Below are 108,082 nucleotides of genomic sequence, written 5' to 3'. Positions count from 1 at the left end.
CGCGCCGCCTCCGCCTCCGCCGCCCCGGGCCGCTCCGCCGCCACTCGCCGAGCCGCCATCCGCGCACCGTCGCGTCAAGGCTCCCCGTCCGCCGCCTCCACCCCAGGCCCCCAACCGCTACGGTCTCTACGGCGGCCGGTCGCTGGGCTCCGGACACGCGGGCGTGGGCATGGAGCTGGGCTTCCCCTTCGTGTCCGCGCGCGGCGTGTACGGTGTGCTGGAGCACCTGGACCTGGGGCTGGGCGTGGACACCGTCTACGGCCTGATGACCGAGCTGCGCGCCAGCGTCCGCTTCACCCTCCTGGACAGCGACAACGTCAGCCTCGCCTTCGTGGTGGACGGCGGCCACGCGTTCTTCCTGCGTCCCCCGGACACCGAGGACAAGGGCGCGCGCTACCTGAGCGGCCGGCGCGAATGGAACGTGGCCCCGGGGCTGGTGGCGTCCTTCCAGGGCGACAGCCCGCGCGCGTGGCGGCCGTACCTGGATGTCCGCGCACTGATGGCCTTCGACATGGATCCCATCCAGAAGGATCCGCTGTCCGGTGTGCCGCCCGCGTGGAAGCTGGATGCGTCCGTCCTCGTCCGGCTGGGCGCGGAGTTTCCCGTGGGTGAGAAGACGTCCTACGCTGTCTCGTTCGGTGGCGACTTCCGCAGCCGCTCCTCGGACGCGGAGTTCATGCCCACGCTGTCCGTGGGCGTGGTGTCCACGCTGTTCTGAAATCCCCCTTCCCCCTCTCGACCCGAGGTCAGCTCATGCGCGGCAGTGTCATCGGTGCAGGTTCGTTCGGAACGGCGCTCGCCAACGTGCTCGCGGTGAATTGCGACGAAGTCCGTCTGTGGGGCCGTGAGCCCTCCACCGTGGAGGCCATCAACACCCGCCACGAGAACGCCACCTACCTCAAGGGCATCCCCCTCTCCGAGCGCGTGCGCGCGACCACGGACCTGGAGGAGGCGCTGGCCGGCTCGGAGATGGTGGTGCTCGCCACGCCCAGCCACGCCACCCGTGAGGTGCTCGCGCGCGCCAAGGACTTCCTGCCCAAGAGCGTGCCGCTCGTCACGGTGTCCAAGGGCATCGAGAACGGCACGCTGCTCACCATGACGGAGCTGCTGGAGGACTGTCTGCCGGAGGAGTTCCACCCGTACGTCGCGGTGCTCTCCGGCCCCAGCTTCGCCAAGGAGCTGGCCCGTCGCATGCCCACGGTGGTGACCATCGCGGCGCACTGGGACAAGGTGGCCCAGCGCTGTCAGAAGGCGCTCCAGACGGACACCTTCCGCTCGTACACGTCCACGGACGTGGTGGGCGTGCAGTACGGCGGCGCGCTGAAGAACGTCATCGCCATCGCCGCGGGCATGGCGGACGGCCTGGGCATGGGCCACAACGCGCGGGCCGCTATCATCACGCGTGGCCTGGCGGAGATTACGCGGCTCGCGGTGCGCAAGGGCGCCAACCCGCTGACGCTCTCCGGCCTGTCCGGCATGGGCGACCTGGTGCTCACCTGCACGGGCGAGCTCAGCCGCAACCGCCACGTGGGCATGGAGCTGGGCAAGGGCCGCAAGCTGCCGGACATCCTCGCGGAGATGAAGGAGGTCGCCGAGGGCGTGAAGACCGCCAAGAGCGCGCGCGACCTGTCCCTCAAGACGGGCGTGGAGTTGCCCATCTGCGAGCAGGTCTACCTCATCGCCTATGAGGGCAAGAACGCCAAGATGGCCGTCGTGGACCTGATGACGCGCCAGCCGAAGTCGGAGCTGTCCGGCGTCTGAAGACGCCGCGAGGCGCTAGGGCGTGTCCGCAAATTAGAGCCAGAGGCGGATGGAAGCGATATGGACCATCGCCAGATAGTTGGCGGCGCGCTTCTCATAGCGCGTCGCCACCCGCCGGTTCTGCTTCAAGCGATTGAAGAGACACTCCACCCGGCAGCGCTTGCGGTAGGCCGCGCGCCGGAAGGTGCGCTGCCGGGGCTGGTCCGAGCGAGTGGGGATGATGGCGTGCACCCCATGCTCGCGGCACCAGGCGCGGAGGCTGGGGTAGCTGTAGCCTTTGTCCGCCGCGAGGGCGTCGGGCAAGCGGCGTGGCGCACCCGGCGAGTGCGCGCGCGGCACGCTGCCACCCGCCATCAGCGCCTCAAAGGCCTGCGTCTCATGGCGCTGGCCTGCCGTCAGCTCGAAGACGAGCGGCCGCCCCTGGCCCTCCGCCCGGACGTGCAGCTTGGTTGAAAAGCCTCCCTGGCTGCGGCCCAGCGCTTCGGCCTCCCCCCTTTTACCGGCGTGCCGCGTGCGCCGGCTGCGTGCTGGTGGGCGCGAATGACGCTGGCGTCCAGGAAGTGCAGCGTCCAGTCCAGGTGCTCATCCTCGTGCGCTTCGGCCTGCAACTGCCGCAGCACTCGCGCCCAGATGCCTGCCTCCTGCCAGCGGTAGAATCGGCTGCTGAGCGTCTTCCAACTGCCGAACTGCTCCCGAGGCATGTCGCGCCAGGGCGCTCCGGTGCGCAGCACCCAGAGGATTCCGTCGAGCACTTCGCGGTGGTCCTTGTTCGGTCGGCCCCGCGCGGGTTTCTGGGGCGGCAGCAGTCCTGCCAGCCGCTCCCATTGGGCGTCCGTCAGCTCTCCTCGGCTCATGCCCTCCTAACACCCAGCTCCCCTCGAACTATTTGCGGACACGTCCTAGTAGCGGCGCGGCTTCGCTTCGGGGCCCGCGCCGCGCACGCGCCACACGGTGAGCCGCTCCGAGTTCGTGTGGCTGAGCACAAGCCCTTCCGTCTGCATCTCCTCTAGCAGGCGGTTCGTCTTGAGCCGGTCCAACCCGATGGTGCGGCCCAGCATGTCGCCGGGCATGCCGCTGATGTTGCTGCGCAGCTGGTTGATGATGGCGCGCTTGAACTCGTTCTTCTGCAGGCCGTCGATGTCCTGCGTTCTCCACGCGGACAGGATGCCCCAGCCGATGAGCAGCAGCGTCACCACGGCGATGACCGGGTAGACGATGTGGCTGTTCTTCTCGAGCAGCTCGATGTAGCCGGTGGTGATGGACGAGACGGGCCGGTCGTAGTCCGGCCCGGAGTCCTGTCCGGGCAGGCCTTCGATTTGGGCCGTCAACAAAGGGATGAGCAGTTTCAGCGCGGGAGCCAAGGCCCCCCGACTCTACGGGGAGGGCCCCCGCGCCGACAACCCGCCCACCGTCAGACGACGCCGATGGACTCGGACGCACCCTCGGCGAACAGGGTGATGTCCGCCTTGGCCAGGAGCGTGGACAGGCCCTCGCGCTTCACCGCGCTGATGGCCACGCCGCCCAGGGAGCGCAAGAGCGACTCCACCTCGTCCGCGGACAGCTGGTCCGCCTTGTTCCACACCATCAGGCGCGGCTTCTCCATCAAACCCAGCGAGGCGAGGATCTTCTCCACCGCCTCCACCTGGTCGTCGCGCGCCGGGTCGCTCGCGTCCACCACGTGCAACAGGAGGCTTGCGTCGTACAGCTCCTCCAGCGTGGCGCGGAAGGCCGCCACCAGGTCCTTGGGCAGGTCCCGGATGAAGCCCACCGTGTCGGTGATGATGACCTCGCGCTCCTGCGGGAAGCGCAGCCGCCGGCTCGTGGGGTCCAGCGTGGCGAACAGCTTGTCCTCCGCCAGCACCTCCGCGTTGGTGATGGCGTTGAGCAGCGTGGACTTGCCCGCGTTGGTGTAGCCCACGATGGAGATGACCGGCACCTCGCGCCGGTTGCGCTGCGCCCGGCGGACGCTGCGCTCGCGGCTGATGACGTCGATGCGGCGCTCCAGGTTGGTGATGCGCTCGCGCACGCGGCGACGGTCGATTTCGAGCTTCGTCTCACCCGGGCCGCGGCCGCCCACGCCACCGCCCATGAGGCGGCTGAGCGAGTCATCCCCCTGCACCAGCCGGGGCAGCCGGTACTTCAGCTGCGCCAGCTCCACCTGCAGCTTGCCCTCGGCCGTCTGCGCGCGCTGGGCGAAGATGTCCAGGATGAGCTGCGTGCGGTCCAGGATTTTGAGGCTCGTCGCATCTCCGATGTGGCGGCCCTGCGACGGGGTGAGGTCCTTGTCGAAGATGAGCAGGTCCACCATGGACTGCATGGAGCGCAGGTTCAGGTCCTCCAGCTTGCCCCGGCCGATGAGGTAGCGCGGATCCGCTTCGCGCTTCATCTGGAGCACGCTGTCCACCACCTCCACGCCCGCGGTGCGCGCCAGCTCCTTCAGCTCCGCGAGTGAGGACTCCGCCCGGGCGCGGTTGCCGTCCAGGCACACCGCCACCAGGATGGCGCGCTCCTTCCCGGACACCGTGCGCGCGGCGGCCTTGCGGTTGAACTCCTCCTCCAGCGCGTCCAGCGTGGACAGCAGGTCCGGCTGATCCACGTGCACGGAGGGCAGGGTGGACACGTGCCAGAACTCGCCCGCGCCGTTCTCCGGCACCAGGTAGGCCCAGTGCAGCACGCCGGGCAGGCCTTCGTTGCCCACGCCCACGGCCGCCACGCAGTCCAGGCGCAGGAGCGCGAGGTCCGTGAGGTCGTCCTTCGTCAGGGGTTCGCTCTTCAGGTGCGTGTGCACCAGCCGCAGGCCACGCAGACGGATTTGTCCGGCGCGCGCACGGCCGATGTCCGGCAGCTCCAGCTTGTGCGCGTTGCCCACCACGACGTGCTCGATGTCGCCCTTGCGGTTGATGAGGACGCCCACCTGACGGTTGAGCTCGTGCGACAGCTCGGTGAGGTGGCGGGCAAGCTCCGCGGACACGATTTCGCGCGGATCCACGCGGCGGCGGAAGGTGTTGCGCAGCCGCTGCTGCTCGCTCGACTTCAGGCCCAGGGTGTTGCCGAAGATTTCCTTCAAACCGTTTCTCCTGGCGCGGACATCGAACGACCCGCGCTGCATTCAAGGCATTGGATGGACTGGGGCCACCCGCGTTTCATGACAAAGCCCCCCAGCCGGTGTGTCTCGCAGCCTGGTGAACAACCGGCCACGCGCGTCCTTTCCCGTTCCAGCCTACGCTGCCCCTGTGACTGATTCCGCACGCAACGCCTTGCGCGGGGCCCGCCGCGTGGTGGTGAAGATTGGGACCAACGCGCTGACGAGCGCCACGGGCCGCTTCAACCGTGCCCACTTCGACGCGCTGGGGCAGGACCTGCTGTGGGCCGCCGGGGGCCGGGAGCTGGTGGTGGTGTCCAGCGGCGCCATCGCGCTGGGCATGGAGCGGCTGGGGCTGCCCGCGCGCCCCCGGGACATCCCAGGCAAGCAGGCGTGCGCGGCGGTGGGGCAGAGCCGCCTGATGCAGGCGTACGAGGAGGCGTTCGGTCACGCGGCCCGGACGGTGGCCCAGGTGCTGCTCACCCACGAGGACGTGCAGGAGCGCCGCCGCTACCTCAACGTGAAGCACACGCTGGAGCGCCTGCTGGCCGCGGGCGTGGTGCCGGTCATCAACGAGAACGACACCGTGTCCGTGGACGAGCTGAAGTTCGGCGACAACGACACGCTGGCGAGCCTGGTGGCCGGCGTGGTGGAGGCGGACGCGCTGGTCCTCCTGTCGGACGTGGAGGGCCTCTACACCGCCGACCCGCGCAAGGACGCCGAAGCCCGCCTGATGCCCGCCGTGCCGCGCGTCACCGCGGACGTGCTGGCCCTGGCTGGCGACGCCAGCAGCGAGGTGGGCACGGGAGGCATGGCGTCCAAGGTGCGCGCCGCCGCTCGCGCCGCGGAGCTGGGCATCCCCTGCGTCATCACCTCCGGCGCGGTGCCCGGCCGCCTGCGTGGCGTGCTCCAGGGGGACGCCGTGGGCACGCTCTTCGAGCCCGCCGGACGCCGCAGCGCGCGCACCGCGTGGATCGCCCACGCGCTCCGGCCCCGGGGCCGGCTGGTGGTGGACGCGGGCGCGAAGGAGGCCATCGTCACCGGCAAGCGCAGCCTGCTGCCCAGCGGCGTGACGGGCGTGGAGGGGGACTTCGGCCGGGGAGACCCGGTGGACCTGACGGACTCGGCCGGGACGGTGTTCGCGCGGGGCCTGTCCACCTACGACGCCAACGAACTCAGGCGCATCGCCGGGCGGCGGAGCACGGACATCGAGGCGGTGCTGGGCTACCGCTACCTGGATGAAGCGGTGCACCGCGACGACCTGGCGGTGCTGTAGCCGCGGTCCACGCAAAGGCCGCCTAGATGGAGCAGGAGACGGACTTCACCGTGCCGGTCGCCGGCTCCGTCAGGCGCATCAGCGCGCGGAACTCCGGGGAGTCCACCTTCATCAGGAGCAGCGAAACCTCCAGCTCCCCAGGCACCCGGCCCAGCTGGAGCTTGCGCTCCTGGCCGTGCAGCAGGGCGAGCTGCGAGTGGCCTTCCCCTTCCGGCAGGGACAGGTCCACCTGGAGCTGGAACGAGTCGCCCTCGCCCTTGGGCGTGAGCACCAGCCGGTAGTCCGGCACGGTCGCGCCCGGACGGCGGCGCTCGGCGCGAAGGGTGCGGCCCGCTTCACCCAGCAGCTTGGGCTGGGCGATCAGCCGGCCGTCGCGCCGGACCTCCAGCGCGAAGTAGAGCGGTTCGGAGCGGGCGTGCGCCGGGGCGGAGACGAAGGCCAGCAGCACCAGCGCCAGCCCGGGAAGCCACTTCTTCAGCAGGGAGGTGCGGTCCATGGTCGAGCCCTCGTCAAAGCATCGGTCCGCCGCGTCGGCCCCACGGCAGCCAGCAAAGCCTCCAGGAGGCCCGCTGTCGCTTCTCACCCAAATCGACAATGGCCAAGGAATAACCCAGACGCGCCCCGAGTGCGAGCCCCACACCCGGGGTTGTCTGCTGGCTTGCGGACGAAACGAGGGGTACATGATGGTACCTGCTTGCCTGTTCAGGTTGGGGCGGCTATCCCCCCTTGGACGGAGCCAGTGCCCTCCGCTGTTCCCTTTCTGTTCGTTTCCAGGCCTGCCCCTTTCTCCCACCCCGGAAGTCCCCGGTCTCTTGATCTCCCGGGTCCTGTCCGCCATGGTCACCGATCACCTGAATGGACCGCACGGAACGCATCCTTGATCTCGTGGCACTGTTGCTCGACGCGCGGGAACCCATCTCGTGGGCCGAGCTGCGTGAGCACTTCCCCGCTGACTACGGTGGCTCGGATGATGCCGCGGAGCGCAAATTCGAGCGCGACAAGGCGGAGCTCGTCGAGCTGGGCTTCCCGCTGAGCTACGTGCAGGGGGACGACGAGCGGCGCGACGGCTACCTCGTCGACCGCAACGTCTACTACCTGCCGGAGGCGGACCTCACGAAGGAGGAGCTGGCCGTGCTCTACGCCGCCGGGTCCGCCGCGCTGGCGTCCGGCGCGTTCCCCGGCCGCGACGACCTGGCTCACGCGCTGCGCAAAATCGGCTTCTTCGCCGGCGAATCCCTGCCCACCCCGCGTGTGCGCATGGAGCTGGGCACCGGCCAGCAGGGCCAGGAGAAGGAGGTCTCCGCCCGCCTGGAGCAGCTCTGGGATGCGTGCTCCGCCCACAAGTGGGTGCAGCTGACCTACGGCAGCCCCCGCAAGGACGGCGTCACGGAGCGGCGCGTGGACCCGTACGGCCTGGCGCTGCGGCGCGGCGTGTGGACGCTGGTGGGCTACTGCCACCTGCGCCAGGGCCTGCGCACCTTCCATGTCCACCGCATCCGCGAGCTGAAGGTGAACACCGCCCGGCCGCGCACGCCGGACTTCGAGGTGCCGGCGGACTTCTCGCTGGACGCCCACGTGGCGTACTTCCCCTGGCAGTACCGCTTCCATGAACCGCTGGAGGTGACGCTCCAGCTGACGGGGACGCAGGCCTCGCGCGCGGGCTCGCTGTTCCCGGGCGCGGCGTTGGAGCCGGTGTCGGAGGGCGTGGTGCGGGCCCGCTTCCCGGTGACGTTCCTGGACGGGCTGACGCGCTTCGTCCTGTCGCTGGGGCAGGACTGCCGTGTGGAGGGGCCTCCGGAGGCGCGCGAGCGCCTGGAGCGGATGGCCGCGAACATCCTGGCGAAGCACGCGCCGGTGGAAGGTCAGCGGGTGAGCGCATGAGCAACGTCCATGAGCGGCTGCGCCGCCTGCTGTTCCTCGTCCCCTACGTTTCGAAGCACCCCGGCGTCACCGTGGAGGCCCTGGCCAAGGCCCTCAACATCAGCCGCGAGGACCTGCTGGAGGAACTGGACCTGCTCACCTGCGTGGGCCGGCCGCCCTTCAACCCGGACGACTACATCGACATCTACGTGGACAACGACCGCGTCTACGTGGACCTGGATCAGCGCCTGTTCGCGCCGCCCCGGCTGACCGCGGGCGAGGCCGCCGCCCTGGCCGCCGCGGCGGAGCTGTTGCGCCCGGCCACCGGCGACGCGCTCCAGAGCGCCCTCACCAAGCTGGAGAACATCATCCCGCCCGCCGCCCGCGAGCGCTTCCGGGACATGTACCGGAAGATCGACGCCTCCGCGGACGCGCCCCCGGCGCTGGGGCCCATCACCCGGGCCATTCTGGAGCGGCTGGAGGTGACGTTCGGCTACGCCAGCCCCGGCCGCCCGGCGGAACCGCGCCGGGTCCGCCCCTACGAGCTGCTCAGCCACCGGGGCCAGTGGTACCTCCAGGGCTTCTGCCACACCCGCCAGGACGCACGCCTGTTCCGGTTGGACCGCATGGAGGACCTGGCCGTCACCACCACGGCCTTCCAGCCCCCGCCGGACGCCCGCGCGGACGTGCCCAACCCGGCCCGCGGCGCCAGCGAGGCCTCCGTCCGGGTGCGCTTCACCCCCACGGCGGCACCCTACGTGAAGGAGCGCTTCGGCCAGGACGCCCGCCCGCTTGCTGACGGAGGGGTGGAGGTGCGGGTGGCCGGAGACAGTGAGCGCTGGCTCACGCAGTGGGTGCTATCCTTCGGTGGAGAGGCGGAAGTGCTGGAGCCGGCGAGCGCGCGCGCCGCCGTTGCCCGAGCCGTACATGCCTCGATAGGCTCCTAGGACGACATGGCCTTCCAACTGACGATCTCCGAGGGAAAAGACGCCGGCAAGGAGTTCGTCTTCGACCAGGACTCCGTGCTCATCGGGCGCACCTCCGAGTGCGACGTGGTGCTGTACGACCCTGGTATCTCCCGCCGCCACTGCCGCATCTTCCAGGACGGAGGCGGCTACGCGGTGGAGGACCAGAAGAGCGCCAACGGGACGCTCATCAACGGCGCGGCCGTGCAGAAGCAGACGCTGACGGACGGCGACACGCTCACGCTGGGCCCGGTGACGTTCCTCTTCGCGATCGCCGCGGAGGAAGCGACCACCGGCGAGGACGAGAAGCCCGCGGAGGACGGCGCCAACAGCACGCGCATCGTCTCCATCGACTCCTTGCGCAAGCAGCGCAACAAGAAGGCCGCCGCCTCGCTCGTGCCGGAGGGCGCGGACGAGGAGGACCTGCAGGGCATCCGGGCGGAGTCCACGCGCATGAACATGCGCGCCATCCGCCGGCCCACCTCCAACGCCCAGCGCGCCGTACCGCAGGAGCCGCCTCCGCAAGAGGACGCCCCGGCGGCCATCGAAAAGCCCGCTCCCGCGCCCCCGCCCGCGCGCCGCACCGGTTCCCAGTCCTCCCGCGCCGTGGCCCGCACGCCCCGCGCCGGTGGCGCCAGCAGCAGCAGTGGCGGTGGTGGCCTGTCCGCCGCCGAGCGCGCCCGCATCCGCCGTGAGACGCCGGGCCTGGTGGCCAACCTGCGCCTGTTCTGGGCGGAGGCGAGCTCCAAGGTCCGCGCGGGCGTGATGGCCGGCGGCGGCGTGGTGGTGCTGGGCCTCTTCGCCCTCATGTACTGGCTGGTGCTGGGCGGCGACACCCAGGTGCAGAAGGGCGAGGAGCCCGTGCGCCTGTCCAACCAGCCCATCACGGACTCGTTCGGCCTGGGCGACGGCGTCACCTGGAACCGGCCGGACATGAAGGTCTTCGAGTGGGAGTTCGTCGCCGCGACGCGCGCGGTGGTCATCCTCCACTACCAGGCCCAGGGCATCTCCAAGGACGAGGTGGTGGTGAGCGTCAACGGCGTGGACGTGGGCAAGGTGCCCCCGGACACGCTGGCCAGCCAGGAGCGCTCGCTGGAGCTGATGATTCCGCCCCAGCAGCTGCGCAAGGGCGAGCCCAACCGCATCATCTTCGACAACACCCGCAACCCGCCGGGCGAGGACACCTGGCGCGTGTGGAACGTCTGGGTGGAGCGCGCGCTGCTGCCGGAGCAGCTGTCCACGCAGCAACTGGTGCAGACGGCCAACGAGTCCTTCAAGAAGGGCCGCAAGAACTTCGACACGCCGGACATCGGCGCGCGCAACCGCTACGAGGCGTGGAAGTCCTTTCGCGAGGCGTGGCTGATGCTGGAGGCCCACCCGGACCCCAAGCCGGACCTCTACTTCGAGGCGCAGGAGTTCATGAAGCGCGCCCAGCAGGAGTTGGATCGCACCTGCTCCAAGCTGCTGCTGGAGGTGGAGGGCTACTACAACCAGGGCCACTTCAAGCAGGCCGCCTCCACGCTGGACCACATGCGCGAGTACTTCCCCGAGTACGACCAGCCGTGCGCCACGCGCGCGGAGAACAAGCGCGTCGAGTTCGGCCTGTAGCGAGCCGTCGTCTACTGGACGGTGCAACCCCGCCAGGGAGGCGGGCGGGGCCCGTCCGGGTTGCCGGTCCCTCCCTCCGTTCCCACCCTGAGTGGGGTGATGCGTGAGCTGGCGGGGGAGGACGGGCGGACGGAGGGATTGGTTCCAGCGGCGCGCTCGCCGGGACCGGTGCCGGAGCATGGCCCGGTGTGGAGCGCCGGGGTGTCGCGGCGCCTGCTCGCCCGGTACTACCTGCCGCGGCGCCACACCACCCTCCAGGGCAATGCGTGCCGGCTCCTGCGCGACGGCGTGGAGGCCTACCCGGAGATGCTGGAGGCCATCCGCCGGGCGCGCCGCTCCATCCGCCTGGAGACGTACATGTTCGTCACCGACGCGGTGGGCGAGCTCTTCGGCCAGGCGCTGGCGGAGGCCGCCGAGCGCGGCGTGCACGTGAAGGTGCTCTACGACGCGGTGGGCTCGTGGACCAGCCGTAGGAGCTTCTTCGAGGGCCTGCGCCAGCGCGGCGTGGACGTGCGGGCCTTCAAACCCTTCAGCCTCCAGCGCGGGCTGCGACACCTGCTGCGCCGGGACCACCGCAAGATTCTGGTGGTGGACGGCACGGTGGCCTTCACGGGCGGGGTGAACATCGCGGCGCACTGGGCCCCGGAGGGGCAGGGCGTGGCGTGGCGCGACGACGTGCTGCGGATTGAAGGCCCCGCGGTGCATGAGCTGGAGCGGCGCTTCCTGGCCACGTGGCGGATGATGTTCCGCGACCGCCTGAGCCGGCTGCGCCGGCGGATCCGCGGCGGGGCCCAGGCGCTGGAGGCCCGCCCCCAGAAGGGCGACGTGGGACTGGCGGTGCTGTCCAGCCGCCGCAGCATCCACCGCGCGTACCTGCACGCCATCCAGCGCGCGCGGGCCAGCGTGCTCATCGCCGCGGGCTACTTCGTGCCGGACCGGCGCATGGTGGCCGCGCTCAAGGACGCGGCGAAGCGGGGCGTGGAGGTGAGCCTGCTGCTCAACGGGGGCAAGAGCGACCACCCGTTCCTCGAGCATGCGACGCGCGCCTTCTACGAGCCGCTGATGGACGCCGGCATCCGCATCTTCGAGTGGCGCCGGGGCGTGCTGCACGCCAAGACAGCCGTGGTGGACGGCGTGTGGGGCACCATCGGGTCGTTCAACCTGGAGCGGTTGTCACTGGCCTTCAACCACGAGGTCAACGCCGTCTTCGCGGACCCCCGGCTGGGTCGCGACCTGGAGGACTCGTTCCGCCTGGATTGCGGCAACTGTCGCGAGGTGGACCTGGCCGTCTTCCGCCGCCGTCCCCTCTGGCAGAAGGCCGTGGAGCGGGTGCTGTACTTCTTCCGCAAGGTGCTCTGAGCGGGGCTGTAAGCCCGGGGTCGGAACCAACCGTCCACCGCCTTCAACGCAGTGCAGGAACCCTTTGCATGCCGGGGGGGACACGCCTAGAAGTTGCGTCATTCCGGCACGGAAGGACGGCAACGCACATGACGGACAGTTTCGGCACCAAGGCCCAGCTCAAGGTGGGCTCGGCGACCTACGACTATTTCAGCCTGGCCACGCTGGCGAAGGCCCACCCGGCGGTCAACCGCCTCCCGTTCTCGCTGAAGGTGCTGCTGGAGAACCTGCTGCGCAACGAGGACGGCCGCGTCGTCAAGCGCGAGCACATCGAGAAGATGCTCGCCTGGGACCCCAAGGCGGCCCCGGAGACGGAGATCTCCTTCCACCCCGCGCGCGTGCTGCTCCAGGACTTCACCGGCGTGCCCGCCGTCGTGGACATGGCCGCCATGCGCGAGGCGCTCGCCGCCATGGGCGGTGATCCCGCGAAAATCAATCCGCGCAACCCGGCGGACCTGGTCATCGACCACTCGGTGCAGATTGATTCGTTCGCCACCACCGCGGCCTTCAAGGAGAACGCGGAGCTGGAGTTCGAGCGCAACCGCGAGCGCTACGCCTTCCTGCGCTGGGGCCAGAGCGCGTTCAAGGGCTTTGGCGTGGTGCCGCCGGACATCGGCATCTGCCACCAGGTGAACCTGGAGTTCCTGGCGCAGGTGACGTTCCGCCAGGGCAGCACCGTGTACCCGGACACGCTGGTGGGCACGGACAGCCACACCACGATGATCAACGGCCTGGGCGTGGTGGGCTGGGGCGTGGGCGGCATCGAGGCGGAGGCGGCGCTGCTGGGACAGCCCATCACGATGCTGATTCCGCAGGTGGTGGGCTTCAAGCTCACCGGCAAGCTGCCCGCGGGCGCCACGGCCACGGACCTGGTGCTCACCGTCACGCAGATGCTTCGCAAGAAGGGCGTCGTCGGCAAGTTCGTGGAGTTCTACGGCGAGGGCCTGAAGGCGCTGTCGCTGCCGGACCGCGCCACCATCGCGAACATGGCCCCGGAGTACGGCGCCACCATCGGCTTCTTCCCGGTGGACGAGGAGAGCTGCAACTACCTGCGCTTCACCGGCCGCCCGGATGACGTGGTGGCGCTGACGGAGGCGTACGCGAAGGAGCAGGGCCTGTGGCTCAACGCCGGCGCCCAGGAGCCCCTCTTCAGCGACACGCTGGGGCTGGACCTGGCCGCCGTGGTGCCCAGCCTGGCGGGCCCCAAGCGTCCGCAGGACCGCGTGCCCCTGAAGGACATGAAGGCCGGGTACGAGGCGTCGCTCGTGGAGATGCTGTCCGCCGGCAAGAGCAAGGGCGAGGACGACGAGGGTCCCAAGGGCGCGAAGGCCCCCGCGGCCCCGGTGGCCCCGGAGCGGCTGGCCCAGTCCGTCACCGTGAAGGCGGGCAAGCAGAGCTACCAGGTGGGCCATGGCGCGGTGGTCATCGCGTCCATCACCTCCTGCACCAACACGTCCAACCCGGCCGTGCTGGTGGCCGCGGGCATCCTGGCGAAGAATGCCGTGGAGAAGGGCCTCAAGCCGCAGCCCTGGGTGAAGACGTCCCTGGCCCCGGGCAGCCGCGTGGTGACCGAATACCTGCGCGACGCGGGCCTGCTGCCCTACCTGGAGGCCGTGGGCTTCCACGTCGTGGGCTACGGCTGCACCACCTGCATCGGCAACTCCGGCCCGCTGCCGGAGTCCGTGTCCAACGCGGTGGTGGAGGGCGACCTGGTGGTGGCGGCGGTGCTGTCCGGCAACCGCAACTTCGAGGGCCGCATCAACCCGCACGTGCGCATGAACTACCTGGCGAGCCCCCCGCTCGTGGTGGCGTACGCGCTGGCCGGTGAAGTGGGCCGCGACCTGGACAACGAGCCGCTGGGCACGGACCCCAACGGCCGCCCGGTGTTCCTCAAGGACATCTGGCCGTCCAACGAGGAGATCAAGGAGACCATCCGCACGGCCGTGAAGCCGGAGCAGTTCCGCAGCCAGTACGCGAACGCCATGGAAGGCGACACGCTCTGGCAGCAGCTGCCGGTGGGCAAGGGCTCCACGTTCAAGTGGGATGAGAAGTCCACCTACGTGCGCAAGCCGCCCTTCTTCGAGAACCTCCCGAAGGAGCCCAAGGCCGTGCAGGACATCAAGGGCGCGCGCGTGCTGGCGCTCCTGGGTGACTCCGTCACGACGGACCACATCTCCCCGGCGGGCAACATCGCCAAGACGAGCCCCGCGGCGAAGTACCTCATGGCGGAGGGCGTGGAGCCCAAGGACTTCAACTCCTACGGCGCGCGCCGCGGCAACCACGAGGTGATGGTGCGCGGCACCTTCGCCAACATCCGCTTGAGGAACCTCCTGGTCCCGGGCGTGGAGGGCGGCGTCACGGTGCACATCCCCACGCGTGAGCGGATGAGCATCTACGACGCGTCCATGAAGTACCAGGCGGACAACATCCCGCTCGTGGTGCTGGCCGGCGCCGAGTACGGCACGGGCTCCAGCCGCGACTGGGCGGCCAAGGGCACGCAGCTGTTGGGCGTGAAGGCCGTCATCGCGAAGAGCTTCGAGCGCATCCACCGCTCCAACCTCGTGGGCATGGGCGTGCTGCCCCTTCAGTTCGAGGCGGGCCAGGACGCGCAGTCGCTGGGCCTCACCGGCCACGAGACGTTCGAAATCACCGGCGTCGCGGACGGCCTCTCGCCGCAGAAGAAGCTCACCGTGAAGGCCGTTGGTGAGAAGGGCCCCATCGAGTTCACCGCGGTGTGCCGCATCGACACGCCCAACGAGCTCGACTACTACCGCAACGGCGGCATCCTCCAGTACGTGCTGCGGCAGCTCGCCAAGGCGTAGCGGACAGCACCCGCTGGTTTCGCGGCCCGGCCGCCCTCGCTTCTCGGGAGGGTCGCCGGGCCGTCGTCTTTCTGGCGGCTACTCCGCGCGCAGGCGCGTCCAGGCGGCCACGTAGCGCGACAGGCGCTCGGCGTCCTTCGGCGTCACGTCCTTCAGGCGGCGCACGTCCATGTTGTCCTCCAGGTCCGCCAGCTTCACGCGGCGGGCCAGGGGGTGGGGACGCAGCCGTTCGATGAAGGCCTCGTAGCTTTCGCCCTCGCGCTTCGTCAGGCAGTCCAGGGCGGACAGCACGTCCTCCGGGTAGCCCATGCCGCGCAGGCGCTCCAGCGTGTACGGCGTGTCCTCCACCACGTCGTGGAGGATGGCCACGGTGCGCTCCGCGTCGGAGGCGAGGCGCAGCATCACCCGCATGGGGTGGAGGATGTAGGGCTGTCCTGCCTTGTCGCGCTGACCCTGGTGCGCGGCCACCGCCAGGGCGATGGCGTCTTCGAGCGTGGGCATGGGCGGAAGCTTCTCACGCCCCGCGGACGGCTCAATGGTTGAGGTTGCCGGAGCCCGTGCCGCCCGCCGTCTGCGCCGTGTAGGCGTGGCCGCCGCCGTTGTACTGGAGGATGCCCTCCACGGCGAGCGCGCTGGGGTCCTGCTGGTTGTTGCCACCCCGGCGCGGAATCAGCGTCTCGCTGATGCAGATGGCGCCCACCACCACCTGTTGATCATTGTCGCGGTTCCACTCCGGGGCGAGCGGTTTGAACTCGTCCTCGTTGTCCCGGATGTAGAGGTACACGTCGTCCTTGCCGTCGCCGTCCAGGTCCGCGAACAGCGCGGGGTTGACCGTCTTGATGGCCGCGCGGCCGGCGGCGGTGCGCGGGTTGGCGGGCGCGGTGTTGGTGGGCGAGGCGATGGGGTCGTAGGCGTCCGGCGTGCTCAGGAAGGTGTTCCACTGGGCGTAGTTGCGGCCGAAGTAGCCGCGCGCCAGTTGCAGGCCGCTCTCCGCGCAGCCCTGACGCTGGCCCGCGCGGCTGGACGTCACGGCGCGCGTGCGCTCGCTGCTGGCGTAGGACATCACGCCCGCCACCAGGCCCAGGAGCACGGTGACGAGCAGCACGACGAGCAGCAGCGTGGCGCCGCGGGGGGAACGGGACGAAGCGCGTGGGGACATGGCGGAGGGCCTCACGGAGGATGGACTCACAGGCTGGCGGCGGCCAGGTTGGGCAGCTCCGCCCGGCGGGAGAAGAGGCTGCGGAAGTATCCGTCCGCGGGGGCCGCGGGCGGGGTGTGGTTCTCCACCGCGATGGGCAGGTCCTCGGTCAGGACGTCCTTGTTCTGCGTGTCGCGCCGGGGCGAGCGGCCGGTGGCCACCACGCTGATGCGCACCGAGCGCAGGCCCGGCGTGTACTCGGGCCTGAGGCCGTTCTGGAAGTCGTAGCGGGTGGGGTCGCCCGTGTTGGTGGCGTCGATGCCGAACGTCACCTGGAAGTCCTCCACGTAGTCCTGCACCACCACCGGGTCGGCCATGTCCACGAAGGGGCGCCCGGACACGTCGCTGCCGGGGATGCCCTCCGCGCGCATCAGCGCCTTGCGGCCGTTGTTCGCGTTCGTGCCGATGAAGAAGTGCAGGAGCCGCACGGGGTACACCAGGTCGCCCTTCTGGAAGCCGCCCTTGTGGGGCGCGTTGGAGAAGCCCGACACGCCGGTCTCCAGGTAGTTCACCGTGGCCGTGGGCGGGCTGCTCGTCACCGACGTCTGGGTGAGCAGCGCGGCGCTCTTCATGTTGCTGGCCACCAGCATGGGATTGGCGGGCGCGGTGCCGGAGAGCGTGCCCGCGCAGTTGACCTCCAGGGCGCCGGTGCCCGGCTTCACCACCGTCATCGCCGCGCCCGGCGCGCAGTCGCGGCCCAGGTAGTTGCGGTCCGGCACCACCAGCCACAGGTCGTCGCTGCCGTTCGTGCCCGGCGCGTTGCCGGTCGTGGTGGCGGCGAGCACGCCCGTGCCCGCGCCATCCCCGCCGAAGACGGAGTTGATGCGCAGGGGCGTGCCGCCGGACACCACCCAGAGGCCCTCGGACATGCCCGCGCCGGCCTGGCGCACCGCCGACAGCAGCGTTTCGCCCGCGAGCCGCGCGTGGTCGTGGCTGTCCGCCACATGCTCCGTGTTGTGCACCACGCGCCCGCCCGCCAGCAGCAGCGCCGTGGCCGCCGCCAGGACGATGGCCGTGAGCGTCGCGGCCACCATTATCTCCAGCAGCGTCATGCCGCGTGCATTCGTCCGGAACTTCAACCGGCTCCTCATTGGACGAAGACCTCGCTGTGCACGATGGCGCGGTCCAGGCTGTCGCCCTTGCGGTACGCGCGCGTCCAGAAGGTGAAGGGCAGCGCCCCGGCGGGCACCATTGCCTGGGCCGCGGGCGGCAGGTCCTTGGGCAGCCCCTGCGTCACCAGGACCTCGCGGCAGTAGACGTCTCGGGGCAGCACCGTGTCCGGGGTGACGGTGGTGCAGGGCGTGCCGGCGGGCACGTCCAGCGCGGGCTCCACCTGGCCCGTGGGGCGCACGCGGAAGTAGGCGCCGGTGCCGATGTCGCCGGTCTGCGGCGTGCTGGGGTCCAGCACCCAGGGCGCCGTGGCCAGCGCCACGTCCGCGGGGAAGAGCGCGGGCCGGGGGATGGCCTGGTTGGCCAGCTCCATCTTGGACGCGAGCCACAGCCGCTGCACGCGCGCCTCCAGCAGCATGCGCCGGCCCTGGAGCACCTGGCCGTCCTTCACGTCGCGGGTGGCGGCCACCATGCCCATCACCGCGCCCACGGCGGCCAGCGCCAGGACGCACGTGGCGATGAGCACCTCCAACAGGCTGCTGCCGCGCCGGGCGGCGGAAGAGGGAAGGGCTCTCATTCGAGGAACCTCTGGCTCCAGTTGAGGAGCTGGTAGAGCACGCCGTTGTTGCCGTCCACGGAGTCCTTCGCGTTGGGGCTGGAGGCTCCGGTGTTGGTCGCGTTGTCGATGCGCGTGACGCGCAGGGCGCTCACCTCCGCGCCCACCACGAAGTCCGTGGACGCGCCGCCGCTGTCGCGGTGGTAGACGGCCACGCCGCCGTAGTTGGCCAGCGTCGCGCCGCTCATGGGCTGGATGCCCGCCTGCGTGGTCGCTGTATTGCCCAGGTCGATGCTGTAGGTGTGGCCGCCAACGGACGCGCTCAGCAGCATGGGGTCGTTCACGGACTCCTCCGCGGTGCTGAAGTACGCGGTGCGCCCGGCGATGGTGATGTTGCCGTAGACGTGCTCGGGCGCCGGGAAGATGAGCGGGAAGGGCGCGGGCTCCTGGAGCACGCCGAAGGTGTTCGCCTCCGTGTGGGCCAGGTTCGCGTTGATGGGCGAGCCGTCCAGCCGATAGCCGTCCGTGCCCAGGGGCAGCCGGAGGCCCGCGTCCAGGAGCAGCGCGTGGAAGCGGCCGCCCACCGTGTCCGGCACCCAGTCCATGCCGGCGGTGCCCACCAGGGCCACCACCTTGCCCTTGTACTGGCTGAAGGCGGAGGCGTTCGCCGCGTCGAGCGGAATGCGCGCCAGGCCCACGTTGGTGCTGATGGGCTGGCTGGTGACGGGCAGCCCGCCAATGTTCATCGCCGTGTACTTGCAGGGCGCGGCTTCCGAGCACGCGGGGCCCATGCGCGCCACGTTGATGTTCACGCCGGTGGACGCGTCCAGCTCCCAGAGCTTGCCCTCCATGTCGCCCACGTAGAGGCGCGCGGCGCCGCTCGAGTCCTGCGACACGGTGGGCGCGGCGGGCGCGCTGTTGTCCACGCTGCTGGTATAGGCCTGCTGCCACTGCCACAGCTTCTGGCCGGTGGCCACGTCGATGGCGAACACCTGCACGCCCTTGGCGGGAGAGCCGGGCGAGCCCGGCACCGGCAGCGCGCCGGAGCTGCTGGAGGCGACGAAGACGGCGTACACGGGCTCCATGCCCAGACGGCCCACGCCCACGGACAGCCCGCGCGAGCCACCCAGGCCGCTGTAGTCATAGAGGCCGCTCGGCTGACGGCCCGGGTCCGCGCGCGGCGGCAGCAGGAAGAGGCTCGAGTCCTCGTCCCAGGTGTACGTCCAATCCATGCCGCCCTGGCCCTTGTCCGCCAGCGCCACCGCGGAGTTCGGCGCGCTGGAGGTGGCGTAGTGGCTGCCCACCAGGTGCCACAGCAGCACGGGCTTGAGCGGGTTGGTGACATCCAGCGCGAACAGGTCGCGCCCCGTCTGGCCCACGTTGGCGACGAGCACGGTGTGCCATTCGCGGCGGCCGGTGCCCACGAAGTCCGCGAACACGTCGAAGACGGCGGGCGCGCTGTTCACCCGCGCGGTGTTGTTGCGCAGGCCCGCCAGCTGCGTGGCCGGCAGGAAGCTCCAGAGCTCCGTGCCCGGCGGGGGCGTGGTGCCGGAGCGGAAGCGCTGGGCGAAGTCCGTCTTGAAGCGCGCGCTCGCGTCCGGGTTGGGGAAGTTCAGGCTCTGCGCGGGGCCGTCATAGCGCGCGCCGCCGGAGACGTAGAACGCGTGCACCTGACCGTCCAGGCCCGCCGCGTAGGCCACCGTGGGGCGGGCGGCGGTGGTGTCCTGGATGAGGGGGCTGGCCGTCACCACCACGGGCGACGAGTGGATGAAGCCGCCCAGGTGCGCCTTGTTGTCCGCGTCCTCGTTGTTGCACTGGGTGACGGAGGGCTCGAGGATGGGCGTCTCGCCGGCGCCGTCGTTGCCGGACACCGTGGCGTAGCAGTAGCCGCGCACCCGCTGGAGCATCATCGCCACCGCGTTGAAGTCCACGCCCAGCTGCAGCTTGTTGATGACCTCGTTGGCGACGCCGAAGTCCGCCCCGGCCAGCTGCGGCGAGTACTGCGTCGCCTGCTGCAGGTCACAGATTCCGTCCGGGCCCTTCACGAAGTCGTAGCGGAAGCTGCCGTCGCGCTCCGTGGCGCGGCCGAGCTTCAGCTCGTCCACGCAGCCGGTGTTGGGGACCGAGCCGTAGTTGCGGTTGATGCGCGTGCCGGAGACCTCCTCCGGCTTCCAGCCCACCTGCATCACCCCGTGCGGCGCGGTGCGGCCGGCGGCCAGCGTCGGGTTCACCGTCACCTCGCCGCCGAAGTAGGTGAAGAGGTTGCGGTCGCCGGGCGCGGGCAGGCGCGCGTCCGCGTTCCACAGCGTTCCGTCAGACAGCGAGTTCTCCCCCGTGGACAGCGCATCCCCGCCAATGAGCGAGTGCGCGCGCAGCGTGCCCGGGTAGTAGGGGAACACCCAGTGCGAGCCCTGCGCGGGCGTGTACGTGTCCGCGCCGGGCGGGTAGCCCGTCACGGCGTTGTAGGAGGTCTTGAACAGCAGGGCGCGCGAGCCGTTGGTGTCGCTGCCGTTGGTGTCGTCCAGCGCGACGGGCGCGGACACGGTGCGCTCACTCTGCAGCGGTTCGTTTCCCAGGTTGAGCAGCGTGTTGAGCACGATGCGCGTACCCGCGACGCTGTCCTTGAAGTCATGGCCCGCCAGATAGACGATGGTCGCCTTCTGCGGATCATTGTCCTTCTGGTTGAAGGAGAAGAAGTCGTTGCCGCGAAGGGCGTTCGCCGCCACGTGCGTGGGGTTGTCGTACTGGTTGCCCGCGGCGTAGTTCACCCAGCTCACCGCCAGCCGCCGCACGCCGTTCTTGAAGGTCGTCCGGTAGTTCTCTGTCTCGCCCGCCACGTTGTTGAAGCGGAAGTCACCCAGCTGGGAGAAGGGGTCGCCCGGGTTGGGGTAGATGATGCAGGCGGGCCGGGGCGAGGACTCGTTCATGTAGTCCGGGTCCGTGCAGTTGCGGCCGTCCCAGTTCTTGCCGCTGTTGCCCAGCTTGTTCTTCTCGAAGTTGACGTCGCCCTGGAAGCGCGTGGAAGGCACCAGCCCTCCGCCCACCTTGTCGGTGTGCTCGTAGGACCAGATGCTGGTGCACTCGGCGAACAGGCCGTTGCCGCGCTGGTTGGTGAAGTGGGCGATGTTGTTGAGGACGTTCTCCGCCTGGTTGCCGGCGCCGTCGCCGTTGGACTGGTACGCGGGGCGGGTGCTGTCGCCAATCTGCCAGTGCGGCGCCCAGAACACGCGGTAGCGCGGGCGCTGGGTGACGGGGTCCACGGCGTTGAGCAGGCCGTTGGGGAACGCCGTGGTGGAGATGAGGTCCGCGTTGGCGTGGAGCGCGTCGTAGATGAGGCCGGGCTGTCCGCCGTTGAGGGTGCAGCCGCTGGTGGTGCCCTGCGGGCAGCCGCCCGCGCCGTTGAAGTCCAGGCCCGCGTTGCGCAGGTAGTCGTCCAGCATGCCGCCCTTCACGAACGACTTGTCCACCGCGTTGTCGTCGTCCAGGTCCAGCAGGGCGATCTTCGGGGGCACGCGGTTCAACCGCCGGCCAATGGGCGCGTTGAACTCGATGGTGGCCTGGTGCATGCGCACGTAGAAGCAGCCGATGCCGTTGCTGAAGCTGTTGCAGCTGCACGTCGTGCGGAACTTCTTCGGCGCGTCCGCTCCGGCGGAGGAGTTCAGGAAGTCGAGCGCGTTCTTCGCGTCCTTCGCGTCGATGATGAACGCGCCGCCCATGTACTGGACGTCGCGGAAGCCGCTGGCGGTGCTGAGCGTGGTGGCCGTGAAGTTCGGCCGCGCCTGGGCGGGGTTGGTGGTGAAGTTGTCGATGTTCGCTTCGGGGAACAGGCCGCTCGGGGGCAGCGCCTGCAGGGGCGGCACCGGCACGACGGGCGCCGCGTCCGCGCGGGAGATGTGGAAGTCACAGCCGTCATTCCAACTGGGGTCGTTCCACTGGCCGTTGTGCGGCAGGGGCGGCAGGTGCTTGTTGGTGGGCACGCAGCGGTTGGGAGACCGCTTCGTGTCATCAATGGCCAGGTACACCGTCACCGGGTGGTTGGCGTTGAAGCCGCCCGCCTCGTTGGACTGCAACAGGCGCCACACCAGGCCGTAGGCCGACAGGCTTCCACAGCCCTGCTGGAAGGTGGCCTGCTCCGGGATGATGAGCGCGCCCTGGCTGAAGGTGACGATGTCCGTCGCGGACGCCGGCAGCGCCGTCAGCAGCGCCAGGCCCAGCAGGATTCGCCGCGCCGCGGAAATTCTGGGGGTGATGGGGGCCAAGGGTTCACCGGGGGTTGGAGGCCAACTGACCCCCTCGGGGTCGGAGGTCACCCCTGGCCTGTGCACACCGTATGCCCCGGCGTGGGAGGGCTCCCGTGCGGGGGGAGCCTTGGAAAGAAACCGTGTGGCTGTGAGTGGGCGACCTCAGCGGCTACGCAAAGCTTGCGAGGTCCGCACGTCGTGCATAGCGGCGGAGGCCGGGTCGCCTAATCCGCGACCTTGCCGCCCCGGCCGGCCTTCTTCTCGGAGGTGCGCTTCTTGTCCTCCAGGCGCCGTCGCTTGGAGCCCAGGGTGGGGCGGGTGGCCTTGCGGACCTTGGGGACGAAGGTGAGGGCCTGCAGGCCGGCGCGCAGGCGGCGCACGGCGGCGTCCTTGTTCTGGGACTGGCTGCGGCGCTCGGTGGCGGTGACGGACAGCTCCGTGGGCGGGTGGGAGAGGCGCACGCCGCTGGCGGTGGTGTTGCGGTGCTGTCCGCCGGGTCCGGAGGCGATGAAGAACTCCACGTCGCAGACCTTCAGCAGGGCCTCGTCATCCAGGGAGAGGGCCTCCCGGGCGGCCTGGCGTCGAGCGGGTGCGATGGGGGTGGTCGGCGGCGTCATGGCGGTCCTCAAGTTAGCGCCGCGGAGACGCCGCTGGTACCCCGCGCCTGACACCGGGCGGCGCGGGGCGCCTTGAAGGCCTGCTCAGGTGTTGTTCAGGTTGAAGGTGAAGCCCGTCTTGGCGGCGCGCCCGCTCTCGTCGGTGGCCACGAACTTCACCACGTAGGGCAGGGCGGAGAGCGACCGGTCCGTGGTGACGCGCACCTGCGCGGTCGTCTCGCCCGGGGCCAGGGTGACGGGGTCGGCGCCCAGCCGCGTCGTGCCCGGGGTTTCCAGCGTGAGGGTGAGCGCGCCGGTGAAGCCCTCCGCGCGCGTCACCGTCACCGTCACCTGGGCGGACTGGCCGGGCGTCACGTTCACCTGGCGGGGCTCCACGGCGAGGGCGAAGTCCGGCTGGGGCTCGGGCGGCGCCAGGATGACCAGGGAGATGTTGCCCCGGGCGGTGACGTTGTTGGCCGGGTCTTCCGCGATGAGCTGCAGCGCGTTCACGCCGTAGCTCGTGACGCTGTTGGACACCGAGATGGTGGCGGTGGTGCTGACGAGGGTCTCCCCCTCCGGCAGGGAGAACGCCGGGCCGAAGGTGACGCCCTCGGGAGAGATCGCCGCGCTCACGCGCACCTCACCCAGGTTGTCCGCGATGCGCTGGATGGCGATGTCATAGGGGACGGAGTCGCCGGGCGCGGCGGTGACGGTGTCCGCGCCTCCCCAATCCAGGTGGTAGTAGGGCGTGTTGCCGCCGCAGCCCAGGGCCAGCGCGCAGGCGAGGACGGCGAGACGGGGGAGGGAACGCGGCATGGGAGGGCTCCAGGGGTGGCGAAGCAGGGTTGAGCATGGGGCCGGGGCGCGAGGGCCCGCAAGCGTCCCCGGGGAAGGCGGGCGTCAGCGGAACAACGAACAGGCGGCGAGATAAGTCCCGACGTGGGCCTCCAGCGACCGCGCGCAGCCGCCGCCCAGACGCGCACGGACCCGGGGCGTAACGCCCGTTCCGGAGGGGTGCAATCGGGTGCGTAGAACTTCCGGCGGGCCTGTCCGTTACAGGAGCAGGCGGCGCGAACGTGCCCGCCCCGCGCAGTCCCCAGGAGCCCACACCCATGAACCTGAAGCCCCTCTCGCGGGCCGTCCTGACGGCCGCGCTCGCCACCGGTCTGTCCGCCACCTCCGCCTGGGCCGTCACGCCCGCCAGCACTCCGGCCACCACCACCGCGAAGCCCGCGGCCGAGAAGCCCGCGACCGTCAAGCCCACGAAGCCCACGGACACGCCGGTCACCGGACCGCAGGCGCCCACGGGGCAGGGCGCGCAGGCGCAGGGCCAGGACGCGCAGGTCCAGCCGCAGGGGGCGCGGCCTGAAATCGAAGTGGCGTTCGTGCTGGATACGACGGGGTCGATGGGCGGCCTGCTGGAGGGCGCCAAGCAGAAGATCTTCTCCATCGCGTCGCGCATCGCGAAGGGCAAGCCCACGCCGCACCTGAAGGTGGCGCTGGTGGCGTACCGCGACCAGGGGGACGCGTACGTGACGAAGCGCTTCGACCTGAGCGACGACATGGACTCCATGTTCGCGGAGCTGCGCAAGCTGGACGCGAACGGGGGCGGGGACTTCCCCGAGCACGTGGGTCGCGGCCTGGGCGAGGCGGTGTCGCTGCTCAAGTGGAGCCAGGACCGAGAGGTGATGAAGGTCATCTTCCTGGTGGGCGACGCGCCCCCCGCCCAGCGCGAGGCCGCCTGGGACTTCAAGCTCTGGTCCAAGCGCGCGAAGGAGCGCCACATCGTGGTGAACACGGTGCGCTGCGGCGCGGACTCCTCCACCGAGGAGTCCTGGCGCTACGTGGCGAAGCTGACGGACGGCACCTTCGACTCCATCGACGCGGCGGGCGGCATGGTGGCGGTGGCCACGCCCTTTGACGCGGAGCTGTCGCGGGTGAACGCGGAGCTGGCGTCGAAGACGCTCTACGGTGGCCGCGCGGAGGCCCAGGCCGTGAACCGCGCCCGCGCGGAGGCGACCAAGAGCATGGCCGCGGAGGCCGTCGCGGACCGCATCAGCTTCATGAAGGAGAGCCGGGGGGCAGGGAAGAGCGCCGCCAGCGCCGGGGCGGTGAGCAGCGCGCCCGCGGCCGTCGCGGGCGGCGTGGACCTGCTGGAGAAGCCGACCGCGCTCGGCACCCTCAAGGACGACGAGCTGCCCCAGGAGCTCAAGGGCCTCAAGAAGGAGGAGCAGGCCGCGAAGGTGAAGCAGCTGTCCGCCGAGCGCAAGGTGCTGGAGGAGAAGGTCGCGAAGCTCGCCACCGAGCGCGACCAGTGGCTCACGAAGAACGCCCCCACCAAGGAGGACGCCTTCGACGCCAACGTGATGAAGAGCGTGAAGAAGCAGGCCGCGAGTTTCGGCGTCACGTACTGAGTGACGCCCTGCCGGGCGGGGCCCACCCAGGCCCCGCCCGCGCGGTCATTCGCGCGTCACAGCCCGGAGGACGATTTCCCGGCGTTGATCCAACAGCCGCATCGCCCAGGGCCGCGTCACCCGGTACACGCCGAAGTGGAGCACGGCGAACCCGAGGATGAAGGCCACGGACTGCCAGCCCGGCCCGTCCTTCCCCGCGGCCCGCAGCGCATGGCCAAAGGGCATGCAGCCCACGCTGGCCGCGAAGATGCCCAGCATGGACGCGGTGAGGGGAATCCGGTCGCGCCGCTTGAGGCTCGCGTGGAACTTCACCGGGAAGTACAGCGACAGGAAGTTGCCTGCGGCCAGCAGCATGGGCACCACCGCCGCCACCGCGGCCATGGCGCACAGGAAGTCCACGAGCGTGCCCGAGCCGAAGTACACCCGGTAGAAGGCGCCCACCAGCACCGCCATCCCCAGCGCCGCCACGCCCTGCACCCGGTTCTTCGCGCGCAGCACGTCCGCCAGGTTCATGGGCGCCGCCAGGAACACCGCGAAGCCGTGCCCGTCGTACGCGAAGGTGTTCTGCGAGAACGTGGAGGCGATGATCACCGCGCCGTAGATGCTCAGGCCGCCCATCACCCACGCGTCCGCGCTGCCGCCCAGCAGGTACACGAAGAGATCCCTGCCGGAGAGCAGCTTCAGCAGGATGGCCAGGATGAAGGGCACCGCCGCCAGCAACCGGGCGCGCGGGTTGTGCCACAGGTCCAGCACCTCGCGGCGCAGGAGCGTGTCGAAGCGCGAGCCCGTGGTGGCGAACGGGTCGCTGTCCTTCCCATCCCCCCGGTCGCCGCCGGAGCGGCCTCCCGCCTGCCGGTGGAAGCGCATCAAGAGCGCGTACGCCACGACCATGCCCATGGCGGTGAAGAACAGGAGCCCGAAGGCCTCCAGCATGGCGATGCCCACGCGGCCGTGCGCCAGCTGTCCCAGCCCGTCGCCGAAGAAGCCCGGGGGCACCTGGCTGAGCGCCACCGCCGCGTTGATGATGAGGCTCATGTCCAGCGCGCCCACGCCCGTCTCACCCATGCTGGTGAGCCACGACGTGTCGATGGGCGGGATGAACGACGCGGCGACGAGGAACGCCACCATGCCGCCACCCATGATGCGCGCGCTGTGCTTCGCCCTCAGCACGTTGATGACCGTGTAGAGGCCCACCCGGCTCCACGCCGCGCAGAAGAGCGCGAACAGCACGTAGAGCACCGCCGCCAGCCACGGCGAGGCCAGCCGGTGCCGCGACGCATAGCCCACCGCCGCGCCGGTGAGGGGCGCGTAGAACACCAGCGCGCGCGGCTCGAAGAGGCTCGCCACCGTGGAGCCCATCAAGAGCCGGAACGGCGAGATGGGGAACGCGGCGTAGCGCGACAGCTCGGAGTGGTCATCCACGCCCGCGGACAACAGCGGCCACGTCACCCACGTGGCGGCGGTGACGAAGCACAGCAGGTTGAGGATGAAGTACGGCCACACGTTGCTGTGCACGATGAGCGGCATCCTCATCAGCTTGAAGAAGCTCAGGCCCAGCAGCACGCCCGGCGCGCTGGAGCCCACGAACGCGGCCACCGCGAGCAGGCGGCTCTTGCCCGGACCCTGGTTGAGGCCCAGGTGCAGGCGCAGGCCCCAGAGCAGCAGCAGGTGCTGGAAGAAGCCGGGGACCTTCGGACGCGGGCTGCTCACGCGGTCTCCCGGCGCAGCGGCACCACGTTCGCCGCGGGCTCGCCGTAGAACGACAGCTTCGCGTTGCGCGCGGCGGGCACGGCGATCAGCTTCTCGAACACCGCCTCCAGCGTGGACACGCCGTGGCGCTGGCGAAGCTGCTCCACCGGGCCCTGATCCAACATGCGCCCGCCCCGGATGACGCCCGCGTGCGTGGCCAACCGCTCGGCGATCTCCAGCACGTGCGTGGTGAGCAGCAGCGTCACGCCCCGGCGGGACAGCTCGCGCAAGAGCTCCCGGATGACGCCCGCGGCGAGCACGTCGATGCCCTCGAAGGGCTCATCCAGCAGCACCAGTTCCGGCGCGTGGATGAGCGCCGCGGCGATGGCGAGCCTGCGGCGCATGCCCTTGGAGTACTCCGCCACCAGCGCGCCCGCCTTGTACGTGAGCTCCGTCAGCTCCAACAGCTCCACCGCGCGCGACGCGGCCTCCGCGCCATCCAGTCCGTACATGCGCGCGCAGAAGGTGAGGTACTGACGGCCGGTGAGACGCTCGAAGAGGCTCAGCTCCTCCGGCACCACGCCCACGCGCTGCTTCACGTCCAGGGGCCTGGCCACGGCGTCCACGCCGAGCATGCGGATGGTGCCCTTGTCAGGCCCGTACACGCCGGTGAGCAACGCGATGGAGGTGGACTTGCCGGCGCCGTTGGGGCCGAGGAACGCGTAGAAGGCGCCCTTCGGAATCTGAAGCTCCAGGCCGTCCAGCGCGGTGAAGGTGCCGAAGCGCTTGACGAGGCCGCGGGCATCGATGGCCAGCTCGGAGCCGGCCGGTTCTGAAGGGGGGGGCGTCATGAAGGACGCCATCACACCATGCACCCAGGGGCTGCCCACAATCCTCGGGTTGACGGATGGTGCGGCCCGCCGGGCGCTTCCCGACTCAGTGCACCATGGCCACCTCCGGCGGCCCGACGATCTGCTGCACGGTGGTGCGCACCTTGTCCAGGTCCACCGGCTTGGAGATGTAGCCAGCGGCGCCCACCAGCTCCGCCTCCCACTCGAAGCCGTAGCCGGAGATGATGATGATGGGCAGGTTGCGCGCCCGCGGCATCTTCTTGAGCGCGTCCAGCAGGCCCCAGCCGCTCATGACGGGCATGCGCAGGTCCAGGAGCACGGCGCCCGGGATGTCGTCCTCCAGAAGGTCCAGCGCTTCTCGGCCGTTCTTGGCCTCGATGGTGGCATAGCCCATCTCCTGGAGGGCATCGCAGATGAGCGTGCGGTGACTCGCGTCGTCGTCGACGACCAGGATGAAGTTCGACATGGGCTTGAGCCTCTGGAGTGGCGGCGTCTGCTTGGGGACCGCGATTCTATGGGGACGAAGATGGGAATGCCCTCCTCATTGCGGAAGGGCCTTCGTTTCTTTTCAACATTCCCCGTAGAGCGACAGCGTGTTTCCTCCCAGCACGCCCGCGAGCGCGGCCTCGTCCAGCCCCAACCCGGCGAGCGCCCGCAGCTCCCGGTCCCACGCATAGGGGATGTTGGGGAAGTCCGTCCCATAGAGGATGCGCTCGGGCCGGACCTCCAGCGCCTTCCGGGGGAGGGGCACGGGGAAGTAGCCGCCTACCGCCATGGTCGTGTCCAGCCAGAGCGTGTCATGGCGCTCCAGCAGGCGCGCGTACGCGTCGAACTCGTCCGCTCCCAGGTGCGGCACGCACAGCTTGAGCGTGGGATGATCCTTCAGCACGCGCTCCACCCGCTCCGCGGCGCAGAGCTGGTGCGGATCCACCGGATACTGGGCGCTGGAGGGCTCCCGCCCCGAGTGCATCACGAGCGGCTTGCCCGCCCGGGCGCACGCTTCGTAGAGCTCGTTCAGCTGGGGCGCGTCCGGAGAGAAGGCCTGCACGTGGCAGTGCAGCTTCACGCCCTTCAGCCCCAGGGTGAACGCTTCCTCCAGGATGCCGACGGCGCCGGGCTCGCCCGGGTACACGGTGCCAAGGCCGATGACGCGGGGCTCGGCCTTCGCCACCTCCGCCACGAAGGCGTTGAGCGCGCGCGCCATGCCCGGCTTGTGGGCGTAGTGCAGGGCGACCACGCGCTCGACGCCCCGGGACAGCAGGAAGGACAGCACGTGGGGCGTGTGCAGCTTGTAGCGGATGGGCCAGCCGTAGCGGTCGAACCAGCGCCACACCGCCTCGAAGACGCGGTCGGGGAACAGGTGCACGTGCGCGTCCACGACGGGCGGCAGGCCGGGGTCCACGCGGGGCCCTTCCTCGTCCGCCAGCGCGGGCATGGGCATCTGGATGCCCTGTTCCCTCCAGGTCGCGGCCGGCGAGGACGCCAGGCACGGCACCGGCGCGTCGTCGTCCTCGTGTTCGCTGGGGTCGTGCTCTTCAGGAGGCTCGCGGTGAGCCGTCATCCGCCCGTGCCCGGCCCGGAGGACTTCTTCGCGTCGTCGTCCTCGTCCTTGTCCAGGCGCCGCAGGTAGCTGTTGTGCGCGTAGCCCTGGCGTTCCAGCCGCTGCGCCTCGATGGCGTCCGCGACCTTCGAACACACCTGTCCGAGCATGCGCAGGGACTCGGCGATCAACCGCTCCGCGTGATCCTGCGCATTGGCGGACGGAATGATGGGGCGGTCGCGACGGAACGGCAGGGGCAACTTCATCCTGTGGAATCTAAGGGATGCCCCCGCGCGGTGCCACGCGTCAGTCCCGCCCCGTCCCCTGGCCGCCCCTCCCGGGCTGGCGGGTTCACGGAGTGTTGACAGCGCGACGCGGCATCGCCCCCCGGACCGGGTTAACCGCGTTGACAGTGTCCCAGTTTACATTTTGCGCCGGCCCGGTCCCCGGAGCACCCCTGTGTACCCCCTTGAGCGTTGGCAACCCGCTGGAATCACGAAGGGTTTACGAATTTTCAAGCAGGGGGATGACAGCGCCGGGATTCGCCTCTACATTGCGTCCGTCGGATTTCACTCAAGAGGTGCTGCGCATGGCTTACGACGGCGAGCTTGTGAAGATGCAGAACGGTCGCTGGGCGCGTTTCCAGCGGTGCCAGGTGTACCGGCCGGGCGTGACGGACGCTGGCGAGACCATGCTCCTGATCGCGGTGGAGCTGGAGGAGCGCTATCAGCAGCTGCTCGACGAGGCGGCGGATTCCCTCGCGGAGTACCGCTCCCAGGGCGTGCCCGTGCAGGTGCGGCTGGCGCCGGACGCGCAGGGGCTCACCCTGCACCCGGAGGCTCAGGCCTCCGTCTCGGTGAACTAGGACCCTCCTCGGGGTTCCAGGCTGTAAACCCACGGGCTCCGCGCTTCACTGCGCGGGGCCCGTCTCATTTACAGCGCTGACAGGTCTGGGCCGCCGTCCACTTTTCAACGCACCGCATGCCACCCGCACGGTGCGCGAATGCCGCGCTCAGTCGTGGATCTGGAAGAAGCGGGCGGCGTTGTCCCGGGTGACCCGTCGAACGAGCCGCTCGGACAGCTTCGCCTTGCCCAGCAGGTTCGCCGTGCGCGCGAGCCCCAGGATGTCCCCCGCGCCGTCGCCCGCGTCCGAGTCCAGCACCAGGCGCTCGCTGCCCAGCCGCCGCACCAGGGCCACCGCCCTGTCCGCCTGGAGGGCCTCCGGGTGCAGGGTGAGGCCGGCCCAGTGGCCCACCTCCAGGATGGTCCGCACGGTGCGCGCGTTGGCGTGGTCCACCAGCGCGCGCGAGGGCAGCAGGCCTGACTGGCGCAGGAGCGTGAGGATGCGCCGCGTGTGGCGCTCCTTGTCCTTGAGCGGCGTGTGCACCACCACGCGCAGCTTGAGCTGACGGGCCAGGGCCAACTGCTCCAGGAAGGCCTCTTCCTCCTCCTCGCCGCCCGCGTGCAGCCCCGTCTCGCCCAGGGCCACCACCCGGCCGCCCTCGAAGTAGTCCGGCAGGTGGCTCAGCACTTCCGACAGCCCCCGGCGCGGGATGCAGCGCGGGTGCACGCCCAGGGCGGCCCAGGCGCGGATGCCCAGCCGCTCCAGGCGCGGCAGCTGCTTCTCCACCAGCTGGTCGAAGTGCTGACGCAGCCCCTTGGCCGTGGGCTCCGGGAAGTGGTGCGCCACCACCAGGGCCTGTTCCACGCCGAAGAAGCGCATGGACTCCAGGTCCTGGTCCGTCAGGGCCTCCGGGTGGAGGTGCGCATCGAAGAGCGGAAGCGGCTCGGCCACGGGCAGTCGTTCTCCTTCGTTTCAGTCCTGGCCCGTCGCGGCGCCCTCGTTGCGCGGGTCACTGGAGGAATAGCGCAGGTTGGTGCGCGGGTCGCTGTAGACGGCCTCCGCGTCGCCCCAGGCGTCCACCCGGCGAATCTTGTGGCCCTTCGCCTCCAGCGCGGACAGCGTCGCCGGCTCCAGGCCCCACTTGTCCACCCAGAGCTCGTCCGGGAGGTACTGGTGGTGCAGCCGGCCCATGCCCACCGCGCGCGCCACGTCCATGCCCTGGTCCACCACGTTGCTGATGGCCTGGATGACGGTGGTGGGGATGGTGGAGCCGCCGGGGCTGCCCACCGCCAGCATCACCCGCTTGGGGGCTTCCTTGGAGAACACCAGCGTGGGCGACATGGAGGACAGGGGCACCTTGCCGGCCTGGATGGCGTTGGGCTCACCGGTGACGAGCCCATACGCGTTGGGCACGCCCGGCTGCGCGGCGAAGTCGTCCATCTCGTCATTGAGGAGCACGCCGGTGCCCTTGGCCACCAGGCACGAGCCGAAGCTGTAGTTGACCGTGGTCGTCATCGCCACCGCGTTGCCGTCCTTGTCGATGACGGAGATGTGCGTGGTGTTCTTCTTCTCCGGCTCCGGCGTGAGCGGCCCCGCGTCCTTGCGCAGCGTGGAGACAGGCCCGCCCGTCACGGGCGCCAGCAGCGACGCGCTGGGCGTGGCCTTCTTCGGGTCGATGCCGCCCGCCAGGTCCGCGATGTGGCCGGGCGACGTCAGCCGCTCCAGCGGCACCTGCACGAAGGCCGGATCGCCCAGGTACTTCGCGCGGTCCACGTACGCGCGCCGCACGGCCTCCACGTAGAGGTGCAGCGACTCCGGGTCGCGGTACGGCACGCCCTGCGGCCGCAGCTGCTGGAGCATGCCCAGCACCTGCACCACCGCCAGCCCGCCCGCGCTGGGCGGCGGCATGGTGAGGATGCGGTGCCCGCGGTAGGTGGTCTCCAGCGGTGTGGCCGGGCGCGTGCGGTAGTTCGTCAGGTCCTCCTGCGTGAGCAGCCCGCCCGCGTCCTGCACCGTCTTCACCAGCGCCTGCGCCACCGGGCCCGCGTAGAAGGCCTTCGCGCCGCCCTTGGCCACCCGCTCCAGCGTGCGCGCCAGGTCCGGCTGTTTGATGAGGTGCCCCACCGGAGGCACGTCCGGCGTGCCCTGCGCGTTGGGCGTCAGGAAGATGCGCGCGGCCTCCGGGTCCTGGCGCAGACACTCCGCGCGGCCGGTGGCCATCTGCTGGTACTTGGGTGTCACCCAGAAGCCCTGCTTCGCCAGCCGGATGGCCGGGGCCAGCACCACCGCGGGCTTGAGCTTGCCGTGCTTGGACAACAGCTCCAGGTAGCCCGCCACCGCGCCCGGCACCGCCACGCTCAGCGCGCCGTCCGTGGACAGGCCCGGAACCAGCACGCCGTCCTTCAGGTACATGTCGCGCGAGGCGCCCTTGGGAGCCACCTCCCGGAAGTCCAGCACCTGGGTGCCGCCCGACTTCGCGTCGTGCACCAGCGCGAACCCGCCGCCGCCCACGCCGGAGTGGTAGGGGCCCACCACCGCCGCCACGAACGCCGCCGCCACCGCCGCGTCCACCGCGTTGCCGCCCTTGTCCAGCATCTGGAGCGCGGCTTCGCTCGCGGGCGGATACGCCGTGGCCACCGCACCTCCCCGGTAGGGACGTGCCGCACCCGCCTGCGCCGCCACCAGCAACACTGCGAGTCCCAGCGCGCGGAACGACTTCCGTCCCGCGGCGCCCATGTGTGTTTTCCCCACCTGGAGGCCTTTCCTTGTGATTTCCGGCCGTTCCCTAATGCACCACGCGCCGCGCCAGGGCCAGGGTTTCAGCCAGACAACATTTTTTTCCTTGGATTGTGAGCGGAGGCGGGGCAGTCTCCGGTCATGCGCAGCAACGGGCGGTGCTCATGAGTCTTCCGAACCCCGTGGAAAACCCGGCGTCGGTTCCGACTCCGGCCTCCACTTCGGCGCGGCTGACGACGTTCCTGAAGCCGCGCTTCGGCATCACGGTCCAATGCAACACGTTGTGTGTAGCAGTCAGCGCCCGCCCCTCCCCGGACGTCCCGCGATCCGCTTTGAAGTCCGGGCGCGGTTGACGAGTTGATCGGCGGTCCCTAATTCTCCGCCGCATATGACAGCTCTGGCGGCGGTTGTGCTGTGCGCGGGCAAGGGCACGCGGATGAAGTCGGAGAAGGCCAAGGTCCTTCACCCCATCCTCGGCCGGCCCCTTTGCGCCTATCCCTTGAAGCGGGCCCTGGAACTGGGCGCCACGCACGTGGTGCCGGTGGTGGGCCACCAGGCAGCGGAGGTGGAGAAGTCCATCCGCTCCCACTTCCCGGACGCGCCCCTGCGCTTCGCGCTCCAGAAGGAGCAGAAGGGCACCGCGGACGCGGTGAAGGCGGCCCAGGACGCGCTGAAGGGCCACGACGGCCGCGTGCTCATCCTCTACGGAGACGTGCCGCTGCTCCGGAAGGAGACGCTCCAGTCGCTGCTCGCCGCGCACGACGCCGCGGGCGGAGTGCTGGCGCTGGTGTCCACCACGCTGGAAGACCCCACCGGCTACGGCCGCGTCATCCGCGAAGGCGGCAAGGTGGCGCGCATCGTGGAGCACAAGGACTGCACCCCGGAGCAGCGCGCGGTGAAGGAGTGCAACGCGGGCATCTACTCCGTGGACGCGGCCTTCCTCTGGAAGGCGCTGGCCGAAATCAAGCCCGTCAACGCGCAGGGCGAGTACTACCTCACCGACCTGGTGGAGATGGCCGCGAAGCTGGGCCCCGTGGGCGCGGTGGACGCGGACGCCACGGAGACCGCGGGCGTGAACGACAAGGTGGAGCTGGCGGCGCGCGCCCGCGTCCTCCAGCAGCGCATCAACGAAGCCCACATGCGCGCGGGCGTGTCCATCCAGGACCCCGCCACCGCGTACATCGAAGAGGGCATCACCATTGGCACCGACACGGAAGTAGGCCCCAGCGTTTCGCTGATGGCCGGCACCGTCATCGGGAAGAGCGTCACCATCGGCCAGGGCAGCGTGCTCACGGCCTCCCACGTGGCGGATGGCACCCACATCAAGCCCTACTCCGTGCTGGAGGAGGCGCGTGTGGGCGAGCGTTGCATCATCGGCCCGTTCTCCCGGCTGCGCCCCGCCACGGAGTTGGCAGAGGAAGTGCATCTGGGGAACTTCGTGGAGACGAAGAAGACCCGCATCGGCAAGGGCACCAAGGCCAACCACCTGACTTACCTGGGCGACGCGAACATTGGCGCGGGCTGCAACATCGGCGCGGGCACCATCACCTGTAACTATGACGGGGTGAACAAGCACCTGACCGAGCTGGGCGATGGCGTCTTCATCGGCTCGGACAGTCAACTGGTGGCGCCGGTGAAGGTGGGGGACGGCGGGTATGTCGGCGCGGGCTCCACGGTGACGAAAAATGTGCCTCCTGGGAGCCTCGCTGTGTCCCGCGCGCCACAGGTCGTGAAGGAGGGGTGGGTGGCTGCCAAGAAGGCCCGGCAGGTGAAGGTGAAGGCTGGTTAGGAAGAGTGCTCGCCTGCTGGTCGGTCGGCGGGGCGGGGTTGGGCGTGTTGGGCGTGAACGGGTTGCCCGTGGTTTGCTCCGGCGCCGCGGGACGAGAAAGAGGCAGGACGAACATGTGCGGGATTGTTGGCTACGTCGGTGACAAGGAATCTGCTCCCATCCTGGTGTCGGGTCTGAAGAAGCTCGAGTACCGGGGCTACGACTCCGCGGGCGTCGCGGTGGTGGGCGGCAACCAACTCAATGTGGTGCGCGCCACGGGCAAGCTGCGCAACCTGGAGAACCGCGTGGTGCAGGACCTGCCCAAGGGCACCACCGGCATTGGCCACACGCGCTGGGCCACGCACGGCCGCCCCTCCGACGAGAACGCCCACCCGCACACGTACAAGAACGTGGCGGTGGTGCACAACGGCATCATCGAGAACCACCTGGCGCTCAAGGCGGAGCTGCGCTCTCGCGGCCACGTCTTCGCGTCGGAGACGGACTCGGAAGTGTTCGCGCACCTCATCTCCGCGGAGGTGGAGCGCGGCGTGGACCTGCCGGACGCCGTCCGCGCGGCCATCAAGCAGGTGAAGGGCACCTACGGCCTGGTGGTGGTGTGCTCCAACGACCCGGGCCGCATCGTGTGCACGAAGGACGCGTCGCCCATGGTGCTGGGCCTGGGCGAGGGCCAGAACTTCGTGGCCAGCGACGTGCCCGCGCTGCTCGAGCACACGCGTGACTTCGTCTACATGGAGGAGGGCGACCTGGCGGTCATCACCGCGGCGAAGGTCGACATCTTCAACCGCGACGGGAAGCTGGTGAACCGCCCCACGCGCCGCATCGACTGGACGCCGATGATGGCGGAGAAGGGCGGCTACAAGCACTTCATGCACAAGGAGATCTGGGAGCAGCCCCGCGCCATCGCGGACACGCTGCGCGGCCGGATGCTCCTCACGGAAGGCGACGTCCACTTCGACACGTGGAACCTGTCCCAGGAGCAGGTGAAGTCCTTCACCAAGGTCACCATCCTGGCCTGCGGCACGTCCTGGCACTCGGGCGTGGCCGGCAAGCACATGATTGAATCGCTGGCGCGGCTGCCGGTGGAGGTGGAGCTGGCCAGCGAGTTCCGCTACCGCGACCCCATCGTGGAGAAGAGCCACCTGGTCATCGCCATCAGCCAGTCGGGTGAGACGGCGGACACGCTGGGGGCCTTCAAGGAGGCCAAGCGGCTGGGCGCCCACACGCTGGCCGTCTGCAACGTCATTGGCAGCGCGATGACGCGCGAGTCGGACCTGCACATCCTCACCAACGCGGGCCCGGAGATTGGCGTCGCGTCCACCAAGGCGTTCACCACCCAGCTCGTCACCCTGTACCTGCTGGCGGTGAAGCTGGGCCGCATGCGCGGCACGCTGTCGGTGGAGGGCGCGCAGGAGCACCTGACGCACCTGGCCCAGGTGCCGAAGATGATTGAAGAGGTCCTCAAGTGCGAGCCGCAGGTGAAGCGCGTCGCGCGCGAGTTCATGAACGCGCAGGACTTCCTCTTCCTGGGACGCGGCCCCATGCACCCGGTGGCGCTGGAGGGCGCGCTCAAGCTGAAGGAGATTTCGTACATCCACGCGGAGGGCTACGCGGGCGGTGAGATGAAGCACGGCCCCATCGCGCTCATCGACGAGAAGATGCCCGTCGTGGTCATCGCGCCGAAGCAGCCGCACGTCGCGTACGAGAAGATCATCGGCAACATCGAGGAGGTCCGCGCGCGCGGCGGCAAGGTCATCGCCATCCTCGACGAGGACGACACGCAGGCGGACACCCTGGCTGACCACGTCATCCGCATCCCCGCCGCCTGCGCGCTGCTCGCGCCGGTGGTGGCCACCATCCCGCTCCAGCTGCTCGCGTACCACGTGGCGGAGATGCGCGGGAACGACGTGGACCAGCCGCGCAACCTGGCCAAGAGCGTGACCGTCGAGTAGCGCTGCACGGCTTCCACGCCTGAATGCGAAAGAGCCCGGACTCCCTTCACAGGGGGCCCGGGCTTCTTCGTTCCCGCTACTTCTCGTCCGCCAGCTCCAGGAGCACCTCCAGGTCCGCGGCGGCGTCCAGCGACTCCAGCAGCTCCAGGTTCTCCACCACCTCGCGATCCTCGTCGGTGAGCTGGGGCTGGGGCCGGCGCGTGTCCGACGGCGGAGGCGGGGCCTCGGGGTGCACGGCCTTCGCGGGCGCGGGAACCTCATCGGACGGCGGGGACTGCTGGGCGGACGCGGGCACGCCAGCCGCGAGCGCGAACAGCAGCAACCAACAGGGCGCGGGCCTCACTTGTTGCGCCGCCTTTCGCGCAGCCGCTCGCGTGCCTCCTGTCGCTGCTCCTGGGACATCTGCCGCCAGCGGCGCATGTTCTCCAGCATCTGCTCGCGGCGCTCCGGGTGTTCCTTGAGATAGGCGCGCACCCGTTCGCGCAGCTCCCCTCGGCGCTCCGGGGTGAGGCCGCGCAGCTCGCGCACCTGCTCACGCACCGCCTGCCGCTCCTGGGGCGACAGGCGCTGGAAGTCGCGCAGGTTGGTCTTCAGCCGCTCACGCTCCTCCGGGGGCAGCTGCCGCCAGCGCTGGAGGTTCGCGCGCACGCGGGCCTGCTCCTCCGGGGACATGGCCTTGAACTCGCGCAGCTTCGCGCGCAGGGCTTCCTTCTGCTCCGGCGGGAGCTTCTCGAAGCGCTCCGCGGCGGTGGGCGCGGGGGCGTTGGCCGCGAGGGCGGGCACTCCGATGATCAGCGCCACGGCCAGCACGCCGGCGGTCATCCTTCCCAGCATCACGGCACCCCCAGTTCATGGAGGTTCTCGACGACCTCCAGGTCTTCGGAGCTGTTGAGCCCCAGCACTTCGTAGTCCTCGACCAGCTCCAGGTTCGCCGCCACCTCCAGCGCGCCCGGGTCCCACTCCTCCAGCGAGGGCGACTCCACGCGCGTGCGTCCGGCCACGAGCAGCGTCAGCACCACCGCGGCGGCCAGTCCCGCCGAGGGCACGAGCACGCCGGGCCTCAAGAGGTGCGCGAACCGCTCGCGCCAGGTGGGCGGCAGCGCGTCCACCCGCGCCAGCAGCTCGCGCCGGGCGGAGGGGGAGGGCGTGAAGGCGGGCAGCGCCGCCATCCGCGCCACCGTGAGGCGCAGGAGCTTCTCCGTGCCCTGGCACTCCGCGCAGGTGACCAGATGGGCCTCCACGCGCGCGCGGTGCGGGGGCGGCAACTCCCCGTCCACCCAGGCCGTCAGGTCTTCTTCGAACGCACAGCTCATGCCCGACTCCTCGCGGGCACGGTGCCCGCCTGCAACGCTTCAATCCTGCGCGCCACCGCCAGGGTGGCCCGGTGGATGAGGCTCTTCACGGCGGCCTCGCTCGCCTCCAGCGCCTCGGCGATGTCCCGGTACGCCATGCCCTCGAAGCGGCACATGGTGAACGCGGCCCGCTCGCGGTCGCTCAAATCCTTCAAGGCCAGGCCCACCGCCGCCTCCAGCTCCCGGCCGCTCAGCGCCTGGTCTGGCCTGTCTCCTTCGGGCCCTGGCATCCGCATCGCCCCCACGTCTTCCTCCGCCGGGGCCTCCGCCGTGAGGCGCGCCACGCGGTACTCGCCGCGCCGCATCTCGTTGAGGCAGTGGTTCGTCGCCACCCGGAAGAGGAAGGTCTTGAACTTCGCCGTGGGCTTGTAGGAGCGCGCGTGGCGGTAGAGCTTCACGAAGATGTCCTGCGTGAGCTCCTCCGCCCGCGCCGCGTCCCCCACGAAGCGGAACGCGAAGCGCGCCACGCTCGCGTGGTGCCGGTCGAAGAGCCAGGCGAAGGCCTGCTTATCGCCCGCCGCCACCTTCAGCATCGCCTGCGTGTCCGGGTCCCAATCCATCCGTGAGGTCAGAAACCCCGTTGCCCGCTGGAAGTTGCGGGCTTGCCCACTTTGAACCCCAAGCCGCGCCCCGGTTACAGTTTCGCCACCGTGTCCGATGCTTTCCGCCCACGTTCGCGCACACCATCTCCCCACCTGGGAGAGGAGGCGGAGCCCCCGTCGGACCTGGCGGCCTGGGAGCCTCCGGCGCAGGGCGGCACGCCCACCCCGCCCACGGACTCGCCGCTGCCCATGTACCTGCTGGCGCAGCAGGCCCGGCGGGCGCAAGGGGACGAACAGAAGCGCCTGTCCTGGAACCTCAACCAGCTCCTGGAGGAGCTGGGGGCGCAGGGCGGGGGCCGGACGGAGGCGGACGCCTTCCACCGGCTGCTGGAGGGGGGCAACCTGGACGGGCTGGTGGACTCGGACGGGCGCTCCTGCCGCGCCACGGCGGTGGAGTCCCTGCTGGCCCTGGGCTTCCCCTACGCGCTGGAGGTGCGTCCGGAGGACCTGGAGCACCTCACGAACGCCCCCGTCCCGGGCACGCGGCTGACGCCTCCCAGAGGGGGGCCCTTCCCGGCCCTGGCGGTGGGGCTGGGGGCGCTGGCGCTCCAGGTGGTGCTGGGGCTGACGGGCGTCATCGTGCCTGGCGGGCTGCTCATCCTGCAGGGGCTTTTGACCCTGCTGACCCTGACCGTGCTGACGGTTGCCTCCGTGGGCTCTCCCCTGTATCGCGGAGCCCTGGCGCTGCTGACGGTGGTGTCCGGGATGGGGTTGGGGATGGTGCTGGTGCCAGAGGTTCCGGCGGGTTGGGCGGCCGGATTGGGCGGGCTGGTGGCCGCCTTCCTGGCTGCCCTGCGCAAGAGCTGACCGCCAGGACCCAAAACGGATGTCAGAGGGGTGGACTAGGGTCTACCCATCGCGTACTAAAAGCGCGTTCAGGTGGACCGGGGTGGTCCACTCTTCCAAGGAGCGACGAGAAATGGCCGTGAATCAGGAGAAGGAAAAGGCGATCGAGCTGGCGCTGGCGGCGGTGGAGCGTCAGTTCGGCAAGGGTTCCATCATGCGGCTCGGCAACGACGAGCCCATGATGAAGGACGTCCAGGCCATTTCGACGGGGTCCACTTCGCTCGACATCGCCCTGGGCGTGGGCGGCGTGCCGCGCGGGCGCATCATCGAAATCTTCGGGCCGGAGTCCTCCGGCAAGACGACGCTGTGCCTCCACATCGTCGCGGAAGCGCAGAAGAAGGGCGGCGTGTGCGGCTACATCGACGCCGAGCACGCGATGGACGTGGGCTACGCGCGCAAGCTGGGCGTGCGCACCGACGACCTGCTCCTGTCCCAGCCGGACACCGGTGAGCAGGGCCTCGAAATCGCGGAGATGCTCGTGCGCTCCGGCGCCATCGACGTGCTGGTGGTGGACTCGGTGGCCGCGCTCGTGCCGAAGGCGGAACTGGAAGGCGAGATGGGCGACGCGCACATGGGCGTGCAGGCGCGCCTCATGAGCCAGGCGCTGCGCAAGCTCACGGGCACCATCTCCAAGAGCCAGACGTGCGTCATCTTCATCAACCAGATCCGCATGAAGATTGGCGTGATGTTCGGCAACCCTGAGACCACGACGGGCGGCAACGCGCTGAAGTTCTACGCGTCGCAGCGCATGGACATCCGCCGCGTGGGCGCCATCAAGAACGGCGAGAACGTGGTGGGCAGCCGCACCCGCGTGAAGGTCGTGAAGAACAAGGTGGCGCCTCCGTTCAAGGAGGTGGAGTTCGACATCATGTACGGCGCGGGCATCTCGAAGGAGGGCGACCTCATCGACCTGGCCTCCAACGACAACATCATCGAGAAGAGCGGCAGCTGGTTCTCCTTCAAGGGAGAGCGCATCGGCCAGGGCCGGGAGAACGCGAAGGAGTACCTGCGCGAGCACCCGGACACCTACAAGGAGGTCGAGGCCCTGGTGCTGGAGAAGTACGGCATCGGCAAGCCCGCGGGTGCGACGCCCGCCGCGGACGCCCCCAGCGAGCCGCCGGAAGGTGAGAAGCGCCCGCGCGTGAAGGCCGTGAAGTAATCGCGAAGCGTTTCGCGGAAATGGTCCGCCGCGCACCTCCGGGGGGAGCGGCGCGGTGGGTGAAGTAGAAAAGGGGCCGGTCTCCAGTGATGGGGCCGGCCCCTTTTTCTTCACCGTGAGAGGGATTGCGGGGTTGTGACGCGCACGGTCATCACCGGCCTGTCGCCGGGATGTTTCGTGTGGAGGGAGGAGGGCCTCTAGACTTCGGGGTCCGGGAGCCCCTTCACCCCTGCTTCCCGCTGGAGTCCATCGCCTTGTTCAACCCCTTCAAACGCCGCACGTTCCTGCAAGCCGTGGTTGCTGTCGCGGCGACGACGACCTTTGGATGCTCCGACGACGACTCGACGGAGACTTCGGATGGCTCGCCCTACTTCCCGCAGTCGTTGGCGTCGGGGGATCCGCGTCCGGACAGCGTGGTGTTGTGGGTGCGCGTGGAGGACAAGGACCGCGCCGGTTCTGACCTGCCGCTGCGGCTGGAGGTCTCTCCGTCGGAGGACTTCAAGACGCTGGTGCTGGACAAGACGGACCTGTCGGCTCTGGCGGAGCATGACCACGCGGTGAAGGTGAAGGTCACCGGGTTGTCCGCGCGCACGACGTACTACTACCGCTTCTCCTACGAGAAGGACGGCCAGAAGCACACCACGCGCACCGCGCGCACGCGCACCGCGCCGGCGGCGGGGGATGACGTGCCGGTGAAGTTCGTCTTCGCCAGCTGCCAGGACTTCATTGGCCGCTACTACAACGCCTGGCAGCGGCTGCTGCAGCTGGACGCGGACCTGGACTTCATCGTGTTCCTGGGCGACTACGTCTACGAGACGACGGGCGACACGTCCTTCCAGTCTGGCGACGGCGGCCGGAGCATCCGCTTCAGCGAGCCGGATGGGGCGCTGCCGCAGGGCGCGGGCCTCACCTCGTACCTGGCGGCGAACTCGCTCTCCAACTACCGCGACCTCTACAAGACGACCCGCACGGACAAGCAGCTGCAGGCGGTGCACGAGCGCTACCCGTTCATCATCGTCTGGGACGACCACGAGTTCTCCGACGACTGCTGGCAGGACGTGGCCACGTACGAGGACGGCAAGCGGGACGAGACGCAGCTGGACCGCAAGCTCAACGCGGAGCAGGCCTTCCTGGAGTACATCCCGCTGGACACGGTGCAGTCCGCCGCGGGCGCCATCGACGTGGGCAGCGAGCCGCGCTTCCCCAACTCACGCATCTACCGTGACTTCGAGTACGGCAAGCACCTGAAGCTGCTGGTGACGGACTACCGCAGCTACCGGCCGGACCACCTCATCCCGGAGGACGGCTACCCGGGCACCGTGGCGCTGGACGCGACGCTGCTGGGCGCGGCGCTCCAGGGCCAGCCGGACGTGGTGAAGGCGACGTTCCAGGCGGACACGTTCGCGTACGTGAACATCGACGACGCGGCGTACGCGAACCAGAAGCAGGTGCTCCAGGCGGTGTACCTGAGCCAGGCGAAGGCGGCGGGCCTGACGGACGCGGAGGCCGCGCAGAAGGCCGGCAAGTGGGTGGCCGGTCCGGTGGCGCTCTACTACGTGAACCAGGTGCTGGCGGCGGTGAACAAGGCGCTGGTGATTCCGCCCGCGGACAAGCCCCGGGGCCTGGCGTACGCGCACATGGGCAAGGCGGCGCTCTTCAACATCCAGGGCTCGCGCTACGTGGTGGTGAAGGACACGTTCGACCTGTTCGCGGCGGTGAAGTACCAGCTGTCCCAGGGCAAGAGCGAGGACGTGTTCGGCCCGGACCAGGAGGCGTGGTTCCAGCAGACCATGACCACGGCGACGAACACCTGGAAGATGGTGGTGAGCTCCACGTCGCTGTCGGCGCTCATCTGGGACTTCCGGCAGCAGGCGGACATCACGGACCCGACGCTGCGCCAGCGCTTCTACTTCAGCGTGGACCAGTGGGACGGCTTCCCCACGAAGAAGAAGGTGATGCTCAACACGCTGAAGGCCGCGGGCGTGACGAACACGCTGTTCATCTCCGGGGACATCCACGCGTCGTTCGCATCGGTGGAGGAGGGCGTGCCCGTGCTGACGGCGCCGGGCATCACCTCCGGCTCCATCAAGAGCCTGGCCAGCCTGGCGCTGATTGGCGCGGGCTACGCCACGGGCGCGCCGGTGTACCAGCACGCCGTCGTGGAGATGGAGAAGACGCTGATGGCGTCCAACTCGGGCCTGCGCTTCGCGGACGCGGATTCGCACGGCTTCGTGCTGGTGGAGGTGAAGGCGGATGAGACGCTCGCCACCTTCCACCTCATCCCCGCGGCGGAGGTGGCCAAGGACTACTCCAAGCGCTCGGACAGCGAGCTGGAGGCGAAGTTCACCTCGCGCACCTTCCGCGTGAAGAACAGCGACATCCAGCCGGCCTGAGCGGGACGGCCATGAGGTGAAGCGAAGGGCCGCGTGGGAACTCCCGCGCGGCCCTTTTTCATGTCTCAAGGGCTTTATGGTTTTTCTGCTTTGTGCTGTTTTCAGTGGATGGGGCTTCCATCGCGGGAGTCCGGGACACCGGGAAGGAGCACACCGTGGGCTCACGCAAGGGATGGCAGGGACTGCTGGGAGCGGGGCTGATCGCGGCCGTGGGAGTGGCGGAGGCGGCGCCCTGGCGCAGCGTGCTGTACCCGTCGACGTGGACGCCCGGGTACTCGCAGCCGGGCAACCCGTCGCGGTTCCTGCACGACTTCTCCTACGCGGGCTACCAGATGCGGCAGGCGGAGCCGCCGGTGCGCACGGACCGGGTGCTGGACGTGACGCAGGCGCCGTACTTCGCGGACAACACGGGGGCGTCGGACGTGACGGCGGTGTTGCAGCAGGCGCTCGATGACGCGGGGGCGGTGGCGGGCGGTGGGGTGGTGTACCTGCCTCGGGGCACGTACCGGGTGGCGCCGCCCGCGGGCAAGCCGTACGCGCTGCTCATCCGATACAGCAACGTGGTGCTGCGCGGGCAGGGCGCGACGTCCACGTTCCTCTACAACTTCGCCACGGACATGCGCAGCAAGCGCGTGGTGCAGGTGGGCCCGCGCGACACGACGGTGTCCTGGACGTCCGCTTCGACGGCGGCGACGGCGCTGACGCAGGACGCGCCCAACCAGGCGACGCGCGTCCAGGTGGCGAGCGTGTCCGGCTACACCGTGGGCACGTGGGTGGTGGTGCGGGCGGACCTGACGGCGACGCGGAGCGCGGAGCTGAACATGGGCACGGAGTGGACGTCGCTGCCCGGGCCCTCCTTCTACCGGCAGGTGGTGGCGGTGGACGCGGCCACGCGGATGCTGACGCTGGACATCCCGCTGCGCCAGGGGCTGCTGATGCGCGACGCGGCGCGGGTGTACCGCGTGCCCGCGCACCTGTCGGAGGTGGGCGTGGAGCACCTGGCCATCGGCATGCGGGAGAACCCCACGCCGGGCCTGGCCGAGGAGGACTACACGGTGCAGGGCACCGGTGCGTACCAGGTGCACGAGTCCACGGCGCTCTTGATGAACCACGTGGTGGACGGCTGGGTGCGCGGCGTTGGTTCCTACCGGCCGCCGTCCAACACGCAGGACGTGCACGTGCTGTCCAACGGCATCGACCTGAACCAAGCGCGCAACGTCACGGTGGAGGGGTGTGAAATCAACAAGCCCCAGTACAAGGGCGGTGGCGGAAACGGGTACCTGTATTCCATCCGGAGCAGCGACAGCCTGGTGAAGGACAGCGTGTCGTACGGCGGGCGGCACAACTTCGACTTCCGCTCCATGCACACCACCGGCAACGTGCTCTTCAACAACCGGGTGTCCAACGGCGAGAAGGTGTCCGACTTCCACATGCACCTGAGCGCGGCGAACCTGGTGGACAACACCACGCTGTACCAGGAGCGCTTCGAGGCGGCGGACCGCTCGCCCTACGGCACCACGAGCCATGGAGTCACCACGACGGAGAGCGTGTTCTGGAACACCAACGGGGCGAAGCCGCCGTCGTACGGGGGCACGAGCGTGGTGCGCTCGCAGCAGTACGGGCAGGGGTATGTGATTGGGATGCGCGGCAGCGCGACAGGCGTGGACGTGTCGGTGACGACGAAGACGGCCCCGGCGGACCTCGCGGAGGTGGCGCAGTCCGGGAATGAGTTGGTGCCGCAGTCGCTCTACGTGGACCAGGTGCAGAAGCGGCTGGGACGCGCGGTGGAGCACGACGCGAGGGTGCTGGTGTACCAGGCGGAGAACCTGAAGCCGACGAGCACCCCGGACCCGTCGTCCACCGGCGTGGAGGCGGGGCCGGAGCTGGGCGGGGTGCGCTACCACAACACGAGCGCGGTGGGCGCGAAGGTGACGTACACGCTCTATCCGCGCACGGTGGGCACGTTCGCGGTGCGGGTGCGGACCAAGCGCAACAATGGGCGGGGGCAGTACCGGCTGGACGTGAACGGGGTGGCGGTGGGCGGAACGCGGGACGAGTACTCCGCCACCACGCAGTTCGTGGAGGTGGAGCTGGGGACGGTGACGTTCACGGACCTGGAGCCCCAGGCGTTCACGTTCACGACTGTTGGGAAGAACGCGGCGAGTACGGGCTACAACGTGGCGTTGGACGTCATCCGTCTGGTGCGGCAGTAGGCGAGCGGCGCGTCTCTGGGAGGCGCGGGCGGACCGGGGTATAGACGGGCGCCATGCACGTCTATGCCGCCGCGTTGGCCCAGGAGCTGGGCATCAAGCCGGAGCAGGTGGACCGGACCCTCGCACTGCACGAAGAGGGAGGCACGGTCCCCTTCATCGCGCGCTACCGCAAGGAGGCCACGGGAGGGCTGGATGAGGTTCAAATCCAGTCCATCCTGGACAAGGCCACGGAGCGCGCGGAGCTGGACGGGCGGCGCGACACCATCCTGCGCAGCATCGAGGAGCAGGGGAAGCTGACGCCGGAGCTGAAGAAGGCGCTCCAGGCGGCGCGCACGCGCGCGGAGCTGGAGGACCTGTACCTGCCGTACAAGCCCAAGCGCCGCACGCGCGCGGCCATCGCCCGGGAGAAGGGGCTGGAGCCGCTGGCGGACCTGGTGTGGAAGCAGGAGGGCCAGCGCGGGGAGAACCTGGACGCGCGCGTGAAGCCGTACGTGAGCGCGGACAAGGGCGTGGCGGACGTGGCGCAGGCGCTGGCGGGCGCGCGGGACATCTGCGCGGAGCGGGTGGCTGAGGACGCGAAGCTGCGCCGCGAGGCCCGCGACATCTGCGCGCGGCGGGGCTCGCTGCGCTCGGACGTGGTGCCCGCGAAGAAGGGCGAGACGACCAAGTTCGAGAACTACTACGGCCACGAGGAGCCGCTGTCCCAGGCCCCGTCCCACCGCGTGCTGGCGCTCTTGCGCGGCGAGGAGGAGGGCGTGCTGAAGGTGAAGCTGGGCCTGCCGGACGACGAGGTGAAGGGGCTCTTCACCGGGCGCGTGGTGACCCGGCCGCAGTCGCTGTTCGCGGGCGAGCTGCGCGCGGCGGTGGAGGACAGCTGGGATCGGCTGATGGGGCCTTCGCTGGAGTCGGAGCTGCGCGCGGAGTTGAAGGAGCGCGCGGACAAGGGCGCCATCGGGGTGTTTGGAGAGAACCTGCGGCACCTGTTGCTGACGGCGCCGGCCGGGGCTCGGGCGGTGCTGGCGTTGGACCCGGGGCTTCGCACGGGCATCAAGCTGGTGATGCTGGACGTGACGGGGTCGGTGGCGGAGACGACGACGCTCTATTCGGAGCGGAGCGCGGACGAGCGGGCGCGCGCGGCGAAGTTGCTGGAGGCGGTGGTTCGCAAGCACAAGCCGGAGCTGATCGCCGTGGGCAACGGCACGGGCAGCCGGGAGGCGGAGGTCTTCACGCGCGACACGCTGAAGGCGATGGGCGTGCAGGTCCCCGTGGTGTCGGTGAGCGAGCAGGGGGCATCCATCTACTCCGCGTCGGAGGTGGCGCGGGAGGAGTTCCCGGAGATGGACGTGTCGCTGCGCGGGGCGGTGTCCATCGGGCGGCGCTTGCAGGACCCGTTGGCGGAGCTGGTGAAGATCGACCCGAAGAGCATCGGGGTGGGGCAGTACCAGCACGACGTGGACCAGGGCCTGCTGAAGAAGAAGCTGGGCGAGGTGGTGGACTCGTGCGTGAACGCGGTGGGCGTGGACGTGAACACGGCGTCACCGCAGCTCTTGGAGCACGTGTCCGGAGTGGGGCCGTCGCTGGCGAAGAAGCTGGTGGCGCACCGGGCGGCGAAGGGGCGCTTCACCACTCGGCGGGAGCTCTTGAAGGTGAGCGGCCTGGGGCCGAAGACGTTCGAACAGGCTGCGGGCTTCCTGCGGGTGCGAGGACCGGAGCCGCTGGATTCGAGCGCGGTGCACCCGGAGCGCTACACGGTCGTGGAGCGCATGGCGAAGGACCTGGGCGTGGACGTGGCGTCGCTGGTAGGGAACGCGGCGCTGGTGCGTCAGATTGAGGCGAAGCGCTACCTGGGGCCGGAGCTGGGCGAGCTGACGCTGAAGGACATCCTGGCGGAGCTGGAGAAGCCGAGCAGGGACCCTCGAGGAGACTTCACGGCACACGCGACGCGGGATGACCTGCGCACGCTGGAGGACGTGAAGGAGGGGATGGTGTTGCAGGGCGTGGTGACGAACGTGACTGCGTTTGGCGCGTTCGTGGACGTGGGCGTGCATCAGGACGGACTGGTTCACGTGTCGCAGCTGGCGGCGCGCTTCATCAAGGATCCGTCGGAGGTGGCCAAGGTGGGCGACCGGCTGACGGTGAAGGTCCTGACCGTGGACCTGGCGCGCAAGCGTCTGGCCTTGTCCGTGCGGGCGGTGCTGGAAGGTGGGGCGCCGCAGCCGTCAGGGCGGCCGGCACAGGCGAAGCCCGCGACCAGTGCACCGGCGCAGCAGCAGCGGCCCGCGCAGAAGCCCGCGACGCAGGCTCCGCCGCAGAAGAAGCCGGAGCCGTTCAACAATCCGTTCTCGAAGTTGAAGCACTGAGCGTGGGCGTCATTCCGCCGGGTCTCAATGCGTCTCCAATGCTTGGACCCGGTGCGTCTCCGAGACGGTGAGCGTCATGAGCGACAAGAACGAGAATGAAGATGTAGAGCGCGGCTTCCATGCGCCAATCCGCGGCATCACGGCGGAACGCATCCCGCTCCAGTGAAGATTTGGGCCGCAGGAGGACGGTGATATGCGGAAATTTCATGCAGCTGCGGTTGGTGCCGACGAGATGCAGGACATCAACACGTATGCAGTTGTTCTCGCGGAACGGCACGACGGCGCTGGCATGCGCCTTGAGATCCAGAAATCCCTCTCGTTCGACGATCAGGATAGAGTAGGTGGGATGGATACCTACTGTCTGTGTACGGAGAGTGGGGCTTGTCACTATGGTGGCGTGACAAGGTGGATGGTCGGTGAAAGCTCAATCGAAGTCTTGCTCGACGCTCGGGCATCGAGTGCGCTTGGAGTCGACGGTGGATTCCAGGTGGAGGTTTCAGGGCAGTACCTGCCGATTCTCCGGGAGGCCCTTCAGCGGCTGCTGGGGACTTGAATTGGTCGGAGTCGAGATGGCGGGTGTGGTTGCGTGCTCAATGTGCAGACACCCTGCAATACCAAGGGCAGCTGCGCGACGAGTCTGTCCGGCACCTCGTCAAGGATGTTCGAGCCTTCGAAGTCGAGTTCCCTGGCTTGTTTCCTCGGGGGCTGCTGGATGGGACTAGCAGATAGATGCGAGTGTCAGACAGAGGAGCGTCACTCAGATGTCTCATTTTCAAGACCTGACCCCTTGTGGCTATATGCGCCAATGGGAGCAGTCGTCGCTCGCGGTGGGCTGGCTTGAAAAGGGGCACGCCTATCCCCAGGGCACCGTGGACGAGAAGTTCTTCAAGGCGCTGCTCCGCCTGTGTGGGAATCCGTGGCAGCCTCCGGTGGCGTTCGCGGGCATCCACGTGTGCTCGCTTTGCCAGTTCGTGGGGAGGCTCGCGGGCACGTCCTACTTTGGTGCGGGGGACGCCGCCGGGAATGCGAACGTCTTCATCCCCGGGGAGACGAAGGTCTTCATCGCTCCGACGATGATCGTCCACTACATCGACGCGCACGGGTACGTGCCGCCCATGGAGTTCCAGGAGGCGGTCCTCAAATGCCCTGAGATGCGCTCCATGCCCTACTTCAAGGCCCTCAGGGCCCTGGGGTTCTCACTCCGCGTGACCGAGCCGCTCAATCCACTGTGAGCGTCATGAGCAACATCGTCCTGGAGTTCCCTCCTGGCTTCGAGGACTCCGATTGGGAGGTCGAGGCCAAAGGCTGGCTCCCCGGCGTCGTCGCGGTGATTCAGGGGCGTCGGTACACGCTCACCGTGTACGACCCTACTCGCTTGACCCAGGATGTTGATGAGGCGCTGATGGGCGGCAGGGTGTTTCTTGAGCGGAATCTCGTGGTCGTCGCTTCCGTCACGCGGGAGCGCATTGCGTCTGGCATCCAGGAAATCGTTCAGACTGGCCGGGTCGGCGACCTTCGGCCCGACTCGGGGTAGATGGATGGGCGCGGCGAAAGCAGGTGGAAGATGAATCGAAATGAAGCACGTGAGCTGGTGGATGCCTACGTACGTAGGGTGAGTGCTCAAGCTGGGGGGAGTTGATTCTTCTCGATGAGCGCACGATCGAGCGTGAGTTCGGATGGGTTTTCTTCTATGCCTCGAAGCGGCATGTGGAAACTGGGGACCCGGCCTTTGCGGTAGGCGGGAATGCACCCTTGATTGTAGACAGGGTGACCGGCGAGTTCCATGTAACTGGCACGGCCTATCCTGTTGAGCATTACATCGCAGAGTATGAAGCACGCTCGAGAACACCTTAGGAATGGCGTGTTTCATGGGGCTGAATTCCCTGGAGAGAACGTTTCGTTCGTGGACTGAACGGCTCGCATCCGGCAACCCGCTGCGAATCGAAAACATCCGGCTGGTGGGAGTCGAACGCCTGACGCTCTCCCCACGCGATTTGGACGGCCGGAGTGGAGGTTCGCAGCAGTACGTTGAGAACCTCGTTGAGCGCTGGCTCTTCGAACGCTGCTCATGGAATGACCTCGGGGTATGAGTCATGAGCGAGAAGAATGAGAACGAAGCTGAACGGGCCCTCCGCCTTGCTGCGTCCCCTGGCCGGGAATGGCGATTGTTGGCGCATCGTCCATCCGGTGACGTATCCGTGAAGAACGAAGGGGTGTTTGACGAACTGGTTGTCGACCACTGGCTCCACATCGAGCAACTCGGCGAACGCGAGTGGTGGATGCGGATCGGGGACGCCCGGATCCTGGTGGCGGTGCAAAGCAGTGGCGATGTTCGGGTCGATGTAGAGCGCGGCTTCCATGCGCCAATCTACGGAATCACGACGGATGAGTGAGAAGGACCAATGGGTTCGCGACCTGGCCGGAGTTCTTCACGGGCTTTTGAAGGGGCCAGACGTCCCTACTGGGGATGTCGAGTGGTTGCGTCTCCGGTGTGAAGACACACTGGCTTACCGAGGGCACCTGCGCGACGCGTCTGTCCGGGAACTCGTCAAGGATGTTCGACGCTTCGAAGCGAGGTCCCCTGGCTTGCTTCCTCGGGGGCTATTGGATGGCCCTGGCAGCTAGATACGAGTGGCTGAGCGCGGACGTCAGTCCGCGGGTAGGTCCCAATACGTCTCCAACGCTTGGGACCAGGACTGCTTGGAGATAGGCGAAGTGGATGCGTCCCTCATGTGGATGAGGAACATCCGGATGGCGTTCCTTTGGGGCGGGCTCAATCGATCAAACCTGCGAAGGAAGAAGGCGCGCAGGTCTGGCTGTGTCTCGTCGGGGATGCTTAATGAGGACAAGAGAAAGCCGCGCACATCAGGATCCACGAGCGCCGCGCTGAGATATGCCGGAAGGTAGTAGGTAAGTGCCTCCATGCTGAAAAGCGAGAGATGCGCCGCATGGTCGCGCACCTTCTCAACTGGGACGTCCTTCCAGTGGCGCCCCCCGAAGTCCCGAACGAGTTTGGGTGTCTCCCATGCACCGCGTGCATAGGCGACGCGTTTCTTCTCGGGGCGGGGAACATCCGAGAATGCATGCTCAATGCTCTGGCGGAGAGAGTCATCGCTCATTTGCATTGCTCATTGGGACCACAGCGGACACGAATCAACTTCGTGCACTCAGCCTGGCCTCGTTCATATGTGGCGAGGGCACCCTTGTGCGCCAGGTCGCCGCCGCGAAAGCAGCGGTTCATCAAGGTCCTGCGCGCCTCGATGCACCGCTCAAAACGATTCCATCGAACCGTCAAGTCCACGCAGGACATCGTTTCGTCACAGTTCATGCTCTGAGTCTTGCATGCCGTGCCAACTGCTTTGCTCAAGTCGCGCCAGACGTCTTTGGTACAGTCTCCCGGAGGAGGTAGCTCTGTGTCTTCAGCCCGGCCCTGGGGCGGAAGAAGGAGGAACCAGGTGATGGCGACAGGCATCCAGCTTGAGCCCTTCATGCTGATGCACCCCTTCAATCCAACGGGAACAACCGCGCTTCCTTCGCCAGCACTTCATTGCGAGCCAGCAATCCCGTGAACCGCTTCGTCCCGTTCCGCGCATCGAACCGCGCCGCGATGTCGCGCGCCTGCGACTCCAGCCAGTCCTTCAGCGCCCGCGTCCCGTAGCCCCCGTCCACCGCGTGCAGCGCGAACGCGCGTGGCAAGCGCAGGCTCACCTCATCCCGGCCGTCCGCGACCACCTGCCCCAGCAGGAACGACGCCGCCGTGTAGAAGCTGAACCGGTCCCGGTAGCTGGAGTGCTCCAGCGCCCAGCCCAGGTGCTTCTCCAGCAGCGTCAACCCGCGCGACAGGTTGCCAGTCAGCGCCAGGAACTCCAGGTGCTCTCCCACCGTGGCGAGGAACTCGCGGTTCTTCGCCACCATCGCATAACCGCGCATGTGGCAGTCCCGCGCTTCCTTCATCCGCTCCAGCTTGAAGAACGGATACAGCAGCGTGCCCAACGTCAGGTGCGGAATCTCCGCGCAGGACTGGCGCCCGTCCAGGATGGGCTTGGCCTTCTGGATGGCCTGCTCCCACTCGCCCTTGTCCACGTGGTGGTCCAGCTCATCGTCCAACTCGCAGACGCGGCAGTCTGTCAGGTGGTCCCTGGGCGTGACGAGCCACGCCTCCCACAGGCGCTCCGCCTCCGCCGTGTCTCCCATGTCCCGAGCCATCTGGTATCGCAGCTTCAGCGCCGCGCGCTTGCCCGCGTCCAGCTTCGCGAAGCTCTGCTCCACGTCATCCAGCGCGTCGGCAATCTGCTTGCGGCTGATGTGCGGGAACTCGTCCAGCCGGCCCACCACCCACTTCTGCTTCCAGAGCATGTCCTCCGGGTCGAACCGCTGCGGATCCTTCTTCTGCTGCCCCCGGCACCACGCGAACGCCACCAGCGCCTTGTCCGGATAGCCCCCGAACGTCGCCGCGTCGATGAGCGAGTCCCGCAGCTCGTACCCCAGCGGCACGTCGCCGTGCGCGTCCGTCAGCCGCACCGCCTCCTCCAGGGCGCGCACCTTCGCGTCGCCTTCCGGCAGCTCCTCCGCCTGCGCGCGCAGGGCCTCTACCTGCTGATGCCAGTCCACCATCAGTGCATCCCCCGCGAGCCCGGACCCGACGAACCGCCCCCGCCGCCGCCTTCGTCCAGCCGCGCCGAGATGAGCCCCAGCAGTCCATGGTTCAGCAGCGCCATCTCCTGCGCGTTCAGCGGGTGCTGACCCAACAGCAGCGCCTGCACGTAGAGCATCTCCACCGACAGCTTCAGCAAATCCCGCCCCTCCACCGCGGCCAGCTTGCGCACCACCGGGTTGTGCAGGTTGAGGCAGAGCAACGCCCGTTCCTGTCCGCCCGTGCCCGCCATCACCCCGTCCAACACGCCCGCGTACAGGTCGTCCGACTCCTCCCGCGCCCGCTCCGCGTCCCGCTTGAACGCCCCTTCCGCGTCCGAGCTGTAGAGCGTGGGCACCTCCGCCGGGAAGAACTTCTTCACCTCCACTCCGCAGCGGAACGGCGCCAGCACGCGCTCGGCCAGACGCAGCAGTGGGTAGACGGCTTCGCGCTCGTCCAGCGTCAGTTCCTCGAAGCTCTGCGGCAGGTCCGCCGACGAGAACGGCGCCACCTGCGCCTCCGGCACCACGTGCGGCAGCTTCTCCAGCAGCGCCGTGTCATGCGTGTACGCCGCGTTCAGCACGCACAGCCCCTGCGCCGCCGCCACCCGCGCCACCTGCCGGAACCCGTCCAACGTCGGCGTGTAGCGCACCACCGGCCACGACTTCCGGTAGTCCGCCAACGTCATCACCCCGAGCGACGTCTCGAAAGGCAGCCAGTTGATGACCAGCCGGTAGAAGTCATCGTCGTCCAGCGCCAGCCCCTTCACCGACAGCCCATGCAACGCAATCAACCGCTGCAACGACCGGGGGTCTTCGTGCGCCAGGTCCATCAGGTACTTGCGCAGGGACTGGCCCAGTGCCTCGCGCGCCTTCGCCAGCACCGCGTCCTCGTAGAAGGATTCGCGGCTCGCGGTGGGCCTCAGGCCGTTCGCGTTCACCACGCACTTCACGAAGAACGCCCACTCCGGCAGCAGGTTCTCCGCGCTCTCCGACAGCAGCATCTGCTTCAGGTACACGCGGTGCTTCTGCTTCGCGTTGAAGTGCGGCGACGCCGGCAACACATACGCCACGCCGTCCACGTCTCCCGCCTCCGAGCGCAGCGGAATCACATCCAGGAAGTCCGTGCCGAACACCTCGCGCCCGTACGCGAGCAGCGCCTGCCGCCGGTCTCCCGCCGTCTCGTAGAAGCGGCGCCAGGGCGGACCGTCCGGGTTGAGCGACTCCGTCTGCCCGTCCACCGTGAGCCGCACGGGGAAGGGCAACAGGCCGCCGTAGTGCTTCGCCAGCTGGCGCACCCGCTCCGGTGTGAACCACTCCACCATGTCCGCGCGGGCCACCAGGTAGACGTGCGTGCCGGGGGCGTCCAGCGGGTGCTCGGAGATGCGCACGTCATACGTGCCGTCGTGCCGGCCCCGCCACTCCAGCGTCCGCCCGTCGCCCTTCGCCGAGCGCGTCACCACCAGCAACTCGTCGCACACCATGAAGCACGACAAGAGGCCGATGCCGAACTGGCCGATGAAGTCGTTGCGGCGGGCTTCCAGTTGCTCGCGCTTGGAGGACTCGCCGATGGTGGCCAGGAAGCGGTGGATCTCCTCCTCTGTCAGCCCCACGCCTTCATCCGTGAAGAGCAGGGTGGGCGGTCCGCCGTCCTGCTTCTCCCGCAGCTCCAGCCCCACGGCTCCGGTGGCCTGGGGCTCCAGCAACTGGCGGGCGCGGATGGCGTCCGTGGCGTTCTGGAGCAGCTCCCGCACGTAGACCCCGGGCGAGCTGTACAGGTGGTGGGACAGGAGGTCGATGACCCCACGGAGGCTGACTTGGAATCGATGGTCCACGCGGCCATCGAGCGTAGCGCGCTGCATCCTCCCCGGGGCCACAATCCCCCGCCGTGGGTGGATGAAGGCATGTGTCCTTCCCAAGGCAACCGGACGCGCCAGCCCCCTTCCGCCTCCCTGGCGGGGTGGTATGTCGCGCCCCGGCCGTGCGGCGCCCCCGGGCGGCACGGCGACATGTCGTCTCTTTCCTTCCTCCTGGAGTGGACACCGATGGGCAACAAGCTGAAGGCAGTGGTGGTGGGTGCGGTGCTGGGCGTCGCGGGCGCGGCCTTCGCGCAGGGCACGCCGACGACGCCGGCGGCTCCCAAGGCCGACGTGAAGGCTCCGGCCAAGGCGGCGGCGGGCAAGGCGGCGGGCAAGACGGAGGTGACGTGGTGGGGCCACGCCGCCTTCGTGGTGAAGACGCCGGGCGGCGCGACCATCGCCATCGACCCGTGGTTCACCAACCCCAAGGCGCCGCAGGGCGCCACGTGGCCGGAGGCGGTGGACGCCATCCTCGTGTCCCACGGCCACTTCGACCACGTGGGTGAGACCAAGGCCCTGGCCCAGAAGACGAGTGCCAAGGTGTACGGCTCCTTCGAGCTGGTGAACCTCCTGGGCCTGCCGGAGGCGCAGGGCATGGGCGCCAACGCGGGCGGGACGTTCACGGTGAAGGACGCCACCATCCACCTGGTGGAGGCGGTGCACTCCAGCAGCTACCAGGCGGACCCGAAGGGTGCGTCTCAGTACGCCGGTGCGCCCCTGGGCTTCGTCATCGAAATCGCCAACGGCCCCACGCTGTACCACTCCGGCGACACCGCGGCCTTCAGCTCCATGGCCCTCATCGCCGAGCAGTTCAAGCCCACCGTGGCCCTGCTCCCCATTGGCGGCCACTTCACCATGGACCCCGCGCAGGCCTCCGTCGCCGCGAAGCTGCTGAAGGTGAAGACCGTGGTGCCCATGCACTACGGCACCTTCCCCGCCCTGGCCGGCACCCCGGACGCGCTCACCACCGAGCTGAAGAAGACCCGGGCCACCACCAAGGTGCTCGCCCTGGAGCCGGGCAAGGCCACCGCGCTGTAGGCCTTCCTGGCCACGTGTCTCCGCGCGCTCGTCCGCCCTGGGTGGACGGGCGCGCTGTTTTTTCCACCAGGCATCAGCATCTGTTGCCGGACGCCGCCGTGAGCCTGGGGCCGGGTGGCATCGCGGATGCGACTGGGTTATTCCCCGCTTCGTGTGCTTCCGGCGGGGTCCGGCCGCACGCTTTTGAGGGGTGTACCGGTGTCGGTGCTGGTTTTTGGAAGGGGGACCTGGCTGGCCGCGCTCCTGACGGACGTGGTCACCGCGCATGCGCGCTCCCCCGCGCCCGTCCCGACCTCTCTGCTTCCGGAAACCTCCTCCGGCCGGGCCCGGGGCCGCGCCTTCCTGCGCCGCACGCTGCGCGCCTCGGGGCTCGTCTACGGCACGCCCGTGCCGCTGCCCTCGCCGGTGGACGGGGGTGAGCCCTTCGACATCCCGGCGCGCAAGGTGGAGGACGAGCTGTTCCACGCCGTGGTGCGCACGCTGGCGCGCATGGCGCTGGACCTGGCGCGGGTGATGGACGCGCCGGAGGGCCCGCGGGTGGAGCAGCTGCTGGTGCTCTTCGCGGTGCTGGCGGGCGAGCTGGACCTGGCGATGGCGCTGGACGCGAGGCTCGCGGCGGGGCTGCCGGTGCCCCGGCGGATGGTGGGCCGGGTGGAGGACGCGCTCGACAAGCGGGCGCCGTCGCTGGCCGGGGACCCGGTGTACGGGCTGGTGCTGCACAACGGCGCGCAGTACGCGGACGCGCAGCTGTTCTGCCGGCAGGCCATCGACTTGTTCTCGACCGGGCGGCTGTCGCGCGCGATGGCGGAGCGGCGGCGGGACTTCGCGGCGAAGCAGAAGGCGCTCCTGGTGGACGTGCTCACGGCGCTCGCGTGCGTGGACCGCGAACCCAGCGCGCCCGCGCGCCGCGCCATCCTCCGGCAGGTGGAGGGGCTGAAGCTGCCGCACTCGCTGGAGGGCGAGGTGAAGGCCGCGGTGCGCCAGTCCTTCGAGCGCAAGCGCGACGTGCGGGACGTGGTGCGCCGCGTGCGCAGCGTGGACATGCAGCACCTGTTGCTGGAGCAGGCGTTGCTGGCGGCGCTGGTGGACGGCCGGCGCACGCGGCGGGAACGGGCCTTCATCGACACACTGGCGGGCGCGCTGCACGTGCCTCACGCGGAGCTGCGCCGTCTGGAATTGGAGATGGCGGAGTTCTACGCGCGGCATCGCTCGCTGGTGGATGTCTTCACCGTGTCGGACGCGGCGGGCGCCATGGGCGAGGAGCTCATGGGCGGCATGCAGGAGACGCTGGAGAAGAACTTCCATCGGCTCATGCAGGAGGCGCGCGAGACGGGCGACCTGGCGGTGTTGCTCACCAAGGCGGCGCGGCGCCAGAAGCTCACCGCCGACGAGCGGCAGCGCATGCGCGCGCAGCTCATCGACGTGGCGAAGGCCATCCCCGCGCTGGCCATCTTCGCCGCGCCGGGCGGCATCCTGCTGTTGGCGGCGCTGGCGAAGGTGTTGCCCTTCAGCCTGCTGCCCAGCGCCTTCCAGGACGAGCCCGCGGTGGACTCCGATGACGAGGACACCTTGGAGCGCGAAGCCGTCTGAAGTCCCCGTGTTGAAACGCGGCGCGAGCTACTCCGCCGTGAGGGTGACGCGCAGGTGCTGGGACAGGGGCGTGCCGTAGCGCGACGGGGGCACCCGTCGCACGGTCTGGTTGGTGTCCACGGTCCACTCGGGGGCACCCTGGTGGGGCCCCACGGCGGGCTCTTCGTCCAGCTCCGTGCCCGCGTCCCACAGGAACAGCTTGGATGTGATGTCGCCCGTCACAGGGTCGTTGGCCTTGTCGAAGAGCGCGATGCCCTGCTCGTCGGGGCCGAAGAACCAGTCGTTGGACTGGCCGAACATGGTCGCGAAGGACAGCCGGTCGCCGGGGCTGGCGTTGACGGTGAATTCGTAGGCAAGGCCCGGCAGGAGGGGACCGGGGGCGGCCGCGTCCACGGGCGTGTTGAAGGTGCCTGACTTGCTCACGCCCGCGGGCGGAGTCGAAGAGAGGGCGTTGGCCAGCCGCGAGGCATCGCCGCCTTCCGCGAGCGCCTCCAATCCCAGGCCCCGGTCCTGCGCGCCTTCCGTGAACAGCGGCGAGGCGGCGTTGTGCACGGCGAAGACGCCCGGTGACAGGGGCGTGGCCACGCCGTTCAGCGGCTTGAGCCAGGTGTCCAGGGTGGTGGCATCGCCGCCCTCCGCGAGCGCCTCCAGGCCCTGGCCCCGGTCCGGCTGACCCTCGGTGAAGAGGGGCTCATTGCCCGCGCCCACCACCCAGACTCCCGGGGAGATGCGCACGGGCTTGATGCCTTCGGAGGTGCTCAGGGTGTTGCGGTCGTCGGAGACGTTCTCGATGCGCACGGTGAAGCGCTGCGTGGCCGCGTCGTGGGCCAACTGCACGCGGATCATCGTCGCGAGCGGGGGCAGATTGAACGGCAGGCCGCTGCTGAGCACGGGCTGCGTGCCCACGCGCCGCACGTTGTTGGAGTTGAAGTCATTGATGCCAGGGCCGTCCGTGGAGGTGGCCTGCTTCGGCGCGGTGTGCGCGCCCACGGCGGGCTCTTCGTTCACCTCCGTGCCCGCGTCCCAGAGGACGACCTGGGAGGTGACGTTGCCGGTCACCGGCTGCCCGTCGGCGGAGTAGAGCGGGATGCCCCGGGGCTCGGTGCCGAAGAACCAGTCGTTGGATGCGCCGAACATGGCGGCGAAGGACAAGCGGTGGTTGCGGCCCGCGGTGAAGCTGAACTCGTAGGTGTCGCCGGGGGCCAGCGGACCCGGTGAGGTGCCGCTTATCTTCGTGTCGAACCGGCCGGACTTGAGGTTCTGGAAGGGCGCCACGTTCTCGATGCGCACGCGGAAGCGCCGGGAGGACGGGTCGGTGTCGTCGCCGGAGCCGCAGGCGGACAGCGTCAGGAGGCCGAGCGCTGCGCGGACGGCGCTTCCACGGAAGGAGCGGATGGGCATGGGGAGAGTCTCCATGGGCCTCGCGAAAATGCGAAGCCCTGCGGCGTTGCTCCTCCTACGCAGGAAGGTTCACGGCGGTTACGTACGGCCCGGCCCGGGTGGAAGGGCGGGGCAGGAGCGGCGTCATGAATTGCTCCAGGGCCAAGAGGTCGCCGGGCCGGGACGCGTGGCCCACGTAGCCATCCGGACGCACCAGGATGAGCGCACCCGCGTTCGGGGGCACGTCGTAGGCCCGGTGCGCATGGCCGTCGGTGTCGAGCAATGCGTCGGTGCTGACCGTCGAGCCCTTGGGGAGGACACGGGCGACGCGCACGGTGTCACCGGAGCGTGAGCGAGCCCAGGCATCGACCTCCTGGAGCGCGGATCCGAAGGCGAGCAGCGTCCAGTGGGGACCTCGAAACCTGTCCGACAGTCGGACAGGTTCGCCGTGGGCATCCACGCAGGGCGCGTCCGGGGCGCGGTCTCCGGCCTGCACCCGGGACGTGTCGCCGGGGAGTTCCGGGGCGAGGGGGCCTCCGCGATAGCTCAAGCCCAATTGCCGCTCCTCGTCGCCCCGTTTCATGGCCTTCATGCGTCCCTGCCGCATTCCTTCGTACAGCTTCGAGGACAGCCCGAGCACACGCGCGGCGACGGGCAGTCGCTCCGCCTCGTAGGTGTCGAGCAGGGCCGGATCCGCGCCCTGGAGCACGTGGCCCAGCTTCCAGCCCAGGTTGTAGGCGTCCTGCACGCCGGTGTTGAGTCCCTGGCCGCCGGTGGGCGGGTGCACGTGCGCGGCGTCGCCCGCGATGAAGACGCGGCCCACGCGGTAGCGATCCACCATGCGCGTGCTGGGGCGATACAAGGACAGCCAGCTCGCGTCGTGCAGGCGCAGCCTGGAGCCGGGGCGCGCGGTCTCTTGGATGCGCTGGTGGAGCGCGGCCTCGGTGAGCTCCGGCACGGTGTCGCCGGGCTTCACCTGGAGGACGAGCTGGAAGCGGTCCGCGCCGGGGAGGGGACACAGCGCCACCATGCCGCGCTTCGCGAAGGGCCACACGTGCCAGTGCGTGTGTGCCAGGCCCTCCACGCGCACGTCGCCCACGACCATGCGCTCCTCCTCATGGGTGACGCCATGGAGGACCAGCCCCAGTTCCTTGCGCACGCGGCTGTGTCCTCCGTCCGCGCCGACGAGGTACTCCGCGCGGACGGTCTCCTCCGTGCCGTCACGCGAGAGGGTGGCGGAGACGCTGGTGCCGTCCTGGGTGAAGCCGGTGAGCGCGGTGCCGAACTCCACCGTGACGCCCAGCGACGCCAGCCGGTCGCGCAGGATGCCCTCGGTGCGGGCCTGGGGCACGAGCCATCCATTGGGGTAGGGCACGTCCGGGGTCGCGGCGCGGGGAGTCATCATGGTCCAGCGCCCCACGACGAAGCGCCGCCAGTGGATGCGCATGCGGGGGTAGGTGGTGCCCGCGGCGAGCACGGCATCGATCACGCCCAGGTCGTCCAGCACCTCCAGCGTGCGAGGCTGAAGCCCCTTGCCGCGAGAGCCGACGAAGGGCCGCGGGGCCGCGTCCACGATGCGCACGCGAACGCCCCGGCGAGCGAGGTCACACGCGAGCGTCAGGCCGGTGGGGCCGGCGCCAATGACGAGCACCGGCAGGATGGAATCGGGCATGGAAGGTCTCCTGTCGCGGACCAGCGGCGACGGAGACAAGAATGTAAGGAAGCGCTTATGTTGTCAGCTTGCGTTCCCGTCCCAGGAGTCCGGCATGCCGCGCGCGAAGCTTTCCCCTCGGAAGACACCCACGCAGGAGCGCTCGCGAGCGACGGTGGACGCGTTGGTGCAGGCGACTGCTGACATTCTGGTGCGCGACGGCTACGCGAAGCTGACGACGAACCGCATCGCGGAGCGAGCGGGCGTGAACGTGGCATCGCTGTACCAGTTCTTCCCAGGCAAGGAGGCACTGGTGGTGGAGGTGTCGCGCCGGCACGTGAAGGAGCAGCGCGCCGCCGCCCGAGAGGTGCTGTCGACGCGGAAGTTCAAGACGCTGGAGGACCTCATCCGGACGCTGGTGGCGCTGGGCTTCGCGGCGCACGCGGTGAATCCGAAGCTGCACCACGCGCTGACGGAGGAGCTGCCATCACGTCCCCCCAGGAAGTGGGGTCCGGAGGACGCGCCCATGCTGGAGGCCCTGAGCCAATTCCGCACGGACGTGCCGGACCCGGAGCTGGCCCTGTGGCTCATCGACACGGTGTCCCACGCGGTCATCCACCGCGCCGTGGTGGAGCGCCCCGAGTCCCTGTCCCAGGGGCTGCTCCAGGAGGAGCTGGTGACGCTCCTCCTGCGTTACGTGAAGCGGAAGTGACGGGTGTCAGACGCGTGAGTAGGCTTCACGCTTCATGACAGCAGTAAGGGGGATGTCACGAAGCTCTTGATCGATACGAATGTCTTGATTCCATTGGAGCCCACCTCGCCCGAACAGGTTGAGGCAATGATGGAGCCCGCGACCCGGCTGGTAAGCGCCATTGAAGAGGCTGGCTATCAGCTCTTCATCCATCCAGCCATCAAGGTGGATGTCGAGAGGGACCGCGACGAGGCACGCCGCTGGCTTCGCGAGTTGTTGCTCGGCAAATACCTCCCTCTTCCTGCGCCGCCTCCCGTTCCCACAAGCTGGGACGAGGTTCTGGGGAGCCCTGCACTCCACTCGAATGATTGGGTGGACCACCAGCTGTTGGCCGCTGTTCGGTCCAATGCTGTGGGCGTCCTGGTGACTGAAGACCTGCGCATCCACCGGAAGGCGAAGCGCATCGGACTGAAGGAACGCATTGTCACGGTCGGCGAAGCCCTCGCCATGGTGCAGGGCTTGCGAGCCAGGTTCGCCCGGCCTCCGCCAGCGGTGGAGTTCACGTTCGCGCATGACGTCGACGCGGAGGATCCTTTCCTCGACAGCCTCCGAGGGGACTACCCGTCGTTCGATGGTTGGTTCCGCAAATGCCAGATGGACCACCGACGATGCTGGGTGGTGCGGGGGCAGGGGCGTCATCTGGCCGCGCTGTGCCTCATCAAGGATGAGGAGGGCGTCCTGGCCTTCAAGGGGCGCACGCTGAAGCTCTGCACGTTCAAGGTCGCGCCCGAGCATCAGGGGCGACGCCTGGGCGAGCTTCTGCTCAAGAGCGTCTTCGAGCACGTTTCGAAGAACGGGCACGATTTCGTCTACGTGACGGCCTACGAGCGCCAGGGCGCGCTCATCGCCATGTTCGAGGATTTCGGATTCCAGGTGGAAGGGCGTACGGAATCTGGCGAATTCGTCCTCGTAAAACGAATGCGTACAGGAGATGCGCTCGAAGCGCTTTCGCCGCTCGACTTTCACGTGCGCCACGGGCCGCCCGCGATGAAGTTCGATGTGCCGTCCTTCATCATCCCCATCGAGCCCAAGTTCCATCACCTGCTCTTCCCGGACGCGGACGCGCAGTTGTCGCTGGAGCCCGGCATCCATCCCTTTGGGAATGGCCTGCGAAAGGCGTACCTGTGCCGGGCGTTGATCCGGCAGATAGAGCCTGGTGCGTCGCTGCTGTTCTACCTGAGCCACTCCCAGAAGGCCGTGACGGTCGTGGGCATCGCCGAGCAGACGCTGGTGTCCGCGAATGCCGAAGAGATCGCCGCCACGGTGGGAAAACGCACGGTGTTCCCCCTTCGCGACATGCAGGTGCTGTGCTCGAATGGCGAAGTGCTCGTCATCCTCTTCCGACAAGCGGCCATCCTGAAGGAGCCCATTCCTCTCGGTGACCTCTGTCGTCATGGAGTGCTCAACGGCCCTCCGCAGTCCATCACCACGGTGCAGCAGGGAGGTCGTGAGTGGCTTCGCCAACGCCTCGGTCTGTAGTCCTGCTGCCCATCCAGCCCCGGTATGCGACGCCCATCCTGGAAGGGCTCAAGCGCGTCGAGTTCCGCAAGCGCGCCTTCCGCAGGGAGGTCTCACACGTCGTCGTCTACTCCTCCAGCCCGGTGAAGCAGGTCGTCGGCTTCTTCGACATCCTGGGCATCGACGAGGCCGCTCCCGAGCAGCTCTGGCGCCGCTACTCGAGGGTGGGGGGCATCCTGAAGGAGGACTACGACCGCTACTTCTCGCGATGCGAGGGGGGCGTCGCGATCCAGGTGGGAAAGGTCCACGTCTTCGCGAAGCCCTTCCCGCTGGGAGATATCTCACCGGAGCTGCGCGCACCCCAGAGCTATGCCTATCTGAGCTCGCACGCGTTCACGAAGATTCGTGGCCGGCGGACGCTCGCCACGTGAAGTGCCGCGAGCACCCCATCCGCCCGTGGGCCGGTGGGGTGCTTCAAGCGAACCAGGGCTGATGCTTCAGCGCCCGGATGCCTGCGCGTCCACTGCGGCCAGCTCGTCCTTGTTGAGCTTCACCTCCGCGCCCGCGACGTTCTCCTCCAGGTGCTTCACGGAGGACGTGCCCGGGATGGGCAGCATCACCGGCGAGCGCTCCAGCAGCCAGGAGAGGGCAATCTGCGCGGGCGTCGCGTTGTGCTTCTTCGCCACGGAGTCGAGCGTGCTCCCCGGCTTCGCCAGACCGCCCGTCGCCAGCGGGAACCAGGGGATGAAACCCAGGTTCTCCTTCTCGCAGTAGTCCAACACCTTCTCGTGCACGCGGTCGGTCAGGTTGTACCGGTTCTGCACCGACACGATGTCCACCACCTTGCGTGCCCGCTCAATCTCCTCCACCGACACTTCCGACAGGCCGATGTGGCGGATCTTCCCTTCCTTCTGCAGCGCCTTCAGCTCGCCCAGCGACTCCTCCACCGGGACCTTCGGGTCGATGCGGTGCAGCTGGTACAGGTCGATGCGCTCCAGCTTCAGCCGGCGCAGCGACATCTCCAGCTGCTGGCGCAGGTACTTCGGCGCGCCCACCGGATGCCACTCGTTGGGCCCCGTGCGCACCAGGCCCGCCTTCGTCGCCACCACCACGCCCTTGGCGTAGGGGTGCAGTGCCTCCGCGATGATCTCCTCGCTGACGTAGGGGCCGTAGGAGTCCGCCGTGTCGATGAAGTCCACGCCCAGCTCCAGCGCGCGGCGCAACACGCGCACCGCCTCCGCCCGGTCCTTGGGCGGGCCCCAGATGCCAGGGCCCGTGAGCTGCATGGCGCCGTAGCCCAGCCGGTGGACGGGCAAATCTCCGCCCAGCTTGAAGGTGCCGCTCTTCTCCGCGGGTCGCGTCGAGGTTCCGCTCATGAGTGCTTCCTCCGTGCAGATGAATGCCTGAATGGATGCATGTGCAGTAAATGCGTTTCAGGCCGTCCGGTACCGCCCAGCCAATGCATGGGTCGCCCCACGCAGCAGTCCTGCCTCCGCCTTCTCCAGGGCAGTGAGGGCCTCCGCTGCCTCCAGTCCGGGGATGCAGACCGTCTCACCGCGCTCCAGCGCGACGAGCGACGCGGTGACGACGTCCTCTGGTGACATGGTGCCGGGATAGCCACCGTTGAACTCCGTGAAGGTCATGCCCGGGCAGACGACCTGCGCCACCACGGGCGTGCCGCGCAGCTCTCCCGCGAGCGTGCGGGTGAAGTGGACGAGGAACGCCTTCGCGCCCGCGTAGGTAGCCCGGTGGGGCAGGGGACCCGGCGGCATCGCACCGGAGAAGGCGAGCAGGGAGGCGACGTTGATGACCGCGCCCTTGCCCCGCGCCAGCATGCCGGGCAGCGCCGCGCGCGTGGCCAGCATCGGCGCCATCATGTGCAGGTTCGCCAGTCCTTCCAGCGCCGAGGGCTCCACCTGCGCGAAGGGGCCATAGCCACCCACGCCCGCGTTGTTGATGAGCAGGGTGAGGTCCTCGCCCGCCGCGCGCCCGGCCACCCGCTGAAGGTCCGCGTGCACCGTGAGGTCCGCCCGCAGCACCTCCGCGCGGATGCCATGCGCCGCCGTCAGCTCCGCCGCCAGCGTCTTCAGCCGCTCCTCCCTCCGAGCGACCAGGACCAGGTCATACCCGAGCGCCGCCAGCCGCCGTGCGTACACCGCGCCAATTCCCGCGGACGAGCCCGTCACCAACGCTGTCCCTCGACTGCCTGCCATGCCTGCTCCCTGAAGGGGTGAAGAGGGGCGCGTCCGGCTCCAACGCAATGAATGCTGGAGATCGCCACCGCGAAGCGCATGCCGCCGGGGCCGCACCCTCGGCCGCTGGGTAACGAAGGGCGGCCAGCCGTGCAAGCGAGATGCAGGCCTGTCGGGAACCAAAATGCCGGAGACGGCCCAGCGAGCCACGTCCGAGCGCCGTGGGTGCATGTTTCCGCCCGGCACAGAGGTGGAGCCCCCGCAGCGAAGAGGCGGATGGGTTTGGAGGACCGGGCTGCGGCGCGCTCAGCCCAGCGCCTTGACCGTCGGCTCCGGCGTGTCGCGGAACTGCTGGTGGTACAGCTCCGCGTAGTGCCCGCCCTTCGCGAGCAGCTCTTCGTGGTTGCCGCGCTCCACCACGGTGCCGTGCTCCAGCACCAGGATGAGGTCCGCGTGGCGGATGGTGTTGAGCCGGTGCGCGATGACGATGCTTGTGCGGCCGGACAACAGCTGCCCCAACGCCAGCTGGATGAGCGCTTCCGTGCGCGTGTCGATGTTCGCCGTCGCCTCGTCCAGGATGAGCACCCGCGGATTGGCGATGACCGCGCGAGCGAACGCGAGCAACTGCCGCTGCCCCTGACTGAGCGTCGCGCCGCCCTCGCCCAGCACGGTGTCGTAGCCCTGCGGCAGTTGGGTGATGAAGTCGTGCGCGTGCACCGCCTTCGCCGCCGCCTCCACGTCCTCGCGGGTGGCGTCCGCCTTCCCATAGGCGATGTTGTCCGCCACCTTGCCGCTGAAGAGGAACGGCTCCTGGAGCACCATGGCCATCTGCCGGCGCAGACTCGCGCGCGTCACCTGGCGTACGTCGTGCCCATCCACGCGCACCGTGCCCCCCGTCACGTCGTAGAAGCGCGGCACCAGGCTGGCCACCGTCGTCTTGCCCGCGCCCGTTCGCCCCACCAACGCAAGCGTCTGGCCGGGCTCCAGGTGGAAGGACACGTCGCGCAGCACCGGCCTCGCCGCGTCGTAGCCGAAGGACACGCCCTCGAACACCACCTGGCCCTGGAGCGGTCCCAGCTCCACCGCGCCCGATACGTCCGGTGGCTCCGTGGTCTCGTCGAGGATGGAGAAGATGCGCTCCGCCCCCGCCAGCGCGGACTGCATCAGCGCGGCCACGGACGCGGCCAGCTGCACCGGCCGGAAGAACTGCTGCACGTAGATGAGGAACGCCGCCACGCCGCCCACCGTGAGCTGCCCGCTCAGTGCCAGCGCGCCGCCGTAGCCAATCACCAGCGCCGTGGACAGCGTGGAGAGCAGGTCGATGGCCGGCGAGAACGCGGACGTGATGCCCACCGCCGCCACGTTCGCGTCGCGGTTGGCCGCGTTCCTGTCACGGAATCGCTCGATGTTCTTCTCCGTGCGGTTGAAGGCCTGCGCCTGCCGCACGCCTCCAATCTCCTCCTGGAGGTTCGCCGTCACGTCGCCCACCGTCTGCCGCGTCTTGCGGTAGGCATTGCGCGCCCGCGACGCGAAGAACCACGTGGTGAGCACGATGGCGGGGATGAGGGAGAAGCACGCCAGCGCCAGGCGCCAGTTGAGCGCGAACATCGCGACGAGCACGCCCACCAGCCCCAGCAGCGACCCCAGCAGCTGCGTCAGCCCCTGCGCGAAGAGCTGGTTGAGCGTGTCCACGTCGCTGAGCATCCGGCTCATCAGGTCGCCCAGCGGCCGGCGGTCGAACCACGACAGCGGCAGCTGCTGGAGCCGCGCGAAGAGGCGCAGGCGCAGGTCCGACAGGACGTGCTGCCCCGTGTGGCCCACCCGCCGCGTCTGCGCCTGCTGCGTCAGCAATCCCACGACGTAGACGACGAACAGCACCCCCATCGTCCGCAACAGCCCCCAGCCGTCCCCCGAGCCGATGTCGTGGTCGATGGCCCGGCTCATCAGGTACGGCCCCAGCGCCTGGCACGCCGCGCCCACCAGGATGAAGACCATCGCCACGGTGAGCGTGCCCGCGTGCGGACGCAGCTCGCCCAGCAGCCGGCGCAGCACCTTCCCGCGGTGCTTCGCGCGGCCCATCTCCAGCTCCGCCATCGCCTCGATGCTTCCAGGCCGCCTCATGCCACCTCCTCCTGACGCGGCGGCTGTAGCTGCGACCCGAGGATGTCGTTGTACAGCTCGCTGGAGGCCTTCAGCTCTTCATGGCGCCCCTTCGCGGCGATGCGCCCCTCGTCCAGCACCAGGATGAGGTCCGCGTCCCGCACGGTGCTGATGCGCTGGGCGATGACGATGGCCGTCCTGCGCTTGTCCCGCATCAGCGCGTCCAGCGCGCCCTGGATGGCGGTCTCCGTGCGCGCGTCCACCGCGGACGTGCTGTCGTCCAGGATGAGCAGGCGCGGATCCGTGAGCAGTGCCCGCGCGATGGCCAGCCGCTGCCGCTGCCCACCGGAGAGCCCCACGCCGCGCTCGCCCACCAGCGTGTCGTAGCCCTGCGGCAACTCGCGGATGAACTCCGCCGCCTGGGCCGCCTCCGCCGCGGCCTCCACCTGGGCCTGCGTCGCCTCCGGGCGCCCGTAGGCGATGTTCTCCCGCACCGTTCCGGAGAACAGCAGCGCGTCCTGGAGCACCACGCCCATCTGCGAGCGCAGGCTCGCGAGCGTCACGTCCCGCACGTCATGTCCGTCCAGCAGCACCGCGCCCCCGGTGACGTCGTAGAAGCGCGGCAGCAGGTTGATGAGCGTGCTCTTGCCGGAGCCGGTGGTGCCGAGCACCGCCACCAGCTGCCCTGGCTCCAACGTCACGCTCACGCCGCGCAGGATTTCGCGGTCGCTGCCCGCGTAGCGGAAGCGCACGTCGCGCAGCTCGATGCGGCCCTGCAATGGAGGCAGTGGCACCGCGCCCGGACGGTCCGCCACCTCCACCGCCGTGTCGAGCAGCTCGAAGAGGCGCTGCGCGGACGCGCTCGCTCGCGACATGCTGGCCGCGAAGAAGCCCAGCGTCATCAGGGGCATCAACAGGAAGGTCAGGTAGCTGATGAAGGCCACCAGCTCTCCCAGCGTCAGCTTCTGATGGAGGATGCGCCAGCCTCCCACGCCCACCACCATCAGCGTTCCCATGCTGGCGATGAAGGTGACCAGGGGGAAGTTGCCGGCCAGCGCGTCCACCACCCGCAGGTTCTTCTCCTTCAGCTCCGCGTTGGTCTTCCCGTAGCGCTCCAGCTCCCGCGCCTCGCCGGAGAAGGCTCGCACCACGCGCAGCCCGCGCAGGTCCTCCTGCAGCGTGGTGTTGAGCGAGCCCAGCAGCGCCTGCAGTTGGCCGAACAGCGGACGCATCCGCTGCATGAACCGGCGCAGCACCCACAGGATGGGCGGCACGGTGCTCAGCGCCGCCAGCGCCAGCACCGGATCCAGGTACAGCAGCAGCCCCGCGCAGCCCACCAGCATCGCCGCCGCCGCGGCGAACTGCACCACGCCGCTGCCCACGAAGGTGCGCACCGCCTCCACGTCGCTCGTCAGCCGCGTGAGCAGCTGCCCCGTCTGCGCCTGGTCGTAGTAGCTGAAGGACAGCCGCTGGATGCGCGCGAAGAGCGCGTCGCGCAGGTCGAACGCCACGCCCTGCGACGCGCGCTCCGCCAGGTAGCCCTGCAGGAAGTTGAACAGGCCGCGCCCCAGCGCGATGGCGACCAGGCCTCCCACCGCCAGCCACACGGGCCGTATCTCCCCGCGCGCGAGCCCGTGGTCGATGGCGATGCGGATCATCTGCGGCGCGCCCAGGTTCGCCACGGAGACGAGCAGCAGCGACAGCAGCGCGCCCAGCGCCTCCAGGCGATAGCGGCGCAGATAGCCCAATGCCCGCAGGATGGGCGGACGGCCGGATGCGGGTGGCGCGGACGTGCTCACGTGAGACCTGGACCCCTTCCTCCCCACCCGGGAAGGCGCGCGCATGATGGGCGCCCCCACGCTCCGCTTCAAGCATCACGCGCGTCGCGAAACGACGGTTGCGCGCCGCGCCACGGCCCGTTACGTGGGCCGCCTTTCCTCCCGCTTCGTCACGAGGTGAACGTCATGGAGTACCGGCAGCTGGGTGGTTCTGGTTTCAAGGTCCCCGTCCTCAGTCTGGGCACGGGCACGTTCGGTGGCGCTGGTGATTTCTTCAAGGGCTTCGGCTCCAGCGACGTGAAGGAGGCCACGCGGCTCGTGGACATCGCGCTGGACGCGGGCGTGAACATGTTCGACTCCGCGGACGGCTACTCCGCCGGGCTCGCGGAGGAGATTCTCGGCAAGGCGCTGGAGGGCCGGCGCGACAAGGCCATCATCTCCACCAAGGCCACCTTCCGCGCGGGCACGGGGCCCAACGACGTGGGCTCCTCGCGCTTCCACCTCACGCGCGCCGTGGAGGCCTCGCTGCGCCGGTTGAAGACGGACTACATCGACCTGTTCCAGCTCCACGCCTTCGACGCGGTGACGCCCGTGGAGGAGGTCCTCAACACGCTGGACGGCTTCGTGCGCGCGGGGAAGATCCGCTACCTCGGCTGCTCCAACTTCTCCGGCTGGCACCTGATGAAGTCGCTGGCCGTGTCGGAGCGCTACAACCTGGCGCGCTACGTGGCCCACCAGGCCTATTACTCGCTCGTGGGCCGCGACTACGAGTGGGAGCTGATGCCGCTCGCGCAGGACCAGAAGGTGGGCGCGGTGGTGTGGAGCCCGCTGGGCTGGGGCCGGCTCACCGGCAAGCTGCGCCGGGGCGCGCCGAAGCCGGAGACCAGCCGCCTCAACAACCCCGCCACCGCGGCCGGTGGCCCGCAGGTGCCGGAGGAGTACCTCTTCAAGGTCGTGGACGCGCTCGACGCCGTGGCCCAGGAGACGGGCAAGACGGTGCCGCAGGTGGCGCTCAACTGGCTGCTCCAGCGGCCCACCGTGTCCAACGTCATCATCGGCGCGCGCACGGAGGAGCAGCTGCGCCAGAACCTGGGCGCCATCGGCTGGAACCTCACGCCCGCGCAGGTGGCCACGCTGGACGCCGCCAGCACCACGCCCTGGCCGTACCCGTACTTCCACCAGCGCCAGTTCCACGAACGCAACCCGTTCCCCGTGACGTGAGCGGGGTGTGAAGCAGGAGGCGGCCAGGGCCTGGGTCCGGCCGCCTCCGTCCCGAGGGCAGATTCGCTGCCTCCGGGGGCGATGCACCTCACGCACGAGAACGTTTCTCGCCGCGTGGAGGCGCGCCCGCACATGTCCCTCAAGGAATACAAACCCGGCAGTCCGTTTCCCGGCGTCATCGGCCGCACCTGGGAGCAGTCGTCTCCCGCGTGGCCGTCTCCCCTGCGCTCGAAGCCCGGCGCGCCCAACGTCCTGTTCATCATCCTGGATGACATGGGCTTCGGGCACCTGGGCTGCTACGGCTCGCCCATCCGCACGCCGAACCTGGACCGGCTGGCGCAAGGCGGGCTGCTCTACAACAACATGCACACCACCGCGCTGTGCTCGCCCACGCGCTCGTGCATCCTCACCGGCCGCAACCACCACTCCAACGGGATGGGCACCATCACCGAAACGTCGCTGGGCTACCCCGGCTACAACGGCACCATCCCCTTCGAGAATGGCTTCCTCTCCGAGATGCTGATGGAGGCCGGCTACAACACGTATGCCATTGGCAAATGGCACCTGACCCCCGCAGAGCAGACGAGCGCCGCCGGGCCGTACTCGCGCTGGCCGTTGGGCCGCGGCTTCGAGCGCTTCTACGGCTTCCTGGGCGGGGACACGCACCAGTACTACCCGGACCTCGTCCACGACAACCACGCCATCCGCCCGCCCGGCACTCCGGAAGAGGGCTACCACCTCACCCCGGACCTGGTGGACCGCGCCATGGACTGCATCGCGGACACCAAGCAGGTCGCGCCCGACAAGCCCTTCTTCCTCTACTTCGCCACCGGCGCCATGCACGCGCCCCACCACGTCCCCCGCGAGTGGGCGGACGCCTACGCGGGCCAGTTCGACGACGGCTGGGACGCCTACCGCCAGAAGGTGTTCCAGAAGCAGCTGGAGCTGGGCGTGGTTCCCCGGGGCACGCAGCTGTCCCGGCATGACCCGGACGTGCAGGACTGGGGCTCGCTGCCGCCGGAGGAGAAGCACCTCTACTCACGCATGATGGAGGTCTTCGCGGGCTTCCTGGAGCACACGGACCACCACATCGGCCGGCTGCTGAAGTTCCTGGAGGACACCGGCGAGTTGGACAACACGCTCATCATGGTGCTGTCCGACAACGGGGCCAGCGCGGAGGGCGGGCCGCACGGCTCCGTGAACGAGCTGAAGTTCTTCAACAACGCGCCGGAGTCCCTGGAGCAGAACCTGGCGGCACTGGAGGACCTGGGCGGCCCGAAGCACTTCAACCACTACCCGTGGGGTTGGGCCTGGGCGGGGGACACGCCGTTCCGCCGCTGGAAGCGGGAGACGTACCGCGGCGGCACCACCGACCCGTTCCTCGTCCACTGGCCCCAGGGCATCCAGGCGAAGGGCGAGGTTCGCACGCAGTACGCGCACGCCATCGACATGGTGCCCACGGTGCTGGACTGCCTGGGCCTGGAGCCGCTGGCGGAGATCCGCGGCGTCACCCAGTCACCCATCGAAGGCGTCAGCTTCAAGCACACGTTCAACGACGGGAACGCGCCTGGCCGACACCGCACGCAGTACTTCGAGATGTTCAGCTCGCGCGCCATCTACCACGACGGCTGGCGCGCGGTGTGCCCGTTCCCCGGCCCGTCCTTCAAGGAGGCCGGAGAGGGCTTCGGTGAGTCACTGCTCGACGAGGACCGGCTGCGCGAGCTGGATACGCACGGCTGGGAGCTGTACCACGTGGCGGAAGACTGCTCCGAGACGAAGAACGTGGCGGAGGCGCACCGGGGCAAGCTCATCGAGATGATCGCCCTCTGGTACGCCGAAGCCGGGCGCTACCAGGTGCTGCCGCTCGCGTCGCCCACCCGCGCCGTGTTCGCCATGGAGCGCCCGCAGCTCACGAAGGACCGCACGCGCTACGTGTACCGGCCGCACACGTCGCCCGCGCCGGAGAACGCGGCGGTGCACGTGCTCAACCGGCCCCACACCATCACCGCCGACGCGGAGGTGACGCGGGACACGGAGGGCGTGCTGCTCAGCCACGGCGGCCTCACCGGCGGCTACTCACTCTTCATCCAGGACCACAAGCTGCACTACGCCTACAACTACCTCGGCGAGCAGGAGTTCCACATCGAGTCGGCGGTGGACGTGCCGGAGGGACGCTCGCAGCTGCGGTTCGAGTTCGAGCCCACCGGCAAGCCCGACCTGAAGGTGGGGCGGGGCGCGCCCGGCCGCGGCCGGCTCTACATCAACGGCGACCTGGTGGCGCAGAGCACCATCGACGCGACCATGCCGGTGGCCATCAGCCTGGGAGAGGGGCTCACCTGCGGCCGGGACGAGAACTCGCCCGTCAGCCAGCGCTACCGCGCGCCCTTCGAGTTCACCGGCACGCTCCACGAGGTGACGGTGGACGTCTCCGGCGAGCACGTCCGGGACACGAAGGCCGAACAGAAGGCCGCCCTGGCGAAGCAGTGAAACGAAAAAGGCCCGGACGGGAGCGCAGGGCTCCCATCCGGGCCTGAAAGCTCAGCGGACTACTTGGTCACGCCGACGGCGGTCCAGGCCTCGGCGACCTTCTTCGCCTCGACGGAGTCCTTGCCGTACAGGTCCGTGGCGGCCTTGATGGTGGCGGCGCGGGCCTGGGAGAAGTTCGTCTGCGGCGTCATGTACGTGGTGAGCGCGCGGCCGAAGACCTTGAGGCTCTTCTCCATGCCGATGCCGTCCTTCACCTCGATGCCGGACGTCTTGTTCTTGCCGCCCTCGGTGAGGAGGAAGAAGGCGTTGTTCGCGATGCCGCTGGAGCCGTGGACCTCCGTCATCTTCGGGAAGTTCTTGTAGTTGTCGATGGAGTAGCCGTCCGCCGTCGGGTCGTTCATGTAGCGGAGGGCGTCCGTGTTGTCGCCGTTCTTGGGCGTCCACGCGTCCTCGCCCACCGCCCAGTCGAACTTCACCGCGCTGTTCTTCTGGCTGGCGAACCACTCCACGCCGGTGCCCATGATGTCGCTGAAGGACTCGTTGAGGCCGCCGGACTCACCCTCGTACTCCAGGCCCGCGGTGCGCTCCGTGAGGCCGTGGGTGATTTCGTGGCCGGCGATGTCCAGCGTGGTGAGCGGGCCGGAGTCCTTCCCGTCGCCGTCGCCGTACTGCATCTTCTCGCCGTCCCAGAACGCGTTCACCAGGTTCACGTCGGTGTGGACGTAGGAGACGAGCTTCTCACCCTTGCCGTCGATGGAGTCGCGGCCGAGGATCTCCTTGTAGAAGTCGTAGGTCATCTCCGCGCCGTAGTGCGCGTCCACCGCGGTGGCGGCGCGCGACGGGTCGGTCTTCTCGCCCCAGACGTCGTTGTTGTCGGTGAAGCCCGTGGTGCCGGACGCTTCCTCGCGGTTCTTCGCGTCGTACGTCACGATGCCCTTGCCGCGCGTCTTGTCGTCCAGGGAGAACGTGCCGTCCTTGTTCTTCGTGGTCTGGATGTCGACCTTGCCGCTGTACATCGTCTGGTCGTCCGCCACGCGGCCCGTGCCCGGAGTCGTGGGCGTCGTCGGGGTGGTGGGCGTCTGCGCGGGCGTGCCCGAGGTGCCATCGGCGCGCCTGGCGTTGGTCGTGCGGTCCAGGTGGCTCAGCGTGTTGTACTGCTTGAGGGACTCGCCGGTGTTCGCGTCGATGAAGTAGTTCATCGAGCGCGGGTCCTTGCCGCTGGACACCTTCGTGTCGGTGAGCGTCACGTGGTAGGCGGCGTGGTACTGGCCGTCCTTGCCCTTGACGATGACCTTCTCCGCGGTGGGCGCCTTGGACGTCTCGCCGTTGAAGTCCTTCTGCGCCACGGCCAGCGCGTCCTTCGCGGTCAGCTTCGTGGGCGCCTTGCCAATGCCCACCGGGACGTTGGACACGTCGCCCGTCAGGCTGTCGAACTGACCCTTCGCGTCCAGGTGGCCGATGATCTGCTCACCGGCGACCTTCAGGCCCTCGTGCATGCGGTCCATGCGCACGTGCGTCATGCCCAGCTGGTCGCGCTCCACCGAGCGCGGCGAGAACGACGTGCCGCCCGTGATGCCCGTCAGCTGCGGGTTCTTCTGGTTCACGTACGACACCGTCTGCTGCACGGCCTGCTGCGCCTGGGGGCTGGTGAGGTCCACCGGGCCCGGCGTCAGCTTCTGGCCCACGCCGTTCAGCGCCACCGTGGCCTTCGCCTTGGAGGGCGCGCCCGTGCTGAAGCTGGACTGCGAGCTCATGCCCACCGGGCCCTGGGGCTTCACGGTGTTCACCGGCTTCGTGTCGGTGCGGTTCTGGGTGGCAACAACGGGCTTCGACAGGTCGGTGCGCAGGGCCATGGGGGCGGGCTTTCGGGGGGCAGGTGAAGCGGACAAATTGATTCTCGTGTCAGCCGTTCCAATGTTGCGTGTGGGCTGTTGCTTACACGATCATGAGTGGGTCCAAACTCATGAATTCACAGGTGAAGTGTTCGTCCTACATCCGCCCCAGAAGCACATTCCGACCGGTAGGTAAGCAGGTGCTCGGGGTTGTATTTCCGTTCATTTTCACCCTGCCTGTGCACGGCCGTCCACCCACCCCCCGTGTCTGGAAGCTTGACCGGTCGCTCCCTTTGTGGTTATTGAAATTGATAGTGATTATCAATTTCAACTTAGCTCGACCCAACAGGAAGGCCGGAGGAACGCACCGTGGCTCGTGAACTGGGACCCCGTGGAAAGATGTGTCGGCGGCTTGGCATCCCCCTGTCGCGCATCACCGCGAAGGACCCTGACAAGGACCCGGTGCTGCGCAGGCCGTATCCGCCGGGTCAGCACGGGGCGACGGCGCGCGTGTCGGTGAGCGACTTCGCGCAGCGGCTGCGGGAGAAGCAGAAGCTGAAGCTGTACTACGGCCTGCTGGAGAAGCAGTGCCGCAGCGCCTTCCTGGAAGCGCGCCGGTCCCCGGGTAACACGGGCAAGGTGTTGATGCAGCTGCTGGAGAGCCGGCTGGACGCGCTGGTGCTGCGCGCGGGGCTGGCCACGAGCATCCGGCAGGCTCGGCAGTTCGTGCGCCACGGCTACTTCCAGGTGAACGGCAAGCGCGCGGACATCCCGAGCATCCGGCTCAAGCCGGGCAACGAGGTGCGCTTCCATGCGGAGCACCTGAAGCTCGCGGCGGTGCAGGACGCCTTCGGCCGGATGAAGTCCCGGCAGGTGCCCGCGTACGTGCAGGTCCTGGGGGCAGGGGAGGGCATGCGCTACGTGCGGCTGCCCGAGCGTGAGGAGATCCCCGTGGACGTGAACGAGCCGTTCATCGTCGAGTACTACGCGCAGCGCAGCTGACCGCCTGGCCGCCTTTGGCCCGTTCGTCGTGCATGCGAGCGGGCAGGGGCGGAATCCGGCGCTCGCGCACCCCATCTTCTTCCTCCAGGGGACGTTCACCCGGGGAAGGAGCGGGGATGCGCGGGGACGGAGGCGAGACGGTGGCGGACGGCTGGGTGGCACCCCGAGGGCGTGCGGCCCGGGGACACCTGCCCCGTCATGTCGCGGGCCTCTTCCGCTTCCAGCCGGGCCGGCCCGCGGTGTCGGCGGGGTTGCGCACGGGGCTGGCGCTGGGGGGCCCGCTGCTCATCTCCGCGCTCCTGTCGCAGCCCGCGGTGTCCTGGGCGGGCATGGCCGGGCTCTTCGTCGCGCTGGTGGACAAGGGCGGGCCGTACCGCACGCGCGCTCGGGCCATGGGGGCGATGACGGTGCTGGGCGCGTTGGTGGGGTTCATCATCGCGCTGCCGAGTCCCTTCTGGGTGGACGTGGCGCTGACGTTCTTCTGGGTGACGGCGTGCGGCTTCGCGCGCAGCTTCGGGGACACGCCGGGCATCGTGGGCATGCTGCTGGCGAACCTGTTCGTGGTGTCGCTGGCCCTGCCGCAGCGTGGGCCGGAAGCCGTGCTGTCGCAGGCGGCGTACTTCGTCGCGGGCGGCCTGTGGTCCATGTTCCTGGCGCTGGTGCTGTGGCCGCTCAGGCCCTACCGCCCGGCGCGGCTGGCCATCGCGGCCTGTTACGAGGAGCTGGCGGACGTCGCGGACGCGGTCGCGGGCTGGCCCATGGAGGGGCCCTCGCGCGTGGGGACGTGGGAGGCGGTGCAGCGGGCCGCGCGCATGCGGCGGTCGCTGGAGACGGCGCGCGCGACGCTGGGTGCCACGCGCCAGGGACGGCAGGAGGAGAGTGGCCGGGGCGAGCACCTGCTGGTGTTGCTGGAGGACGCGGACGCGCTGTCGCTCTTGCTCACGGCGATGTCGGAGGCGCTGGACGAGGCGCCACGTCAGGGCGCGTGCCGCACGGCCCGCATCGAGGCGCAGCACGCGCTGGGCGCGTTGGCGGTGGACCTGCGGGGCGTGGTGGGCTCGCTGGTGCGGGGCACGGTGCCGGTGCCGTCGTCGTGGGACGCGGAGCGGGTGACGCGGGTGCTCCATGCGGACGGGGGACTGCCGGAGCCGGCGCGCGCTCAGTACTCGCACGTGGCGGGGCTCCTGGGGCGGCTGCGGGAGTACAGCGCGGTGGCGCTGGATGTGGCGTCCCGGCTGGAGAGTGGCGAGCCGCTGCCGGAGCGGGACACGAAGCCGCTGGGGTTGGAGCCGGGGCGGACGCGCTCGTGGTGGAAGGTGCTGCGCGACCACCTGACGCCGGAGTCGGTGGTCTTCCGGCACGCGCTGCGGCTGGGGCTCACCGCGACGGTGGCCACGGCGCTCGCGGAGGGGCTGGGGCTCAATCACTGGTACTGGGTGACCATCACGGTGATTGTCGTGTTGCAGCCGTACTCGGGGCTCACCATGGAGAAGGGGTTGCAGCGTGTGGCGGGCACGTTCTTGGGCAGCGTGTTGGCCATGGGGCTGGTGCACGTGCTGCCCGCGCAGTGGCTGATGCTCGCGGCCATCGTGCTGCTGGTCTGCGTGTCGGTGAGCGTGCGGCCGCTGAACTTCACGGTGTACCAGGTGCTGCTGGCGCCGGCGCTGGTGCTGCTCGCGGAGATTCAAACGGGGGACTGGCAGCTCGCGGGGGTGCGCATCCTCAACACGCTGATGGGAGGCGTGCTGGCGCTGGTGGGCATCCGGCTGCTCTGGCCGAGCCCCGAGCACGCGCGCTTCGCCGAGGAGGTGGCCGGCGTGCTGAAGGCGGACCAGCACTACCTGCGCGAGGTGTCGCGGACGCCGGTGTCCACGGAGGTGGCGCTGCGAGAGGCCCGCCGCAAGGTGGGCGTGGCGCTGTTGTCCGCGGAGGCGTCGTTCCAGCGGTTGCTGAGTGAGTGGAAGGGACCGGCGAAGGAGCTGGAGCCGGGGATGGCGTTGATCACCTATGCGCGCCGCTTCACCGCGGCCGTGACGGCGTTGGCGGCGAGCCGCGCGTGGCATCAGGAGTCGGACCTGGGGCCGGTGGTTCGCTACGCGTCGGACGCGCTGGAGGAGCTGTCCGCGGCGTTGGTGGCGCGCCGCGTGCCGTCAGCGCTCAAGCGCGGGACTCCGGGCCTGGAGGGCGCGGACGCGCTGGCGCGCACGCAGCTGTCGCGGCTGGTGCGTCAGCTGGGTGTGCTCCACCATGCGGTGGAGCGAATGCCGCCCGCGCTGCGTGCTTCGGAGGATGGCGCTACTCCCGTCCCCGCGTGACCCGTGGCATGCAGCGGAGGCCACCGCCAGCGCGTGTTTCGCCACGTGGTGGCGCACTTGTCGCCGCGCTGCGTGCTTCGGAGGATGGCGCCACGCCTGTCCTCGCGTGACCCGTGGCATGCGCGGCGGCAGGGACTCGCGCATCCGCCCCGGACGCGGCTTGCGCGGGGGCACATGCGCGTGCCCTCCGCGCACTTCCAGGATGCGCGCTACGCCCGCTCCAGCTTGACCATCAGCCGGCGCAGGTCCTCGTTCACGCGCACGAAGTTGGAGTTGCCCTTCTCGTCCTCCAGCTGCTTCTTCAGCGCGGGCAGGGACGCCTCACGCAGCTTCTTCGCCGCGCCGGGCGCGTCCGCCAGCCAGTCCACCGCCTGGATGACCGTGGCGCGCGCCTCGGTGTCGCGCTCGGTGAGCCGGGACGCCAGCGTCGGACCCTGGTCCGCCGCCCCGGAGCGCCCCACCTCCAGCGCCGCGCGCTGCAACAGCACCGCGTCCGCCTTGGGCAGCCGCTGCGACCAGCAGCCCGCGTTGCCGCTGCACGCCTGCGCCGCCTCCAGCACCGCCCCATATCCCTGGACCTGATCCGCGCGCTTCTTGCCCAGCGCCGCGGCATCCTGGCATCCGTCCTCGCCCGTCTCCTGGCAGTCCGCCGCCGTGCGCGCGGGCTCCGCCGCCGCCAGCTTCGCGAGCATCGGCTGCTCCCGCGCATCCCCCAGGAGTGCGATGCCCTTCATGGCGATCTCCCGCGAGTACCAGTCCCCGGTGCCCGCCGCCTTCTCCAGCGCGGGGAGCGCGTCCCGGCTGCCCAGCAGCGCCAGCGCCCGCACGTACGCATCCCGCACCGTCGGGTCCGGCTCACCCACGAGCCCCGCGAGCGGCTTCACCGCCTCCTGCGCCCGCATCCTCCCGAGCGCGTCCGCCGCCTGCATCCGCACCAGCGCTTGAATCTGGGGATCCGAGTGCGTGAACGACAGCTGCTTCAACAGCGTGGGCACCGCGCGCTTCTCCCGGAGGTCGCCCAGCACCTGCGCGGCCTTCATCGGGTAGCTGGCGGGGTTCACCCCCTGCGCCTTCGCCCACGTGAGCAGCTCCGCGTCCTTGCCCTCCAGCACCGGCAGCAGCGCGTCCGCCGCGGGCGCGCCCAGCTGGAACAGCGCGAAGCTGCTCTCCACGTAGAACGACATGCCCCGGCGCTCCTTCGTCAACGTGCGCATCAGCGCCGGCACCGCTCGCGGATCCCCAATCTGCCCCAGCGCCTCGATGGCCTTCTTGTTGAGGAACGGCTCCGCGGACTCGTCCGTCGCCAGCTGGATGAGCGGCTCCACCGCCGGCTTCGCCTTCAGCGCGCCCAGCACCTGGATGGCCTCGATGCGCGTGTAGTTGTCCTTGCTGCGCAAGAGCGGCACCAGCGACGGCACCGCGCGCTCATCCCCAATCCGCCCCAGCGCGCCCACCACCGCCTTGTTCACCTGCTGCGCCGGTACATCCGAAGCCCCGGGGTCCAGCGCCGCCGTCAGCGGCTCCAGCGACGTCGGGTGATGCAAATCCCCCAGCGTCCGGGCCACCGCCGCCTTCACCTCCGGCCGGCGCTCCGAGGACAGCCGCCCGTGCAGGAAGGGCAGGAACTGTTCGTTGACGTTGCCCGACGTGCGCAGCGACTCAATCACTCGCACCTTGTCGTCGGGGCGTTTGGCCCCCTCCAGACTGGACTGCCAGTACTCCGGCGTCTTGGGGTCCTCCTTCTTGCAACCCCCCAGGGCAAGGCAGGAAACGGCCAGGGACAGGGCGACGAGTGAGCGGGACATGGGGCTCCTTTACGTCCGAACGTCTGGGCTTCCGTCGGGTGTAGACCTGTCTTGACGAAGGACGCAAACCTCCCCCACCTCCTGGGGTACGCTGGTCAACGACATGCCCCATGCCGAAGACAGTCGTAACGCGTCGCGTCCGACCATCATCCGCCGGACGTACCTGCTCGACCGAGAATTCCAGCTCAAATACATCTTGCTGCTCACCGGCATGGGCGCCGGGAGCATGTTGCTGTTCGGCGTGCTCGCGCAGCAGGTGCACCGCATGTCCGCCGAAGGGGGCCTGTCCAGCGTGGAGACGCTCTGGTGGCTCACCGGCGTGGCCACCGTGGGCCTGGGCATCGCGCTCGGGTTGTTCGGGCTCCTCTTCACGCACCGTGTGGCGGGCCCCGTCCATGTCATGAGCCTCTACGTCGCGGCGCTCGCGGCGGGCCGCTACCCGCGCCTGCGCCCCCTGCGGCGCAAGGACGAGCTGCGCGCCTTCTTCGCGCGCTTCAGCGAAGCGGTGGACCGCATCCGTCAGCGCGAGGCGGACGAAGCATTCGCGCTGGAGAAGGCGCTGGACGCGCTCAAGGACGTGGCCACCACTCCGGAAACGCGCGAGGCCCTGTCCACGCTGGAAGCGCTTCGCGCGCGCAAGCGCCAGGCGGTGGACACGTCCGCGCCGGCCGCCGCCTTCAAGTCCGTGGCCTGACCCCATCCCTTTTCCACACGAGATTTCCCTCACATGAGCAGCCGACCCCGCATCGTCTTCATGGGCACGCCCGAGTTCGCCGTGGCCTCGCTGGAGGCCTGCTTCGACGTGGGCGACGTCGTGGCCGTCGTCACCCAGCCGGACAAGCCCAAGGGCCGGGGCAACGCCGTCACCGCGCCGCCCGTGAAGGAGCGCGCGCTGGAGAAGGGCATCCCCGTGCTCCAGCCGCAGAAGCTGCGCACGCCGCCGTTCTCCGAGGAGCTGCGCCAGTACGCCCCCGACGTCTGCGTGGTGACGGCGTACGGAAAGATTCTCCCCAAGGACCTGCTGGCCCTGCCCGCCAAGGGCTGCGTGAACGTGCACGCCTCGCTGCTGCCGCGCTTCCGGGGCGCCGCGCCCATCCAGTGGGCCATCGAGCACGGCGACAGTGAGACGGGCGTGTCGCTGATGGTGATGGATGAAGGCCTGGATACCGGCCCCGTGCTGGCGATGAAGCGGCTGCCCATCGCGCCGGACGAGACGAGCGCCACGCTGCACGCGAAGCTGTCCGCGCTGGGCGGCGACATCCTGCGCGAGTCCCTGCCGCGCTACCTCCGCGGCGAGCTGACGCCCCAGCCCCAGCCCTCCGAGGGCATGGTGCTGGCGCCCATCATCGACAAGGAGAACGGCAAGCTGGACTTCGCGAAGTCCGCGGTGGAGCTGGACCGCCGCCTGCGCGCCTTCACGCCGTGGCCCGGTGCATACACGCTGCTGGGTGGCAAGGTCTTCAAGGTGCACCGGATGCGGCCCGCGGAAGGGAAGGGCGCGCCCGGCACGGTGTTGTCCGCGGGGCCAGAGGGCATCGAGGTTGCTTGTGGCGAGGGCTCGCTCGTCCTCCTGGAGGTCCAGCCAGAGGGCAAGCGGGTGATGCGCGCGGCGGACTTCCTCTCTGGCAACAGATTGCAGCCGGGCAGTCAGCCGTTCACGTCTTGAGCGCGCCGCCGAGCGCCATGTGGAATTCTCGCGTCATGGAGTCGCACGGATGGGCATGAAGCTGCTGGTGTTGCACGGACCGAACCTCAACCTCCTGGGCGAGCGTGAGGACGTCGTGGGTGGCCGCCTGACGGACCTCGACGCGGCCCTGCGCGCGAAGGCGAAGGAGCTGGGACTGACGCTGACCATCGTCCAGTCCAATCACGAGGGCGTCCTCATCGACACGATCCACGCCGAGCGCAAGAGCGTGGAGGGCATCCTCATCAACCCGGCGGGCTACTTCACGTCCTACGCGCTGAAGGAGGCGCTGGAGGCGGTGGGGCTGCCCACCATCGAGGTGCTGCTCAAGCCGCCCGCCCGCGAGTCCGTGGTGGCGGAAGCGTGCGCCATGCAGGTGCTGGGGCTGCACGGCTTCGACCCGTACATCCAGGCGCTGGAGACCTTCGCGAGCGGCATCTTCCACCCGGCCATCCCCGGGCCGGTGAAGTCGCTGGGCCGCCGCAAGAAGGCCGCCGGGCCCGAAGATGAAGACTCTCGTCCGAAGCCCAAGCTGGTGGGCCGCGTGCACCCGCTCAAGAAGGACGACGCGCCGGAGCCCACGCCATTGGTCACCACGCCCGCGCGGTCGCTGCGGCGCACGGCGGAGGCCGGGGGGCCGCTGAAGACGCTGGGCCGCAAGTCCGTGCCCACGGTCGTGCAGACGGACGGCAAGCCGGGAAAGACGCTGGGCCGCGCGGCGAAGGGCGGATCCACGCCCGCGTCGGACCTGCTCACCCGGGCGCTCGTGCGCCAGAAGATCGCGGACCGGTTGGCCGGACGGCTCAGTGAAGCGGAGCTGGCCACCTGGGCCCGCGCGAAGTATCAGCAGGTCCAGCGTGGTGAACCGGCGGAGAGCGGCCACCGCGAGCTGCTGGAGGACAGCCTCCAGAGCCTCACTTTGTCCCATCTGCCCGCGACGCGGATGTCGGACGAGCAACTGGTGGATCTGATGACCCGGCTGGAAGAAGGATGAGCGCCCGTATCCTCGCCATCAACATCCTCGCGCGCGTGCGCGCGACGGATGCCTACCTCAACGTGGTGCTGGACACGGTCCTGTCGGAGACGCCTCCGAAGGACCCCCGCGACGCGGCGCTCGTCACCGAATTGACCTACGGCACGACCCGGCGGCAGCTCGCGCTGGACTACGCCATCACCCGCTTCGCGGACCGCAAGCTGGACGCGCTGGAGGACAAGGTCCTGGCCGCCCTGCGCGTGGGCGCCTACCAGCTCTTCCACACCCGCGTGCCCGCGCGCGCCGCCGTGGCGGAGACGGTCCAGGCCCTCAAGGACGTGGGGCTCGGGCGCGCGGCGGGCTTCACCAACGCCATCCTGCGCAAGCTGTCGGAGCTGCCCTCGCCGCCGCTGCCCTCCCAGAAGGACCCGGTGGAGTACCTGTCCGTGCGCGAGAGCCACCCGCGCTGGCTGGTGGAGCGGTGGATCCGCCAGTTCGGCCGCGAGCGCGCGGAGGCGATGCTCGTCGCCAACAACCTGCCCCCCGCCGTCGTCATCCGCGCCAACACCTCCAAGGTGACGCGCGACGCGCTGCTCGCGCAGCTGAAGGACGTGGGCGTGGAGGCGCGCGCCACGGAGGCCTCGCCCGTGGGCATCATCCTGCCGCCCGTGGGCCGCGTGGAGGACGTGTACGGCTACTCGGAAGGGCTGTGGCAGGTGCAGGACGAGGCCGCGCAGCTGGTGGGCGTCTACGGCGCCATCCCGGAGACCGCGCGGGTGCTGGACGCGTGCGCGGCGCCGGGCGGCAAGGCCTGCCACCAGGCGGAGACGCACGACGTCGTCGCGGTGGACCTGCACGCCAACAAGCTGCGGAAGATTGAGTCGGAGGCCCAACGCCTGGGGCTGTCCGGGCGCCTGAAGGCCTACGCGCACGACGCGTCCGAACCGTTCCCCGAAAGCTGGGGCGAGTTCCACGCGCTGGTGGTGGACGCGCCGTGCTCCGGGCTGGGCACGCTGCGCCGGCACCCGGAGCTGCGCTACCGCCGCAAGGAGGAGGACGTGGCCCGGCTGGCGACGCTCCAGCGGCGCATCCTGGAGAACTGCCAGGAAGCGGTGCCGGCGGGCGGCCTGCTCGTCTATGCCGTCTGCACGCCGGAGCCGCAGGAGGGGCAGGACCAGGTGGACATGTTCCTGCGCAGCCACCCGGAGTGGACGGCCGAGCCGCCCGTGCTTCCCGGACTCAAGCTGCCGCTCGCCCAGGCCTGGCTGCGCACGCTGCCCGGGCCGGAAGGCTACGACGGCTTCTTCGCGGCCCGGCTGCGCAAGCTCTACTGAGGCTTCAGTCGTCCTGCGGAAGCAGGGAGGCCTGCTTGAAGGCTTCCAGCACCGCCGCGGACGCGCGGTCCAGGTACTTGCCCTTGCGGATGAGCAGGCCAATGGGGCGCGACACCGGCCCCTCCGCGAAGGGCTTCGCCACCAGCGAGCTGTTCTTGATTTCGGCGTGGGCCGTGGCGAGCGGGAGGATGGCCACGCCCAGGCCCATCTCCACCGCGCGCTTGATGGTCTCCACGTTGTCCATCTCCATCACCGGATTGATGTCGATGTTCTTCTCGCGGAACAGGCGGTCCAATGCCTTGCGCGTGGGGGCTTCCCGGTCGAAGGCGATGAAAGGCACGCCTGACAGCGCGGTGACGCTCACCTTCGTCTTGCTGGCGAACGGGTGGTTGGGCGCGCAGACCACCGCCAGCTTGTCGTCGCGGAACGGCAGGATGTCCACGCCCGCGCGCGGCTGCGGATAGGCCACGATGCCAATCTCCGCGGCGCCCAGAATCACGTCGTCGTAGACCTGATCATTGCGCCGGTAGTTCAGGCGCATGTTGACCTTGGGGTGCGTCTTCAAGAGCTGCTTCTGCACCACGTTCAGCTCGTGCAGACCCACCGAGTAGATGGTGGACACGGTGGTCGCGCCCTGGACCTCCGTGGCCTGCTCGCGGATCTCCTGCTCCACCTCCGCGAAGCGCGCCAATATCTCCTTGCAGCCCCGGAACAGGCGCTCGCCCGCGGGCGTGGGCGTCACCTGCCGCGCGCTGCGAGAGAGCAGCTTCTGCTCGTAGCGGTTCTCCAGCGCGCGAATCTGCTGGCTCACCGCCGACTGGGTCACGTGATTGAGCTGCGCCGCGCGCGAGAACGAACCTGTCTCGACCACGTCACAGAACATCTTCAACGATTCGAGCTGCATGGGCCGTCTCCTACCCTCAAACCTAATGGCCGGGCCAGTGGTAATTAGTTGACCTACCCCGCGCGCGAAAATGACCTACAGGCACAATGTGCCTGGCTGCTTGCGCGGCGCGGCGAAATCTCGGGCTCTCAAACGCTGGAGTCATGGCCGTTCTCGGGCGGACGCGGGCGGGTGAGCGCGAAGAGGGCGGCGCCCAGGGCGACGAGCGCTCCGCCGGAGAGTGTCTGCACGCGGCCCAGGTCCCGGTCGGTCTCGTGGAGGAGCTGGCACTCCTGCGGGGACAGGTGGGCGCAGTCGGCGGGGGCGAAGACGGCCCTCACGCCCAGCCCGAGCAGCCCCACGCCGCCCAGCATGAGGCCGACGATGCCCCCGAACGCCGCTGCGCGCAGGACGGAGGCACCCCGGGGCGAGGGCAGGGAGGTCATGGACCGGGAGGCGTAGCACCGTCCTGGGCCGGAAGGGACAGGGGAGGGCGTCCCGGGCGTATGCTTCCGGACCATGCGAATCCTGTATGGGGTCGTCGGCGAAGGGATGGGCCACGCCACGCGCTCGCGCGTGTTGCTGGAGGCGCTGACGAAGGAGCACGAGGTCCACATCGTGGTGTCCGGGCGGGCGCAGAACTACCTGGCCCAGCGCTTCCAGAACGTGCACGGCATCTGGGGCCTGACCATCGCCTACGAAGGCAACTCGGTGAAGAAGTGGCAGACGGTGCTGCAGAACCTGAAGGGCGCCGTGACGGGCTGGCCGCAGAACGTGCGCCAGTACTTCGACCTGGTGGAGGGCTTCAAGCCGGACGTGGTGGTGAGCGACTTCGAGACGTTCAGCTACCTGTTCGCGAAGAACCACCGGTTGCCCGTCATCAGCGTGGACAACATGCAGGTCATCAACCGCTGTCAGCACGACCCGGCGCTGCTCGCGGGCCACGAGGAGAGCTTCGAGGCCACGCGCGCCATCGTGAAGGCGAAGCTGCCCGGGGCCTTCCACTACCTGGCCACGACGTTCTTCTACCCGCCGGTGCGCAAGCGCCGCACCACGCTGGCTCCGTCCATCCTCCGGCCCGAAATCCTGGCGGCGAAGCCGGAGGCCGGGGAGCACCTGCTCGTGTACCAGACGTCGACGACGAACACGCAGCTGCCCGAAATCCTCAAGCAGTCCGGCGTGCCGTGCCGCGTGTATGGCCTGCGCCGCGACCTCAAGGAGGACGTGGTGGAGGGCAACCTCACCTACCGGCCCTTCAGCGAGGCGGGCTTCATCGACGACCTGCGCACCGCGCGCGCGGTGGTGGCGGGTGGCGGCTATACGCTGATGAGCGAGGCCGTGTACCTGCACAAGCCGCTGCTCAGCATCCCCGTGGGAGGCCAGTTCGAACAGGTGCTCAATGCCCTCTATCTGGAGCGGCTGGGGTACGGGATGTATGTGAAGGAATTGAGCCTGGACGCGCTGAAGACGTTCCTCTCACGCGTGCCCGCCTGCGCGGAGTCCCTCAAGGGCTACGAGCAGGACGGGAACGTGAAGATTCTCGCCGCGCTGAATGATCAGCTGGCGCAGGCCTACGAGCACCGCGGCCACTGGCGCATGGAGCTGGCGGAGATGGACGGCAAGGCTTAGGCCCCGTGCATCCAGAGGTGTCCCTTCGCGTCAGTGCAGGGACACCTCGTTCTCGTTGTTGCGCTCCGCCGCGCGGCGGCTCATCTCCGTGAGCCAGGAGCGGGTGAGGGGCGTCTCGCTCTCGCTGCCTTTGTACCGCTCCGGGGTGCTGTCCTGGGGCAGCCGCCGGTTGACGGCGTCCAGCACGCGCGCGGTGAGGTTGGGCGCCAATGCGCGTCCCACCGCGCCCAGCTTCGCGGGCATGCCCACCAGCGCCTCCGCGTCCCCGCGGCGGCAGGCTTCGATGATTTTACGCGCCACTCGCTCGGCGCTCATGGACACGCCCATCATCGAGTTGCTCACGTGGAACCACGCGTACTCCTTCTCGTGGTCGCCCTTGAAGCTCGCGTTGCGCGGGCTGCCCGTGCGGATGAGGGACGGGCACGCCGTCGTCACGCGGATGCCGTCCTGGGCCAGCTCCGTGCGCAGTCCGTCCGACAGGCCCACCAGCGCGAACTTGCTCGCGGAGTACGGCACCAGGTGCGGGATGCTCAGCTTGCCGCCCATGGAGGCCACGTTGACGATGCGGCCCTCGCCGCGCGCCTTCATGGCCGGCGCCACCGCGAGCGTCGTGTACAGCGGCCCCCACAGGTGGACGTCCACCGCCTCCTCGAAGTCCTCCAGCGTCATGGACTCCAGCGGGCCCACCATGATGACGCCCGCGTTGTTGATGAGCACGTCCACCGCGCCCCAGTGCTCGTGGACGGCGCCCACCATCGCGTCCACCTGCACCTGGTCGCGCACGTCGCAGCGCAGGGTGAGCACCTCGCCGCCCATGCGCTCCAGGTCCGCGTGGGCGCGCTGGAGCGACTCGACGTCGCGTCCGCAGATGGCCACGCGCGCGCCCTCCTTCAGGAACATGCGCGCCATCACCAATCCCAGCCCCCGGGAGCCTCCGGTGATGACGACCGTCTTGCCCTGGAAGCTGTAGCGCGGACGCAGCACGCGCTTCAGCCCCACGACGGCCCCCACCCCGGCGGCCAGCGCGCCCAGGGAGAAGCCCCTTCGCTCGGTGTGTCGTCGGTCAGCCATGGTGCGACTCTCCTGGAGAGGGAAGGGTGGGGGCGCGAAGGGCTCAGGGATTGGAGGCCGCGACCTGGTCCTCCTGCTCGCGGGAGACCTCGCCGTGGAGCGCGGGCGGCTCCTGGCCGGGCAGGTCCTTGAGCAGCGTGCGCACGCGGCGCACGGCGTCCTTGCCGCCGATGCGGTTCTTCAGCCGCCCATCCGTGCCGAAGAGGAGGAAGGCGGGGTGCTTGTCCACGCCGTAGGCCTTGGCCATGGAGCCGTCGTCCATGGCGATGGGGTAGCGCAGGCCGTGCTCGCGCGCGAAGCCCTCCACCTTGTTGGTGTCCCGGAGCTCCGTCTCGTTGTGGGTGACGTCCACGCCAATGACCTTCAGGCCCTTGGGCCCGTAGTCCACCACCCACTGGTTCACGGCCTCGAACTGCTTCGCGCAGTCCTCGCAGTCCATGGTCCAGAAGTGGAGGAGGACGGGCAGTCCGTCGAGCTCCGAGACGTGGACGGGGGCGTTCACCCACCCGCCATCCGGGTCCAGCAGCGTGAGCGGGATTTTCGTCGAGGCCATGCGAGCTCCCAATGCGAAGTGGAAAGCGCTTCAACGGGACGTGACTCAAGCTATGCATGCGCCACCGGTTGCTCCCGGCTGCGCGCCCGTCCGCTCGCCTGTCCGGCAAGGGCTGTTGGCCCGCTCCGCCCTCCGGTGGGCAGGCGGGCATGGAGGCCGTGAATGCGCATCCCCGACTTCGAACTGGAGCGGTACTTCGCGCGGTGGGAGTTCGCCGCGCCCTACCTCCTGTGCTCCTCCGACATCGAGGGCTGGCGCATGGCGGACCTGCTGGCGCTCGCGTCGCCGGAGGACCGCGCCCGCTGGGACGGGCTGACGCTCGGCTACACGGAGACGCCCGGCCTGCCCGCGCTGCGCGAGGCCATCGCCGGCATGTACCCGGGCCTCATCTCCGAGGACGTCCTCACCTTCGCGGGCGCGCAGGAGGCGATGTTCGTCGCGATGAACGTCCAACTGGGGCCCGGCACGCACGCCGTCGTCACCTGGCCGGGCTACCAGTCGCTCTACGAAGTCGCGCGCTCCGTGGGCGCGGACGTGACGCTGCTGCCCCTGAGGGAGGAGGACGGCTGGGCCCTGGACCTGGACGCGCTCACGGCGGCGCTGCGCCCGGACACGCGCATGGTCGTGGTGAACTTCCCGCACAACCCCACGGGCTCGCTGCCGGACCGCGCCACCTTCCAGAAGCTGTGCGCGCTGTGCGAGGCGCGCGGCATCCACCTCTTCTCCGACGAGGTGTACCGCCTGCTGGAGTACGACGCGAACGACACGCTGCCGCCCGCCGCGTCGTGTCTCACGAAGGGCGTGAGCCTGGGCGTGATGTCCAAGGCGTTCGGCCTCGCGGGCCTGCGCGTGGGCTGGCTCGCCACCCGGGACACGGAGCTGCTCGCGCGCTGCCGCGCCTTCAAGGACTACACCTCGCTCTGCAACAGCGCCCCCAGCGAGCTGCTGTCCCTCATCGCGCTGCGCGCCCGTGAACGCGTGCTGGAGCGCAGCCGCGGCCTGCTCACCGCGAACCTCGCGCGGCTGGATGACTTCTTCGCGCGCCACGCGGACACCTTCCACTGGGTGCGCCCGCGCGCCGGCAGCGTGGCCTTCCCCCGTCTGCTGCGAAACATCCCGGTGGCTCGTTTCACTGAGTCACTGATTACCCGTGAGGGTGTGTTGCTGTTGCCGGGCGACGTGTATGGCTTTCCGGGCAATCACTTCCGGTTGGGGTTGGGGCGCGCCAACCTGCCGGAAGCACTGGAGCGGCTGGAACGCTTCGTGCGAGACGGCGCCCTGGACGCGCTGGGGTGACTTCCAGAGCCAGCGCGTTGCGTCAGGGTTTTCACTGACGGCCCGACTTTCGGCTTATCGCCTTCATCTGAAACAACCCCTAGAGTGGTTGTCCCCTCGCCCGGCCTGGGGCCGTGCGGAAGCCCTCTCATCCCCCTGAGAGGCCAGGAGACACACCCCGATGAAGATGCTGATTGGCGCGGCCGTGACCGCCGCGACGCTGTTGGTGGGTACCGAAGCCGCCGCGACGAACTACACGCTGTGGATCCACGGCCGCAACGGCGGCAAGACGCAGGCGGGCAACTACGCCGACTTCAGCTACTGGGGGCCGTCCACCACCGCGGCGGGCGTGAACAAGAAGGCCGTCAACTGGAACGGCACGCAGCGCGTGGGCTCGGAGAACTACCGCATCCGCAACGCGCTGGACTGCTTCTGCACGGGCACGAACTCCTGTTACCTCGCCGTGCACAGCGCCGGTGACCTGCAGATTGGCTACGCGCTGTCGCTGTACGGCACCAGCACGCGGCAGGTGAAGAACGCCTCGCCCAACGCCAACGGCGAATGCGGCAACGTGGGCACCTCCACGCAGACGGGCTGGAACATCAAGTGGGTGGCCGTGGCGTCCGGCGCGGGCGGCGGCAGCGAGCTGGCGGACCACGGCGACTGGGCGGTGAGCGAGCCCCTGGTGAGCGACCTGGTCACCACCACGGCGCGCTCCATGTACAACCACAACGCCACGGCCAACGTGGAGTTCCTCATGTTCGCCGGCTCCAAGGGGACGCTGTACTCCGGCATCCTCCCGGGCCAGGACGACGAGGCGGTGGCCTACCACTCCACGGGCGGTGTCTCCGGCAGCAGCGGCGGCTCCTACTGCAACCCGGGCGACTGGTTCTGCGGCGGCACGCTCAACCTGCTCAAGAACGCGTGCAGCGACGGCCGGCAGAAGTGGAGCTTCCACTCCGTGTACCTCCGCGACGATGGTGAGTCGTACAACCACTACGCCAACGGCAACTGGGGCGGCATCGTCTCCAAGGTGCGCGAGTACATGGCCCAGTACGCGTACTAGAATGACGGCTTCCCCCGCCCCCTCCGGCGAAGCCCGCTCATGACACGTGAAGACGGCCCCATCCCCTCCGCCTCCCGGCTGCGCCACGGCCGGTGGTTGCTCGCCCTCGTGCCCCTGGTGTTCGTGGGCGGAGCGTTCTTCTGGTGGCAGGGAAGCGATGGGGCCGTAGCGCCGGAGGGCGCACCGAAGCCCACCTCCGCCCCGGTGTCCGACCCCCGCGAGGTGGCGCGGGCGCCGGCGGAGCGCTCCAGCGCGGCGATGGCGGCCGAGTCCGCCCCGCCGTCACTGCTCAGCCCGGAGGCCCGCGAACGCGAGGCCCGCCGCGAGCTGTGGCAGAAGCGGCTGGAGCGCGCGAAGCGCTCGTTGGAATCCTACGTGGCGGCCACGCGCTACCCGCCCGAGTCGCGGCCCGGCCGCGAGCATCCGGATCAACTGGAGCTGGCGGAGCCGGAGCGCACCCGGCCGCTGAGCCCCAAGGCCGCGGAGGACGGCACCTCCGACGTGCAGCTGCGGCTCAAGCAGGACAAGGTGTTCGTGGTCGGTGACGAAGCGGTGCTCTTCACCGTGGCGTGCGAGGACTCGCGCCGCGCGGCGCGCCCGTGCGAGGTGGTGTCCGCGATGGCGCACGAGGCGGACCACCTGGCGGACGCGGGCGGCGTGCCGGGCGTTCCGGTGACGTTCGTGGACTCGGGGCAGGGCGGCGACGCGGTGGCAGGCGACGGGATGCTCACCGGGCGCTTCCAGCCGTCGAAGCAGGGCTTCGCGATGTTCTCCGGCACGCTGCGCGTGGCCCTCCGCGTGCGCTCGGGTTCGCTGGAGGACTCGGCGTTCTTCGACGTGCTCTACACATCCGCGCCGCCGGCCACGTTCAGCGGCAGGGTGCGCGAGGTGCTGGAGGGTGGCTCGCTGGACCTGTACCTCCCCATCCAGGTCCGCAAGGCGGGGCGGTATGTGGTGTCCGGCCGGCTGGACGACGAAGGCGGCGTGCCGTTCGCGGTGCTGTCGTTCAACGAGGAGCTGCAGGAGGGCTCGCAGGAGGTGAAGCTCAACGTCTTCGGCAAGGTCATCCGGGACGACAAGCCCACGTTCCCGCTGACCCTGCGCGACGTGGAGGGCTTCCTGCTCAAGGAGATGGGTGACCCGGACCGCGAGCTGATGGTCACGCTGCGCGGGCCCGTGCACACCACGCGCGAGTACGCGCTCGAGCAGTTCTCGGATGCGGAGTGGAGGAGCCCCGAGCGCGACCGCTACAAGAACGAGCTGGAGAAGGACGTCATGGAGGCGCAGAAGCAGCTCGACGCCGCGCTCTCCGACAGGCCCGAGCCCTGAGCGTCAGGGCCCGCTCCTCAGGGCTCAGGACTCGAGCGGAGGCGGCGGAGGCGTCTGGGCCGCGTCGACCTCCACGAGGTCGGCGTCCTGCACATCCTCGATGTCCGCCGTCGCGTCAGCGGGCTCGGCGGCCACCACCACGCTGGGCTCCGGTTCGGAAGCCGCGTTCTTGCGGGCCTCGGCATAGGCAGCGGCGTAGGCGGCCTCGGCCTGGACGGCCTCCATCGTGAAGTCGTCCGCGTCCGCGAGGAAGTCATTCGACGAAGGAGCGCTCGGCGGCGCATCCGCTGACAGCGCCTCCGGCCCGCTGTCCTCCAGCGTGGCCAGGAACGCGCCCGAATCCTCCGGCGCACCGGACACCTCCAGGCCCTCCGCGTCTCCAGACGCATCCGGAGCCGCGTCGTCCATGTCCAGGTCGTCGCTCAGCGCGGCCAGCTCCTCGTCGCTGAGGCCGGACAGGTCACCGGACTCCAGGAGGAAGAGCAGGTCCTCCGCCTCCTTCGAGGAGGCGGTGCTCGGCATGGTGTCCAGGTTCTGGAGCTCCCACTCGGCCGCGTCGGGCGACAGGATGTCGGAGGGGTCCAGGGACGGATCCGCCGGCGAGGCCTCCGCGCGGCGCTCCGCCTGCTGGAAGTGGCGCGCCTGCATGAGCGGCGTGGACATCTGCGGCGTGCCCAGCCGCTGGGCGTACGCGGGCGCGGCGGCCTCGAAGGTGCTCTCCCCCGCGAAGGTGCGCAGGTGGGGGTTCTCCAGCAGCGCGGCCCGGGCCTCCGGGTCCTCCAGGCCCGACGCGCGCCCCCCGGCCTCCGAGGACGGGCCCGACGTCAGCCCCAGGTCCTCGAGCAGGGCACCGGCCAGGTCGCCGTCGGCGTCCGCCTGGAAGTCGCTCGAGTCGGAGAAGCCCCGCCGCACCGGCTCCACCGGCGTCATGGGCTGCTGCTGCACCGGGGCGGTGACCTCCAGCTCGGAGGAGATGGACCAGGCCCGGGACGTCGAGATGCCAGAACCCACTCGGCGGATGGATGTCATGGTTCTCCTCGGGTGATGGCCCGCAGGTCGGGCAGCTCCTGCATTGTCCGCTGGGGCCGGCAGGAGTTGCTAGGGGGACGCGAGTGGATCCCCATTGGCCACAATGCCCGATATCCTACCGGCGCCCATGACTCCCACCCTTGCTCCACACGTGGACGCCAGTCCCGCGTCCTCCCACGAAGCCCGCCCGGGCCTTCGGGGTGTCACGCCCGTTGAAAAGTCGCGGCGGGACGGGGTGGAGACGACCGCAACGTCGGTCCGCGGACAGGGGAGTGCGGGTGCGCGGCGAGAACGCGCACCCGGGCGTTCTCCAGAGGCGAGAACCCCATGGGGGAACCCCGGGCATGAAGCGACCGGGCCGTTGGCCTCCCGTTTGCTGACCGGGAGCCCAGCCAGGAGGCGGTGGTGATGAGATTCGAGTGCGCGGGGCAGACCCACATCGGGCGGCGCCCGCACAATGAAGATGCGTACTGCGTGCTGCCCGAACGCGGGTTGTTCGTCGTGGCGGACGGCCTGGGGGGCCAGGAGGGCGGGGAGGTCGCCAGCCAGTGCGTGGTGGACACCTTCGCGGGGTTCAGCGACCGGCTGGACCGCGACCGCGACGGCACCTGGCCGGACGCGGTGGATCCCGCGCGAAGCCGCGAGGAGAACTACCTGGCCGCGTGCACCGCGCTCGCCCAGCGCACGTTGCGCGTGCGCCGCGTGGGCAAGCTCAAGGAGATGGCCTCCACGGTGGTGGCGCTCGCGGTGGGGGAGCGCAGCGCGGCGGTGGCCCATGTGGGCGACAGCCGCCTGTACCGCCTGCGCGAGGGCCAGCTTGAGTCGCTCACGCGCGACCACTCGCTCATCGAGGAGCTGCGCGCCGCGGGGCGCGAGCCGCCCGGCAATCCGGCCAACCTGCGCCACCTCATCACCCGCGCCCTGGGCACGGAGAACGCGGAGCCCACCGTGCAGTGGCTGGAGACGCAGCCCGGGGATGTCTTCCTCCTGTGCTCGGACGGCCTGTATGAGCCCCTGGGTCCAGAGGTGATGAAGGAGCAGCTGCACGCTCCCTCCGCCCAGGCCGCGTGTGACGCGCTCGTGACCGCCGCGTACGAGGCCGGTGGCCGCGACAACATCACCGCTGTCGTACTGCGCGTGGCGGCCTGAACGTCTACCCACCGCGTCACGCGCTGGGAGTGCGCGGATGATGAACCCCACAGGTCGGTCCTGACCGCCGACCCGACGCGATGGGTCCGCCCGGACGGAGGGGAGTCACCCTGCACAGGGACTTCAATCCTTCTCATCTTCCAGGTTAATCTGGGGGCTCCCCCTCGCGTCTCCCTCCCCCCTCCGAGCACCCGTTGCGTATGACGCTCAGCCTTGCCGCGCGCCTGACCGCGGCCCTTACCGCCGTTGTCATCACCCTCACGCTGTTGACCGTGACGTTGATGGGGTTGTCGCTGCGCTCGCGCGTGGAGTCCGAAATGGCCTCCGCCCTGACGCGGGACGCGACCCGCTGGCAGGCGTTGAAGGACCAGGAGTTGCGCGTGCTGACGGAGTTGGGGCGCGTGGCGGCGGCCAACCCCGCGTTCACGGCGGCCTTCGCGGAGGACCATTCGGAGACGGACGCCCTGCTGAACGAGCACCGCACGGTGCTGGGCGTGGACCTGATGGCGCTGGTGGGCGTGGACGGGACGGTGCTCGCCTCCTCCGGTGAGCGGACCCTGCCGGGCATCGACAAGGTGGTGCGCCAGAAGGGACAGGTGGTGCTGCCGGCCACGGGAGTGCCCCTGTTCGCGGTGGCGCAGCCGCTCCAGTCCAACGGCGTGCCGGTGGGTTTCCTCGTGGTGGGCGCGGAGCTGGGCGGAGAGGAGCTGCGCCGCCTGGGCGAGGGGAGCGAGGACCTGGAGGCGTTGCTGCACGCGGGGCCTCGGCTGGTGGCGAGGTCGGTGCACGCGGTCCAGGCGAAGGCGCTGTTGGCCGCGGCGGGCGCGGGCGGAGCGAACGGCGCCGAGGTGGACGTGGGCGGCGTGTCGCTGCACGTGTCGCGGGTGGAGGTGGGCGAGGGCCTGGAGCTGGTGCTGGCGCGCGGCGCTCAGGCGGAGTGGGCGCGGATGCGCGCCACGCTGATGGAGGTGTTGGGTCTGGGGCTGTTCGTGGCGCTGGTGGCGGGCGGGGGCGTGTTCCTGCTGGTGCGCCGGATGATGGCGCCCCTGGGCGCGCTGACGGCGGCGGCGGCGCGGGTGGTGGCGGAAGGAGACTTCAGCAGCACGTTGGACATCCACTCCAAGGATGAGATTGGCCAGCTGGCCTTGTCCTTCGGGGACATGATGGCGCGGCTGCGCGCGGTGCTGATGGCGCTGAAGAACTCCGCGCACGAGCTGGAGGCGACGGCGCTGGAGCTGGCGAACTCCGCGTCGGACCAGAACCTGGCGGTGACGCGGCAGGCGGCGGCGCTGCACCAGACGCAGATCGCCGCGCGGCAGCTTCAGGAGAGCTCGCGGGCGGCTGCGCAGCGGGCCACGGGCGTGCTGCGCGACGCGGAGAAGGCGGGCGCGGTGGGGCAGGCGGGCGAGTCCGCGGTGGCGGGCAGCGTGGGCGGGCTCACGCACATCCGTTCGCAGGTGGAGCGCATCTCCAACACGGTGTCGGAGCTGCGGCAGAGCACGCGGCAGGTGGGCGACATCACCGGCACGGTGAAGGACCTGGCGGACCAGTCCAACGTGCTCGCGTTGAACGCGGCCATCGAGGCGGCGCGCAGCGGCGAGGCGGGCCGGGCGTTCGCGGTGGTGGCCCGGCAGATGCGCTCCCTTGCGGACCAGTCCGCGACGGCGACAGCGCGCGTGCAGTCCATCCTGGCGGACATCGGCCGCGCCATCTCCGAGGCGGTGCAGACGAGCGAGGGCGGCACGCGCGAGGTGGAAGGTGGCCTGGAGCAGGCGCGCGCGGCGGGAGAGAGCCTGCGAGCGCTGGCCGAGGTCATCCAGAACAACAGCGTGTCCGTGAAGAGCATCGCGGACATGGTGAGCCAGCAGGACGCGGGCATCGCGGAGCTGTTCGCCGCGCTGAGCGACCTGACGCGGCTGGCGGATGAGACGGTGGAGCGCGTGGCCACGAGCGCCGTGGCCGCCGCGCGCCTCACCACCGCGTCCCACGAGGTCAGCAACATCGTGGAGCAGTACCGCCTGTGACGCCGTGAAGGCGTCGGGCCAGTGACGGCCCGGCGCGCGGGAGCCCGCGATGCCGCGCGGCGTATCGCTCCACTCGAACGGTGACGCCAGGCACGTGACGGCCCGGCGCGCGGGAGCCCGGCGCTACGCCGCCTCGCCGCCGTCGATGGCGTAGGCCGCGCCGGTGATGGGCGCCGCCGCCTCCGACGCGAGGAAGAGGCACATCGCGGCCACCTCCTCCGGCTGGATGATGCGGCCCATGGCGCTCATCGCGGCCAGGGCCTCGCGGGCCTGTTCCTCGCTGCGGCCTGTCGTCTTGGTGATGGCGGCCGTCGCGCCCGCGAACATGTCCGTCTCCACCCAGCCCGGGTTCACGATGTTCACGGTGACGTTCTTGCGCGCGTACTCCACCGACAGCGCGCGCGTCAGCCCCAGCAGCGCATGCTTGGACGCGCAGTACGCGGACGTGTACTTCGCCCCGCGCGTCGCGGTGATGGAGCCGATGTTGATGACCCGGCCGCCGCCCGCGGACGCCATCGCCGGCATCAGTTCGCGGCACAGCAGGAAGGGCGCCGTCACGTTCACGGCCATCACCTTCGCCAGGTCCGCCGTGGACGTCTTCGTCAGCGGCGCGGACACGGTGATGCCCGCGTTGTTCACCAGCACCCGGGGCGTGCCCGCAGCCAGCACGGTCTTGCACGCCGCGAGCAACGCGGACTCATCCGCCACGTCCACCGTGAGCGTGCGGATGCGCTCGCCGCCTTCCTTGCGCAGCGCCTCCAGCGACTCCGCAGAGCGCGCCATCGCCCAGACGTCGTAGCCCTCGCGCGCGAACGCCAGGGACACCGCGCGGCCAATGCCCCGGCTGGCGCCCGTCACCACCACGCTCTTCGTCGTCTCGTTTGCCATGGCCGGACAGCATAGGGCCCTGCGCGCGGGACCGGGCGGAAGGTGCATGGCGAAATGCATCAATTGCGCTTCCGGGGACTCTTCCAGACATCAACCACTGCATCGGAGTTCCCTGCACATGAAGTCCTTCAAGCGAGGCCTGCTGGCCGCTTCCTGCCTGATGTTCGCGTCCACGTCCGCCCTCGCGGCGGCGCCCACCGGCCGCGCCAACCCGCGCCTCCTGGGCACGCGCGCCATCGTCGCGTGCGACGCCGTGGAGAAGTCGTGCGGCGTGGCCAGCATCTCCTTCCCCTCGGGCATCAGTGGCCTGGTGCCCTACGGCCGCCCGGATGTGGCGGTGGCCTCCATGTTCTATCCCTCGGTGGATGACGCCGAGGCGATCATCGCCCGCACCGACGCGGGTGACACGGCCCAGGCCGCCGTCGACTACGTGTTCACCGTGGATCCGTACGCGGACTACCGGCAGCTCGCCGCGGTGAAGCTCAATCCCGATGGGACCATCACGGTGGGCCAGCGGACCGGCGCGGAGAGCGCCTCGCAGCGCTGCGCGGTGAAGGGCGCGACCTTCGTGGTCCAGGCCAACAACCAGACCACCGCCACCATCTGCGCCGCCATGGCGACGGGCTTCCAGCAGGCCACGGGCAGCCTGCCGCAGCGGCTGCTCGCGTCGCTCAAGGCTGGGGCCAGGGTGGGCGGTGACAACAACGGCGAGCGCTCCGGCGTCATCCGCGTCTGGAACTCGGAGAACGAAGCGGTCTTCTACACGAAGGTGCTCGCGGACGCCGTCGTGCACGGCAGCAAGCACGCGCTGAAGGAGCTGGACGTGGAGATGAACCGCTACCAGGCGGGCGTCGCGGCGCCGTACGCGTCGGACCTCATCTTGCTCGACAAGGAGACGGCGAAGGTCGTGAAGCGCGTGCTGCACAAGCTCGGGTACTACGACGGCCGCATGGATGGGAGCTGGAACGACACCGCCGAACAGGCGCTGTATGACTTCAACTGGAACAACAGCTTCTTCCTCAAGCCCACCGTGGTGGTGAACGGCCAGCGGAAGATCGACGGTCCGCTGGTCAACTTCATGCGCGACGCGGACCTGGAAGCGCTCGCGCCCGCGACGCACTGAGGCACCGGTGGTTTGACGGCTCCCGCATGGCGACGTCAAGCTCGCCGCCATGCCCCGCGCCGACATCACCGACCTGTTCCGCATCGACGACCTGCTGTCCGCCGAGGAGAAGGCCGCTCGCGACGCGGTGGCCCGCTTCGTGGACGCGGAGGTGCTGCCCATCATCGGCAAGCACTTCCGCGACGGCACCTTCCCCGCGCACCTCATCCCGGGCCTGGCGGAGCTGGGCGTGCTGGGCGCGAACCTCCAGGGCTACGGCTGCGCGGGCATGAACACCGTCAGCTATGGCCTGGTGTTGCAGGAACTGGAGCGCGGTGACTCCGGCCTGCGCAGCTTCGCGTCCGTGCAGGGCTCGCTCTGCATGTTCCCCATCCACGCCTTCGGCAGCGAGGAGCAGAAGACGCGCTTCCTGCCGGGCATGGCGAAGGGACAGCTCATCGGCTGCTTCGGCCTCACCGAGCCCGACTTCGGCTCCAACCCCGGCGGCATGCGCGCCCGCGCCCGGAAGGACGGCGACAGCTGGGTGCTCAACGGCACCAAGGCGTGGATTACCAACGGCTCCATCGCGGACGTCGCGGTGGTGTGGGCCAAGACGGACGACGGCGGCCCGGAGTCCGTGCGCGGCTTCCTGGTGGAGAAGGGGATGCCCGGCTTCAGCGCGCGGGAGATTCCCGGCAAGTTCTCCCTGCGCGCATCGCTCACCAGTGAGCTGTCCTTCCAGGACGTGCGCGTGCCGGACCGCAACGTGCTGCCCGGTGTCGTGGGCCTCCGGGGACCGCTGTCGTGCCTCAACAATGCGCGCGCGGGCATCGCGTTCGCGGTGACGGGCGCGGCCATCGCGTGCTTCGAGGGCGCGCGCGAATACGCGCTGTCCCGCACCCAGTTCGACGGCAAGTCCATCGCCGGCTACCAGCTCACTCAGGAGAAGCTGGCGGACATGCTCCAGGAGATCGTCAAGGCGCAGCTGTTGAGCCTGCGGCTCGCGCGCCTCAAGGACGAGGGCAAGAGCAACCCCGTGATGGTGAGCCTGGCCAAGCGCAACAACGTGAAGAGCGCGCTCGACATCGCCCGCGTGGCCCGGAGCATCTACGGGGCCAATGGCATCACGGACGACTACCCGCCCGTGCGCCACATGCTGAATCTGGAGAGTGTCTTCACCTACGAGGGCACCCACGAGGTGCACACGCTGGTGCTGGGCAAGGCCATCACCGGCATCGACGCGTTCGGCTGAGACGAGCGCGGACGTCCGGTGGAAGCCGCGCCTCCCCTCGCTCCCGGATGGGAGGGAGGGGAGGGCACGGGAAGGAACATCAGGACTGGGGGTTGCCTTCGCCGTTCGGCTCGGAGGCAGGCTCGCCAGGGGACTCGGACGACGGCTCGGACGCGGTGGCCTCGGCGGACGCCTCGCCCTCCTCGGCACCTTCCGCGGAGGCTTCGGGCTCGTCGGCGACTTCCGGCGCGGTGCCGGAGGCCTCGGCGGCCTGCTGCGCCTTGAGCTCCTCGTCGTTCATGAAGCCGACGGGGTTCTCCTTGCGGTTGAAGAAGCGCACGGCCTTGGCGGACAGCGCGTACATCTGCTCGGCCGCGGCGGAGGGCACCAGCGAGTGCTCGATCTGCGCGGGCTCCGGACGCTCCACCACGCCCAGCTCGCCGTCCTCCAGCTGCTTGGCCTGGGCGGGGCTCAGCTCCATGCGGCGCAGCTTTCCCTTGCGCGTCATGAAGTAGAAGGCCGTCTCGCCCGGCTCCTGGGGCACCTGGGCGCCGAGCACCAGCTCGCGCAGGGCGCGGTCCAGCTCCACCTGCTTCTTGGACTCGGCGCGCTGGTAGGCCTTGGAGCCCGGCATGGGCGGCAGCTTGGGGATGGGCTTCTCCGTGGGCGTGCCCGGACGCGCGCTCGCACCGGACCCGCCCTGGGGACCGCCCCGGAAGCCTCCGCCCTGGCGCGGCGGACCGCCCGCACCGTGGCGCGGGGGACCTCCGGCGCCGCGCGGCGGACCGCCACCGCCCTCACGGCGCGGTGGACCTCCGCGGTCATCACGGCGCGGCGGGCCTCCGGCTGTCCGATTCTCATCACGTCCGCGAGGGGCCGGGGCGCGTGGAGCGCTCCCCCGGCTGTCCTCCTGGCGCCTTGGCGCCGAGGGCGTGGAGTCGGACTTCTTGGCCTCCTCCTCGGAGACGAGGCCCGCTTTCAACAACTTGTCTCGCAGGTTCTGCATGGGTTGGGCGTTCTATCCCTTGCACGGCCGCACGCAAGCCACCGCTTGCCGCTCCTGTCCCCCCCACGTAACTTGCCGCCCCCGCCGTCGTGGTCGTGGAGGTTCCGTGAGAAGTCTGTCGAAGTCCGCCGCCCTCGCCCTGGTCCTGGCAGCCACTGGCTGCTCAGACCCCGTCGACAAGGCGGCCAAGGCCCGCATCTTCTCGGCGGAGGACCCTCCGAAGGTGGTGGCCTCGGCGAAGGAGAAGCTGCCGCCGGAGGACGTCGCGGACAACCCCCAGGTCTCCCGCCGCATCCTGGGCATGGACGCCGCGGAGGTGACCGAGCGGCTGGGCCCGCACTTCTTCCAGTCCACCCTCAGCTACGAGTGGGCCGGCCCCAACGGGAACAACCCCGTGAAGCTCACGGAGACGCGCTCCTTCCGCGCGGGCCCCGGGGGCGTCAACGGCGACTTCCACGGCGTCCTGGAGAACTCCCGGGACCAGGGCCTGGAGGTGATGCGCGTGAAGGGGCAGGTGTTCGCCCGCAACCGCTACGGCCCATACCGCCAGCGCCTGCGCGACCGAGGCATGGCCGAGCGCACCCGCACGGAGCTGACGGGCGCCATCCGCGACTTCGACAGCCTCTTCCAGGGCCGCATCAAGCTCACCCCCGCGGGCACCGTCACCCACGAGGGGCGCACCGCGTGGAAGTACAACGTGTCCCTGGGCTCGCCCCTGGAGGGCGGCACGCCGAAGAAGATGCCCGCCGCCTTCACGCCCAAGAACGCGGACGAGACGACGAAGCGCCGCGCCAACTTCTTCTCGCACCGGCTGCCGCGCTCGCTGGAGGGCGAGGTGCTGGTGGACTCGGTGACCTCCGTCGTCCTCAAGGCCCGGCTGGACGGGCGCATCGGCGTGCCCCAGGAGAAGACCCCGGAGGCCGCGGAGCTGCGCATGACGCTGGAGTCCTCCCTGACGGAGATTGGCAAGGACCCCGCGCTGCAGCCGCCCCAGGACTTCCTGCCGGACGCGGACAAGCCCCAGGGCATCGCGGACGCCATGGACCACTTCGGCATCCCGCGCACCAAGGCCGGGGACTCACCCGCCACTCCAGGCGCCGCGGCCGGCGCCCCCGAGCCGGAAGACGAGGCCGAGGGCAACTGACTCAACCCCGCTGCGCTCATCCGAGCCTCCAGGCCGTTGGAAGCCCTACGGTTTCCGGCCTGGCGGCCCGGGAGGGGAGCGCGGCCCTCGGGGGCTGTGACGGCCGTGTCCTGCACGGGCCGCCGCCCCCGCCCGGGCCTTCCCGCAAGTGCCTGACGCTGCTGGGGAATCCCCCTGGCCCTGGCCTTGCTCTCACGGGAGGCCATGTTCCGCTCCGCCCTCCCCCTGGCATGTGCCGGGCTCGCACTCCTGGCGACCCCGGCCCTCGCCGAACCCGTCCGCAACCTGGGCATCACCGTCGCACCGCTGGGGGCCTACGTGCTCCAGGGCGACGCGGAAAAGGTGCGCACGGTGGGCTACAGCGCGGGCCTGGGCTGGGCGTACCGCAAGCCGGGGGCGGTGCTGGAGGTGGGCGGCCACCTGGCGTCCAGCCGGCACCTGACGGAGGTGACGCCCATGTCCGTGCGCGTCGTGCCCCTGGGGGACACCCGGGTGCGGCCCTTCCTGGGAGTGGGGGCCAGCATGCTGGTGCCCCACTCACGCCCCCAGCCGGTGGCCCCGGACGCGCTGGGCAGCCGGGTGCTCCAGCTGGGCTTCGAGCTGTGCGGCGGCGTGGGGGTGGAGCTGGGAGAGAACCTCTTCCTCTCCGCCGAGGCGCGCTACCAGAACTTCTCCTCCAGGGGCTCCCCTTTCTCCGGGGAGCGACAGAGCTTGCGCTCCACGTTCCTGGGTCTGGGGATGCACCTGTAGCTGTAGCGGGTGGGGCGGGTCGCTACAGACTGGCAGCGGCCTGTTGGAAGAAATTTTGACGGCCCTCTTGCGTCCTCTACAATCCTCGTCGGTTGCGGCCCAGACGCATCTGACATGCTCGGGTGTTCAGGCGTGCACAACGAAGGGAGCGGAGATGGAGCGCAAGGTCGGAAGTAGCACGTTGACCGCGAAAGAGGTCAAGGCGGCGCTGGAGAAGTCCACCACGCTGACGGCCGAGGAGGAGAAGGCCCTGCGCATGCGCCATGGCGCGGGCGCTCCCAGCAAGAGCGCGCCGCTGCCCCGCGCCGCGGGTGCGAACGCGGAGCTGGCGGATGAGCTGCTCGTCATCGAGATGCAGCTGATGAAGGCGATGCGCGCGCGCACGGCGGCCAAGGCCACCAAGGCGCCCGCCGCGGTCCCCACCCGCGAGGCTCCGGCCAACGCGGCGAAGGACAAGATCGTCCGCGCGCTGCGCGCCAAGAAGAAGTAGGGGGCCGTACTCCCTACTGGTTGAGGATGGCCACGAGGCGCGCTCCCGCCTCGGGCAGCGCCAGCGGCGTGCCCGAGACCTCCGTGGCCAGTCCCTCCGCGTCGGCGGCACCGCCGCGCGCGAAAAGCCCCTTGAGCCAGGTGAAGGCGGAGGGGTTGCGCCAGAAGTCCTCGTTGAACCGCTCCAGCAGGTGCGCGGTGAGCCGGGTCTCCAGGGCCCACGCCCGCAGGTAGCGGGTGACGTAGAGCTGCGAGTCCACGTCGTGCAGGAAGAAGCCCGGGTGCGGCTGCGCGAAGAGTGCGCGGCGCTGGCCGTCGGCGTACTCGTCCGCGCGGTCGGCGGAGGCGCCCTTGGTGCTGAGCGACAGCTCGTAGGACAGCTTCGCGCAGTGGCGGCGCAGCACGGCCAGGGCCTGGAAGGCGCCCATGCGCACGACGTCCTTCGTCGTGCCGGACGGCAGGCCCAGGTAGCGCTTGAGCCAGGGCGGGGACAACAGCAGCCGCTCGAAGGTGGCGGCGTACGCTTCCGTCACGGAGGCGTCGCCCAGGCGGCGCAGCTCCATGGGGGCGTCCGCGTCCACGTGGGCCAGGTGCCACGCGTGGCCCAGCTCGTGGAGCAGGTCGCCCAGCGCGTCCATGCCGCTGCGGGGCTGGACGACCAGCCGGATTTCGTCGGGCACGCGCACGGCGGCGACGAAGGGGCGTGACGCCTTGCCGGGGCGGGACTCGTCGTCCAGGCGGATGCGGCCGCCGGCCTCGGGGTGGAGGCCCCAGTCGGACAGCCAGCGCATCACGGCGGGGACGGTGTCCTCGCGGCGGAAGTGCGCGTCCATCCACGGGGCGCGCAGGGCGTGCTGCACGTCATGGCGCCGCGCCTCGCCGCCGGGCAGCGGGCGCAGGGTGGGCTCCAGCTTGCGCAGCACGTAGGCCAGCACGTCGCGGTAGGCGTCCTCGGTGCGCTTGAGGGTCTCCGCTGCGGCCTCGGCCAGCTTGCCCGCGTCGATGCCGGTGACGTCCTGGCGCAGCGAGGGGTAGTCGGGGAAGCCCAGCACCTCCGCGGCCTGGAGGGTGGCGTCGCGCCGGTCTCCATAGGGACCCCGGTGGTCCCAGAGGAAGTTGCCGGCGCCGCGCTCCAGGAGGGCGCGGCGGGAGCGGTTGGACTCGCGCGGAATCTGGGACAGGGCCTGGGCGAGGGACAGCGTCGTGTCGTCCGCGGGGATGTGGGAGCGGGCCTCCAACGCGACGACGGCGTCCGCCGCGGGCAGGGCGAGCGACTCCTCCACCTGGGTGGCGATGAGCTCGCGCACCAGCCGGATGCGGCGGACGGCGACGGGGTCGTCCTTGCCTTGCGCACGGGCGAGCGCCTCGTTGGCGGCGGCGAAGGTCTCCGGCGAGGACAGCTCCGGGAAGGATGCGTAGAGGCGTGCGACAGGGAGGTCCGGGGAGAGTCCGGCGCCGTAGCGGTACTGGAGGGTGGCCAGCTCGGCGAGGAAATCATCCAGCCGCGACCGGACGGAGAGCAGGGGGCGGTCCATGGCGGCGCGGAAGGTAACAGGAAGCCCGCGTCACGGCAGGGAGCACGCGCATAGAGTGTCTCGCCATGTCCTCTGCCTTCGTTGCCCGGCCGCATGCCCCCCTGGAGTCCCTCCTCGAAAGGGGCGGCGCGCGATGAAGCGCCGGACGTTCCGGGCGGAAGGGGCGCACGTGGGGCGGGCCCTGGTGGAGGCGGTGGCGGCGGAGCTGGCGCTGCCGGTGGCGGACGTGCGGCGGCTGGTGGACGTGGGCGCCGTGTACGTGGCGGGGCGGCGCGCGCGGGACGGGGCCGTGAAGCTCCAGGCCGCGCAGGTGGTGACGGTGGTGCTGGAGGAGGCAGGGCAGAGCCCGCTGGAGGTCCCGAAGCCCACGGTCCCCCTGCGCGTGCTGTTCGAGGACGCGGACGTCATCGCGGTGGACAAGCCCGCGGGCCTGAACGCGCAGCCCACGGAAGGCCGCGTGGGCGGAAGCCTGGTGGACCTGGTGAGTGAGTACCTGGGTCGGCAGGCGGGGTTGGTGCACCGGTTGGACCGGGAGACCTCCGGGGTGACGGTGTTCGGCAAGACGGCCGCCGCCACCTCCGCGCTGGCCGAGGCGTTCCGGGAGGGCACCGCGCGCAAGCGGTACCTCGCGGCGACGGGTCCGGGACTTCCGGCGGGCGGTACGGTGGACCTGCCCCTGTCGAAGGACCCGTCGAGGCCGGGGCGCTGGCGGGCGACCCGCGCGGCCAATGGCGTGCCCGCGTGGACGGACTACCGGACGCTGTTCGCGGGGGAGGCGTTCAGCCTGGTGGAGCTGCTGCCCCGGACGGGCCGCACGCACCAGCTCCGGGCGCACCTGACGGCGCTGGAGCACCCCATCCTGGGGGACTCGCGCTATGGCGGCGAGGGGAGCGCGGGGGGCCTGATGGCGCCGCGTTGCCTGCTGCACGCGCACGCGCTGGAGCTGGGGCATCCGCGCACGGGCCAGCCGCTGCGGTTGGAGGCGCCGGTGCCGGACGACATGCGGGCGTTCTTCGAGTCGGCGGGCGTGCGCATTCCGGAGGGGCCCATCGTGGCCGCGGACGCGTCCTGAGAACCTGGAAAACCCGGGCCCTGTGCTGGCGGACAGGATGCCCCCGTCGCGCGCATCGTGTGTAGACTGGGGGCTTCATGGGTGGCGGGAGACACGGCAAGGGCCCACGGACGCCGGAGCCCTCCCTTCGCGGACCGGAGCTGGGCTCGCGAGGAGAGGACGTGCGAGGCGCGGTGGCCCGGATCTGCCGGGACGCTGCTCGGCTGCTCCAGGAGGGGCAGGCGGCGCGGGCGTATTCCGGCCTGGTGTCCGCCAGCCGTTCTCTTCCGATGACGCCCCGGCTCGCGGCGGTGCTGGTCCGGTGCGCGCTGAAGGCGGGCACGGAGCGCGCGGTCATCACCCTGCTGGACGCGGCGATGGTGACGGAGCGGGGCGAGGTGCGCCGCGAGGTCCGCCGTCAGCTGTCGCGGGTGTTGCGGCGCACGGGACAGGAAGCGCGCGCCGCGGCGGTGCTCAACGGGTTGTTGATGGACGCGCCCGACGACGCCAGGGCCCGCTTCGTGCTCGACGTGCTGCGCGAGCGGGTGGCGAAGGCGAAGTCGGTGCCGTCGCCGCAGCTCCTGGCGGAGGACGAGGAGTCCCGGACGAAGACCGTGGAGGTGTCCGCGCTGGCGCTGTCGGATCCAGAGCTGGGCAACACGGTGGTGGAGATGCCGGTGGTTTCGGTGCCGGCCGCGCCAGCGTGGGCTCCCCGGGCCGCCACGGTGCAGGTCCCGCTGGGTGAGTGGGCGGAACAGGCACGGCCGGCGTCGCGAGGGCCGGAGTTCCCCTGGGATGACGACGGGCCGGGCAAGGCCCGGGTGGTGACGCCGCCGAGGGGCGCGAGGACCGTTCCGGAGCCGGTGGTCGTCGAGCAGGAGGCTGGCGAGGAGGCACCGGACACGGTGCGCCCTGGCGCCGCGGTCGTGGGGGCGTCTGACATTCCGGCGTCAGCCGCTGCGGCCTCGGGTGCATCGTCGGCCGTGGATGAAGCGCCACGGGTGGAGAGCGCTGCTGGCGAATCGAACGCTTCGTCGTCAGGGAACGCCTCGGATTCGTCCGCGTCCGTCGTCGCACCGTCAAGTGCACCGCCCTCCGCGACCGTGCCTGATCACGTCATCGCGGCGTTGAGCGCATTGATGTTGTCGGGCTCGGCAAAGGCGCCTGAGCGCATCGAAACGGCACCGTCGTCAGCGGAGGCTGCCGAGCACGTCGGTGGAGCAGCATCCTCGAGTGAGACGCAGACGCCACTGCTCCCGGACACGGCGGCAGCGTCCGAAGTGAAGGCCGTTGCGTCGACGACCGAAGCGTCGTCGTCGGATGCGGTGCGGACACCCGATGAGAAGGTTGAGGTGTCGACGCCTGCTGCCGCGCCACCCGCCTCGCCGGTATTCGAGTCGACGCAGGTCTTCGGCAAGAAGCTCGAGGACGCGCCGCCTGCCGATGCCGCACTCGACGAAAAGCCCGCGCCACGGAATCCATCCGAGGAGACCCCGGCCGCGATAACGGCGGCACCCTCGAAGACCTCCGCTCCTGACGCGTCGGCATCGGAGCGGATGGAGTCGCGTTCGCCTGTCGCGGTGCTGGTGCCGGGTGCACCTTCCAAGGCTTTCGACGAAGACGAATCGACGTCGGAGATCGTCCCGCCACGTCCTTCCGAACCGGCCGCTGAAGCGCAAGCCAAGGCATCCAGCGAGAACGCATCGGCCTCGAAGAATCCGCCCCCACGCCAGCCGGATGCGGACGAAGCGACGTCGGAAGTGAACCCTCCGCGCCCGTCCAGCGCGGTGCTGGTGCCGGGTGCGCCAGCGATGGCGTTCGACGACGACGAGGCGACCTCGGAGATCATCCCGCCCGAGCGTGCCGAAGCGGAGAAGGGCGCTTCCGCGTCAACGCAGTCCCGTGATGGGAAGCCATCCGCTCCGCGACGGGCTTCCGTGCTGGTCCCCGCCACTTCGAAGCCCGCGTTCGACGAGGAGGAATCGACTTCGGAAGTCGTCTTCCCGCAGGCGGATTCCACCGCGCAGGCCGCCCCCGCGGCGCCCCGGCGCGACTCCACGCGCGTCCCCTCGGTGAAGCCCTCCGAGTCCCCGGCTTCGGATGCACCTGCTTCGGCACGCACCGCGGACGAGGGCTCGGAGCGGGCCCAGTCCCAGCGTCAGGAGGCCCAGCTCATCGCGCGCAGTGCCTGGCGCGAGCTGGCCCAGCTGTACCTCAAGCGCGCGGACCGCGCGAAGGACGCACCCGAGCGCGCCGAAGCCCTGACGCGGCTCGCGGAGGTGATGGAGAACGAGCTCCAGGACTCCGCGGGCGCCGCGCGCATGTACCGGGAGATCGTCGAGCTGACCGGTGAGCGCACCGCGTTGCGTGAACAGGTCCGGCTGTTGTCGCAGCGGGAGGACGCCTCGCTCGTGCGCCGTGCGCTCGATGACGCGATCTCCCGGGCGAGGACCTCGCGGGCCCGCGCCGTGGCCCTGCTGACTCGAGGCGAGCGGCAGCTGAACATGGGCAACCCCGCGAAGGCGCGCGAGGACTTCGAGGCGGCGGATGCGCTCGTGGCCGGAATGCTGCCCGTGCTCGCGGGGCTGGTGCGCAGCGTCTCCGACGACGAGCGCTTCGCCCAGGTCGAGCGGCTGCGCGCCGCCTGTGCCGCCGCGCCGCGCCGCGCGCCGGATCGCCTGGAGGCGCTGCGGGTGCTCGCGAAGACCGCGGAGGAGTCCCTGGGAGACCTGCGCATCGCGCAGTGGGCCTGGGCGGAAGTGCTCGCGGAGAGCCCGGACAATGAGCAACCCCGGGAGCACCTGCTGGCGCTCGCGCGCCGCCTGGGAGACCTGCCCGCGCTGAGTGCGTTGCTGCACGCGCAGCTCGCCCGCGAGCCTCGGGGGCCGGCCGCGCGCAAGGCGCACCTGGAGCGCATCGCCACACTGGAGGCGATGGGCGACGCGGGCGCGGCCCTGGCGGAGCTGCGCCAGGCCGTGCGCTTCGAGCCGGGGCACAAGGAAGCCTGGCTGCTGCTCGCCGACCGCTGCACCGAGCGCGAGCAATTTGGCGAAGCCGCCTGGGCGCTGGAGAACGCGGCCACCGCGACGGAGGAGGACGAGGAGCGACAGCACACGTGGGAGCGGCTCGCGCTCTTCTGCCGCGAGGTGCTGAACAACACCGAGAAGGCCCGCCTCTACGCGCGCCGCGCCGACAGTCTGCGCAAGTCCCGCGAGCAGCGCGCCCGTCCGCCGTCGCCGGAGCCCACGCGTCCGGCGTCCTCGCAGGCTGGCGGGGTGCCGCCGCCGTCGGTGCTCGTCGCTCCGCCGGTCGCCACGGGCCGGGTGCCTGCTGCGAAACAGCGCAAGGACCTGTCCGACGAGGTGACATCCAACACGGATGTCCCGTCGCTGCTCCAGGCGGAGGAGGCCGCGTCCGCCAACGCATCGGAGAAGCGTTCGGCCGGGGCTTCAGGTGCCAGCGCGACTTCGCGCAAGGGACGCGGCAACGCGGCAGCGCAAGTCGGCTCGACGAACACGGCAGGCGAGGAACTCGAAGCGGCTCCTGGCAACAAGAAGCGAGGGCGCGTGGGGGCTCGGAGTGACACGGCCGAGCGCGCGTCGCGGAAGGAGTCAGAGCGAGGCGCGGGAGCGTCTCCATCCGCGTCGCAGCCTGGGAAGGCCCCCTCGGGAAGCCATGCTCCGGTCGCGAGCGCCGCCAAGGCCCCTTCAGGACGGCACGCGTCGGTAGGCGACACCGCCCAGGGAACGGAAGCGCCGCGCCGCCCCGTATCCGGGAAGGCTCCGGTGGGAAGCCCTGTGTCCCTCGCGGATACAGTGCCGGGCGCGGAGGTCGACCTCCCGCCCAAGGCCCCTTCGGGACGTCACGCTCCAGCGAGCGCCGCATCGTCCTCCACGGAAGCACCTCGGCAACCCAAGGCGCCCTCGGGACGTCATGCCCCGGTAGGAACCGCACCGGTCCCTACGGAAGCCGCACGCCAGTCGAAGGTCCAGTCCGGCAGCCACGCGCCGGTTGGTAGCTCAGCGCCGGGCGCGGACGCCACGCGCCAGCCGAAGGCTCCGTCCGGTCGTCACGCTCCCGTAGGCGCAACGGCATCCAGCGCGGACGCCACGCGCCAGCCGAAGGCGCCGTCCGGCCGTCACGTCTCGGTCGCGAGCACGCCACCGGAAGCGGAGCCACCCCGTCGCGCCGCGAAGGCGCCAGCGGAGAGCCCTGTCTCCCTCGCGGAGTCCGCCCCCGCTCCCAGCGGCATGTCTCGGGCCGCGAAGCCGTCTCGCGGCGGCTCGGCCCAGGAACCCGGCCCGACACCGGACGCCGCAGCCTCCGCGCCCGACCGCAAGCCGCGAGCCGCCACGGCGCCTCCGCGCGAAATGACCACGGCCTTCGGAGCATCGCTCCCGCCGGACGCGGAGCCCGAAGCCCCAGCGTCGCGCAAGGCCGCCACCGCCGCGCCCACCCCCGAGGACCACGCCCGCTCCTCCAAGAACGCGGGCACGCAGGTCCGCGAAGCCCCGTCCCGCGTGGAACGCGCCCCGCGCGCCGGACACGCGCCCCGGGTCCCTCTATCCGCCAGCGGCGTGGAGCCC

General features: G+C 69.8%; 89 protein-coding genes and 1 pseudogene. 48 read left to right on the top strand and 42 right to left on the bottom strand.

Annotated elements, in window-relative coordinates:
• Both D7Y11_RS01285 and D7Y11_RS01280 read left to right on the top strand, forming a co-directional pair.
• On the top strand, window positions 1–718 hold a 718-nt coding region (locus D7Y11_RS01285; protein ID WP_126932823.1), incomplete at its 5' end, for a hypothetical protein.
• A gap of 35 nt (window positions 719–753) precedes the next feature.
• Window positions 754–1,761, top strand: coding sequence for an NAD(P)H-dependent glycerol-3-phosphate dehydrogenase (locus tag D7Y11_RS01280; protein ID WP_120576868.1), 1,008 nt, complete (start codon window positions 754–756; stop codon window positions 1,759–1,761).
• 33 nt (window positions 1,762–1,794) lie between these two features.
• On the opposite strand, the pseudogene D7Y11_RS01275 reads toward D7Y11_RS01280, so the two are convergent.
• From D7Y11_RS01275 to hflX, 3 genes and pseudogenes are all read right to left on the bottom strand, one after another.
• A pseudogene (locus D7Y11_RS01275) lies at window positions 1,795–2,615 on the bottom strand (IS5 family transposase).
• A gap of 45 nt (window positions 2,616–2,660) precedes the next feature.
• On the bottom strand, window positions 2,661–3,122 hold the full coding sequence (locus D7Y11_RS01270; RefSeq protein ID WP_233605040.1) for a hypothetical protein: 462 nt from the start codon (window positions 3,120–3,122) through the stop codon (window positions 2,661–2,663).
• A 50-nt stretch (window positions 3,123–3,172) separates the two neighbouring features.
• Window positions 3,173–4,828 carry a GTPase HflX gene (gene hflX, locus D7Y11_RS01265; protein ID WP_199753673.1) on the bottom strand — a complete coding sequence of 552 codons (1,656 nt, stop codon included), beginning with the start codon at window positions 4,826–4,828 and terminating at the stop codon, window positions 3,173–3,175.
• Between the two features lie 166 nt (window positions 4,829–4,994).
• Between hflX and proB the strand changes: the two genes are divergently transcribed.
• Entirely contained in the window at window positions 4,995–6,119 is a 1,125-nt protein-coding gene (gene proB, locus D7Y11_RS01260) for a glutamate 5-kinase (protein WP_126932821.1), read from the top strand.
• Window positions 6,120–6,141: 22 nt separating this feature from the next.
• Here the strand turns inward: proB and D7Y11_RS01255 are convergent, their stop codons facing one another.
• The gene (locus D7Y11_RS01255; protein ID WP_120576865.1) at window positions 6,142–6,615 is read right to left on the bottom strand and encodes a hypothetical protein; all 474 of its coding nucleotides are present in this window, start codon (window positions 6,613–6,615) and stop codon (window positions 6,142–6,144) included.
• Between the two features lie 359 nt (window positions 6,616–6,974).
• On the opposite strand from D7Y11_RS01255, the gene D7Y11_RS01250 reads away from it, so the two are divergent.
• The 5 genes from D7Y11_RS01250 to acnA all read left to right on the top strand — a co-directional run bounded on the left by D7Y11_RS01250 (window position 6,975) and on the right by acnA (window position 14,772).
• The gene (locus D7Y11_RS01250; RefSeq protein WP_126932820.1) at window positions 6,975–8,000 is read left to right on the top strand and encodes a YafY family protein; all 1,026 of its coding nucleotides are present in this window, start codon (window positions 6,975–6,977) and stop codon (window positions 7,998–8,000) included.
• The gene (locus D7Y11_RS01245) at window positions 7,997–8,926 is read left to right on the top strand and encodes a YafY family protein (protein ID WP_120576863.1); all 930 of its coding nucleotides are present in this window, start codon (window positions 7,997–7,999) and stop codon (window positions 8,924–8,926) included. Before D7Y11_RS01250 ends, D7Y11_RS01245 begins: the two co-directional genes overlap by 4 nt.
• Before the next feature lie 6 nt (window positions 8,927–8,932).
• Window positions 8,933–10,552: an FHA domain-containing protein gene (locus D7Y11_RS01240; protein WP_121753732.1), complete on the top strand. Its 1,620-nt coding sequence runs from the start codon at window positions 8,933–8,935 to the stop codon at window positions 10,550–10,552.
• A 99-nt stretch (window positions 10,553–10,651) separates the two neighbouring features.
• Complete coding sequence (locus tag D7Y11_RS01235) at window positions 10,652–11,911, top strand: phosphatidylserine/phosphatidylglycerophosphate/cardiolipin synthase family protein (protein WP_126932819.1); 1,260 nt, start codon at window positions 10,652–10,654, stop codon at window positions 11,909–11,911.
• 128 nt (window positions 11,912–12,039) lie between these two features.
• Entirely contained in the window at window positions 12,040–14,772 is a 2,733-nt protein-coding gene (gene acnA, locus D7Y11_RS01230) for an aconitate hydratase AcnA (RefSeq protein WP_121753730.1), read from the top strand.
• 78 nt (window positions 14,773–14,850) lie between these two features.
• Here acnA and D7Y11_RS01225 read toward each other — a convergent pair whose 3' ends face one another.
• From D7Y11_RS01225 to D7Y11_RS01195, 7 genes are all read right to left on the bottom strand, one after another.
• On the bottom strand, window positions 14,851–15,273 hold the full coding sequence (locus tag D7Y11_RS01225) for an HD domain-containing protein (RefSeq protein ID WP_120576859.1): 423 nt from the start codon (window positions 15,271–15,273) through the stop codon (window positions 14,851–14,853).
• 31 nt (window positions 15,274–15,304) lie between these two features.
• Complete coding sequence (locus D7Y11_RS01220) at window positions 15,305–15,931, bottom strand: hypothetical protein (protein ID WP_126932818.1); 627 nt, start codon at window positions 15,929–15,931, stop codon at window positions 15,305–15,307.
• Between the two features lie 26 nt (window positions 15,932–15,957).
• Window positions 15,958–17,049 (bottom strand): PilW family protein, encoded by a 1,092-nt coding sequence (locus D7Y11_RS01215; RefSeq protein ID WP_233607161.1) that lies wholly within the window; start codon window positions 17,047–17,049, stop codon window positions 15,958–15,960.
• Between the two features lie 8 nt (window positions 17,050–17,057).
• Window positions 17,058–17,657, bottom strand: a complete 600-nt coding sequence (locus D7Y11_RS01210) for a type II secretion system protein (protein ID WP_120576856.1) — start codon at window positions 17,655–17,657, stop codon at window positions 17,058–17,060.
• Entirely contained in the window at window positions 17,654–21,895 is a 4,242-nt protein-coding gene (locus D7Y11_RS01205; RefSeq protein WP_126932816.1) for a hypothetical protein, read from the bottom strand. Before D7Y11_RS01205 ends, D7Y11_RS01210 begins: the two co-directional genes overlap by 4 nt.
• A 206-nt stretch (window positions 21,896–22,101) precedes the next feature.
• Entirely contained in the window at window positions 22,102–22,494 is a 393-nt protein-coding gene (locus D7Y11_RS01200; protein ID WP_120598980.1) for a peptide chain release factor-like protein, read from the bottom strand.
• A gap of 84 nt (window positions 22,495–22,578) precedes the next feature.
• A complete protein-coding gene (locus tag D7Y11_RS01195) occupies window positions 22,579–23,289 on the bottom strand; it encodes a hypothetical protein (RefSeq protein WP_126932815.1) in 711 nt (236 codons plus the stop codon).
• Between the two features lie 296 nt (window positions 23,290–23,585).
• Between D7Y11_RS01195 and D7Y11_RS01190 the strand changes: the two genes are divergently transcribed.
• Window positions 23,586–24,887, top strand: coding sequence for a VWA domain-containing protein (locus D7Y11_RS01190; RefSeq protein WP_126932814.1), 1,302 nt, complete (start codon window positions 23,586–23,588; stop codon window positions 24,885–24,887).
• Window positions 24,888–24,932: 45 nt separating this feature from the next.
• Here the strand turns inward: D7Y11_RS01190 and D7Y11_RS01185 are convergent, their stop codons facing one another.
• From D7Y11_RS01185 to D7Y11_RS01165, 5 genes are all read right to left on the bottom strand, one after another.
• Window positions 24,933–26,597, bottom strand: coding sequence for a hypothetical protein (locus tag D7Y11_RS01185; protein ID WP_126932813.1), 1,665 nt, complete (start codon window positions 26,595–26,597; stop codon window positions 24,933–24,935).
• Window positions 26,594–27,427, bottom strand: a complete 834-nt coding sequence (locus D7Y11_RS01180) for an ABC transporter ATP-binding protein (RefSeq protein WP_120576870.1) — start codon at window positions 27,425–27,427, stop codon at window positions 26,594–26,596. Before D7Y11_RS01180 ends, D7Y11_RS01185 begins: the two co-directional genes overlap by 4 nt.
• Window positions 27,428–27,512: 85 nt before the next feature.
• Window positions 27,513–27,893: a response regulator gene (locus D7Y11_RS01175; RefSeq protein WP_014394116.1), complete on the bottom strand. Its 381-nt coding sequence runs from the start codon at window positions 27,891–27,893 to the stop codon at window positions 27,513–27,515.
• A gap of 102 nt (window positions 27,894–27,995) precedes the next feature.
• Window positions 27,996–28,988: an amidohydrolase family protein gene (locus D7Y11_RS01170; protein ID WP_120576851.1), complete on the bottom strand. Its 993-nt coding sequence runs from the start codon at window positions 28,986–28,988 to the stop codon at window positions 27,996–27,998.
• The gene (locus tag D7Y11_RS01165; protein ID WP_120576850.1) at window positions 28,985–29,233 is read right to left on the bottom strand and encodes a hypothetical protein; all 249 of its coding nucleotides are present in this window, start codon (window positions 29,231–29,233) and stop codon (window positions 28,985–28,987) included. The genes D7Y11_RS01170 and D7Y11_RS01165 overlap by 4 nt, the downstream gene beginning before the upstream one ends.
• Window positions 29,234–29,556: 323 nt before the next feature.
• On the opposite strand from D7Y11_RS01165, the gene D7Y11_RS01160 reads away from it, so the two are divergent.
• On the top strand, window positions 29,557–29,832 hold the full coding sequence (locus D7Y11_RS01160) for a hypothetical protein (RefSeq protein WP_120561800.1): 276 nt from the start codon (window positions 29,557–29,559) through the stop codon (window positions 29,830–29,832).
• Between the two features lie 147 nt (window positions 29,833–29,979).
• Here D7Y11_RS01160 and D7Y11_RS01155 read toward each other — a convergent pair whose 3' ends face one another.
• Both D7Y11_RS01155 and ggt read right to left on the bottom strand, forming a co-directional pair.
• Window positions 29,980–30,762 (bottom strand): TatD family hydrolase, encoded by a 783-nt coding sequence (locus D7Y11_RS01155; protein WP_120599847.1) that lies wholly within the window; start codon window positions 30,760–30,762, stop codon window positions 29,980–29,982.
• Between the two features lie 21 nt (window positions 30,763–30,783).
• Window positions 30,784–32,547: a gamma-glutamyltransferase gene (ggt, locus tag D7Y11_RS01150; RefSeq protein WP_126932812.1), complete on the bottom strand. Its 1,764-nt coding sequence runs from the start codon at window positions 32,545–32,547 to the stop codon at window positions 30,784–30,786.
• 388 nt (window positions 32,548–32,935) lie between these two features.
• Here ggt and glmU point away from each other — a divergent pair, with 388 nt between their 5' ends.
• Window positions 32,936–34,336: a bifunctional UDP-N-acetylglucosamine diphosphorylase/glucosamine-1-phosphate N-acetyltransferase GlmU gene (gene glmU, locus D7Y11_RS01140; protein ID WP_126932811.1), complete on the top strand. Its 1,401-nt coding sequence runs from the start codon at window positions 32,936–32,938 to the stop codon at window positions 34,334–34,336.
• A 113-nt stretch (window positions 34,337–34,449) separates the two neighbouring features.
• Window positions 34,450–36,285 (top strand): glutamine--fructose-6-phosphate transaminase (isomerizing), encoded by a 1,836-nt coding sequence (gene glmS, locus D7Y11_RS01135; protein WP_121753722.1) that lies wholly within the window; start codon window positions 34,450–34,452, stop codon window positions 36,283–36,285.
• Window positions 36,286–36,361: 76 nt separating this feature from the next.
• On the opposite strand, the gene D7Y11_RS01130 is transcribed toward glmS, so the two are convergent.
• Genes D7Y11_RS01130 through D7Y11_RS01115 form a run of 4 tightly spaced genes read right to left on the bottom strand, consistent with a single transcriptional unit; the run spans window position 36,362 to window position 38,197 of the window.
• Window positions 36,362–36,628 carry a hypothetical protein gene (locus D7Y11_RS01130; protein ID WP_126932810.1) on the bottom strand — a complete coding sequence of 89 codons (267 nt, stop codon included), beginning with the start codon at window positions 36,626–36,628 and terminating at the stop codon, window positions 36,362–36,364.
• Window positions 36,625–37,119, bottom strand: a complete 495-nt coding sequence (locus tag D7Y11_RS01125) for a DUF3106 domain-containing protein (RefSeq protein WP_120576844.1) — start codon at window positions 37,117–37,119, stop codon at window positions 36,625–36,627. Before D7Y11_RS01125 ends, D7Y11_RS01130 begins: the two co-directional genes overlap by 4 nt.
• On the bottom strand, window positions 37,119–37,598 hold the full coding sequence (locus tag D7Y11_RS01120) for an anti-sigma factor (RefSeq protein WP_120576843.1): 480 nt from the start codon (window positions 37,596–37,598) through the stop codon (window positions 37,119–37,121). The genes D7Y11_RS01125 and D7Y11_RS01120 overlap by 1 nt, the downstream gene beginning before the upstream one ends.
• Window positions 37,595–38,197 (bottom strand): RNA polymerase sigma factor, encoded by a 603-nt coding sequence (locus D7Y11_RS01115; protein WP_121753720.1) that lies wholly within the window; start codon window positions 38,195–38,197, stop codon window positions 37,595–37,597. The genes D7Y11_RS01120 and D7Y11_RS01115 overlap by 4 nt, the downstream gene beginning before the upstream one ends.
• Before the next feature lie 90 nt (window positions 38,198–38,287).
• On the opposite strand from D7Y11_RS01115, the gene D7Y11_RS01110 reads away from it, so the two are divergent.
• The 10 genes from D7Y11_RS01110 (at window position 38,288) to D7Y11_RS01065 (ending at window position 49,603) form a co-directional block, all read left to right on the top strand.
• A complete protein-coding gene (locus D7Y11_RS01110) occupies window positions 38,288–39,046 on the top strand; it encodes a hypothetical protein (protein ID WP_126932809.1) in 759 nt (252 codons plus the stop codon).
• 112 nt (window positions 39,047–39,158) lie between these two features.
• Entirely contained in the window at window positions 39,159–40,244 is a 1,086-nt protein-coding gene (recA, locus tag D7Y11_RS01105; protein ID WP_120600023.1) for a recombinase RecA, read from the top strand.
• 170 nt (window positions 40,245–40,414) lie between these two features.
• Complete coding sequence (locus tag D7Y11_RS01100) at window positions 40,415–42,637, top strand: alkaline phosphatase (RefSeq protein ID WP_126932808.1); 2,223 nt, start codon at window positions 40,415–40,417, stop codon at window positions 42,635–42,637.
• A gap of 155 nt (window positions 42,638–42,792) precedes the next feature.
• Window positions 42,793–44,850, top strand: a complete 2,058-nt coding sequence (locus tag D7Y11_RS01095) for a right-handed parallel beta-helix repeat-containing protein (protein WP_126932807.1) — start codon at window positions 42,793–42,795, stop codon at window positions 44,848–44,850.
• A gap of 53 nt (window positions 44,851–44,903) precedes the next feature.
• Complete coding sequence (locus D7Y11_RS01090; RefSeq protein ID WP_126932806.1) at window positions 44,904–47,210, top strand: Tex family protein; 2,307 nt, start codon at window positions 44,904–44,906, stop codon at window positions 47,208–47,210.
• Between the two features lie 193 nt (window positions 47,211–47,403).
• The gene (locus D7Y11_RS01085; RefSeq protein WP_120579368.1) at window positions 47,404–47,763 is read left to right on the top strand and encodes an Imm10 family immunity protein; all 360 of its coding nucleotides are present in this window, start codon (window positions 47,404–47,406) and stop codon (window positions 47,761–47,763) included.
• 244 nt (window positions 47,764–48,007) lie between these two features.
• Window positions 48,008–48,442 (top strand): hypothetical protein, encoded by a 435-nt coding sequence (locus D7Y11_RS01080; protein WP_121755704.1) that lies wholly within the window; start codon window positions 48,008–48,010, stop codon window positions 48,440–48,442.
• Between the two features lie 5 nt (window positions 48,443–48,447).
• Complete coding sequence (locus tag D7Y11_RS01075; protein WP_120579370.1) at window positions 48,448–48,744, top strand: hypothetical protein; 297 nt, start codon at window positions 48,448–48,450, stop codon at window positions 48,742–48,744.
• 101 nt (window positions 48,745–48,845) lie between these two features.
• Window positions 48,846–49,064: a YrhB domain-containing protein gene (locus tag D7Y11_RS45315; protein ID WP_126932805.1), complete on the top strand. Its 219-nt coding sequence runs from the start codon at window positions 48,846–48,848 to the stop codon at window positions 49,062–49,064.
• Between the two features lie 239 nt (window positions 49,065–49,303).
• Complete coding sequence (locus tag D7Y11_RS01065) at window positions 49,304–49,603, top strand: hypothetical protein (protein ID WP_126932804.1); 300 nt, start codon at window positions 49,304–49,306, stop codon at window positions 49,601–49,603.
• A 255-nt stretch (window positions 49,604–49,858) separates the two neighbouring features.
• Here the strand turns inward: D7Y11_RS01065 and D7Y11_RS01060 are convergent, their stop codons facing one another.
• Genes D7Y11_RS01060 through D7Y11_RS01045 form a run of 4 tightly spaced genes read right to left on the bottom strand, consistent with a single transcriptional unit; the run spans window position 49,859 to window position 53,677 of the window.
• The gene (locus D7Y11_RS01060) at window positions 49,859–50,329 is read right to left on the bottom strand and encodes a DUF6714 family protein (RefSeq protein ID WP_126932803.1); all 471 of its coding nucleotides are present in this window, start codon (window positions 50,327–50,329) and stop codon (window positions 49,859–49,861) included.
• Window positions 50,326–50,682 carry a hypothetical protein gene (locus D7Y11_RS45310; protein ID WP_368773796.1) on the bottom strand — a complete coding sequence of 119 codons (357 nt, stop codon included), beginning with the start codon at window positions 50,680–50,682 and terminating at the stop codon, window positions 50,326–50,328. The genes D7Y11_RS01060 and D7Y11_RS45310 overlap by 4 nt, the downstream gene beginning before the upstream one ends.
• Before the next feature lie 32 nt (window positions 50,683–50,714).
• The gene (locus D7Y11_RS01050; RefSeq protein ID WP_126932802.1) at window positions 50,715–51,827 is read right to left on the bottom strand and encodes a hypothetical protein; all 1,113 of its coding nucleotides are present in this window, start codon (window positions 51,825–51,827) and stop codon (window positions 50,715–50,717) included.
• A complete protein-coding gene (locus D7Y11_RS01045) occupies window positions 51,824–53,677 on the bottom strand; it encodes an HSP90 family protein (RefSeq protein ID WP_126932801.1) in 1,854 nt (617 codons plus the stop codon). Before D7Y11_RS01045 ends, D7Y11_RS01050 begins: the two co-directional genes overlap by 4 nt.
• A 210-nt stretch (window positions 53,678–53,887) precedes the next feature.
• Between D7Y11_RS01045 and D7Y11_RS01040 the strand changes: the two genes are divergently transcribed.
• The gene (locus D7Y11_RS01040; RefSeq protein WP_126932826.1) at window positions 53,888–54,739 is read left to right on the top strand and encodes a metal-dependent hydrolase; all 852 of its coding nucleotides are present in this window, start codon (window positions 53,888–53,890) and stop codon (window positions 54,737–54,739) included.
• A gap of 198 nt (window positions 54,740–54,937) precedes the next feature.
• Window positions 54,938–56,329, top strand: coding sequence for a TerB family tellurite resistance protein (locus tag D7Y11_RS01035; protein WP_233607160.1), 1,392 nt, complete (start codon window positions 54,938–54,940; stop codon window positions 56,327–56,329).
• 27 nt (window positions 56,330–56,356) lie between these two features.
• On the opposite strand, the gene D7Y11_RS01030 is transcribed toward D7Y11_RS01035, so the two are convergent.
• On the bottom strand, window positions 56,357–57,730 hold the full coding sequence (locus D7Y11_RS01030; RefSeq protein ID WP_126932800.1) for a spondin domain-containing protein: 1,374 nt from the start codon (window positions 57,728–57,730) through the stop codon (window positions 56,357–56,359).
• Window positions 57,731–57,785: 55 nt separating this feature from the next.
• Window positions 57,786–59,381 carry an FAD-dependent oxidoreductase gene (locus D7Y11_RS01025; RefSeq protein ID WP_126932799.1) on the bottom strand — a complete coding sequence of 532 codons (1,596 nt, stop codon included), beginning with the start codon at window positions 59,379–59,381 and terminating at the stop codon, window positions 57,786–57,788.
• Window positions 59,382–59,475: 94 nt separating this feature from the next.
• Here D7Y11_RS01025 and D7Y11_RS01020 point away from each other — a divergent pair, with 94 nt between their 5' ends.
• The 3 genes from D7Y11_RS01020 to D7Y11_RS01010 all read left to right on the top strand — a co-directional run bounded on the left by D7Y11_RS01020 (window position 59,476) and on the right by D7Y11_RS01010 (window position 62,000).
• Window positions 59,476–60,072 (top strand): TetR/AcrR family transcriptional regulator, encoded by a 597-nt coding sequence (locus D7Y11_RS01020; RefSeq protein WP_158624435.1) that lies wholly within the window; start codon window positions 59,476–59,478, stop codon window positions 60,070–60,072.
• A 66-nt stretch (window positions 60,073–60,138) separates the two neighbouring features.
• Entirely contained in the window at window positions 60,139–61,590 is a 1,452-nt protein-coding gene (locus tag D7Y11_RS01015) for a GNAT family N-acetyltransferase (protein WP_126932797.1), read from the top strand.
• Window positions 61,563–62,000: a hypothetical protein gene (locus D7Y11_RS01010; protein ID WP_120577742.1), complete on the top strand. Its 438-nt coding sequence runs from the start codon at window positions 61,563–61,565 to the stop codon at window positions 61,998–62,000. The genes D7Y11_RS01015 and D7Y11_RS01010 overlap by 28 nt, the downstream gene beginning before the upstream one ends.
• A 66-nt stretch (window positions 62,001–62,066) precedes the next feature.
• On the opposite strand, the gene D7Y11_RS01005 is transcribed toward D7Y11_RS01010, so the two are convergent.
• The 4 genes from D7Y11_RS01005 to D7Y11_RS00990 all read right to left on the bottom strand — a co-directional run bounded on the left by D7Y11_RS01005 (window position 62,067) and on the right by D7Y11_RS00990 (window position 67,660).
• Window positions 62,067–62,945 (bottom strand): aldo/keto reductase, encoded by an 879-nt coding sequence (locus D7Y11_RS01005; protein WP_121754051.1) that lies wholly within the window; start codon window positions 62,943–62,945, stop codon window positions 62,067–62,069.
• Between the two features lie 57 nt (window positions 62,946–63,002).
• Window positions 63,003–63,782 carry an SDR family oxidoreductase gene (locus tag D7Y11_RS01000; protein ID WP_126932796.1) on the bottom strand — a complete coding sequence of 260 codons (780 nt, stop codon included), beginning with the start codon at window positions 63,780–63,782 and terminating at the stop codon, window positions 63,003–63,005.
• Window positions 63,783–64,067: 285 nt separating this feature from the next.
• The gene (locus D7Y11_RS00995) at window positions 64,068–65,882 is read right to left on the bottom strand and encodes an ABC transporter ATP-binding protein (RefSeq protein ID WP_126932795.1); all 1,815 of its coding nucleotides are present in this window, start codon (window positions 65,880–65,882) and stop codon (window positions 64,068–64,070) included.
• Window positions 65,879–67,660, bottom strand: a complete 1,782-nt coding sequence (locus tag D7Y11_RS00990; protein WP_121754054.1) for an ABC transporter ATP-binding protein — start codon at window positions 67,658–67,660, stop codon at window positions 65,879–65,881. Before D7Y11_RS00990 ends, D7Y11_RS00995 begins: the two co-directional genes overlap by 4 nt.
• Before the next feature lie 165 nt (window positions 67,661–67,825).
• Here D7Y11_RS00990 and D7Y11_RS00985 point away from each other — a divergent pair, with 165 nt between their 5' ends.
• Complete coding sequence (locus D7Y11_RS00985) at window positions 67,826–68,860, top strand: aldo/keto reductase (protein ID WP_120577747.1); 1,035 nt, start codon at window positions 67,826–67,828, stop codon at window positions 68,858–68,860.
• Between the two features lie 132 nt (window positions 68,861–68,992).
• Complete coding sequence (locus tag D7Y11_RS00980) at window positions 68,993–71,347, top strand: arylsulfatase (RefSeq protein ID WP_126932794.1); 2,355 nt, start codon at window positions 68,993–68,995, stop codon at window positions 71,345–71,347.
• 59 nt (window positions 71,348–71,406) lie between these two features.
• On the opposite strand, the gene D7Y11_RS00975 is transcribed toward D7Y11_RS00980, so the two are convergent.
• On the bottom strand, window positions 71,407–73,200 hold the full coding sequence (locus D7Y11_RS00975; protein ID WP_126932793.1) for a M4 family metallopeptidase: 1,794 nt from the start codon (window positions 73,198–73,200) through the stop codon (window positions 71,407–71,409).
• Window positions 73,201–73,548: 348 nt separating this feature from the next.
• Between D7Y11_RS00975 and rpsD the strand changes: the two genes are divergently transcribed.
• Together rpsD and D7Y11_RS00965 are read left to right on the top strand one after the other, a co-directional pair.
• Complete coding sequence (rpsD, locus tag D7Y11_RS00970; RefSeq protein ID WP_121779379.1) at window positions 73,549–74,181, top strand: 30S ribosomal protein S4; 633 nt, start codon at window positions 73,549–73,551, stop codon at window positions 74,179–74,181.
• Between the two features lie 116 nt (window positions 74,182–74,297).
• Window positions 74,298–76,496, top strand: a complete 2,199-nt coding sequence (locus tag D7Y11_RS00965; RefSeq protein WP_126932792.1) for an FUSC family protein — start codon at window positions 74,298–74,300, stop codon at window positions 76,494–76,496.
• Window positions 76,497–76,705: 209 nt separating this feature from the next.
• Here the strand turns inward: D7Y11_RS00965 and D7Y11_RS00960 are convergent, their stop codons facing one another.
• On the bottom strand, window positions 76,706–78,301 hold the full coding sequence (locus D7Y11_RS00960) for a HEAT repeat domain-containing protein (RefSeq protein WP_126932791.1): 1,596 nt from the start codon (window positions 78,299–78,301) through the stop codon (window positions 76,706–76,708).
• Between the two features lie 103 nt (window positions 78,302–78,404).
• Between D7Y11_RS00960 and D7Y11_RS00955 the strand changes: the two genes are divergently transcribed.
• From D7Y11_RS00955 to rsmB, 4 genes are read left to right on the top strand one after another with little or no spacing between them, the layout of a single operon-like run.
• Window positions 78,405–78,995, top strand: a complete 591-nt coding sequence (locus D7Y11_RS00955; protein ID WP_126932790.1) for a signal protein — start codon at window positions 78,405–78,407, stop codon at window positions 78,993–78,995.
• Between the two features lie 33 nt (window positions 78,996–79,028).
• Window positions 79,029–79,967, top strand: coding sequence for a methionyl-tRNA formyltransferase (gene fmt, locus D7Y11_RS00950; protein WP_126932789.1), 939 nt, complete (start codon window positions 79,029–79,031; stop codon window positions 79,965–79,967).
• Window positions 79,968–80,016: 49 nt separating this feature from the next.
• Window positions 80,017–80,979, top strand: a complete 963-nt coding sequence (locus D7Y11_RS00945) for a type II 3-dehydroquinate dehydratase (RefSeq protein ID WP_199753672.1) — start codon at window positions 80,017–80,019, stop codon at window positions 80,977–80,979.
• Window positions 80,976–82,292: a 16S rRNA (cytosine(967)-C(5))-methyltransferase RsmB gene (gene rsmB, locus D7Y11_RS00940; RefSeq protein ID WP_126932788.1), complete on the top strand. Its 1,317-nt coding sequence runs from the start codon at window positions 80,976–80,978 to the stop codon at window positions 82,290–82,292. The genes D7Y11_RS00945 and rsmB overlap by 4 nt, the downstream gene beginning before the upstream one ends.
• A gap of 4 nt (window positions 82,293–82,296) precedes the next feature.
• On the opposite strand, the gene D7Y11_RS00935 is transcribed toward rsmB, so the two are convergent.
• Together D7Y11_RS00935 and D7Y11_RS00930 are read right to left on the bottom strand one after the other, a co-directional pair.
• Window positions 82,297–83,196: a LysR family transcriptional regulator gene (locus D7Y11_RS00935; protein WP_120577755.1), complete on the bottom strand. Its 900-nt coding sequence runs from the start codon at window positions 83,194–83,196 to the stop codon at window positions 82,297–82,299.
• A 128-nt stretch (window positions 83,197–83,324) separates the two neighbouring features.
• Entirely contained in the window at window positions 83,325–83,621 is a 297-nt protein-coding gene (locus D7Y11_RS00930; RefSeq protein WP_120577756.1) for a hypothetical protein, read from the bottom strand.
• A 73-nt stretch (window positions 83,622–83,694) separates the two neighbouring features.
• Here D7Y11_RS00930 and D7Y11_RS00925 point away from each other — a divergent pair, with 73 nt between their 5' ends.
• The gene (locus D7Y11_RS00925; protein WP_120594883.1) at window positions 83,695–84,804 is read left to right on the top strand and encodes an MJ1255/VC2487 family glycosyltransferase; all 1,110 of its coding nucleotides are present in this window, start codon (window positions 83,695–83,697) and stop codon (window positions 84,802–84,804) included.
• Window positions 84,805–84,834: 30 nt separating this feature from the next.
• Here D7Y11_RS00925 and D7Y11_RS00920 read toward each other — a convergent pair whose 3' ends face one another.
• Together D7Y11_RS00920 and D7Y11_RS00915 are read right to left on the bottom strand one after the other, a co-directional pair.
• Entirely contained in the window at window positions 84,835–85,875 is a 1,041-nt protein-coding gene (locus tag D7Y11_RS00920; protein ID WP_126932787.1) for an SDR family oxidoreductase, read from the bottom strand.
• A 43-nt stretch (window positions 85,876–85,918) separates the two neighbouring features.
• Window positions 85,919–86,428, bottom strand: a complete 510-nt coding sequence (locus tag D7Y11_RS00915) for a peroxiredoxin (RefSeq protein ID WP_120577759.1) — start codon at window positions 86,426–86,428, stop codon at window positions 85,919–85,921.
• 162 nt (window positions 86,429–86,590) lie between these two features.
• On the opposite strand from D7Y11_RS00915, the gene D7Y11_RS00910 reads away from it, so the two are divergent.
• The 3 genes from D7Y11_RS00910 (at window position 86,591) to D7Y11_RS00900 (ending at window position 90,098) form a co-directional block, all read left to right on the top strand.
• On the top strand, window positions 86,591–87,724 hold the full coding sequence (locus D7Y11_RS00910) for an aminotransferase class I/II-fold pyridoxal phosphate-dependent enzyme (RefSeq protein ID WP_126932786.1): 1,134 nt from the start codon (window positions 86,591–86,593) through the stop codon (window positions 87,722–87,724).
• A gap of 160 nt (window positions 87,725–87,884) precedes the next feature.
• Entirely contained in the window at window positions 87,885–88,769 is an 885-nt protein-coding gene (locus D7Y11_RS00905) for a hypothetical protein (RefSeq protein WP_126932785.1), read from the top strand.
• Between the two features lie 39 nt (window positions 88,770–88,808).
• Window positions 88,809–90,098 carry a hypothetical protein gene (locus tag D7Y11_RS00900; RefSeq protein WP_126932784.1) on the top strand — a complete coding sequence of 430 codons (1,290 nt, stop codon included), beginning with the start codon at window positions 88,809–88,811 and terminating at the stop codon, window positions 90,096–90,098.
• Window positions 90,099–90,122: 24 nt separating this feature from the next.
• Here D7Y11_RS00900 and D7Y11_RS00895 read toward each other — a convergent pair whose 3' ends face one another.
• Entirely contained in the window at window positions 90,123–91,127 is a 1,005-nt protein-coding gene (locus D7Y11_RS00895) for a hypothetical protein (protein WP_121754062.1), read from the bottom strand.
• A 408-nt stretch (window positions 91,128–91,535) separates the two neighbouring features.
• On the opposite strand from D7Y11_RS00895, the gene D7Y11_RS00890 reads away from it, so the two are divergent.
• Both D7Y11_RS00890 and D7Y11_RS00885 read left to right on the top strand, forming a co-directional pair.
• Window positions 91,536–92,276, top strand: a complete 741-nt coding sequence (locus D7Y11_RS00890; protein ID WP_126932783.1) for a PP2C family serine/threonine-protein phosphatase — start codon at window positions 91,536–91,538, stop codon at window positions 92,274–92,276.
• A 200-nt stretch (window positions 92,277–92,476) separates the two neighbouring features.
• Window positions 92,477–94,300: a methyl-accepting chemotaxis protein gene (locus D7Y11_RS00885; protein WP_126932782.1), complete on the top strand. Its 1,824-nt coding sequence runs from the start codon at window positions 92,477–92,479 to the stop codon at window positions 94,298–94,300.
• 123 nt (window positions 94,301–94,423) lie between these two features.
• Here D7Y11_RS00885 and D7Y11_RS00880 read toward each other — a convergent pair whose 3' ends face one another.
• A complete protein-coding gene (locus tag D7Y11_RS00880; RefSeq protein ID WP_120575906.1) occupies window positions 94,424–95,188 on the bottom strand; it encodes an SDR family NAD(P)-dependent oxidoreductase in 765 nt (254 codons plus the stop codon).
• A 118-nt stretch (window positions 95,189–95,306) separates the two neighbouring features.
• On the opposite strand from D7Y11_RS00880, the gene D7Y11_RS00875 reads away from it, so the two are divergent.
• Window positions 95,307–96,311, top strand: a complete 1,005-nt coding sequence (locus tag D7Y11_RS00875; protein ID WP_126932781.1) for a DUF1028 domain-containing protein — start codon at window positions 95,307–95,309, stop codon at window positions 96,309–96,311.
• 49 nt (window positions 96,312–96,360) lie between these two features.
• Window positions 96,361–97,542 (top strand): acyl-CoA dehydrogenase family protein, encoded by a 1,182-nt coding sequence (locus tag D7Y11_RS00870; RefSeq protein ID WP_126932780.1) that lies wholly within the window; start codon window positions 96,361–96,363, stop codon window positions 97,540–97,542.
• 79 nt (window positions 97,543–97,621) lie between these two features.
• On the opposite strand, the gene D7Y11_RS00865 is transcribed toward D7Y11_RS00870, so the two are convergent.
• Window positions 97,622–98,527 carry a DUF2058 family protein gene (locus D7Y11_RS00865; protein WP_126932779.1) on the bottom strand — a complete coding sequence of 302 codons (906 nt, stop codon included), beginning with the start codon at window positions 98,525–98,527 and terminating at the stop codon, window positions 97,622–97,624.
• A 106-nt stretch (window positions 98,528–98,633) separates the two neighbouring features.
• On the opposite strand from D7Y11_RS00865, the gene D7Y11_RS00860 reads away from it, so the two are divergent.
• From D7Y11_RS00860 to D7Y11_RS00850, 3 genes are all read left to right on the top strand, one after another.
• On the top strand, window positions 98,634–99,671 hold the full coding sequence (locus tag D7Y11_RS00860; RefSeq protein WP_120575910.1) for a hypothetical protein: 1,038 nt from the start codon (window positions 98,634–98,636) through the stop codon (window positions 99,669–99,671).
• A 204-nt stretch (window positions 99,672–99,875) separates the two neighbouring features.
• Complete coding sequence (locus D7Y11_RS00855) at window positions 99,876–100,421, top strand: hypothetical protein (protein WP_126932778.1); 546 nt, start codon at window positions 99,876–99,878, stop codon at window positions 100,419–100,421.
• A gap of 154 nt (window positions 100,422–100,575) precedes the next feature.
• A complete protein-coding gene (locus D7Y11_RS00850; RefSeq protein WP_120575912.1) occupies window positions 100,576–100,911 on the top strand; it encodes a hypothetical protein in 336 nt (111 codons plus the stop codon).
• Between the two features lie 13 nt (window positions 100,912–100,924).
• Here the strand turns inward: D7Y11_RS00850 and D7Y11_RS00845 are convergent, their stop codons facing one another.
• Window positions 100,925–102,445, bottom strand: a complete 1,521-nt coding sequence (locus tag D7Y11_RS00845) for a peptidase M3 (RefSeq protein ID WP_126932777.1) — start codon at window positions 102,443–102,445, stop codon at window positions 100,925–100,927.
• Between the two features lie 133 nt (window positions 102,446–102,578).
• Here D7Y11_RS00845 and D7Y11_RS00840 point away from each other — a divergent pair, with 133 nt between their 5' ends.
• Window positions 102,579–103,517: an RluA family pseudouridine synthase gene (locus tag D7Y11_RS00840; protein ID WP_120575914.1), complete on the top strand. Its 939-nt coding sequence runs from the start codon at window positions 102,579–102,581 to the stop codon at window positions 103,515–103,517.
• Between the two features lie 77 nt (window positions 103,518–103,594).
• The coding region (locus D7Y11_RS00835) for a lipopolysaccharide assembly protein LapB (protein ID WP_126932776.1) at window positions 103,595–108,082 on the top strand (4,488 nt) is incomplete at its 3' end.

The organism is Corallococcus sp. AB018 (assembly GCF_003986945.1).
Lineage (GTDB): Bacteria > Myxococcota > Myxococcia > Myxococcales > Myxococcaceae > Corallococcus > Corallococcus exiguus.
The sequence above is the reverse complement of the archived record's forward strand: the minus strand, read 5'-3'. Positions and strand labels throughout refer to the sequence as shown.

Excerpts from the sequence above, each read along its gene's own strand:
- D7Y11_RS00930 (WP_120577756.1), bottom strand. The coding sequence starts at position 83,621 with ATGACCTCCCTGCCCTCGCCCCGGGGTGCCTCCGTCCTGCGCGCAGCG.
- D7Y11_RS00935 (WP_120577755.1), bottom strand. The coding sequence starts at position 83,196 with ATGCAGCTCGAATCGTTGAAGATGTTCTGTGACGTGGTCGAGACAGGT.
- D7Y11_RS01190 (WP_126932814.1), top strand. The coding sequence starts at position 23,586 with ATGAACCTGAAGCCCCTCTCGCGGGCCGTCCTGACGGCCGCGCTCGCC.
- D7Y11_RS00980 (WP_126932794.1), top strand. The coding sequence starts at position 68,993 with ATGTCCCTCAAGGAATACAAACCCGGCAGTCCGTTTCCCGGCGTCATC.
- D7Y11_RS00855 (WP_126932778.1), top strand. The coding sequence starts at position 99,876 with ATGTTCCGCTCCGCCCTCCCCCTGGCATGTGCCGGGCTCGCACTCCTG.
- D7Y11_RS00945 (WP_199753672.1), top strand. The coding sequence starts at position 80,017 with ATGGGCATGAAGCTGCTGGTGTTGCACGGACCGAACCTCAACCTCCTG.
- D7Y11_RS01100 (WP_126932808.1), top strand. The coding sequence starts at position 40,415 with ATGTTTCGTGTGGAGGGAGGAGGGCCTCTAGACTTCGGGGTCCGGGAG.
- D7Y11_RS00955 (WP_126932790.1), top strand. The coding sequence starts at position 78,405 with ATGCCCCATGCCGAAGACAGTCGTAACGCGTCGCGTCCGACCATCATC.
- D7Y11_RS01165 (WP_120576850.1), bottom strand. The coding sequence starts at position 29,233 with ATGAAGTTGCCCCTGCCGTTCCGTCGCGACCGCCCCATCATTCCGTCC.
- D7Y11_RS00840 (WP_120575914.1), top strand. The coding sequence starts at position 102,579 with ATGAAGCGCCGGACGTTCCGGGCGGAAGGGGCGCACGTGGGGCGGGCC.
- D7Y11_RS01090 (WP_126932806.1), top strand. The coding sequence starts at position 44,904 with ATGCACGTCTATGCCGCCGCGTTGGCCCAGGAGCTGGGCATCAAGCCG.
- D7Y11_RS01210 (WP_120576856.1), bottom strand. The coding sequence starts at position 17,657 with ATGAGAGCCCTTCCCTCTTCCGCCGCCCGGCGCGGCAGCAGCCTGTTG.
- D7Y11_RS01060 (WP_126932803.1), bottom strand. The coding sequence starts at position 50,329 with ATGAGCGATGACTCTCTCCGCCAGAGCATTGAGCATGCATTCTCGGAT.
- D7Y11_RS01115 (WP_121753720.1), bottom strand. The coding sequence starts at position 38,197 with ATGGATTGGGACCCGGACACGCAGGCGATGCTGAAGGTGGCGGCGGGC.
- D7Y11_RS01175 (WP_014394116.1), bottom strand. The coding sequence starts at position 27,893 with ATGTCGAACTTCATCCTGGTCGTCGACGACGACGCGAGTCACCGCACG.
- D7Y11_RS01065 (WP_126932804.1), top strand. The coding sequence starts at position 49,304 with ATGAGCGAGAAGAATGAGAACGAAGCTGAACGGGCCCTCCGCCTTGCT.
- D7Y11_RS01005 (WP_121754051.1), bottom strand. The coding sequence starts at position 62,945 with ATGAGCGGAACCTCGACGCGACCCGCGGAGAAGAGCGGCACCTTCAAG.
- D7Y11_RS00960 (WP_126932791.1), bottom strand. The coding sequence starts at position 78,301 with ATGTCCCGCTCACTCGTCGCCCTGTCCCTGGCCGTTTCCTGCCTTGCC.
- D7Y11_RS01085 (WP_120579368.1), top strand. The coding sequence starts at position 47,404 with ATGCGGAAATTTCATGCAGCTGCGGTTGGTGCCGACGAGATGCAGGAC.
- D7Y11_RS01280 (WP_120576868.1), top strand. The coding sequence starts at position 754 with ATGCGCGGCAGTGTCATCGGTGCAGGTTCGTTCGGAACGGCGCTCGCC.
- D7Y11_RS01000 (WP_126932796.1), bottom strand. The coding sequence starts at position 63,782 with ATGGCAGGCAGTCGAGGGACAGCGTTGGTGACGGGCTCGTCCGCGGGA.
- recA (WP_120600023.1), top strand. The coding sequence starts at position 39,159 with ATGGCCGTGAATCAGGAGAAGGAAAAGGCGATCGAGCTGGCGCTGGCG.
- D7Y11_RS00905 (WP_126932785.1), top strand. The coding sequence starts at position 87,885 with ATGAAGATGCTGATTGGCGCGGCCGTGACCGCCGCGACGCTGTTGGTG.
- D7Y11_RS45310 (WP_368773796.1), bottom strand. The coding sequence starts at position 50,682 with ATGCCTGTCGCCATCACCTGGTTCCTCCTTCTTCCGCCCCAGGGCCGG.
- D7Y11_RS01225 (WP_120576859.1), bottom strand. The coding sequence starts at position 15,273 with ATGCCCACGCTCGAAGACGCCATCGCCCTGGCGGTGGCCGCGCACCAG.
- D7Y11_RS01080 (WP_121755704.1), top strand. The coding sequence starts at position 48,008 with ATGCGCCAATGGGAGCAGTCGTCGCTCGCGGTGGGCTGGCTTGAAAAG.
- fmt (WP_126932789.1), top strand. The coding sequence starts at position 79,029 with ATGAGCAGCCGACCCCGCATCGTCTTCATGGGCACGCCCGAGTTCGCC.
- D7Y11_RS00915 (WP_120577759.1), bottom strand. The coding sequence starts at position 86,428 with ATGGCCTCGACGAAAATCCCGCTCACGCTGCTGGACCCGGATGGCGGG.
- D7Y11_RS00925 (WP_120594883.1), top strand. The coding sequence starts at position 83,695 with ATGCGAATCCTGTATGGGGTCGTCGGCGAAGGGATGGGCCACGCCACG.
- D7Y11_RS00920 (WP_126932787.1), bottom strand. The coding sequence starts at position 85,875 with ATGGCTGACCGACGACACACCGAGCGAAGGGGCTTCTCCCTGGGCGCG.
- rsmB (WP_126932788.1), top strand. The coding sequence starts at position 80,976 with ATGAGCGCCCGTATCCTCGCCATCAACATCCTCGCGCGCGTGCGCGCG.
- D7Y11_RS00975 (WP_126932793.1), bottom strand. The coding sequence starts at position 73,200 with ATGGCCCTGCGCACCGACCTGTCGAAGCCCGTTGTTGCCACCCAGAAC.
- D7Y11_RS01245 (WP_120576863.1), top strand. The coding sequence starts at position 7,997 with ATGAGCAACGTCCATGAGCGGCTGCGCCGCCTGCTGTTCCTCGTCCCC.
- D7Y11_RS01195 (WP_126932815.1), bottom strand. The coding sequence starts at position 23,289 with ATGCCGCGTTCCCTCCCCCGTCTCGCCGTCCTCGCCTGCGCGCTGGCC.
- acnA (WP_121753730.1), top strand. The coding sequence starts at position 12,040 with ATGACGGACAGTTTCGGCACCAAGGCCCAGCTCAAGGTGGGCTCGGCG.
- D7Y11_RS00850 (WP_120575912.1), top strand. The coding sequence starts at position 100,576 with ATGGAGCGCAAGGTCGGAAGTAGCACGTTGACCGCGAAAGAGGTCAAG.
- D7Y11_RS01040 (WP_126932826.1), top strand. The coding sequence starts at position 53,888 with ATGGGCAACAAGCTGAAGGCAGTGGTGGTGGGTGCGGTGCTGGGCGTC.
- D7Y11_RS01170 (WP_120576851.1), bottom strand. The coding sequence starts at position 28,988 with ATGACGGCTCACCGCGAGCCTCCTGAAGAGCACGACCCCAGCGAACAC.
- D7Y11_RS01255 (WP_120576865.1), bottom strand. The coding sequence starts at position 6,615 with ATGGACCGCACCTCCCTGCTGAAGAAGTGGCTTCCCGGGCTGGCGCTG.
- D7Y11_RS00885 (WP_126932782.1), top strand. The coding sequence starts at position 92,477 with ATGACGCTCAGCCTTGCCGCGCGCCTGACCGCGGCCCTTACCGCCGTT.
- ggt (WP_126932812.1), bottom strand. The coding sequence starts at position 32,547 with ATGGGCGCCGCGGGACGGAAGTCGTTCCGCGCGCTGGGACTCGCAGTG.
- D7Y11_RS00870 (WP_126932780.1), top strand. The coding sequence starts at position 96,361 with ATGCCCCGCGCCGACATCACCGACCTGTTCCGCATCGACGACCTGCTG.
- D7Y11_RS00900 (WP_126932784.1), top strand. The coding sequence starts at position 88,809 with ATGACACGTGAAGACGGCCCCATCCCCTCCGCCTCCCGGCTGCGCCAC.
- glmU (WP_126932811.1), top strand. The coding sequence starts at position 32,936 with ATGACAGCTCTGGCGGCGGTTGTGCTGTGCGCGGGCAAGGGCACGCGG.
- D7Y11_RS01025 (WP_126932799.1), bottom strand. The coding sequence starts at position 59,381 with ATGCCCGATTCCATCCTGCCGGTGCTCGTCATTGGCGCCGGCCCCACC.
- D7Y11_RS01125 (WP_120576844.1), bottom strand. The coding sequence starts at position 37,119 with ATGCTGGGAAGGATGACCGCCGGCGTGCTGGCCGTGGCGCTGATCATC.
- D7Y11_RS01160 (WP_120561800.1), top strand. The coding sequence starts at position 29,557 with ATGGCTTACGACGGCGAGCTTGTGAAGATGCAGAACGGTCGCTGGGCG.
- D7Y11_RS01240 (WP_121753732.1), top strand. The coding sequence starts at position 8,933 with ATGGCCTTCCAACTGACGATCTCCGAGGGAAAAGACGCCGGCAAGGAG.
- D7Y11_RS01180 (WP_120576870.1), bottom strand. The coding sequence starts at position 27,427 with ATGACGCCCCCCCCTTCAGAACCGGCCGGCTCCGAGCTGGCCATCGAT.
- D7Y11_RS00895 (WP_121754062.1), bottom strand. The coding sequence starts at position 91,127 with ATGACATCCATCCGCCGAGTGGGTTCTGGCATCTCGACGTCCCGGGCC.
- D7Y11_RS00985 (WP_120577747.1), top strand. The coding sequence starts at position 67,826 with ATGGAGTACCGGCAGCTGGGTGGTTCTGGTTTCAAGGTCCCCGTCCTC.
- D7Y11_RS01235 (WP_126932819.1), top strand. The coding sequence starts at position 10,652 with ATGCGTGAGCTGGCGGGGGAGGACGGGCGGACGGAGGGATTGGTTCCA.
- D7Y11_RS01250 (WP_126932820.1), top strand. The coding sequence starts at position 6,975 with ATGGACCGCACGGAACGCATCCTTGATCTCGTGGCACTGTTGCTCGAC.
- D7Y11_RS00910 (WP_126932786.1), top strand. The coding sequence starts at position 86,591 with ATGCGCATCCCCGACTTCGAACTGGAGCGGTACTTCGCGCGGTGGGAG.
- D7Y11_RS00965 (WP_126932792.1), top strand. The coding sequence starts at position 74,298 with ATGCGCGGGGACGGAGGCGAGACGGTGGCGGACGGCTGGGTGGCACCC.
- D7Y11_RS01030 (WP_126932800.1), bottom strand. The coding sequence starts at position 57,730 with ATGCCCATCCGCTCCTTCCGTGGAAGCGCCGTCCGCGCAGCGCTCGGC.
- D7Y11_RS00865 (WP_126932779.1), bottom strand. The coding sequence starts at position 98,527 with ATGCAGAACCTGCGAGACAAGTTGTTGAAAGCGGGCCTCGTCTCCGAG.
- D7Y11_RS01120 (WP_120576843.1), bottom strand. The coding sequence starts at position 37,598 with ATGAGCTGTGCGTTCGAAGAAGACCTGACGGCCTGGGTGGACGGGGAG.
- D7Y11_RS01020 (WP_158624435.1), top strand. The coding sequence starts at position 59,476 with ATGCCGCGCGCGAAGCTTTCCCCTCGGAAGACACCCACGCAGGAGCGC.
- D7Y11_RS00890 (WP_126932783.1), top strand. The coding sequence starts at position 91,536 with ATGAGATTCGAGTGCGCGGGGCAGACCCACATCGGGCGGCGCCCGCAC.
- D7Y11_RS00875 (WP_126932781.1), top strand. The coding sequence starts at position 95,307 with ATGAAGTCCTTCAAGCGAGGCCTGCTGGCCGCTTCCTGCCTGATGTTC.
- D7Y11_RS01220 (WP_126932818.1), bottom strand. The coding sequence starts at position 15,931 with ATGTCCCCACGCGCTTCGTCCCGTTCCCCCCGCGGCGCCACGCTGCTG.
- D7Y11_RS00995 (WP_126932795.1), bottom strand. The coding sequence starts at position 65,882 with ATGAGGCGGCCTGGAAGCATCGAGGCGATGGCGGAGCTGGAGATGGGC.
- D7Y11_RS00845 (WP_126932777.1), bottom strand. The coding sequence starts at position 102,445 with ATGGACCGCCCCCTGCTCTCCGTCCGGTCGCGGCTGGATGATTTCCTC.
- glmS (WP_121753722.1), top strand. The coding sequence starts at position 34,450 with ATGTGCGGGATTGTTGGCTACGTCGGTGACAAGGAATCTGCTCCCATC.
- D7Y11_RS01075 (WP_120579370.1), top strand. The coding sequence starts at position 48,448 with ATGAGCAACATCGTCCTGGAGTTCCCTCCTGGCTTCGAGGACTCCGAT.
- D7Y11_RS00880 (WP_120575906.1), bottom strand. The coding sequence starts at position 95,188 with ATGGCAAACGAGACGACGAAGAGCGTGGTGGTGACGGGCGCCAGCCGG.
- D7Y11_RS01200 (WP_120598980.1), bottom strand. The coding sequence starts at position 22,494 with ATGACGCCGCCGACCACCCCCATCGCACCCGCTCGACGCCAGGCCGCC.